Source organism: Mesorhizobium sp. B1-1-1, from assembly GCF_006442955.1.
Taxonomy (GTDB): Bacteria; Pseudomonadota; Alphaproteobacteria; order Rhizobiales; family Rhizobiaceae; genus Mesorhizobium.
Window position 1 is genome coordinate 223,412 of record NZ_VFWW01000005.1, and the last position, 110,208, is coordinate 333,619.

The following is a 110,208-nucleotide window of genomic DNA, read 5'->3' on the forward strand; positions in this document are numbered from 1 at the left end:
ATCCAGGCGGCCGAAAAGCGCGATTACCGGGTGGTTACCTGGCTCAAATCCTCGTGCCGGGCGTCCCGGCTGTCGACATGGTCGAGCAAGCTGAAGCGCGACTACGCCGAATGCGACCAGTGGCGCGAGCAGTCGATCAAGGAGATCCTGGCGCTGAGGCCGGCCCTGGTGGTGATCTCGGAAATCGCCCTGACCAGTTCGCGCAAGATGGCCGCCGGCAAGGATGAGCCCGACAGTCAGGACGCGGAGTGGAAGGCTGGCCTGCGTTCGACGCTGGAGACGTTCAGCAAGGCCGGGCTGAAAGTCGCCTTCATCCGCGACGTGCCCTTCAACGACGAGCAGGTCGACACCTGCGTGGCGCGTGCGCTGTGGCGCGGCGACACGCCCTCGCTCTGTGATCAGACGCGCGCCTATGCCGCCAACGACGCCATGGCCGCGGTGGAGCGCGACGTCGTGCGCAGCATTCCGAACGCCCGCTATGTCGATATGACCGACCAGTTCTGCAACCAGACCACCTGCCATGTCTTCATCGGCGGCAAGATCGCCTTCCGCGACCGCCACCATCTGGCGACCGCTTTCGCCGAGACGCTGGAGAAGCCGCTGGAGAAGGCGCTGTTTTAGAAGGGGTTAACGTCCCTTCTTCAAAGGCGCGCTGCCAAGGCGCCGCCCCCTCACAGCGCGCGCGGGCACGAAACATTGGTTTACCGGCTTTATGGGAACAGGGCCGCGAGGGCAGCGTTTATTAGATGAGCCTTAAAGAGGAGGTTGCCATGAAGAAACTCTTGCTCGCATCCGTGATTGCCGTCGCTTCGGCGGTGGCCGTGATCGCCCCGGCAAATGCCGCCAGCATCACGCTTGGCATCGGCAACGGCTATGACGACGATTATTATGTTCCCAGATATCGTCACCACTATCGCGATTATTCCGACGATGACGGCTACTATCGCCGCTACAGCATGTATGACGAGAGCTACCGTCCGCGTTATTACGGTCATCGTCGCTGCCACACCGAGGTGATCAAGCACTGGCGTCATCACCATCGGGTCATCGAGAGAGTCCGCGTCTGCAGGCGTTGACCTGACAACCAATCCGGCCGGCATCGCGCCGGCCGGATGTCATGCACAGCGCCATGCCCTGGAGCGGAGCACTTGTCGTGCGCGCCGCAACTCCTCGGGGCCCAACCCTATCGTCGCATCATCATCCCGTAGTGCATCGCCAGCAGATCGAGCCCGATTCTCAACAGCTTTGCCGCCACGTCCCTGCCCTCGCTCATCTCTCCCGCCACGCCTCTGACCGACTGCTCCAGGCACACGATCTTCCGGACCACGTCGACCACCTCCCAATGGCCGAGCGCGCGGGTCGCGGCGGCGTGCGACCGTCCGGCATTGAGCACGCTGTCGGTGATGCCGCCGCTTGTCCTGTCGCCGTCGACGCGTTCGCTCCAGCGCATCGGCTTGATATCAGCCTGCTGGCTGGCGCGGAAATCCTCGCGGTAGCGCAGACCGGCTTCGCGCTGCTGGCGCGACAGCGAGGTGATGCCCAGCAGCGGATCGATGCTGCGCACCCGCACGATACCACCGGTGGAGGTATGGCCGTCATTGGACACCTCATAGACGCGCCGCGCCTCCGATGTCCCGGTTGCGAGCCGCTTGCGGCCGAACTCATCGTCCCGCAACGCGAAATCATGGCCGACCTCGCGGCGGATGCGCACCTGCTCGGCCTCGCCCTTCGGCAGCTTCGGCGTCTGCGGTTTGGCTGATCTGGCGGCTTTCTTGCTCATGGCTGCGTCCTTGTGGGGAGTGGATTGAGGTGCTGGCTGGCGCGGCAGCGATCCCTGGCGAAATTGGCTGCGTGCGCCGGAACCAGCGGCGAGGCTGGGCGTTGTGCCGCACCAAACCAACAGGAGGTATGCCCATGACCGCCTTCATGCCGGTGACCTTGCGCTTCTGCGACAACAAGACCATGCTGGTGGGCTCCATCGCCCAGGCGGCGACCGCGCTTCGCCGGCAATGGCCTGACAAGACGGCCACCGCCTATCTGGATGCGGCAAGGCTGGTCAGGCTCGCCATCGACGGCAGCTGCCGCCAGCGCGTCGCCTTCGAGGCTTTCACCAAGGCGGCCGGGCAGCAGGGGCTGCTGGTGGCTAAGCCGCGTAGCCGCGCCCATGAATGGCTCGACGCCGCCGCGGGCCCGTGAGGTGGCTGAAAACGTGATGCAACCGCGCCGCCGCCTTGCACGTTGATAGGGGCTGGCTTCCGAGCCGCGCGCAACGCCAAGGTAACCGCCGTGGGTACCATGAAAACAGGATCTCCGCTCAAAGTATGCCTGGACGGGCATGTCGAGGTGATCGACGGCGTCGCTGAGGCAGCCGACTTCCTGCAGCGCTGGCCGATTGAACGGCGTGGTCATGTCTACCGCAGTGCGCTCAACGCGTGCAGCGCAGCCATCGCGGCGCAGATTTCGCACGCCGACGCGATGAAAGCGTTCACCGGCTTCGCCCGGGTTACCCGTATATTGGCCGGCGATGACGGCCGGCCAGCGATGCCTGATGCAATAAGCGTGCGGATGCCAAAGCAGGGCCACGATCTGCCAAAATAAAAGCGTTGCGTGGCCGCCGTTCTCGCCAGATCGCCAACACTGCAAAAGAAAAGCCAGCGTTGCAGCTAGTCTCTTTCTCCCCGTTTTACGGGGAGAAATGCCCGGCAAGGCAATGAGGGGCGGTGCCACCGCTTCGATACCTTGCATCTGACCCAATCTCCCTCCCGAATTCATGCCGTTCCCAATCCTGCACCCGGCGCCGCCCGCCTGCCGTTAGCTTCTCTCCAGAACGGGAGGAAGCTCACCCCGCCTCGCAGACACGCCGGCGGAAGCGCGCCTGATGATAGGTGCAGTAGCTTTTCATCGCCCTTGTGCGCATGCCGCAGCACAGCATGTGGACGCCCGGCCGGCCGCCGGGCGCGTCGTTTTCCGGATTTTGCTCCAGCGCCAGGTCGAGCGGAGCGCGGCAGCGGCCGAACAGGCAGTCGACGAAGCGCATTGCCACGCCATGCGGCTGGCGGCCGATCGGGCTTCGCTGCGGCACCGGCACCTCCAGGCGGTAGGCTTGCCCGTCCGCCATCAGCACGCCGGCCTCGCGTGCTGCGAGGCGTTCCGCACCTTCACCCTTCGGCACGCGCTTGCGTCCGGCCTTGGCGGCGCGGTCGGCGGCCTTGTCATTCGCCCTCTCGGCTGCCGCGATGCGCTTGCTGTTGGCAAAACCGATCGAACTCAGCATGGCGTTACGGTGAACGATGCCGATGATGGCGTCGCGCGACACCGGGCTGCCTCGCGACGCGCTGAACCGAGCCGCGATGCGCGAGGCGGAAAGTCCGTCCGTCAGCCAGCCGGCGATCGCCTGCAATTCCTTGTCGCCGTAAAGTGCCATATCTGGTCTCCGTCCATTGCGCGGCCGCGGCAGCGCGCGACGCCGCCGGCGAGTATCGGTGTCGGCCCGCCGCAGGCGGTGGGCATTGTTGGGTTGGATCCGGCCTGTCGGCCGTTGGATTGGCGGCCTCAGCCCGGCCGGCCGCCCAGCGCGGCGAGGCGCGCCAGCCGCGCCTCTGCCGTCACCCGGTCGGGTGCGAAAACCGCCCTGCCCGTCAGCCTGTCGAGCAGGATCACGGTGCCGTCCTCGGTCCGGATCAGGGAGCGGATCCGCACCGCGCTGAATTGGGGGCCGGAGCCGCGGGGAGCGGCGGCTCCGGCCGTTCCGGCCGCCGGTGACGGGCGGACCGGACGTGCGGCTGATGCATCGGGGCAATCAGCCTCACGCTTCGCCCTGGCCGGGGAGGAGGACAGCCGGGGCGAAAGGGAATGAGCGCTGGCCGGCTCGCGTGAAGCTGGCCTGAGGGCGCTTTCGACTCGGAAGGGGTTGAGCTTTTGCATGAACGGATATAAGCATAACTTAAAAATTTATGCAAGCCATTCTTTCATGGACGAAAGCAGCGCTTGTTGGTCACATGGGCGCCATGGTGAAAACGCAACTGTCGATCAAGGTCGGGGCGGCAATCCGCCAGGCGCGCAAGCAGCGCGGCCTGGTCATGCGCCACATCGCCGAGCACAACGACACCGACGTCGCCGCCGTCGGCAATTGGGAAACCGGTCGCAACCTGCCCAAGACGGAAAACCTCCTGAAGACTGCCGCCTTTCTGCGTGTCGACCCGGTCGCGCTCGGCAAGGGCGAGGTGGTTTTCCTCGACGATGCCGGACCGGTCAACGACGCCGAGATCGTCACCGACGCCGGGCCGCCCCCCGCCGGGCCGATGGACATCCAGGTGCTGGGCGCCGCCGTTGGCGGCGACGACGGCGATTTCACCTTCAACGGCGAGCCCGCCGGCTACGTCCAGCGCCCACCCGGCATCCGCAACCTGGCCAAGGTGTTCGCGCTGCATGTGCTCTCGGATTCCATGGTACCCCGTTACGAGCCCGGAGACCTGATCTATTGCGGCGGCCGCGATGCCGTCCCGGGCGATCACGTGGTGATCGAAACCTTCCCGGAAGAGAACGAACGCAACGGCAAGGCCTTCATCAAGAAATTGGTCAAGCGCACCGCCGCCGAACTGGTGGTCGAACAGTACAATCCGCCGAAGACGTTGACCTTCAACCGCTACGCCATCAAGCAGGTCTGGCGGGTCATTCCGTTGAAGGAATTGCTGGGCTATTGAGGGCGACGGGGCAATTCTTCCTCCCACAAGGAGAGCAGGCAAAACCCAGCGTCGATGCCACCCTCACGCCCGCCCCGATCCCTCCAGCGGCATCTCGCGCTCGCTCAGCATCAGCGCCTCGCTGCGCACGCGCTGGCGCTCGTTGATAAACGCCGCCCGGATCTGGATCGCCGTGCCCGGCAGCCCGTCGGCGCGGCAGGCCGAGCAGACCAGCCGGCCCGAAAGCGCTGCCAGCGGCGTATTGCCAGTCACGCCGAAGCGCCGCAGCTGATCGGGCTTCCACCACCTGTTGCGGCCGCAATCGGCGCATTCGACCGATATCGAAACGACATCCGCAATCACTGATCCCTTGCCCGTCAATGCCATCGCGGCTCGCCTTTTTGTTCCTTGTTTGTTCGCATATTCCTGTGTTTTGAAACGAGAGTCGAGTCGCATCTTTCAGGGCTCCGCAAAAGTTTCTCTTTCGCCAATTTTTGAGTTATGCTTCTATACGGCTTGCAAAGCCGAGTCGGCGCGCGTGCAGCACCCCGGGAGAGACGATGGACGCCCTTGCCGCCGATTTCGCTCATGCCTGCGGCTATGGCGGCGACAGTCACGCTCTCATCGAGGCCTTCGCGAGAATCCGCGAACACGGCATCCGCCAGGCGCGCCTCGGCCATTTCAGGCGCAAGGTGGTCGTCGACGCGCTGAAACAATCGGAAGCGCTTTTCCTGGCGGCGATCGGCCCGGCGCTATCGGCACAAGAAGCCATCGAGGACGCCGCCCGCTTCATCTCCTTCTGGCGCAACATGCCGCGCTGGCGCCAGGAACGGCGCCTGGCGGACCTCGCCAGGGCGAGGCAACAACGCCTGCTGGCGCGCTTCTTCCGCCGCTACGGCCACCGCATTTGGGCCTTGCAGGCGGCATAGGCGGGCTCGCCAAGCCGTCGGCGACCACACTGCGCCACGAGAGAGACGCAGCCACGAGAAGAGCTGGGCAATGCCGCCATTTGCGGGTTCCCATCCGCGCGTTTTCTTCCTAGATTGCCTGCGGGTGGCTGATCGTTCGACGTGCATATCAGGGAATGTTCAAGACTGCCCGTTCAAGAGTCCAGGCCTGGATGACGGCAGGCGCGGGAACCATCGCCGCGCTGTTGGCGGCCGGCCTCATGGGCGCCTTTGGCGCCCTGCCCGCTCACCCTCCGCCGCAACTGCCGTCCGATGCCGCCATCGATGCCGGCCGCTGGCGCATCAAACCGGTGCGTGCCTACGTCAGCCATGCCGACATCCATGGCGTGCCGCTGAAACCGGGCCAGAAGGCACTGGTGCTGGAGGCCGACATGACCAACCGCACGGCCGAATCCAACAAGGCCTACTTCGCTGTCTTCAAGCCGGAGGGAATCACCCTGCCGGACTCGATGCCGATGATCGCCCTGATACGCGATTCGACCCTGGCGCCGGAACTGCACCCCGGCATGACCGAGCGCCTGGCCTATGTCTGGCCGCTGGCTGGCGACGCCGCCGTGCCGCCGACGCTCGCCTTCGGCGTCACCGCGGAGATCTTCAAGCCGCGCGACAATCTCTACGGCACGCCCGGCTGGTACAATCCCTACCGTCTCGGCACCGTGACCTTGCCGCTCGCCGATATGCCGGCAACGGACACGCCGGGAGCCGGCTCATGAAGATGCGGGTCCTCGGCAATCTCGCGATTCTCGCCGCCACCGTGGCGCTGAGCTACGGTATGCAGCTTTCCAAGCCGCATTATGCCGACCTCACCGCGCCCATCCCGGTCGACGGCGCCATGCACGACACGGTGCGGGCACGCAGCTTCGACGTGCGGCTTGACGAGGTTGTCTTTGCCCGCGCGCTGAAGACCAACCAGTTCGGGCAGCAAAAGCTTTTGACGACGAGCGGCGTGTGGGCGGTGGTGACGACCAGCCTCACCGCGACCGACGCCTCCATCACGGTCGCGGACGGCACCTGGCAAGGTCCGACCGGTCTGCGCTACCGCCAGACGGAGCGGCTGGGCTATCGCCAGGACATGCCGCCGCACGGCGTCGATCCCGGCTTGCAAAAACGCGGCCTGTTCGTCTTCGAAGTACCGCCCGACCAGATCGGCGGCGCCAGGCTGCTGGTCTCGGAACGCCAATTCGGCGCGCTCGACGCGCAGGCCCGCATCAGCTTCGACGGGTTGTCTGCCGGCGCCGATGGACAACCGGCCGGCATCCTGCCGCAATACGATCTGGATGCACCACCGGGCCAGACTTCTCCGGGCCAGACACCGCAGGGCAAGCCATGAGCGCCGTCGCGACCGACATGGGGCCGGCCGCCGAGCGGCAGGTCGAGAAAAAATGGCGCAGGCGCAGCCTGGCGGCGCTTGTCATCCTGCTGCCGCTGGCGCTGGCAGAAACCAGCCATGACAGCTTGCGCGAATGGCTGGGCGGCGAAGACCTCATCGCCAGGGATGTCGAGTTTGGCCAGTCCGCGCACTTCGGCGGCAGCGACTGGAAGCTGGCGGACCTGCGCGGCGGCAAGGCCGGCCGCTTGCCCGATCAGGCCTTCGCCGTCATCGCCACCTTCTCCGTCACCGTCGGCGATCCCGACTTGCAGAAGCAATGGCTGGGCTGCAGGCTGATGCTGACCGATGCCGCCGGCCGCCGCTGGCTCCCCGACATGATTTCGGGCGTCAGACTGCCGGACGGCGTGATGAACTGCACCTCGGCGATCTTCTCCGGCGCCAAGACAGGCGACGTCATCACCATCGGCGACACCTTCATCGTGCCCGAGGATGCCATCAAGACGATCCGTCCCGCCATTGGGCTGGGAAGTGAGCGGCCGTGGTACCTGCGGTTTCAACGGCCGCCGAAGTAGCGACAGCGCCGCAGTCCGGAGTCACGGCACGGCGATCAACAGGACGTAGGCAACGAAGACGACGAGGTGAGCAAGTCCGGTGAGAACCGTCGTGCGTCCGGTACTGAAACTTACGACACTCACCGCAAGGGCCAGAACCAGCAAAATCACGTCGCTCGGACCGAGACCGAGGTTGAGCGACTTTCCGGTGATGAGGCTGGCCGCCGCCACTGCCGGGATCGTCAGTCCGATGGTCGCGCACGCCGAGCCCAAAGCGACGTTCAATGCGCGCTGGAGCTCATTCCCCCACGATGCCTTGATGGCGGAGATCGCCTCGGGGAGCAGCACGACAAACGCAATCATCGCGCCGACGATCGCATCCGATTGCGGGATCTGCAGGTAGGTAAGGCCATCTTCAACGCCAGCCGCGACCCGTTCCGTCAGCAGAACGATCCCGACCAGTCCCAGAAGCAAAAAGACGAAATGGGTTGGCACGCCGTGAACCTGCGGAGAATGGCTTTCCGGAGCGCTTTCACGGACCTGCACCTCCAGGAAGTCCTCTTTCTGGCTGTAGCTCTGGGCGAAAACGAAACTGCCGTAGAGCAAGAGCGACAGCAGTGCGACGAAGGCCAGTTGCGTGGGAGAAAATGTCCCGGGGCTGGTGGCAAGCGTGTAGTTCGGCAGCACCATCGTCAGCACCGTGATCGCGGTCAGCACCGAGAGAAAGGAACTTGTCCCTTGCCTTCGGACGTCCTGGTGGCGGTGCCGCCACCCGCCAAGTGTCAGGCACATGCCCACAATGCCGGTGCAAACGATCATGACCGTGGAGAACACGGACTCTCGCGCCAAGGTCGGATTGTTGGCGCCATGCCGCATCATCGAAACGATAATCGACACTTCGATGGTCGTTACAGCCAAGGTAAGAACTAGGGTGCCGTACGGCTGTCCGACACGTCGGGCTATCGCCTCCGCATGTCGCAACACGGCAAAGACGGTTGCCAAGGTAAGAACGATCGATATGCCGGCAACGATCACCACAATCGCCGTCCGGTAATCTTCGATCGGCTCTATGTTCGATTGCAGTATTAACGCCAGCGCGCAGCAGACAACAGGCAGGCCGAAGGTCATTGCCTCACTTCGACGGCGGAAGAAGTAAGTCATGGCATTCTCTTCGATCTTGCGAGTGCAAACAGGCGGTCTGTTTACGAGACCAGGAAAGATCGCACTTTCGCCCCATCACACGTACATGGCAAGGCGCGGCAAGGATACGCTACGGTCATTCCCGTCGCTACCGGGAACGACCGCCCCCCTTCGAAAGCGAGAACGCCGTCTCCAGCACCGCGGCGAGGAAGCAGATGCGCAGCGGCTCGACCAGGATGCCGGTGGAGGAATCCTGGAACGGGCTGCCGAACAACAGCGTCACGCCATGCGACAGGATCTGCCAGACGTCGAGCTCGTGCGGGCCGATCAGCCGCGTCGCGCCGAGCCACAGCCGGGCCGCGCCCCAGTCGAGCAGGCGATAGCCGACGATCAGCGTACACAGCAATACGAGGCTGGAACTCACCGTCAGCCGCACGCCATTGGCGATCGGCAGATAGCGCGAGCGGTAGCCGGCGACGAAATGCTCGACGAAATCGCGCAGGAATTTCGGCAGGCCGGCATAGCGCTTGCCGACGCGTTCCAGCCGGCCGTGCACGCGCATCAGTGCCGTATCGTCGCGCACGTCATAGCCATAGATCAGCGCCGCCATCACCAGCCAGATCAGCGGCAAGAGCATGTAGAAGAACAGGTTGACGGCGATCGTCGAGGGCGCGATCGAGGTGATCTCGACCGGCACCATCGGCGCGGCCGTCGCCGCCGGCACCGGGCTCGCCAGCCCGTCGGCCGACGCCTGCAGAACCGACCAGAAATTGCGGCTCATCAGCCATTGCAGCGCGCTGTCCTTCCAGCGGCTGATGACGTAGAGGCCGACGAAGATCCAGTTGGTCTCGCAGATCACCACCACGATCTGCCAGAACGAGGCGGCGCCCGTTTTCGCCTGCATGAACTTGGCCAGCCGGCGCACCAGCCAGGACACCGCCACCGAGACCAGCAGCCAGCGCGAATCCAGCACGTCCAGAACATTGGCGCTCTGGCCGAAGCCGGCCTGGTCGAGCGTTTCGCGCGAATATTGCCGCACGATGTCGCCGAGGAACCCCCAGGCCGCGTAATAGGCGAAGAAGGGCAACAGCGCGATGGTGATCATGCGCACCAGCCGCGAACCGCGCCGGTCCGCGGTTCCCTGCCCCTCGGCGACCGTGGCCTTTTCCGCGCCACGCTGCGCGGCCAGCACATGGGGCAAGCCGGGACGCAGCACATGGAACATCGCCACCGTCACCACCAGTTGCGCCAGCGCCACTAGCGTCAGCATGGCGAGCCCGGCGAAATGGTTTGCGAGCGCCACCTTGGCCGCCAGTTGCAGCAAGAGATCGCCGGCCAGAACACCGGCCAGCACCAGCACGACGAGCTGCGGCCAGAACCGCCGCAGCAGCGAAAAACTCAAGCTGATCGGTCTGATGATATCGGCAAACATGAGGTTCTCTCAGAATGCCACCCGCCCGAAATCCTTCTAGCAAAGGGGGGTTGTTTTGCAAGAAAGGTGGCGAGCTCTCCTGCCAGAGCGGCGATTTCCCCTTCTCCGACAACAAGGGAGAAAGAATTAGCGCCTCACCCGCGACTTCAGCCAGCGATCGAACGCCACCGCCAGGATCAGGATTAGGCCGATGACGATGCTTTGCGTGTACGACGAGACGTTGTTGAACTGGAGCCCGTTCTGTAGCACGCCGATCAGGGCGGCGCCCACCACGGTGCCGCCCACCGAGCCGATGCCGCCGAACAGCGAGGTACCGCCGATGACGACGGCCGAAATGACCGTCAGCTCGTAGCCGATGCCGGCCACCGCTTCGGACGAATTCAGCCTGGCCGACAGCACGAAGGCGGCGAGCCCGGCGAAGAAGCCGACGATCACATAGACCGAGACCAGGATGCGGTCGACGCGCAAGCCCGACAGCCGTGCGGCCTCGGCATTGCCGCCGACGGCGTAGACGGCGCGTCCATAGCGCGTGTAGCGTAGCACGATGTGGCACAGGATGGCGGCCGCCGCGAAGATGATCGCCGGCACCGGCACGGGGCCGATCAGCCCGGTGCCGAACCACCGCATAGAAGCGTCGAAGCCCGAGATCGGGCCGCCATTGGAGATGGTCAGCGTCAGGCCGCGAAACACGGTGAGCCCGCCAAGCGTGACGACGAAGGGCGGCACTTTCAGCCTGGTGATGGCAAAGCCCTGAACACCGCCGGACACCGCCCCCACCACCACGGCGGCAAGCAGCGCCGCGAACCAGCCATAGCCCTGCGTTCCCGACGTCGACAGCGACAGCGTGTTGGCGGTGCCGCCCTTGGCGACCACGGCCGCCACCATGCCGCAGAAGGCGAGCAGCGAGCCGACCGAAAGATCGATGCCGGCGGTGAGGATGACGAAGGTCATGCCGAGCGCGATCAGCCCGGTGATCGATATCTGGCGGGTGATGTTGAACAGATTGATCGGATCGATGAAGCTCGGCTTCAGCACGGTGAAGACGACCACCAGCGCCGCCAGGAATAGCAGCGGCCCGAAATTCATCAAGAGCCGCGCAATGCTGATGCCGCCACGCCGGCTCTGCTCCTCGGCCACGCTCATCGTGCCTCCTCCTCAACCGCTCCCGGCTGGTCGAGCGCCATCAGTTCCATCAGTTTTTCCTCGCTTGCCTCGATGCCTGGCATCTGCCCGGTGATGCGCCCCTTGCGCATGGTCACGATCCGGTCCGACACAGCCAGCACTTCGGGCAGCTCGGACGAAATCATCATCACCGCTATGCCGCGCGCTGCCAATTGCACCAGGATCTGGTGCACCTCGGCCTTGGCGCCGACATCAACGCCGCGCGTCGGCTCGTCGACGATCAGCACCTTGGGGTCGCGCGCCAGCCAGCGCGCCAGGATCACCTTCTGCTGGTTGCCGCCTGACAGGCCCTCGATCGCCTGCTCGGCCGACGCCATGCGGATCGATAGCATTTTCCGGAACCCCGCCAGCGCATCGCGCTCGCGCCGCTCGGCCATGAAGCCGAAGCCATTGCTGAACCGCCCGAGCGAGGCGACGGAGAAATTCGGCAGGATGCCGAGCGCGGCGAAGATCGCCTGATGCTTGCGATCCTCAGGCACCAGGCCGATGCCGAGCGCTATGGCATCCGCCGGCGAGGCCGGCGCGATGGGCCTGCCGTTGAGCGTGATCGTGCCGCCCGCGATCCGGTCGGCGCCGAAGATGGCGCGCGCCAGCTCCGTGCGACCCGAGCCGACGAGGCCGGCGACACCCAGGATCTCGCCGGCCTTGAGGTCGATATCGACGCCGTCGAGCACGATGGCGTGCGGCGCTTCGGGATCGCGCACCGTGCGCAACCCGCGCACCGACAGCACGACGTCGCCGGCCACCGTGCGCTGCGCCGGCCGCGCATAGAGCTCGGACGCCGCGCGGCCGACCATTTTCTCGATGATGCGCGGCAATCGGATCGGCCCGCCTTCGCGGTCGAGATTGCCGGCCAACCTGCCGTCCCGGAGCACCGTCATGCGGTCGCAGATGGCGGCGGCCTCCTCCAGCCGATGGGTGACGAACATGATGGCGACATGGTCCTTGCGCAGCCTGTCCATGATCGACAGCAGCCGCTGCACCTCTGTCTCGGTCAGCGCTGATGTCGGCTCGTCCATGATGATCAGCCGGCTCTTCAGCGACAGCGCCCGTGCAATCTCGACGAGCTGCTGCTCGGCCACCGAAAGCGCCGAGACCGGCGTCATCGGATCGATTGTGAGGCCGACGCGGGCGATGATCGTGCGGGAGTCCTGCTCCATCTTGCGCCAGGAGACAAGGCCAAGCGGACCGGTCGGGGCGCGGCCTATGAAGATATTCTCCGCCACCGTCAGCGTCGGGATCAGGCTGAGTTCCTGGTAGATGGTGACGATGCCGAGCCGCTTGGCATCCTGCGGGCTCGACGGCCGGTAGTCGGCGCCGTCGAAAATGATATGGCCGCTGGAGGGCGGCATGACGCCCGACAGGATTTTCAGCAGCGTCGATTTGCCGGCGCCGTTTTCGCCGAGCAGGCCGAGGATTTCGCCGGGCCTGACATCGAGCGAGACATCGTTCAGCGCGGTGACGCCGGCGAAATGCTTGGTGACGCCTTCGACGGAGAGCAGGACGGGTGCGGCTTCAGCCAATGATTGCTTCCTCGATGCGGTTCATGCTGGCTCCGTCGGCGCTCGAACGCCCCCCTCTGGCCTACCGGCCATCTCCCCCTCAAGGGGGAAGATTGGCGGTATCACCGGCGGCGCTTTTCCTCGAACGTTGAAGAATTAGCGAAAGCAGAACAAACAGCCAATCTCCCCCCTTGAGGGGGAGATGGCCGGCAGGCCAGAGGGGGGTGCTGCCCCGCCGACCTCTCCATGCGAGCTCACTTCGTCTCGTTCAACCTCTCGGCCTTGTCGAGATTGTCCTTGCCGATGACGATCGGCGTCAACAGCACCAGCTTCTCCTTCGGCTCCGTCTTGTCCCTGGCGTAGGCGACGGCGATCTGCACGGCGGTGCGCGACTGCTGGCCGGGGAACTGTTCGACCGTGCCGGCGAGCTTGCCGTCGCGGACCGCGACCAGCGCTTCCGGCAGCGCATCGAAGCCGTAGATCTTGACGTCGGTGAAGTTGCGCGCCGCGCAGGCTTCGAGCGCGCCCAGCGCCATGTCGTCATTGGCACAGACGATCGCGTCCGGCTTGCCGTTGGCGGCAAGGCCGGCTTCCGTCACCGACAGCGCCTCGGCGCGGGCGAAATTGGCGGTCTGCTCGAAGACGATCTGGTACTTGTCCTTCAAGGGATCGAGCACATTGTGCACGCCCTTGTTGCGGTCGATCGCCGGCCCGGCGCCGGGTTGGCCCTGGAGGTGGAACAGTTTCGCGCCGTTGGGGAACGCCGCCACCACGGCCTGCGCTTCCGCCTCGCCGCCCTTGACGTTGTCGGCGCCGACATGGGCGAGGATGCCCTCGACGCCGTCGACGCGGCGGTCGATCGTCACCACGGGAACGCCGGCCTTGACCGCTTCCTCGATGGCCGGCGCCAGCGCGTTGACGTCGAGCGGCGAGATGACAATGGCGTTGACCTTCTGCACCAGGGCCGCCTCGATGTCGGCGGTCTGCTTGGTGGCCGAGTTCTGGCCATCGCTCTCGGTCAGGTTGACGCCTTGCGTGGCGGCTTCCGCCTTGATCTCGTTCAGCATGTGCACGAAGAACGGAAAGCCGAGACTGGGCACCGAGCCGAGAATGGTGAGCTTGTCCTGCGCAAATGCCGAGGGCGCGGCAAGCACCATGGCGCCCGCGGCCACGGACGTCATCAGGAATTCACGTCTGTTCATGGGATCCTCCTCCACAAGAACGCACGGCCCCGGAAACCGGGACGGTTTCAGGAAGGATCATGCGTCGGTTCAAAGTGTTGGAGCATCCTCCTTGCGTTTGCTAACGCATGCCGCTCCAGCTGATCGCCGTTGCAAAAACTGCCTCCCGTCGGCACCAGCAAACGGATGCTAGCCCAGGCTCAACCATTTGTGCAACATCGATATAACAGGGCCAGACGGCAATGGTCGGAATTTGGATGAGCCGGGTGCCCAGCTTCCATTCTCCGGCGCTGGCCCTAGTTTGAACCGCGCCTGAGCCCATTCCCTGGAGACACCCGCATGAAACCGCACATCATCTGCCATATGATCGCGTCGCTGGACGGCAGTCTCCACCCGAGCCGCTACACGGCCAGCCCGGACGGAACCCGGGCCGAATGGTCGAGCCTCTACGAGTATATCCATAATGATTTTGCGGGCGACGGCTGGATCGTCGGCCGCGTCACCATGGCCGAGATGAGCAAGGCCGGCGCGCACCCGCCGGCCGATGCGGGCAAGGTCGACCGACCCTATCATGTCGCGCAAACCGGTACGGGAAGCTACGCGGTGGCGCTCGATCCATCGGGCAAGCTCCACTTTTCCAAACCCGACATTGGCGGCGACCATGTCGTGGTGCTGCTTGGGCACGATGTCGCCGACAGCCACCTGGCCGAGCTCGCTGCCGACGGCGTGTCCTATATCGTGGCGGAAACGGCTGACATGGATCTCGGCCGGATGCTCGAAGTTCTCAACCGCGAATTCGCCATTCGCCGGCTGCTGCTCGAGGGCGGCGCCGGCATCAACGGCTCCTTCTTCGCGGCCGGCCTTGTCGATGAGCTCAGCCTTCTCGTCGCTCCCGCTCTTGATGGGCGGGCGGCGAACCAGGGTTTCGTCGAATTCGGCGAAACCGGCCTCGCGGGCAAGATGCAACTGTCGCTCAAAAGCTGCGAAGCCCTCGCCCACGGGCTCGTCCATTTGCGCTACGCCGTCGGCTGACGACGCTTTATCGGCGCATCATACGTCGTACCGCATGGCCCCGAGATCGGCGATCAGCGTCGGGCCGGTCGGATGCCAGCCGAGCCGCGCCTGGGTGAGCGCGCTGGAGGCCGGTAGATCCATCGGGGCGAACATTGCCATCCAGCCGAAATGCTCCGCCGCCTGTTCCGGAGCGATCGAAACCACCGGTACGTTGAGGCCCCGCCCGATCACCTCGGCGATAGCGCGTACTTCCACGCCTTCCTCGCCGACCGCGTGATAGCGCGCGCCCGGCTGCCGCTTTTCCACCGCCAGCCGGTAGAGGCGCGCCGCGTCCACGAGATGGCCCGCCGCATAGCGGTTACGGCCCTCGCCGACATAGGCCGAAACGCCTTTCTGGCGCACGATTTCGATGAGCGGCGTGATGAGCCCTTGCTTGACCGGGTTGTGAACCTGCGGCAGCCGCACCACCGAGACGTTGACGCCGGCTTCCAGCAAGGCATTGCCGGCGAGCTCCGAGGCGATGCGTGGATTGGGATGGCTGGCGTTGAAGACGTCCTCGCTGGCAAGCTCGCCATGTCCGGGGCTGCCCACGCCGACGCCGGAAGTGATCACCAGCGGCCGGTCGGATCCGGCCAATGCCTGGCCGAGTGCCGCGATGACACGGCTATCCTTCTCGCAATTCTCGGCAAACCGCGAAAAATCATGGTCGAACGCCGTGTGGATCACCGCTTCCGCCTTTGCCGCGCCGTCGCGCAGGCCCTCGGGATCCTCGAGCGTTCCCCGATGCACTTCGGCGCCCGCCGCCGTCAGCGCTTCGGCCCCCGCTTCGGAGCGAGTGACGCCGACCACCTGATGGCCCGCCTTGATGAGCTCGGCAACGAGCGCCGAGCCGATGAAACCGGTCGCGCCGGTCAAAAAGATACGCATGCGAATTCTCCTGCACGATTGCCTGCGCAGTATCGCCGGTCTATTATTCCATTAAAGTAGTGATCTTATCGTGGTATAATGGCTAACAGGATGCCCGCCAATTCCGCCGGTTCGCTCGCGGCGTTTCTGAGAGACCGGCGCACCCGGCTCGATCCGGCCTCGTTCGGATTTTCAGGGCGCCGGCGCACGCCGGGGCTGCGCCGGGAGGAAGTGGCCCAGCGCGCCAACATCAGCCCGACCTGGTACACATGGCTGGAGCAGGGTCGTGGCGGCGCGCCTTCGGCCGATGTGCTGAACCGCATCGCCAAGGGGCTGATGCTGACCGAGGCCGAGCGCGAGCACCTTTTCATGCTCGGGCTCGGACGCCCGCCCGAGGTCCGCTATATCGGCGCGGAAGGCATCAGCCCCCGGCTGCAGCGCCTCCTCGACACGCTTGAAGCGAGCCCCGCCTTGGTCAGGACCGCTACCTGGGATGTCGTTGCCTGGAACCGCGCCGCCCAGGTCGTGCTGACCGATTACAGCGCCCTGCCCGCAGACCAGCGCAACATTTTGCGCTTCATGTTCCGCAGCCCGGCCATCCGCGAAAAGCAGCACGACTGGGAAAGCCTCGCCCGTTTCGTGGTGGGCGCCTTCCGCGCCGACGCGGCGCGTGCCGGCGCGGTGTCCGAGGTACGCGAACTCGTCGACGAACTGTGCAGCGCCAGCCCCGAATTCGCCGCCCTGTGGCGCGAGAACGACGTGCTCAGCCATGGCGACGGAACCAAGCGGCTGAAACACCCCGTGCTCGGCGACATCGAGCTGGAATATTCGGGATTCGCGGTCGACGGCCGCCCGGATCTGAGCCTGACCGTCTACAATCCGGTCGACAGCGCGGTCGCGGAGCGGATTCGCGAGCTGGCGAAGCGCGCCAAGGTGTCATTGGACCCGCCGCGATGATCCCTGCTCCTTCCTGGAACATTCCAGAAATGCGCAGCGGGTTGCGTCCTGCCATGCGTCCCATGAAACCGTCATCGCGGCGCCTTACCACCGCATCCCGCCGACAAAGTCGATGAATGCCCGCAGCGGCGCCGGGATGAGCCGGCGGCCCGGGTAATAGAGGAACGGGCCGGAAAACTCCTGCCACCAGGGCTCCAGCACCGGCTCGAGCCGGCCATCGTCGAAATAGGGGCGCAGCCAGTCCTCGAACAGCGAGACGATGCCGCCGCCGGCGACCGCCACATCGAGCGCAAGCGCCATAGCCGTGCCGGTGCTGACCAGCAGCGGCCCGGTCGGCTCGACGCTCACTATCTCGCCGTCGCGCTCGAACTCCCAGGGCGGCGTCAGGCCGCTGGCGAAGCGGCCGCGCAGGCATGCGTGATCGAGGAGGTCGCGCGGATGGTCGGGCCGGCCACGCCTGTCGAGATAGGCCGTTGCGGCAGCGGTGGCGAAGCGCTGCCGGCGCGGGCCGATCGGTATGGCGATCATGTCCTGCTCCAGCCGCTCGTCATAGCGGATGCCGGCATCGCAGCCGCTCGCCAGTATGTCGACGAAACTGTCCTCGGCGGTCACCTCCAGTCTTATGTCGGGATAGGCGGCAAGGAAGGGCGGCAGAAGGCGCGGCAGCACCAGTTTCGCCGCCACGACAGGCACGTTGAGCCGCAGCGTGCCGGCCGGGCGGCCGCGAAAGCCGTTGACGACATCGAGCGCTGCCTCGACCTCGCCGAGCGCGGGGCCCAGCCGCTCCAGCAGTCGCGCGCCGGCCTCGGTCGGAGCGACGCTGCGCGTGGTGCGGTTGAGGAGCCGCACGCCGAGCCCCGTCTCCAGCCGCCGCACCGTTTCGCTGAGGCTGGAGGCGCTGACGCCGCTGATCCTGGCCGCCTCGCGAAAGCCGCCGGCGCGCGCCACCGCCATGAATGCCTGGAGGTCGCCCAGATCCGTCATTGTACGCCTTTCCGCACAGCCTGTGCCGATTGCGCCATATTATCGCGCAGGCGTGCATTGTCTATATCTGGCCGATCCAAAGGAGATTGAGACCATGACCGACATCAGCAAGGCCGGAACCTTCAAGCTCGGCGACCGCACCGTGAAGCGCATGGGCTACGGCGCCATGCAATTGGCCGGACCCGGCGTGTTCGGCCCGCCGAAAGACCATGACGGTGCACTCGCCGTGCTGCGCGAGGCGGTGGCGAGCGGTATCGACCATATCGATACCAGCGATTTCTACGGTCCGCACGTCACCAACCTGATCATCCGCGAGGCGCTGCACCCCTATCCCGCCAATCTCACGATTGTCACCAAGGTCAGTGCCCGGCGCGGCGCCGATGCATCGTGGATCCCCGCAATGTCGCCGCAGGAACTGACGCAGGCCGTGCACGACAATCTCCGCAATCTGGGACTCGACACGATGGAGGTCGTCAACCTGCGCTCCATGCACGGCATACACGGCCCGGCCGAAGGCTCGCTCGAACCCCAACTGAATACGCTCGCCGAACTGCAGCGTCAGGGTCTGGTGCGCCATATCGGCTTGAGCAACGTCACATCAACCCAGATCGCACAGGGGCGCGGCATCGTCGACATTGTTTGCGTGCAGAACCAGTACAACATCGCGCATCGCGAGGATGACGCACTGATCGACGAGCTTGCCGCGGCCGGCATCGCCTATGTGCCGTTCTTCCCGCTCGGCGGCTTCACGCCGCTGCAATCCAGCACGCTGGCCGATGTCGCGCAAAGACTCGGCGCCACGCCCATGCAGGTGGCGCTCGCCTGGCTCCTGCGTCGCGCGCCCAACATCCTGCTCATCCCCGGCACCTCGTCCATTGCGCATCTCAGGCAAAACATCGCGGCGGCGGAGCTGGAGCTGCCAGCCGACGCGCTTTCCGTGCTGAACGGGATCGCGGACGAGACCGAGCAAGCAGCCTAAGCCGGCGCGACTAGCGCTTGCCGGGCGGCACCGCTGTCCGGCAAGATCCCGACCTCGGCGGCGGCTTGCGCAGCCGTCGCCGGCCATGGCATCTGGTCCGGTGCAACGGATCGATCCGAAGCAGCATGGCTCCACGACCACCACGACCCGGCGTCAGCCTCAACCGCGCGCTGTCGAAGCTCGGCCTGTGCTCGCGCACCCAGGCCGAGCGGCTGATCGCCGAGGGCCGCGTGCGCGTCGGTGGCAAGGTCGCGCGCGATGCTTCCCTGCGCGTCGATATGAATCGCGACCGCATCGCCGTCGACGGCGAAAAAATCGTTGCCGAGCGCAAGATCTATCTCATGCTCAACAAGCCGCGCGGGCTGGTCACGACCCGCGACGACCCGCTCGAGCGCGACACCGTCTATGCCTGTCTTGAAGGGCTTGACCTGCCTTTCGTCTCGCCGGTCGGCCGGCTGGACAAGGCGAGCGAAGGCCTGCTGCTGATGACCAACGACACGCGCTTCGCCAACCGGCTGATGGACCCGGCCTCGCACCTGCCCAAGACCTATCATGTTCAGATCGCCACGGTGCCCGACGCGGCGGTGCTGGAAGCGCTGCGCGCCGGCGCGCGTATCGAGACCTTGAGCGCCAACTCGATCGAGCTGCTGCGCAGCGGCGGCCGCACCGCCTGGCTGGAGATCGTGCTCGACGAGGGCCGCAATCGCCACATCCGGCGCCTGCTCGCCGCCCACGGCATCGAGGTCAAGCGCCTGATCCGCGTGGCCATTGGCCGCTTGCCGCTCGGCGATCTCGCCAAGGGTACGGCAAGGCATTTGACGCCCGATGAATTGGCGCTGCTGGCGGGGTGAATAGGCGCAGGGTTGGCACTGTCGTTCGGCATATCTGAAAATCGCGCCGGCACTTCCGTCTCCTGACGGAAAGCTGTCAGGAGCCCCGGCCTATAGAAGGCCGGGAGCCCAGCCGCGGCTTCGACGATCAGGGAGCCAATGCGATGAATTTCGTCTCTGTCCGCATCATCACGTCCGATGTCCAGCGCCTCGTGCGCTTCTATGGCGAGATCACCGGCATGCCGGTGACGATGTACACGGAGGATTTCGCCGAACTGGCGACGCCGGCCTGCACGTTGGGGATCGGCAGCACGCGCACCCTGATGCTGTTCGGCAGCGACATCGCCCGCCCAGCCGACAACCGCACGGCCATAATCGAATTCCGAGTCGGCGACGTCGATGCAGAATTTGCCAGGCTGGCGGAAACCATCAAGGGCGCAATTGTCCAGGAGCCTGCCACCATGCCTTGGGGCAACCGCTCGCTGCTGTTCCGCGACCCGGACTGCAATCTGGTGAATTTCTTCACGCCTGTAACCGCCGAGGCGATCCGGAAGTTCGACAGCTAGGCCGTCCTACTTCCCGTTCCATTTGCGCACCACCGGCTCGCCGAGGTCATGCTCGTAGCCGAGCACGCTGATGCTGGCCGTATCAAGCACGAACAGCGCGCCGTCCTGCGGCGGCAAGCCGAGCCAGCGGGCGGTGAGCACGCGCAGGAAGTGCGCGCTGGAAAAGATCAGCATGTCGGCATTTGCCTCGCGCAGGCGATCGATGATCCTGTCGGCGCGGGCGCCCACATCGGCCGCCGTTTCGCCTTGCGGGCAGCCGTCGCGAAAGACGTTCCAGCCCGGTCGTTCGGCCAGGATCTCCCTGGTGGTTCTCCCTTCATAGGCGCCGTAGTCCCATTCCTGCAGGTCGTCCATCTTGATGCTTTGCGCCCCGAATCCGGCAAGCACGCTGGTGTTGTAGGCGCGCTGCGAAGGGCTCGACCACACGGCCGAAAACGGCAGGCCTTTCAGCCGATCCGCCACACCCCGCGCGGCGGCCTCGCCGGCCGCCGTCAGCGGCATGTCGGTGCGGCCGGTGTGCTGGCCCGAAAGGCTCCACGCCGTCTCGCCATGCCGGACCAGATGGATTTGAGGAAACGCGCTGCTCATGATGGGCCTTTCGAAGTTGCCGCACCTTAGAGGACGATGCGGCGAAGGGGAATCCGGCTGGCGCGAAAGTCCGGGGGTGGAACGCTCGTTTGGGTGCGGTCCACGCGATGCCCACCACATTCCCTGGCCCTGATCCCCGCCGCATTGGCACAATGACTGGGCGCCGGGCATAACTATGTGTGGTCCATAGTTCACCAAGCACGATAGGTCACGATCATCATGTACAAACATCTGCTCATCGGCACCGACGGGTCGGAACTGGCCGACAAGGGCGTTGCCCACGGCCTCGGGCTGGCAAAGGGCCTCGGCGCCGCCGTGACCTTCGTCACCGTCTCGGAACAATTCCCGATCTTCGCCTGGGGCGGCGCCATGGCCGGCTACGCCGCGGGCGATGGGCTGGCCGCCTATCAGGAAGAAGCCCGCAAATACGGCAAGGAGGTGCTCGACAAATGCAAGGCTTCCGCCGAGGGGCTGGGCGTGTCGGCCAAGGTCGTGCACATCGAGGACAGAAGGCCCGCCGAGGCGATCCTGGAGCTGTCGCAGACCGAACGCTGCGACCTGATTGTCATGGCCTCGCACGGCCGCCGCGGATTGGGCAGGCTGCTTCTGGGAAGCCAGACGGCGGAAGTCGTATCTTACAGCGAAATCCCGGTCCTGGTGGTGCGGTAGGCCGGGTCCGGCCAGTCGGCGCTCGGCAAGCGGCACTCAGAACGCCGCTTCGGCCACCAGATAAAATCCCAGCGCCAAGAGCCCGGCGAAGAACACTTTGCGAAAAGTCTCGACGCTCATGCGCTGGCGCAGCGCCTGGCCGACAGCCATGCCGGCGAGCGCAGGCGCCAGCGCCGCAATCGAACCCGCCAGCCCAGCCGTCGGCGACGCCAGGGCGCCGGCCCTGAACAGCCCGATGGCCAGCGCCGCCGTCGACACGGTGAAGGACAGGCCGAGCGCCTGGATCAGCTCTTCCCTGCCCAGCCGCAGCGATTGCAGGTAGGGCACCGCCGGAATGACGAAGACGCCGGTGGCGCCGGTGACCAGGCCGGTCGCCACCCCGACCAGCGGCGATAGCAAGGCCTCGTGGCGTGGCGGCGTTGAGAAGCCGGCCTTGGCGAGGCCGAGAACGGCATAGAGCATCAGTGCCACGCCGAGCGCGCCGGACGCGGCCGCCGTATGCGCGCCGGTGAGCAGGCCGGCGCCGGCAACGGTGCCGATCACCACGCCGGCCATCATCGTCCATAGCCGTCTGACGAGCCCGCCGAACGAAGGACCGGTGAATAATTGCCACAGGTTGGTAGCCAGCGACGGGATCAGCAGAAGCGTGGCCGCCTCGGCCGGCGCCATGGTCACCGCCAGCAGGCCCATCGCCACCGTCGGCAGGCCCATCCCGACCACGCCCTTGACGAGGCCGGCGGCAAGGAAGACGGCGCAGATCCAGGCGACGGCGGCGGCGCTCAGCATGATGGCGTGTCCGGCAGCGGCTCAATCATGGAGCAGCATGTCGGCAGCCTCGATCCCCGCTGCCGGCCCCGCCGGTCCGGCGGCGGCGCTGCTGGCAGGGGCGGATGTCATGGCGCATCCTGGCATGCCGGAACCCGAGCGCACCACGGCCAGAAGGGCGACGGCAACCGCCAGCAGCATCGCCGCGCTTTCAGCGATGCCGAGCCCTTGCCGGTTCGATGCTGGTTTTCTCATCTTGGACCTCCACCGAAACTGTTTGACGAAATTCGCCGTCACCCGCAATGTGGAAATCGCGGCACCAGCCTTCGGCTGAGGCGAAGGCTGGCGCCGCAAGCCGGTCGGCCCGCTGCGCCATCGATCGCGTGATAGCGGCCATCGCCCGGGCTGTCTTGCGGGAGGAAAAAGATGCGCTTCGACCTCGTCGATCTCCGGCTGTTCCTGCTGGTCGCCGAGCGCGGCAGCATCACCCATGGCGCCGAGCTCGCGGGCCTCGCGCTGGCCTCGGCCAGCGCCCGCATCAAGGGCATGGAGGATAGGCTCGGCGCGCCGCTTCTGGAGCGCCGCCGGCGCGGCGTGGTGCCGACCGCCGCCGGCCAGGCGCTGCTGCACCACGCGCGCGCGGTGCAGAACCAGATCGAGGCGATGGCCGGCGAGCTCGGCGCCTATGCCACCGGCCTGCGCGCGCGGGTCCGCCTGCTCGCCAACACGGCCGCCACCAGCGAACTTCTGCGCGACAGGCTGCCGGCCTTTCTGGTCGCGCATCCCGGCATCGACATAGACCTCGATGAGCGCCCCAGCCATGAGATCGCCGAGGCGGTGGCGAGCGGCGCCGCCGATGTTGGCATTGCCGCGACCTGGGCCGGCCTTTCCCATCTCGAACAGAAACCGTTCTTCGTTGACCGGCTGGTGGTGATCGCCGCGCGCAACCGCCCCGGCCTCGAAGGCCGCGCGACCGGCCTCGCCGACATTCTCGGTGAAACCTTTGTCGGCCTGAGCGCCGGCCATCCCTTGCAGGAGCACATCTCCCGCCAGGCCGCGCGCCTGGGCGGTCATCTGCATTTTCGCATCCGCGTGCCCGGCCTCGACAATGTCTGCAGGCTGGTGGCGCAGGGCGCGGGCGTCGCCATCGTGCCGGAAAGCACGGTGCGCCGCTCGGCGCCCAGCCTGCGCAGCCTGCGGCTGACGGACGACTGGGGAACCCGCCAGCTCAATCTCTGCGCCCGCCGCTTCGACACGTTGACGCCGCAGGCCAAGCTGCTGGTGGCCGCACTGGTGTGAAGCCGCCGCCCACATGCTGAATTCGCGTGGAATCATGCCTTGCCTTTAAGGAATCCATGAAATAGCTTGTTTGCACATAGGCAAAAAAATCGCCTAGCTTTTTTCGTTTTATGAAAGACGGGGGACTTGCGGGAACATCTCGATCTGACCGATCGGCGGCTGGTCAAACAGCTGTCGCAGGACGCACAGCCGGGCATCAACCGCCTCGCCGAGATTCTGGCGATCTCGGTGCCGACGGTGCGCACGCGGCTGCGCAACCTGCTCGACCGCAACCTGCTCAAGATCGTCGGGCTCTTGAACCTGACGGAGCGGCCCGAACTGATCTCGGCCATCGTCGGCATCAACGCGCAAGGGCGCGGCCGCGCCCGCGAGCTGGCGCAGCGCATTTCCGAACTGCCCTTCGTCAACTCGGCCTCGGTCGTCACCGGGCGCTTCGACATCATCGTCGACGTGACGGTGGCCGGCGACGTCGCCGATCTCTACCGCGTCACCAGCGAGTTGATCCCGGGCGCCGGCGAGCCGGGCGAGGTCGTGCGCAGCGAGACCTTCGTCGTCATGGCGTCCTGCAACAAATGGGTCAGCCTGCCGGAAGGCTGCTGGTCGGACGACAGCATTCGCAAGGAGCCGGCATGAGGATAGCGGTTCTCGAGAGCCTCGGCCTGCTCAACCCGCTGCTGCATGTGCCGGACGCGCCTTTCTTCGGCGCGTTGCCCAGGCGCGGCATCGCGGTCGCCGAAACGGCGGCCCGGCACTAAGGAGACGGATTTTCGAACGGTGGCCGCCGCCGGCAACGGCGCCGCCGCTCAAAAAGCACCCTGTAGGGTGGACAACAAGACGACAAAAGGAGGAATGCCCAATGAAACCAATGAAGATTGCCAAGCTTTTCATCGCCGGCCTCGCACTCGCCGGCCTCACCGCCGCCGCCAGCGCCGGATCGCTCGACGACATCACCAAGCGCGGCGAACTGCGTGTCGCCGTGCAGACACAGGGACCGCCCTTCTCGCTGGTCGGCGCCAATGGCGAACGCACCGGCAGCTCGGTGGAACTGGCCGAACTGATGGCCAAGGAAATGGGCGTCAAGATCACCTTCCTCGACTTCGACTGGGACGGCCTGATCCCGGCGCTGCTTTCGGGCAAGGCCGACCTTCTGGTCGCCGACATGACGCCGACGCTGGCACGCGGCATGAAGGTCGCCTTCACCACGCCTTACATGTATACGGGCAGCACCGTCTTCACCAAGGCCGACGGCAAGTTCAAGACCGCCGACGACTGCAAGGCCAAGGGCACCAAGATCGCCGTGCTGCTCGGCGCCACCGGCGAGAAGGAAGCCAAGGCAGCCTTCCCCGATGCCGACATCAAGAGCTACAAGGGCGGCGGTCCGCTGCTGCTCGACGCCGTCAACAACGGCCAGGCCGATTGCGGCGTCAACGACGTCTCGGCGGTCAAGGGCCAGTCGACGGCTTATCCGGCCGGGACCTTCACAATCATGCCGGACCTCCTCTCGAAGGAGCCGCTTGCCTTCGCCACCCGCTATGACGAGCCGGATCTCCTGATCTGGATGAACCTGTTCCTCAACCAGGTCACCATCGACGGCCGCCTGCAGAAGAACCTCGACTACTGGGTCAATTCGGAAGACTGGAAGAAAGATCACTGATTAGGGATTAGGGAATTAGGGATTAGTGAGTAGCGAATTAGTGAGTAGTGAATAGGGAATTCCGGATCCGCCTCACTACTCACTGCTCACTACTCACTACTCCCTAATCACCATTCACGCCCATGCTCGAGAATTTCAGCTTCCGCACCATCGTCGAATACCTGCCCCTGTTCGGGCAGGGCCTGGTCACGACAGTGTGGCTGTCGGCGCTGTCCTTTTTCGGCGCGCTCGCGGTCGGCATCCTGCTGTGCGCGATGAACCTGCAGCGCGGCTGGCTGTTTCGGGTGCCGGCCAAGGCCTATATCGACGCCGTACGCGCCACGCCCCTGCTGGCGCAGCTCTATTTTCTCTATTTCGGCCTGCCGCGCCTCGGTTTCGTGCTGCCCGAACTCGTCGTCGGCATCCTCGCGTTGTCACTGAACAGCGGCGCCTATGTCGCTGAAATCATTCGCGCCGGCATCCTGTCGATCCCGCGCGGCCAGGTTGAGGCCAGTGTTGCTTCGGGCATGACCTATGTCCAGCGCATGCGCCTGGTGGTCTTGCCGCAGGCGTTCAAGGTGACGATCCCGCCGCTGCTGGGACAAGCGATCGTGCTGGTCAAGGATTCGGCGCTCCTGTCGCTGATCTCGGTTGCCGAGCTGACGCGCGCCGGCCAGTTGCTCGCCTCCGACCGTTTCATGCCGGCGGAAGGATTTCTCACCATCGCCGCCTTCTACCTCCTGCTCTATTACGGCCTCAAAGGGCTGGCGGTTCTCTCCGGCCGCTGGCTCGGCTCGGCGGGAGCGCGCATATGATCTGGCAACAGTTGCAAAGCCTTGCGGGCAGCTATCCGCTGGCGCTGCGCGGCCTCGGCATGACCGTGGTGCTGTCGCTGATCAGCCTGGTGCTGGGCACCCTGCTCGGCTTCGGCCTGGGCATCTTGCGGACCGGCGGCAACCGGTTGATCGCCGGCGTGATCGGTGCCTGGGTAGACCTCATCCGAGGCACCCCGTTCCTGGTGCAGATATTCCTGATCTTCTTCATCTTGCCGGAGCTGGGCATCGAGCTCGACGCCTTCACCGCCGGCATCATCGCGCTGACCAACCTCGCCGCCTGCTTCATCTGCGAGATCGTCGCCGCCGGCATCCGTTCGGTTCCGACGGGCCAGGTCGAGGCGGCACTGGCGTCCGGCCTGTCGCGCTGGCAGCGCATGCGCCAGGTGGTGCTACCGCAGGCGATGCGCATCGTGCTGCCGCCGCTGGTCGGGCAATATGTGCTGCTGATCAAGGATTCTTCGGTCGTGTCGGCGATCGGCCTGACCGACCTCACCCGCGTCGGCTGGCTGGTGGTGCAGCGCGTGCCGAACGGCCTGCTGGTGTTCTTCCTCGTCGGCGTCGGCTATTTCATCGTCTGCTATCCGCTGATCATGCTCGCCCGCCGGCTCGAACGGCGCATGGGTGCCGCCCATGGCGAGGTGCAGATATGACATCGAACCCAAAGGTTCTGACCACATGACCAAAACGGGCATGATCGATTTTCGCGGCGTCAACAAATGGTTCGGCACGCTCAACGTGCTGAGGGACATCACGCTCAGCGTCGAGCCGCGCGAAGTGGTCGTCGTCTGCGGCCCGAGCGGGTCGGGCAAGAGCACGCTTATCCGCTGCATCAACGGGCTGGAGACGATCAAGGACGGCGACCTTGTCGTCGACGGCCAGCGGCTCGGCGACCCCGCCACCAACATGACGAAGCTGCGCACCGAGATCGGCTTCGTCTTCCAGTCCTTCAACCTCTACCCGCACAAGACCGCGCTCGAAAACGTCACGCTGGCGCCGATCCATGTCCGCAAAATCCCGCGCGCCGAGGCCGAGCAGGCCGGCCGCGAACTGCTGGCCAAGGTCGGGCTTGCCGACAAGGTCAACGCCTATCCTGCGCAGCTTTCAGGCGGCCAGCAACAGCGTGTGGCGATCGCCCGCTGCCTCGGCATGCGCCCAAAGATCATGCTGTTCGACGAGCCGACCTCCGCCCTCGACCCCGAGATGATTTCGGAAGTGCTCGACGTCATGGTCGCGGTTGCCGAGGAAGGCATGACCATGATGGTGGTGACGCATGAGATGGGCTTTGCCCGCAAGGTCGCCCAGCGCGTGGTGTTCATGGATGCCGGCGCCATCGTCGAAAGCGGCACGCCCGACGAGTTCTTCTCGCACCCCAGGACCGATCGCAGCCGCGCCTTCCTGAGCAAGATCCTGCGGCACTGACCGGCGCCGCCGCCTTCAAGTGACCGCCAGCACCTTGCCTGTATCGTGCTGGCGCACGAAATCCACGCGGCGGCCGTCCCAGTGGTAGCTGTAGTGCCTCCCCTGGACGGGAACGGTGATTGCATCCGGCCAGAAGATGCCGATGCACTGCCCGCTTGGCATGCGCACGCTGTTCCACACCAGCCCGTCGCTGCCGGCCGCACGCAAGGCGCGGCCTTCGGCCTGCGAGGCGGTGTAGTCGTCCGGGTCGAGCGCGCCGGGCACCGCGTTGACGTCATCGAGGTCGCGATCGACGCTGCCGATCAGCACGCGGAAATCCGCGGTCCAGCCCGGCTCCTCCTTGGTGGCGCGCATAAAATTCTGGTGGTGGTGGATGGTTTCGGCCAGCGCCACCTCCTCGCTGTCGCCGGCATAGTAGATGCCGTAGCTGCCATCGGAAAACCGCCCGGGCCGCAAGGTCGAGCAATGCACGAAGGGCGCCATCACGAAACTTGCGCCGGGTCCGGACACCCGCCTTTCGGCAGGAACCTTGCCGAGGTCGCCGAGTTCCAGCCGGATGCGCGGATTGGTCTTCTCCTCGACGGCGGCCAGCGCTTCCCAATCGCGTGGGTCGGCAATGTCCTCGAAGAGGTCGATCGGCGGATGGATGGAGCGGATGATGCGGAAGGTCTGGGGCCAGTGGACGCGGCGCCGGACCGCGAGCCCACTCACCATGCACCACGCTCCGCGTCGAGCCATTCGCGCATCGCGGCAAGGTCGGAGATTTCGCCGCGCAGCATCAGGTCGAGCGCCGATTGGCCGCCGAACGTGGCATTGGGCTTGCGGATCCAGGCATAGCCGCGCGCCGGCTCGGTGAAGAGATAGCGCAAACCCTTGTGGATGCCCATCAGATGCGCCATGCGGGTGCGCAGGTCACGGTCGATCCGGCCGATGCCGCCTTCCTTCCAGCGCGCCCAGGTGCGCGCCGACATGCCGCCGAGCAGGATGCAGGCCTCGAGGTCGGTCAAGTTCCAGGCCTTGAACAGATTGACCGTGGTGCGCGCCAGGGCGCCCGCCTCTTCATCCGAGATGGCGCTGCCGACCGCGGCCGGCGTGGTGACGATGGACTGAAGCTGCATTTTCTGCTCCCGCTACTGGCAGACATATAGCATGTATTTGCCAATTGGCAAGGAAAACAGGACCAGAGCGGCCACCTAGGTGGTGCGGCATAACAGAACCAGGGTTCCTCGCCCCCACGAAGGTGGGGGAGAGGTGGCTCGGCGAAGCCGAGACGGAGCGGGGGAATGGCGCGGCGTGGATATGCCGTGAAAACCTCCATCGCCGCAGCCCCCTCTCCGACCGCTTCGGGGCCACCTCCCCCCGCTTTGCGGGGGCGAGGAACCCACGTTCTGTGAGGGCGGCTCTTGTCCGCCTACTCCGCCGCCTCATACCCCGCGATACCCTTGATCTCCAGAAAATCCTCCAGCCCGTATTCGGCGTATTCGCGGCCGTTGCCGGATTGCTTGTAGCCGCCGAAGGGCAGGCCGGCGTCCCATTGGGGATAGTTGATGTAGACGTTGCCGGAGCGCATGCGCGCCGCGACGTCGCGCGCCTTCTGGATATCCTTGGCCTGGATATAGGAGGCAAGGCCGTAGACGGTGTCGTTGGCCTGCTCGACCGCCTGCTCGACCGTGTCGTAGGGCATGATGGCCAGCACCGGCCCGAAAATCTCCTCGCGCGCGATGCGCATGTCGTGGGTGACATCGGCGAACACGGTCGGCCTGACATAGTAGCCACGGTTGAGTTCGGCCGGACGGCCGGGGCCGCCCGTGACCAGCGTGGCGCCCTCGTCGATGCCGCTCTGGATCATGTCCTGGATCTTGTCGAACTGGGCCTGGCTGACGACAGGGCCGAGCTTGGTGCCGGGAGCGTCGGCCGGGCCGACCACGAACTTTTCCGCCGCCGCCTTGGCGTAGGAAGTCGCCTCGTCATGACGGTCGCGTGGCACGAACATACGGGTTGGCGCGTTGCAGGACTGGCCGCTGTTGCTGAAGCAGCCGGCGACGCCCTTGGTCACGGCGGTGGCGAGGTCGACATCCGGGAACAGGATGTTGGCCGACTTGCCGCCAAGTTCCTGGTGCACGCGCTTGACGGTGTCGGCGGCGGCCTTGGCCACCAATATGCCGGCCCGGGTGGAGCCGGTGAACGACATCATGTCGATATCGGGATGGCTGGACAGCGCCTGGCCGACGCCGGGGCCGTCGCCATTGACGAGGTTGAACACGCCCTTCGGCACGCCGGCCTCGTCGAAGATCTCGGCGAAGATGATGGCGTCGAGCGGCGCGATCTCGGATGGCTTCAGCACCATGGTGCAACCGGCGGCAAGCGCCGGACCCACCTTGCAGGTGATCTGGTTCAGCGGCCAGTTCCATGGCGTGATCAGGCCGACGACGCCGATCGGCTCCTTGACGATCAGCGAGGAGCCCTTGACCTGCCGGAACTGGAAGCTCTTCAGCACTTCCGCCATCTTGGCCAGATGCGCGAGCCCGATGCCGACCTGGCTGTCGAGCGCCATCCGGCGCGGCGCGCCCATCTCGCGTGACACGGCGAGCGCAAGGTCCTGGCTGCGCTTCTTGTAGACCTCGATGACGCGGTTGAGGATGTCGAGCCGTTCCTCGACCGAGGTGAAGCCGAATGTGCCGAAGGCCCGCTTCGCGGCGACCACCGCCTTGTCGACGTCGGCCTTGGAACCAAGCGAAATCTGCGCGAAGCTATCTTCGTTCGACGGATCGATGACATCGATCGTGTTGGGCACGACAGGATCGACCCACGCGCCATCGATGTAGAACTGCAGATTGTGTGACATGATTTCTCCTGAGGGGCGCCGCACAGCCGTCCGGCGTGATATCTGGTTAGAAATAACGATGCGCGACCGGCACTGTCAAACGCAACCCCCGAACTGGTGAGCGAGCCGCGAGCGGTTGAACCAGCCGGGCGGGCGATAGCTGGAATAGAACGAGTTAAAGCAGAGTATGCCCCGCTTCGCCCAGAAGCCGTGTCGCCGCGACCCGATCGGCGGCTTTCACCAGCAGGTGATCGCCGTCGAAAGTCGACACCACGAAAATGCCCAGCTCGTTTTCCGACAGTGGCCTGATGATCGACAACACGATGCCGGTTTCATCGAAAGCGAAAGGTCCTTGGAGCTTGAAGGCGACCCACTCGTCATCCCGCTTGACGCCATCTGGAACGCGATCCTGCAGACAGACGATCGAAAGTTCATCCTCGGTTCTGGTGATGCTGACGAAGCCTGGCCCGTCCGCCCAACCGGGAACGCTCGCTCCAGGCTCGAGCCGCGAAATCGCGTACAGCCCGGGCAGTTGCTTCAGCCTGATTTTGGCAGCCATTGTCGAACTCCGATTGCGGTCTATCCAGCGAGCCTCTTGCTCATATAGACAGTCGTACCGTTCATGAACGGCTCCTCCCGGTCGATCCTATAGCCGTGCCTCTTGTAAAGCGACACATTGGCCGCGAAGGCGCCATTGGTCAGCAGGCGAAGTTCGTTGCGGCCCGCCTCGCGCGCCTTGCGTTCAGCCCGCTCCAGCAACAGCCGGCCGATCCCCCTTCCCTGCGCATGCGGTGCCACGCAGACATTCTCGATCCAGACATGATCGTCGGCCGGCATGGTTTCGATCGCGCCGACGATTTCGCCCTGGTCGGTCGCAAGGTCGAACTCATGCTCTGCAACCGCTATGTCGTAGTCGGCGCGCATGGGCAGCGGTTCGCGGCCGATCAGCGGCACCCATTTGGCATAGGCCAAGCGCACGATGTCCCGGATGGCTGCGGCGTCCGCCGGCCCGGCCTGCCGGAACTGGATGGAAGGATTGATGCTCATCGAGGGCTCCAGACATGAACAGCCCGCCGGCGGTTTCGCGGGCGGGGCTGGGAAGAACGAACCGGAATTAACGGGCCACTCCTCGTCGTCGCGCAATCATGCCGCCTCGCAGTGTACAGGTTCGGCGTCGCATGACATTGGCGCGGGGAAGAACGAACATGGCGCCAAGCTGGCGCAGCATGAGTGGCCCGTCAAGCCGACGCCAAGCCACCTTCTGGCGGTGCCCCAGCCTCTTTACCGCGCTGCCTCACCAACCCTGATTAGAGGCCGTATCGGCCCTTGGCCGACGACCGCATTTTGGTCACGTAAGCCGGAAAACCGTCCTGGAAAATCGATCATTCTAACGAAAATAATTCATTGGAAAGATTAGTTGGGGAATGGCATTCCCCGGGCGAAGTCGCCTGGAGCATGACGTTGTCTTCCTTATCCCACATTGCGAACGACATTCCAAAAAGCCTGATTTCCGCCGAACCCGCGCAGCGCCGCAAGGCGCTCGACTCGACCAAGGCCGGACCCGTGCCCGGTATGATATTGGTCGCGATGATCACTGCGGTGGCCTTCTCGGCTCGCAACGTCTCCGGCTTTGCCCTGTTCAGCCCGATGATAATAGCCGTCGTCGCCGGCATGATCTACTCCAACGTGCTCGGCACGCCGGGGCACGCCAAGGCCGGCATCGCGTTTTCGCAGCGCCGGCTGCTGCGCTTCGCCATAGTGCTGCTCGGTTTCCAGCTGACGCTCGGCCAGGTGGTGTCGATCGGCGCCGGCGGTGTCGGCATCGTGGCAGCCACCCTTGGCGCCACCTTCGTCTTCACCATCACGCTCGGCCGGCTGATCGGCGTCGACGCGAAACTGGCGCAGCTGATCGCCGCCGGCACCTCGATCTGCGGTGCCTCGGCAATCGTGGCCACCAACATCGTCACCGACGCGCGCGACGAGGACGTCACCTACGCCGTCGCCTCGATCACCTTGTTCGGCACCGTCGCCATGCTCGGCTTCCCGCTGCTGGCGCCGCTGCTCGGCCTCGACCAGCATGCTTTCGGCCTGTGGGCGGGCGCCTCGATCCATGAGGTGGCGCAGGTCATCGGCGCCGGCTTCCAGAACGGCACCCAATCGGGCGAGATCGCCACCGTCGCCAAGCTCACCCGCGTCGCCATGCTGGCGCCGATGGTCATCGCGCTGGGCCTGATGGCGCGCCGCAAGAGCAGCAGCGACCAGCAGGCGGCGCGCCCGCCCATGCCATGGTTCGTCGCCGCCTTCGTCGCCGTCGTGGCTCTGAACAGCCTTGTCACGATACCCGCCGAAGTGAAATCGGCGATGGCGCTCGCCACCACCATCATGCTGACCATGGGGCTGGCCGCCATGGGCCTGCAGGCCGATATCTCGCAGCTGCGCTCGCGCGGCCTGCGCCCGCTGGCGCTCGCCTTCTCCGCCTTCCTATTCATCGGCGGCTTCAGTCTGATGCTGGTGAAGTTGGCCTAGGCCCCAAAGGTAGCGCTCTACGGCGCCCCCTTCTGTCCGGCAGGAAAGCGCCTAATCCTCGAACGAACTGGCCGCGACATAGATCGCGGCCAGCGTTTCGATGCCGGCCTGGTCCGCCTTGTCGAAGCGGCCGGGCAGCGGGCTGTCGAGATCGAGCACGCCGAAGACGCCTTCATCGTCTTCGAGAAGCACGACCAGTTCCGAACGCGAATCGGCGTCGCAGGCGATGTGGCCGGGGAAATCGTGCACGTCCTTGATAAGCATCGAGGTGCCGAGTTCGACCGCCGTGCCGCATACGCCCTTGCCTACGGCGATGCGCACGCAGGCCGGCTTGCCCTGGAACGGACCCAGCACCAATTCCTCGTCCGAGGCCAGGAAATAGAAGCCCGCCCAGTTGAGATCGGGCACCATCTGGAAGATCAGCGCCGCGGTGTTGGCGGCATTGGCGATCGAGTCGCCCTCGCCCTCGAGCAGCGCCTTCAGTTGCGCGGCAAGATCGCGGTAGAACGCGGCCTTGTCCGAAGTGTCGATGGCCTTGGCTGCGAACATGGCTTGTCTCCGAACTGAGAATCGCGGTTCCGTTTTCCGCAGGCGCTCTGCACCAAACGACCACCGGAACAGTCTACCGTGAATCCTACCCGCCACGAAAGCCGCAAGATCAGGATCGCTGCCGGCGTCATCGCGGATGCGTCGGGCCGGCTGCTTTTGGTGCGCAAGCGCGGCACCAGCGCCTTCATGCAGCCCGGCGGCAAGATCGAGCCGCGCGAGGCCCCGCTCGACACCCTGATGCGCGAACTGCGCGAGGAACTCGGATTGGTGATCGACCCCGCCACCACCTCCTGGCTCGGCCTGTTCTCGGCCACGGCCGCCAACGAGCCGGACAGCACGGTCGAGGCGGAATTGTTCGCGCTCTCCATCGACGGCCAGCCGATAGCCGCCGCCGAGATCGAGGAGATCATCTGGCTGGAGCCCGGCTCGACCAATTCCGTCGAACTTGCGCCGCTGACGCGCGATGTGGTGCTGAGGTTGAGCGGAATGTAGCGGCGGCGGCGCCGCTATTACATCGGACGCTTGGGTTCGCCCTTTTGTGGCGTTGCCGGATCGGGCTCGGATTTCTTGTGCTTGTCGGCGGCAATCCTGCGGATGCGGTCGAAGCGGCTTTCCTCTGTCGTTTCGGTCGTGACGACCGTCTGTGGCTTCTGCACGAACACGATCATGGATCGATCTCCTGGGCCAGAGGCCTGCGCGCCGGGGGAGAATCCCCCGGCGATAGTCGTCTCGCCTGCGGCAAAGGCCGGTTCGGCGAGATACGGATCAGGCCTGAAAGACGGCTTTTATGAAACCATCTTCGCGAGCCGGTCGAATCCTAGTAGCCGCCCATGCCGCCACCGCTGCCCGCAGGCGCGGCATCCTTGGCCGGAATGTCCGAGATCATCGCTTCGGCGGTGATCAAAAGCGCGGCGATCGAGCCGGCATCTTGCAACGCGGTGCGCACCACTTTCGCCGGATCGACGATGCCCGCCTTGATCATGTCGACATACGCCTCGTTCTGGGCATCGAAACCCTGGTTGTGGTCCTTGCTGTCGGAGAGCTTGCCGACGACAACAGAGCCTTCAACGCCCGAATTCTCGGCGATCTGGCGGAGCGGCGCTTCGAGTGCCCTGAGCACGATCGAGATGCCGGCGGTGACATCGGCGTTGGCGCCGCCCAGGCCGGCAAGCGCCGTCCTGGCACGCAGCAGAGCCACGCCGCCGCCTGGCACGATGCCTTCCTCGACCGCCGCGCGCGTGGCGTTCAGCGCGTCGTCGATGCGATCCTTCTTTTCCTTGACTTCCGACTCGGTGGCGCCGCCGACGCGGATGACGGCAACGCCGCCGGAGAGCTTGGCCAGCCGCTCCTGCAGCTTCTCCTTGTCATAGTCGGAGGTGGTTTCCTCGATCTGGCCCTTGATCTGGGCGACGCGCGCCTGGATGGTCGCCTTGGTGCCGGCGCCGTCGATGATCGTGGTGGTGTCCTTTTCGATCAGCACGCGCTTGGCGCGACCGAGCATCTCGATGGTGACGTTCTCCAGCTTGATGCCGAGATCCTCGGAGATCATCTGGCCGGATGTGAGCACCGCGATGTCTTCCAGCATCGCCTTGCGGCGGTCGCCGAAGCCCGGCGCCTTGACGGCCGCGACCTTGAGGCCGCCGCGCAGCTTGTTGACGACCAGCGTCGCCAGAGCCTCGCCTTCGACGTCCTCGGAGATGATCAGCAGCGGCCTGCCGCTCTGCACCACCGCTTCGAGGATCGGCAGCATTGCCTGCAGATTGCCGAGCTTCTTCTCGTGGATGAGAATATAGGGGTCTTCCAGCTCCGCGCGCATCTTGTCGGCATTGGTGACGAAATAAGGCGAGAGATAGCCGCGGTCGAACTGCATGCCTTCGACGACGTCGAGTTCGGTGTTCGCGGTCTTGGCTTCCTCGACGGTGATGACGCCGTCATTTCCGACCTTGTCCATCGCCTTGGCGATCATCTCGCCGACGCTGGCATCGCCATTGGCGGCGATTGTGCCGACCTGCGCGATCTCGGCCGACGATTTGACCTTCTTGGCCTTCGCCTTGATTTCCACGACGACGGCCGCGACGGCCTGGTCGATGCCGCGCTTGAGGTCCATCGGGTTCATGCCGGCGGCCACCAGCTTGGCGCCTTCGCGCAGGATCGAGGCGGCCAGCACCGTGGCAGTGGTGGTGCCGTCGCCGGCGAGGTCGTTGGTCTTCGAGGCCACTTCGCGCACCATCTGCGCGCCCATGTTCTCGAACTTGTCGGCAAGCTCGATTTCCTTGGCGACGGTGACGCCGTCCTTGGTGATGCGCGGCGCGCCATAGGCCTTGTCGATGATGACGTTGCGGCCCTTGGGGCCGAGCGTGACCTTGACCGCATTGGTGAGGATCTCGACGCCGCGCAGCATACGGTCGCGCGCATCGGTGGAGAATTTGATTTCCTTGGCAGACATGATTTTATCCAGTTCGCATTTGGAGTGGAGCCGTCACCGCGCAGAGGCGCGGCGCTTCAGGCGGCCTTCTTGGCTTCGATGCTCTTTTCGATAACGCCCATGATGTCGGCTTCCTTCATGATCAGAAGATCCTCGCCGTCGATCTTGACCTCCGTGCCCGACCATTTGCCGAACAGGATCAAGTCGCCGGCCTTGACGTCGAGCGGAACAAGTGCGCCGTTTTCGTCGCGGGCGCCGGGACCAACCGCGATCACTTCGCCTTCCTGCGGCTTTTCCTTGGCATTGTCGGGAATGATGATGCCGCCCTTGGATTTGATATCGCCTTCGGCGCGCCGGATGACGACGCGGTCGTGGAGTGGCCGAAATTTCATGAGAACTTCTTTCTGGGGCCGGCATAGGCGGCCGCCCCCTTCTATAGGCTCTTTGGCACTCGATAGATAGGAGTGCCAAAATTTATTCCGAGCGGATATTGAATAATCATAGTATTATTTCGGCGCCCGGTTTCATGGGATCGGAAAACGACCAAATATTTCAAAAATTTGAATTTTCCCGGCAGAGTGCCTATTTATCGGACAAGTTCATTTTCACGATTTCAGACGCAAGGGAGATTTCCTCGATGGCCGACGGCAACCAGACGATCATGGAAAAAGCTGAAGCGCGCTTTGTCGACAAGCAGAAGAAGACGGCGGAGCGCAACAAGGCAACAGCCGAATATATGTCCGAAGCGAGGGCCAGGGAGATCAAGACGGCAAGGCTGAGGCAATTGCGGCTGGCCAAGGAAGAAGCCGACCGCGTGGCCGAGGCCCTGAACCCGACGCCGAAGAAGAAACGCGCGGTGAAGAAAACGACGGAGGCAAAATCATGAGCCTGACCTTCCCCAACCGCAGCCGCAGCTACGACGAAGCCGGCAAGCGCATCCGGTTCGTCGGCTATGACGGCATGTTTCAGATTTCCTTCTCGGTCGCCGCCGATGCCATGACCAGGATGCAGCCGGCGACGGCAGCCAATGAAGCCGGCTATCTCGCCACCTTCGACACCGAGAGCAGTGTCATCCGCGACGTAGCGTCAAAGGCCTATGACCGCACGCGCAAGAGCATGTATGTGCTGACGGCCGACGACTTCCGCTGAGACGACAGGCGGACGGCGCTGGATCAGGATTTACGCTCCGCCTTCTCCCGGCGCTCGACGTCCCGGACATTCATCTGATCGACCATGGCGTTGGCGTCGCGCGGGCTCATGCCGACCATCGCCCTTTGCCTGACGACGACGGGCTGGCCGGTGAAGACGTCGATGATGGCCCAGCTTTGGGGCAAGTCCATGCGCAGTGCGTAGCGGTTGGCCATTTGCCTCAGCCCTGCAACATGAAGAAGACCATGCCCAGGACCGATATCGTCCAGGCGACGACCGACAGCTTCAACACCATGCCGCCATGGGCGGCCAGAGCCTCCCGCAGCCGTGGGGCGATACCTGCCGACGGGACCGGTTCCACCGCGACGACACGGGGTCCCTTGGCGCCAAGTTTTCCAAAGACGGGCAACAGCGACGGTTCACGCACGAAAATGGCCTCGAATGTCGGGGAAAGTCGGAGCGGGCAAGCTCTCGCCCTTCCATAGCACTCTTTTGGCGAGTGCCCTGCATGCCAAATGCAAATAGGCTGCTTTAACGCCGGCCGCATGCCACGTGACCCCGATCGTCAGATGCTGAAAGCGCGCAAGTCGGCTGGGTAGCAGTCTTCTTGCCGGCGCGTCAGCGTCACAACGAAGACTAGGACCTGTCCGGCCCAGGCCGCAAATGCAAGCTGGCAAGACCCATCGCCCTTGATGGTCCGACGCAGGCTCTACGTCATATGATTTTGGAGGCCTCGCCTCGGGATCGAACCGAGGCTTCAGAGATTTGCCGTCTCCAGCGTAGCCGCTCCGCCACGAGGCCATGACTAGCGAACTAACCGATAATATTTGCGCAAGCGTTAAGACCGAAGAGTCGTTTGTAGACATGTCGCCGATTGCTGCTTTGGTTGGCTCGCGCCGTGGGCAGCACTGACGGCTGCCGATCAGGAATTCGCCTGATGAACTCGCCGGGCGCCGAGCCCGTGAGCCCGCCCTCCGGCGGCCACTTCGCACCACCGGAGGACCAGCCACTTTTCCTCTTGAACAGCCTCTGTATCTAGCCTAGCTTGGGTTGAGAAAAGGTTTTTCCAAACATTTCCGAGCGGGCTCGGCCATTGGCCGGGTCATTCCGGCCTGTAAGAGAAAACCTTTTCCCAATCGGGATTTTCGCCGCAATGGCATTGGACGATCAGCCAGCCTTTCCCAAGCCCGTCACCTTGCGTGACGTGGCGGCCGAGGCTGGCGTCAGCGTCGCCACCGCCTCGAAGGCGCTCAACGACCAGGGCCGCATGACCGCCGAGACCCGCGAGCGCATTCGCGAGACCGCGCAGCGCCTCGGCTTCCGGCCCAACAGCCTGGCGCAGAGCCTGCTGCGGCGACGCTCCTTCACCGTCGGCCTGCTCACCAACGATACCTATGGCCGCTTCTCGCTGCCGCTGATGTCGGGCATTTCCGACGCGCTGGTCGACGCCGGCGTCTCGGTGTTCCTGTGCAATGTCGAGGAGGATCCGCGTCTCGGCCAGCTCCATGTCGAGGCCATGCTCGACAAGCGCGTCGACGGCATCATCGCCACCGGCAAGCGCATCGACCGTCATCTGCCGGTCGACCTGTCCAATCTGCGCATTCCGGTGATCTATGCCTTCACCCAGCCCGATCCCGACGCCGTCGCCTTCGTCTCCGACGACGCCGGCGGCGCGCGGCTGGCAGTGGAGCATTTCTGTCGGCTCGGCCGCAGGCGCATCGCCCATGTCTCGGGACCGGCGAGCTTTGCCGTGGTGCACGCCAGGGCGCAGGCCTATCGCGATGTTCTGACCGAGAACGGCCTGTCGGGCACCGAGCCGCTGCTCGGCTCGTGGTCGGAGGCCTGGGGACACGAAGCCGTGGCGAGGCTGTTCGACGGCGCGGCCGACGGCGCAAGCGAAAGGCCGGACGCCGTCTTCTGCGGCAACGACCAGATCGCGCGCGGCGTCATCGATGCCTTGCGCGAGCGCGGTCTCGACGTGCCCGGCGATGTCGGCGTCATCGGTTTCGACAATTGGGAGATCGTGGCCGAAGCGACGCGCCCGCCGCTGACCTCGGTCGACATGAACCTGGCTGCGCTCGGCCGCGAAGCGGGGCTGACCTTGCTTTCCCTGGTCGGCGGCAAGCCCGCCGCGCCAGGCATCCGGAAACTGCCGTGCCGGCTGGTGGTGCGTCAGTCCTGCGGCCGCCTGCCGGACGGCTGAAGAACCAAACGCCGCAATCGGCGGCAAGCCGCGCATCGCGGCCAAAACGTGGAGGAGGAGAATATGAGGACTTTGATTGCCAGGCTGGCCTTGACGGCCGCCGTATTCGGCTGCGGGCTGCAATTTGCCGCCGCCGAGACCGCCAACATCTGGGTGCGCGCCGACGGCTCGAACTTCATGCCGCGCATCGTCGATGCCTACAACAAGGGCCACACCAACCAGATCAAGCTCGACATCATCCCCAACGCCGAGATCATTCCGAAATACGGTGCTGCCGCCGCCGGCGGCACGGCGCCCGACGCGCTGTCGCTCGACCTGATCTACACGCCCTCCTTTGCTGCCGCCGGCCAGTTGGAGGACATCACCGACTGGGCCAAGTCGCTCCCCTATTTCGCCAGCCTGTCGCCGGCTCATGTGAAGACGGGCACGTACAAGGACCGCATCTACGGCCTGCCCTTCTCCGCCGACGCCTCGGTGCTGATCTGGAACAAGAAGCTGTTCAAGCAGGCCGGCCTCGACCCCGAAAAGGGCCCGGCCAATTGGGCCGAGATCGAAGCCGACGCCGAAAAAGTCAACGCGCTCGGCGGCAACATCAAGGGCTTCTACTTCTCCGGCAATTGCGGCGGCTGCAACATCTTCACCTTCACGCCGCTGGTCTGGGCCTCGGGCGGCGATATCCTCTCACAGGACGGCTCCAAGGCGACGCTGGACAGCCCGCAGCTGCGTGGCGCCATCGATCTCTACCGCTCGATGGTCAAGAAGGGCCTGGTGCCGGAAGGCGCCCAGACCGACACCGGCGCCAATTTCTTCGCCGCCTTCGCCGGCGGCAACATCGGCATCTCGCCGTCGGGTGCCTTCGCTATCGGCGCGCTCAACACCCAGTATCCCGATATCGACTACGGCATCACCTTCCTGCCGGGCAAGGATGGCGGCTGGTCGTCCTTTGCCGGCGGCGATAATTTCGTCGTTACCAAGGGCACCAAGAAGATCGATGTGGTGAAGGAGTTCCTCGACTTCGCTTATTCGCTGGAAGGCCAGACGATCCTGGCCAAATATGGCAGCCTGCCGGTGCGCGGCGACATCGCCAAGGACGCGCTGAAGGACCTCGACCCGCGCTACCAGGTCGCAGCCGAGGCCATGGCCAAGGGCAAGACGCCCTATTCGGTGGTCTTCAACGACCTGATCAACTCCGCCAACGGCCCGTGGACGCAGATGGTCAACGAGGTGTTCTTCGGCGACGACGTCGACGGCGCCATCGCCAATGCGCAGGAGACCATGCAGTCGATCATAGACCAGGCGCCGCAGAAATAGGCGCCTGCCTGCCGGCCGGCCGTCTCCCTGAGCGGGTGGCTGGATATTGTTTGGTTCAGATACAGGGCTATCGCGTTGAGAAGACTCACTAGCATCGACAGCTTGGGACCTAGCGCACTTCGCCTCCCCTTCTCCCCTTGTGGGGTGAGAAGCAGTCCGCGCAGGGGACGAAAAGCCAACTGCTTGGCTTTTCGAGCTTCGAACGCCCTGAGCCTGCGAAGGGCCGGGTGGTGGCCGATCCACTCTGCCGGGTCCCCGCTGCTTCGCAGCCTCCCGGTGTTCGCCGGCCTTTCATCGTGCCACTGGCACGATGAATTCGCCTCCGGCGAACCGGCCGCTCACCCCACAAGGGGAGAAGGAAAAGCGGGCCAGCCATGACCACCATCACAGCAACCACCGCCCCGCCCCGCGCCCGAAAACTCGTCGGTGCCGGTCGCCGGCAATGGATCGGTCTCATCTACGTCGCGCCGGCCGTGGCGCTGGTCATGGTGTTCTTCGTCCTCCCGCTCGGCATGACGGCGTGGATGTCGCTGCACAACTGGCCCCTGATGGGCGGGCACTCCTTCATCGGCCTCGACAATTACGTCGCGATCTTGCGCGACACCAGGTTCTGGAACGCACTGAAATTCACCGGCTACTACACGGTGATCGTCACCATCGCGATCTTCGCCGTCGCCTTCCCGCTGGCCATCTTCATCGAGCGGCCGCGCCCGTTCACCAATCTATACCGCACCGCCTTCTTCATGCCGGCGGTGGTCGGTTTCGCCTCGGCGAGCCTGCTCTGGTCATGGCTGCTCAACGTCGATTCCGGCCTGTTCAGCCCGGCCGCCTACAACCTCGGCCTGATCGACAGGAAATTCAACCTTCTGGCCACCTTCCAGCCGGCCTTCTGGTCGATCATCGCCATGGTGGTGTGGAAGGTCGCCGGCTTCACCATGATCATCCTGATGACCGGCCTGCAATCGATCCCGCAGGATTTGCAGGAGGCCGCCGTCATCGACGGCGCCGGCCCGTTCGCGAGGTTCCGGGCCATCACCTTGCCGCTGATGCGCCGCACGCTGGCGCTGGCGCTGATCCTGTCGGTGGCCGGCTCGGTCCTCGCCTTCGACCAGTTCTACATCATCCTGCGCGGCGGCCCGCGCAACCAGACGCTGACGGCGGTGTACTGGATTTTCAACCAGTCCTTCGTGTCGTTCAAGCTCGGCTATGGCGCGGCGCTCTCCATGGTGCTGCTGGTGATCCTTGTGGCGCTCAGCCTCGTGCAGCTCTGGCTGCTGAGGAAGCCCGAGGGCGTCGACTGATGGCGCAGGCAATGTCCGCTCAAGGCAAACTCGCCGCCAGCGTCGTCAGGCACTCCACCGGCATCATCGCCTCGGTGCTGTTCGTGGCGCCGATCGTGTGGGCCGCGCTGTCGGCCTTCAAGCCGGCGCAGGAGGCGCGCCAGCCGCCGTTGCCGCCCTGGCCGACGACAGGCTTCTCGCTGGAAAACTACGCCACGCTCAACACGTTCGGCGACGGGCTCTGGGTCTCGGCGCAGAACAGCATCTACGTCTCTGTCATGACGGTGCTGGTCTCCGTCGTTGTCTCCGTGCTCGCCGGCTACGGTTTCTCGCGCTTCCGATTTCCTCTCAAGGACCTGTTCTTCGTCCTCATCCTGTCGACGATCATGATCCCGTTCCAGTCGATCCTGACGCCGATCTTCCTGGTGCTCACCAAGCTCGGCCTGCACAACACGCTGACCGGGCTGGTCGGCGTCTATGTAACGCTGCAACTGCCGTTCTCGATCTTCATGATGCGCAACGCCTTCGACGCGGTGCCGCGCGAGATCGAGGAGGCCGCGCGCATGGACGGCGCCGGAAACGCCACCATGCTGTTGAAGGTGATGCTGCCGCTGGTCTGGCCGGGCGTCGTCACCATCGCGCTGTTCGCCTTTCTCGGCGCCTGGAACGAGTTCCTCGCCGCTTTGGTGCTGATGACCGACCAGTCCAAGTTCACGCTGCCGGTGATGATGACCGCACTCCAGTCCGGCCGCTTCGGCGCCATCGACTGGGGCGCGGTGCAGGCGGGCGTCACCGTGATGATGGTGCCGTGCCTGATCCTGTTCCTGGCTTTGCAGCGCTTCTACATCCGCGGCCTGATGGCCGGGGCCGTCAAGTGATCGATCGAATGGAGTAAGTTCATGACCGCATCGTCTTCCGCCAGGCCTGCCGGCGCCTCCAGGCCCAAACTCGCCTTCCGGCCGCTACCGGTGCCCCAGGTCGACGTGCACGGCTTCTGGGGCGACCGTGCCGACGCCGTCGCCGCGCGCACCGCCGATATCCTCTACGACCGCTGCGTCGAGGCGGGCATGCTGGAGCAGATCGATCCGGACCGGCCCTCGCCCGGCGTCGTCATCCCGTTCCATTCCCCTTCGCCCGACGAGGCGGCCTCCCCCGGCTTCACCGGCTCGACGGTGACGACGCAGATGTTCTGGGACTCCGACTGGGGCAAGACGATCGAGACGGCGGCCTATTCGCTCTACCGCGCCAAGAACCCGGAGCTGGAGAAGAAGATCGACGCCGTCATCGACCTCTACGAAAAGCTGCAGCAGCCGGACGGCTATCTCTCGAGCTGGTACCAGCGCATCCAGCCCGGCCTGCGCTGGACCAATCTGCGCGATTGCCACGAGCTCTATTGCGCCGGCCACCTGATCGAGGGCGCCGTCGCCTATTACCAGGCGACCGGCAAGCGCAAGCTGCTCGACGTCATGTGCCGCTATGCCGACCATATCGCCTCGGTGCTCGGGCCCGAGCCGGGCAAGAAGAAGGGCTATTGCGGCCATGAGGAGATCGAGCTGGCGCTGGTGAAGCTGGCGCGGGTGACTGGCGAGAACAAATACATGGAGCTGGCGAAATACTTCATCGAGCAGCGCGGCCAGCAACCGCATTATTTCGACGAGGAGGCGCGCGCCCGCGGCACCGATCCCAAGGCCTATCATTTCAAGACCTATGAATACAGCCAGTCGCACATTCCGGTGCGCGAGCAGGACAAGGTCGTCGGTCATGCGGTCAGGGCGATGTATCTCTATTCCGGCATGGCCGACATCGCCACCGAATATGGCGACGACAGCTTGCGGGTGGCGCTCGACCGGCTGTGGGACGATCTCACCAGCAAGAACCTCTACATCACCGGCGGGCTCGGACCGTCGGCGCACAATGAGGGCTTTACCAGCGATTTCGACCTGCCCAATGAGAGCGCCTACGCCGAGACCTGTGCCGCCGTCGGCCTGGTGTTCTGGGCCAGCCGCATGCTCGGCATGGGGCCGAACGCCCGCTACGCCGATATCATGGAGCGGGCGCTCTACAACGGCTCGATCTCGGGCCTGTCGCTCGACGGCTCGCTGTTCTTCTACGAAAACCCGCTGGAAAGCCGGGGCCGGCACAACAGATGGAAATGGCACCGCTGCCCGTGCTGCCCGCCCAATATCGGGCGCATGGTGGCCTCCATCGGCAGCTATTTCTACAGCCTGGCGGACGACGCGCTTGCCGTCCATCTCTATGGCGATTCCACCGCTCGTTTCGACATAGCGGGCGTGCCGGTAGCACTGACGCAGGCGAGCCGCTACCCCTGGGACGGCGCGGTCGCCATCACCATCGAGCCGCAGGCGCCGGTCGCGTTCACCCTGCATCTGCGCGTGCCGGCATGGAGCGCCGGCGCGGCGCTCAAGGTCAATGGCGAGACGGTGAAGCTCGAGGACGTCACCAGCGATGGCTACGCGGCGATCCGGCGCACATGGAAGAAGGGCGATAGCGTCCGCCTCGATCTCGAAATGCCGATCGAACGGCTCTACGCCAACCCGCAGGTGCGTCAGGACGCCGGCCGCGTGGCGCTCTCGCGCGGCCCGCTGATCTACTGCGTCGAGGCGACCGACAATGACGGCAGCCTGCACCGCATCGCATTGCCGCGCACCGCAAGCATCGAGGCGCATGACGAGCCGGACCTGCTGGGCGGCGTGGTGGCGCTTTCGACCACAGCGCTGGCCGACACCGATGAGGGCTGGCAAAACGGGCTTTACCGCACCGACCCGCCCGCTGCCAGACAGACGCGGCTGACCGCCATCCCCTATTTCGCCTGGGACAACCGCGAGCCCGGCGAGATGCTGGTGTGGCTGAGGGACGGATGAGGCCAGAAGGGCGCGAAGGAGCGCGACAGGCTTCATTCTGCCCGCCGCATTCTTCGGTGCCAGTCACACGGAGCTTATCGCCGGGCCTTTGACTTGTTCAGAGCCACAGCGGCGCGGATAAGCGCCTTGAACGCTTCCTCGTCGACCTCCTCGCCCTCTTGGAAATCGATGGCGCGCCTGGTGTTTCCTTCCAGGCTGGAGTTGAACAGGCGCGACGGATCGGGCAGCGCCGCACCCTTGGCAAAGGTCAGCTTGACGACGTTCTTGTAGGTCTCGCCGGTGCAGATCATTCCGGCATGCTCCCACACCGGGACCCCGCGCCATTTCCACTCCTCGACGATCTCGGGGTCGGCTTGCCGGATCAGGCCGCGCAGCCGGCTCAGCATCTCGCCCCGCCAGTCGCCGAGTTCCTCGATCCTGCCGTCTATGAGCTGCGAAGGAGATCTGCCTTCTGGCGACCCGCTCTTCGTCATGTCCGTTCTCCTTCAGCCTTGAGGGCGGTCACCGCCCGTCCGCCCGATCATAGGCGCTCTGTTGCGCGCGGCAAATCCGGGCCCGGCGCGCAAATCTCACATCCGTTCGCCGGGCAGTCGGCTCGCCTGCTTCACCCACTCGGTGAACTGGGCCTCGTCGAACTCGTCGTCCTCATGAATGTCAAGGTAACGCGTGTCCTTGCTTTTGGACTGGCCAGGCGGCACCGGGTTCAGCGACATGCCGCGGAAGAAGGCCACCTTTATGTATTTCGTGAAGCAATGAAAGCTGAGGAACCAGCCCTCGCCTTCCACGCCATAGAAGGGCGAGTTCCATTTGACGGCCTTGCGCACATCAGGCACGGCACGCTCGATGAGCGCGTCGAGACGGCCGCCGGCCTCGCTCTTCCAGTCCGGCATGGCTGCGATATAGGCCTGCACGGGGGCGTTGCCTTCGCCCTTGGCGATCTGCGGGTTGCCGCCAGAAAGCAGGACCGGACCGGCGGTTGCTGGCCTGGCGGCGCCTTTGGCTGATCGCCCCTGCCTCTTCGCCATCCATCCCGTCCTTACTGGCTCGCGGGCTGCCGCCCGTTAAGCCGCTTGGCGGCGTATGGCAGCACGAACATGTAGAGGCCGCTGAACAGCAGCAGGAACAGCGGCAGCAGCGGCGAATAGACCACCCAGGCAGGCGGCTGCCCCAAGCCCATGGCGACGAAGTTGGCGAGGACGGTCCCCGTGAAAATGATCGACAGCCAGCGATGCGTTTGCCGGACCCATTTGTTCCAATCCATGCTACCTCCTCCTGGAAATGAACGAAAGGCCGCTTACCAGCGCGCCAGCTGGGTGATCTGGATGAGGTTGCCGCAGCTGTCGTTGAGCTGCGCAATGGTCGAGCCGGTCACTTCGGTCGGCGCCATGGCGAAGGCCCCGCCCCGCGCCTTGATGCGCTCGTGATCGGCCTTGATGTCGTCGGTGAAGAGCATCAGCGCCGGCTGGCCCTGCTTGAACAGGGCCTGCTGGTAGGCCTTGGCCGCGGGGTTGTCGCTCAGCGCAAGCTGCAGCTCGGTTCCCTCAGGCTCGTCCGGCGAAGCCACGGTCAGCCAGCGAAACGGCCCGTTGCTGAAATCGGCCTTCTTGGTGAAGCCCAGCACGTCGGTGTAGAAGGCAAGCGCCTTCTCCTGGTCGTCCACATAGACGCGGGTCAATTTGATCTTCATCGCATGTCCTCCATAGGTTTTGTTGCGGCGGCCGCCTTCGAACAGCCTTGCCATGAACCCCGGCCGGCGGACTTCAGTCCGTGCGTGCCAGGAGCTCTTCCAGCTTCTCCAGGAATTTCGGCCATCCCATCTTGGCGCCGCCATAGGCCCGTCTCTGCTCGGGCCGGAAACCGGACTGCTCCATGCGCAGATGGGTCCCGGCAGGCGTCGGGGTGAGCGTAAAGGTCACCACGCTCCTGAGATCGAAGGCCGGGTCCTGGTGCGCGAGGTTCCAGGTGTAGGACAGCGTCTTGTGCGGCTCGACGGCAAGCACCTCGCAATCCAGCACGCCGCCCCAGGCGGTGCTGAGGTTGAAGCGATGGCCCACGACCGGATTTAAATCGTTCTTCATCAGCCACTCCTCAATCAGATGCGGTTGCGTCAGTGCGCGCCAGAGTTTTTCCGGCGGATGCGAAATCTGCCGCTCGACGACGACAGTGCGGGTCTCGGCGGCACTGTCGTTCACTGGTCCATCCTTTTGAGCAGATCCTCGAGATCGTCGAACCGGCTTTCCCAGAACCCGGCCATCTCACGCGTCCAGTCCATCAGCGGCGCCAGCGCGCCGAGCTGCGCGCTGTAATGTGTCTGGCGGCCTTCATGGCGGTCGCGCACCAGCCCGGCCTGCTTCAGCACGCCCAGATGCTTCGACACGGCCGGCTGCGAGACCCCCGACTGGATCGTCAGCGCTCCCACCGTCTGCTCTCCCTGGCGGCACAGCCGTTCGAAGATGGCGCGCCGCGTCGGGTCGGCGAGCGTCCTGAAGAGCGCATCATGAGCATCCGGCATTTAATCGATAACCCGTTGGCTATTGATGGACGTATAACCGTCGGGATATGTATTCGTCAAGCGGAAGATTTGGAGGGGCGGGAAAGCGTCTGGAACTTCCGGATCGCGTTGCGCTGGGACGCCGATCGCTAAGCCGTGGCGTGGACGCGGTTGATCTCCTCGGCCACCAATGCCTGCAACTGCCACAGGTTGCGATCGCGAATGCCGCAGGCGTCGAGGTGGCGGATGGTCTCGAACAGATATTGCGCGCCCGAGCCCCAATGGCCGGCGGCCCGGGCCAGCGTCGCCGCGATCGCCCGTTTGTCCAGCCTGCCGACATAGCGCGTATTGGCGGGATCGACGACGAAGCCGAGCGCGCGGCACATGCCGCCCTCGGTCCTGACCCGCAGCCAGCGCGGCACGTTGACGGCGGGCAGGATGGTCATCTCGCGGCGCAGCAGCGCCTCGAGATTGTCGGCAACCGGCTCCGCGATCTCGAACACCATGCCCTGGCATTGGCCACCACGGTCGAGCGCCATCATCAGGCCGGGCTGCTCGATCGTGCCGCGAAACCGCTGCACGGTGAAGCAGAAGGAGCGGTGCCAGCCGGTCGCCACCGCGCGCTCGCCGCCCCTCACCTCGCCCGCCGGCTTCCACAGCAGCGAGCCATAGGCGAACAGTTTCAGCGGCCCGGCCGGCGCATCGGCCAGGATTTCGTCGCTGAAACGCGCATAGTCGGCGTCGGTCATGTAGACCATGCCCGGCGTCGGCCCGGCATCCTCGACCGCGCGCAAGGTGCGGGCGACCAGCGCCTCCGTCAGCGCCATCGCCGCCTTGCGCGGCGATGCGGTGGAAATCGGCTTGTTCATGTTCGTCATGTTGCCCAAGGCAAAGGGATTCTCAAGAGCCAGAGCCACTCGGACCCGGACTCAGAAGCTGAGCGGACCTGCCCAAGCGTTTGAAAAGACTCGGCGCACCACCGTCGCGATAGAATTGGCCGAAAGTCCGCCTGGGTTGGCGCGAGCCGCCGTCGGCGGAACGAGATCGCGTTCGAGGCGTTCCATAGGGTTGGGAGGGAACTATGAACGATGCGCCGGCAACGCCCGTCGGCAGGACACTTACGCCTGGCGAAATGGTCACCGTGATGTCGCATTTCCATCGCGCCGAGATTGCGCGCATGGCGGGATGGCGCGACCGTATCGACAGGACCAGCAATTGGGCGATCACCGTCGTGGCCGCGATGCTGTCGGTGTCGCTGTCGACGGCCAGTGCCCACCACGGCGTGCTGTTGTTCGCCATGCTGCTGGTGCTGCTGTTGCTGTGGATCGAGGCGCGGCGCTACCGCTTCTTCGATGTCTACCGCGCCCGCGTGCGCCAGTTCGAGCGCCACTATTTCGCGCAGATATTCTCGCCGCAGCCGGACTTCGCCTCGGACTGGCTGCTGATCGTCGGCGAAAGCCTGCGCACGCCGAAATTCCTGGTCTCGCAGCGGGTGGCGCTGGCGCGCCGTTTGCGCCGCAACTACATCCATATGATGCTGATCCTGCTGCTCGCCTGGATCCTCAAACTGTCGACGCCGAGCCTGCTCGATCGGGCCGCGCCGGTGGGTTTCGTCGGCACATTGCGCGAGGCCGTCAGCGCCGCCGCCCTGGGTCCCGTGCCCGGCCTGGTCATCGTCACGCTGGTCGCCATCCTCTTTGCCGGCCTGCTGGCCGTCGCCTTACTGACGCCCGACGACAACGGCGAACTCTCCTTCGGAGACGTGCATGTCTAGCCCGCCAACAGACAAAAACGCTTTGCGAACAACCGGGTGAGGCGCCATCCTGAATCAAACCGCGAATGCGCGCCTGTGTGCCGGCTTGGAAAATAGCCGCATGGATGCCATCTAGAGGGAGAGAGCCGGCCTCTGGGCGGCCGGCCACGGAGCATCGAAACAAGTGACGCAGCGAAGCGGCAGCGCCGACCTGCCGCTGCATGGCGGACGGGTCCCGAAGTGGCTGGGCGACCGCATGACGCGGCTCGGCGCGGTGCTGTGCCAGGCGATCGTCCACCATTATGGCCGCGACGAGCTGCTGCGCCGGCTGGCGCATCCCTTCTGGTTCCAGTCCTTCGGTGCGGTGATGGGCATGGACTGGCATTCGTCCGGAATCACCACCAGCGTCATCGGCGCGCTGAAGCGCGGGCTGACGCCGCTGTCGGGCGAGCTCGGCATCCATGTCTGCGGCGGACGCGGCGCTCATTCGCGCAAGACGCCGCACGAGCTGGAGATGATCGGCGAACGTGTCGGCTTCGACGGCGCGGCCCTTGCCACGGCCAGCCGCCTGGTCGCCAAGGTCGACAGCGCCGCCGTGCAGGACGGTTTCGACCTCTATCTGCACGGCTTCATCGTCACCGACGACAGCCGCTGGGTGGTCGTCCAGCAAGGCATGAACGGCGACAGAAGGCAGGCGCGCCGTTACCACTGGTTGTCGGAAGGGTTGAAGAGTTTCGTCGACCAGCCGCACGCGGCCATCGAGGGCGAGCGGCAGGGCGAGATCGTCAACCTCACCGACCATCGCGCCGAGGCCTCGCGCAGCGGCCAGCTCGATCTTCTGCGCCAGCTCGGTCCCGACCGGATCGTGCACGAATTCGCCGCCATCGAGCCTGCGGCGACTGAAGCAAAGCGCGACAGTGCACAACCAATGCTGCCCAATCTGGTCATGCCGGCGCACCATGACGTGCGCGAAAGCGACATCGTCATGCGCCGGCTGCACGGCAACATCTCCGCCGCCATCGAGAGCGGCCCGACGGATTTTCCCGAATTGCTGCTGGTGCCGGGCGTCGGCGCCCGCACGGTGCGGGCGCTGGCCATGGTGGCGGAGGTGGTGCATGGCGCGCCGTGCCGCTTTTCCGACCCGGCGCGCTTCTCGCTGGCGCATGGCGGCAAGGACCGGCATCCCTTTCCGGTGCCGCTGAAGGTCTATGACGAAACCATCGCCGTCATGAAGTCGGCGGTCGCCAAGGCCAAGCTCGGCCGCGAGGAGGAGCTTGCCGCCTTGCAGCGGCTCGACGGCCAGGCGCGGCGACTGGAGCGCTACGTCACCGGCCCGAGCCTGACGGAGATCGTCGCCGGCGAGTTCGACCAGTCGCACCTGCTCGGCGGCCGCAGCGTCTTCGGCCCGGAGCCGCCGCCTGAAGGTGCTTTGCCGGGCGGCGCCAAGAAGTCGGGCTAGATCGCCGATCGCGGCCGCTACGCCGACAATTGGCGAAGCAATCCGCGGGCGGCGTCCAGCCGGTATGGGCCTTTCTCCCCGTCACTATACGGGGAGAAATGTCCGGCAGGACAATGAGGGGCGGCGCCAAGCTTTCGGCAAATAGCATCTGGATCCTGTATTTCTCCCATGTCGGCGCTGCCCCTCATCCGCCTGCCGGCACCTCCTCCCCGTATAGAGACGGGGAGAAGAGCGCTGTCTCCTATGTCGGCACTTACCCCAACAGATTGGCCCAAACAGATTGGCCCGCCCCCCGCAACCTTGCGCGGCATTGCACGTTTATGCGCAGCGGACTTGATCCGCGTTGAGGGGTTGGATGACTAGGCACTGGCCGCAAACGAGATTTCTTCCTGCCATTCTCATCCCTTCCGCCGTCCTTGCCTCAGCAGGTCCGGCCTGGGCAGCCCAGGCAAGCAGCCACGCAGCGGGCATGGGCGGCTCGGCGGAGGGCGTTTTCGTCGCCGAGATCGTGCTTCTGCTGCTGGTCGGCCGTGGCCTGGGCGAAATCTTCCAGCGCTACGGCCAGCCGGCGATCATGGGCCAGTTGATCGGCGGCATCCTGCTCGGGCCTTCCCTGTTCGGCTGGCTCTGGCCCGGCGCGCAGCAGCTGATCTTCTCGACCGACCCCGCGCAGAAGAGCATGATCGAGGCGGTCTCGCAGCTCGGCGTCCTGCTGCTCCTGCTGCTCACCGGCATGGAGACGGACCTGCGCCTGGTGCGCCGGGTGGGCGCGGCGTGTTTTTCGATCTCGGCAACCGGCGTCGTCGTGCCCTTTGCCTGCGGTTTCGCGCTGGCGCAGTTCCTGCCCGACACGCTGCTGCCCGACCCCAGCGAGCGCGTCGTCGCCGGGCTTTTCCTTGGCACGGCCCTGTCGATCTCCTCGGTCAAGATCGTCGCCATGGTGGTGCGCGAGATGAACTTCATGCGCCGCAATCTCGGCCAGGTCATCATCTCCTCGGCCATCATCGAGGACACGATCGGCTGGCTGATCATCGCCGTCACCTTCGGCATCGCCACCAATGGCAGCCTCCAAATCGTGCCGCTGGTGGTGACGGTGGCCGAAGTGGCGCTGTTCATGGTGTTCTCCTTCACCATCGGCCGCCGGCTGGTGTTCACGCTGATCCGCTGGAGCAACGATTCCTTCCGCAGCGAATACGCCGTCATATCGGTCATCCTGATCATCATGGGCGTGATGGCGCTGATCACCAATCTGATCGGCGTCCATACCGTGCTCGGCGCCTTCGTCGCCGGCATATTGGTCGGCGAATCGCCGATCCTGTCCAGCCACATCGAGAGCCAGTTGCGCGGCGTCATCACCGCGCTCTTCATGCCGATCTTCTTCGGCATGGCCGGGCTTTCGGCCGACCTCACCGTGCTTGCCGACCCGACGCTGGCGCTGCTGACGCTGGCGCTGGTGCTCATCGCCAGCATCGGCAAGTTCGGCGGCGCCTTCATCGGCGGCCGCTTCGCCGGCATGACGCTGAAGGAGGCGACCGCCGTCGGCAGCGCCATGAACGCGCGCGGCTCGACCGAGGTCATCGTCGCCTCGATCGGCCTGTCGATGAACATCCTCTCCCACAACCTGTTCACCATGATCGTCACCATGGCGGTCATCACCACGCTCGCCATGCCGCCCATGCTGCGCTGGGCGCTCGGCCGGCTGCCCGTCGAAGACGCCGAGAAGCAACGGGTCGACCGCGAGCTGCTCGACGAGCGCGGCTTCGTCTCCAAGCTGGAGCGGCTGCTGCTGCTGGTCGACGACAGCCCGGTCGGCAAGTTCACCGCCTATCTCGCCGGCCTGGTCGGCGGCGGCAGCGGCATGCCGACCACGCTTCTCCACCTCAAGGACGGCAGGCTTGCCGGCCCGGCCCGCGACAAGGGCCCGGAGCGTGCCTTGAAGGAGGTCAAGAAGGGCGCCGCCAGAAGCGCCAAAGCGGTCAGCAAGGCCGAGGACACGCCGGTCGAGAAGGTGCATCTCACCGCCCGCAGCGAACGCGAAGCGACCGCACGGACGATCGCCGAGGAGGCGCGCAAGGGCTATGGCCTGCTGCTGGTCGGGCTCGAGGCCATGCTGACCGAGAAGGGATCGTTCACCGAGGCGCTCAACGACATGACCAGCGGCTTCGACGGTCCGCTCTGCCTGGTGCTGAACGGGGCCGGCGCCGGGACCAAGATGCCGGTGCTGCGCGCCGGAACCACCATCCTCGTTCCCGTCAACGGCACGGAAGTGTCGCGACGCGCAGCCGATTTCGCCCTGGCGCTGGCAAGGCCGCACCGGGCGCGGGTCAAGGTGCTCTATGTTTCGCAGGCGCGCAAAGGCGCCCGGCAAGGCACCGTTTCGCATCGTCGCGAGGAGGCGGTGCTCAAGGATGTCGTCGATCTCGCCGACCGCTACGGCGTCGCCGTTGACACCGCCATCCGTGCCCGCGCCACGCCCGACAAGGCGATCGCCAGGGAAGTGGCCAAGGGGGCGGCGATGGTGGTGATGGGCGTCACGCAGCGGCCGGGCGAGGAACTGTTCTTCGGCGACACCGCCATGGCGGTGCTGGCCGCCGTCCCCTGCCCGGTCGTGCTCGTGGCAAGCGACCGCATCCGCGCCGAAGCAAGACCCGAAGCCGCGGCCGAAACCGGCGCCTGATGGCGGAGCCTAGAGGCCGAAGAACTGCCTGCCGATCACGTAGCCCAGCGCGACCACGGCCAGCGGGAACAGCGCCGGCGCGACCTTGCCGAGGACCGAGCCTTGCTGCTCCTTTGGCGGCATATAGCGTGCATTGCCGAGATTCTTGGTCATTGCGTACCCCCGCGCGAACCAGTTCATTAGCAGATGCTTATTAACAGCACGGCCGAATTAACGGTTCGCGAAGAAATTCGCTCGAAAGCCGGCCATTTGAGCGGAGAGCTGGCGAATGCGGCTTGGCTCAGCCTCGATCTCGGAAACGGGTTTGCCTGCACCCTCGCGCAGCGTCGCGGCTTCGGCCGTCGCGGCGAAGCGCTAAATCCGGCAAACCGCCATGACGAAGAATTCGCGGTAGCAGAAATCCGGATCGTCGAGCAGGCGATCCGGCCGCTCCTTCAGCTCCCGCCAATAGGCCTGGTCGGCATCAGGCAGGGCATAGCCCGGCGCGACGCTGGCGAAATAGGCCAGCAGGTCGCGAACATAGTCGCGCGTGAAGCGAGGCGCGGGTGCCCAGCGCTCGACCAGCCAGCCCTTGCGGCTGACGACCTCCAGGCCCGCCTGGCGCAGGCGCGCCGGAAGCGTCGAACCGCAATCGGTGCCGAGCACGCCCCGGTCGCGGAAACCCTGGAGCCTGGCTGCCATGAAGCGCGCCAGCAGCGCCCGGTCCATGGGCAGGATCTGCAGAATGGTCGAATCGAAATCCTTGACGGCGAAGATGCCGCCCGGCTTCAGCACGCGCCTGGCCTCGCCGACGGCAAGCTCGAACTCGGCCGGCGTCAGATACTGCATGACATTGCCGGACCAGACGCAATCGAACGATGCGTCGGCGAATGGCAGCGACAGGATGCTGCCGACATGCGTCGCAATCTCCGGTGGCTCGGACAGCGTGCCCGCGAGCGCCTCGACCCGGGCGATGTTTTCGGGCGCGAGGTCGAGCGCGGCGATGAAGCCGGAGGGGCCGATGGCCCGGGCGATGAGCGGCAGGAAGCCGCCGCTGCCGCAACCGGCATCGAGCACGCGCGAGCCCGGGCGGATGCCCGCATCGAGCAAGGCCGCCTCATATTCGGGGCGCGACGATTCGAAATGAAGATCGAGCCAACCGGCCTCGCTCGCTTCGTGACCGGTGGACGTTTGGTTCCTCGCAGACAAATGATTACCCCCCCATGGCGCGCCACGGATAGAAGCGTACCGGGCGGCATCACGCAATGCCCTGTGAACTAAGTGGACCAACGCTGGTGATTGCCCCCGCCTCAGCATCCTCATCCACCCCAACACGACAAACCCCAAGCGCGACCATCTGGTCGACCCGATCTGGATCGGGCGGCCGCTTGCGGTGCATGGAGAGGTGCTGGGTGAGGAGGATGAGGCGGGGGAAGTGCTGGAGGTAAATACGGAGCCGTCGCTGGGGGCGTGAGGGGAGACGCGTGAATTGTTGCTGTCGGCTTAAGCCCGAAACTCTTGACGATTGCGGACGGTCTGGTTTCAGCGGAACATTGTGAGCGGCTGTGGCATTCGCCGCCCTTCTTACTCTTCCAGGACCAGCATCCGCGCATCGCTTCAAGGCTGGCAAATCGAGATCAGTCACCACTGATCGTGTGCGACGCCGCCTTCTGCGCTTGTCGCGTACGGCTGACGCAGAGATGATTTTACTCATTCAAATGGAAGCGCTTATGCGATACTAGGTCGATCCCTCACAGAAAGATACGAAATTGGGCTCTAACCGTTCCGCAGCTCGTTCGGCCATCTTAAGACATGCTTTGACCGAGCAAAAGGGTTGGAACGTCCGCAGGACTTCATATGGATCACCTATCGGCTACCGCTCGCCGAGACTTGATGGGACGAATTCGACGGCAGGATACCGCGCCGGAAATACGGGTGCGGCGGGTACTTCATCGACTAGGATTCCGGTTTCGCCTTCACCGTCGCGACTTGCCAGGCACGCCCGACATCCTCCTTCCTCGATACAAGACTGCCTTATTTGTCCACGGCTGCTTCTGGCATCGGCACCCCGTGTGTAAGCGCGCTAGCCATCCTGCCACCAATACGGAAAGATGGAATCAGAAATTTGCGCGAAATATCGAGAGAGACCGTATTGTGGAGCACGAGCTTTCCGCTCTCGGTTGGAGGGTTGCAGTCATTTGGGAATGCGAGGCAACGAACGATGAGGCACTATCAAAGAGGCTTCTCCATCTGCTAAAAGGGAATAGTTGACTGCTCGACCTGTCAGGTAAACAGTCGACCAGACATCTCGACACTCCTCGACCGCGGCGCTAGAATGTGCTATCGGGAATGGGGGATTTTTGCGTGATGTTGAATATGACGGCGGCAAAGTCACTACTTGGCCGGTCCGAATTAGATGGTTAACTGCGTCGATCTGTTTGCTGGCGCCGGGGGGTTTTCTTTGGCCGCGAGGCAAGCAGGCCTCACAATAAAGCTGGCAATTGAAAATAACCGCCACGCGGCATCCACCTATCGCAGCAATCTTTGCCATGCTGAGGACGCTCCTGTCGTGCGTGAAGGTGACATTTCAACTATGTCACCTGAGGAAGAGCACGAGCATGTTTTCAACAAAGGGGAGATCTGCGATCTCTTACTCGGAGGCCCCCCATGTCAAGGATTTTCCACGCACCGAATCAAAGATGCAGGTGTCGCGGACACACGTAATGACCTCATACACGTCTACTTCAATTTCGTGAAAGTATTTAGGCCGACCATTTTTCTCATGGAAAATGTGCCAGGGATGCTTTGGCCTCGCCACGCCGCGGCTTTGGATAGGTTTTATGATGAAGGCCTTAAAGCAGGTTATCACGTCTACGAACCTATCACGATAGATGCACGTGATTTCGGTGTTCCGCAAAGGAGGAAGCGCGTCTTCATCCTTGGCCTCCGAAATGGTGTGCTGCTAGGTGATCTGCCATGGCCGCCATCGCCTACCCACGGAAGTCCGACAGCGCGGGAAAGGAGTCCCACTCTCGCAGCCTGGGTTGATTGCAGCAACGCCTTCAAGACGGCTCCGGTCGGGGATGAGAATGACGTCCATATGAACCATGGCGCGGAACTTGTCGAAACTTTCAGACGAACACCTCCGAACGGAGGAAGCCGTCATGATTCTGGCCGCATTCTATCCTGTCATGAAGGGCACGACGGTCATAATGATGTCTACGGACGGATCAATCCTAGTGAACCCGGGCCGACAATGACGACCGCTTGCATTAACCCATCCAAGGGCCGCTTTGTTCACCCAACATTGGACCACGGCATCACCGTTCGCCAAGCGGCGAGAATTCAAACCTTTCCTGACAACTATTTTTTCTCGGGAGGGTTGATGGCTGCGGGCGAACAGGTCGGAAATGCTGTCCCTGTCGCTCTCGGCAGATTTCTTATCGAATATCTCAAGCCTGTTATACAGCGCTCGCACGCAACTCACGAGCAAAGTGCCGACACAAAGACCGCCGCATTGAGAACCCAAGAAATGGCATGATTGACGGCGTATCGTTTCAGACCAAAGCTAGAACCGTCGACCACCTGGGCCGCGAACAGATTGCGGACTGCCCGACGGCGATTTCTGAGCTTTGGAAAAATGCATTCGACGCATACGCTAGAAAAGTCGAACTCAACATTTATAATGGCGAGGATCCGGTTGCCGTAATTTCGGACGATGGGCACGGGATGAGCCGGTCAGAGCTTGTAGGGCGATGGCTGGTCGTTGGCACTGAGTCGAAAGCCACTTCGGATACCACACCAATAGCTGATCGGCTGGGTCTGCCTCAGCGGACACGCCAGGGCCAAAAGGGTATTGGTCGGCTGTCATGTGCCAACTTGGGACCAATTTTGCTTTTGGTCTCCAAGCGCATCAATGCGCCTTACGTCGCCGCTCTAATCGACTGGCGCTTATTTGAGAACCCTTTCCTCAATCTCAGCGATATTTTTGTACCAATTGTCGAATTCGAGGAACAGAGCGATCTTCTTGGGCGGTTACCTACTCTTATCTCCGCTCTAAAGGAAAATCTAACAGGGGGGCACGACGCCAGTCGCGCGGAGCGGCTTCAAGATGCCTGGAGGGCATATGATCAATCCCATCTGGACGATAATAGAGGCACTGGAGATCGACTACTGCCCCCATCGGAGGCGATCCTATCCACGTTGTCTCATCTCAACTTTGGTAATCGTCATTTTGCTGAATGGTCTGTTTGGAGCGGTCAGGCGAACCACGGAACTGCCCTTCTTGTTGCTCAGATAAATTACGATCTACGCGTAGAGCTTGACACAGATGACGCTGATCCGGCGGCTCGAGCTGCACGTGAGCGCTTCTTCGAAACACTGTCGAGTTTCGTTGATCCGTTTGTTGATCCAGCCGACGACGACGATCAACGAAAAAAGCCAGATTTCTCTTACTCCGTAAGAGCGTGGGAAGGCTCCGTCCCTCGGCTCATCCTTGGTGACCAGAAGCAATTTGACCGTCGCCAACTTGATGGCATGGAGCATCAAATAGTCGGTACCGTCGGGCCAGATGGCGCGTTTCGAGGACGCATAAAGGCCTTTGGCAAATGGCTTGATATGCCTTGCGTCATTGAGCCTCCGAAGGATCTCGACATCCCTCAAAGATCTGACACCAGGGTCGGCCCATTTGATATATATATCGCCACGATGGAGTTCACCGCTCTCAGGACAACCCATTCCCAAGCTGAGTTTCAACACTTTAAAGGGCTAGCGGAGCGATATTCAGGGTTTATGATCTTCAGAGACGGACTGAGAGTTCTGCCGTACGGCCGTACGGACAATGATTTTTTCGAAATCGAATCGCGCCGCAGCAAGAATGCAGGCAGAGAGTTCTGGAACCATCGTCAAATGTTTGGCCGGCTGTCCATAAGCCGAGCCACCAATCCTAATCTCAAAGACAAAGCTGGGCGAGAGGGTTTGCTGGACAATCGGGCCGCAAAAACATTGAAGCTCGTCGTCTCCCAAATTTTGGAACAATCTGCGAGACGCTATTTCGGCTCTGATTCTGATATTCGCCAGGAACTACTCCCGCAGATAACAGAGTCGAATAAGGCCAAGCGTGCAAGCGAAGACCGCAATAAGCTGCGTCAGAAGCAACGCCAGGAATTTCGAGGAAAACTAAGACGTTTCTCACAAGAGCTTCCCGGACTTGTTCGTGAGTTGGAGAACTATGCCCAGAACCTTTACATAGCGGACGAAGGCCACATTTCGAGGGCACAGCAAGATTTGGAGATTTTCAGGGAGCGTGCTGCAGATTTTAGGCTTCCAGGCGCTCCAAAATCGCTTGGCTCTCTGGAAGAAACGTACACAAGCTACCGAGATTCAGCTCGCGCAGCCAACATATTAGTTGAAACCATTTCCCAGGAATTGGACGCTCAAATCGAGCGCGTCGCACCGAGGAAACCTCGCGAACTTTTGGAGCGTCAGTTGGCGCGAAATGCCGGGCAGATTCATCATCGGATCAAAGTCTCGGCTCGCACGATCGACGAACTTCAGAAGGCAGAATTCAAACGAATCCGTGATCTAGTTAGTTTACGAAACAAACACTTCCATTCGGAAGCCGAACCTCTCTTGGAACGATTTGATCGCGGAGAGCTTGGGTTTGCCGAAACATCTAAACTCATGGAACAGATGAAATCCCGCGTCGATTCTGATAACGCGGATATCTTCCTGCCATATATCGGCGCATTGGAAAGCTTAAAGGAAAGTATCGATCTGGAGCAGCTTGCTGCCTTCAGTATGGAAGAAGTGAGCGACATGCGTGCTGAACTTGATCGGTTGAACGCGCTAGCGCAGCTCGGGATTGCGGTTGAGATTGTTGGTCATGAGCTTCAGGCTTATGACGACATAATTGGAGATGGACTCGGGAAATTGCCGAACGAGGTTCGAAGCAGCCGCGCCGTGAAAGACATTGAGTTCGGCTATCAAGGACTGACGGACCAGCTCAGATTTCTCTCGCCGCTCCGGCTGGCAGGACAGAAGATTCAGCGCTGGATCACTGGTAGGGAAATCGCCGATTATGTCGGCGAGTTTTTTCGTCTGCCTATGGCGAAGCAGGGTATCGTTTTTAGTGTTACTGACGCGTTCCTGAAGTTCCGTGTCTTCGATCAACAATCTCGGCTACTGCCGGTTTTCATAAACCTGATAAATAACAGCATCTATTGGCTGAGCACTGCTCAGGACGCGGAACGTAAAATTGTACTCGGCGTGGTGGATAAAGAGATAGTCGTTTCGGACAGTGGCCCTGGTGTCGATGCAGATGATGTCGCAAGCTTGTTTGGTCTGTTTTTCACGCGCAAAACTCGTGGTGGCAGGGGTGTGGGGCTCTACCTGTCGAAAGCCAACCTAGCGGCCGGCGGGCATAGAATTAGGTATTAGGCCCCCACTTCCGAAATGCCGCTCAAGGGCGCAAATTTCATCATAAGCTTCCGGGGGGCGGAATTTGACGGCGAGTAATCACTACACCGCTTTCATCGATCAGGCATTTGTCCATCCGATAAGGTCAGTCCTAATCGTTGATGACGACTATCCAACGATTGATGAGATGTTGGAGACCGAGATGGCCCGTGCGAGGGGGCAAGAGCAGGCCAGATCAAAAGAATGGTATCGTGATCCAGGACGTATCAAAAGTGTCCTTGCAAACTTGCGAGACAAATCACTCCTTATCGACATCCATGATGGTTATAACGTCTCCGCCGGGGATGATCTAAAGGTCGCCAAGCACCTCCATCAGTCTGACCTCCTTGTGTTGGACTATCAACTTGACAAAAGCATGCAGGGAGATGGCACGCGGGCGATCGAGATCATAAGGGCGTTGGCTCGCAATAACCATTTCAATATGGTTGTTTTGCATACAAGCGAAAACCTAGATAAGGTCTTTCGCCAAATTCTAGTTGGCCTACTAACACCGATAGGTGAACGCCAGACGGATGAAGATACCGCTTCAGCAGCTGAATTGATCGCCCGTCGTGAGGACACGGAAGAGGGCTCCGAGGCCCGGATACTCGCTAGCATTGACGTAGACCAGTATATTTATGTACGTGCTCATCCTGACTCTTACTTCCGAGTAGTCAGAAAGGGTCACGCTCCTTTCTCTAATTTCCATGCCGAATGTCAGGCTGCCGGATGGGACGGCGTTCAAGAACGTCTAGTTTTGTGCATTTTGTTGGCGTCGATCGAGCAAAAACTCAAACGTGATTTCAGCCCGGTTTTGTTTGAGCGTCTCCACTGGGCCAGCGAAGGGGTACATTGGATAAAGTCTGAATCCCTCTTCATAGCCTTCTCCGATAAAGCCGATCGTGAGGATCTAATCTCCGAGCTTCAGACCGCTCTGTATGCTTGGAATCCACAGCCATCCAGACTGTTGCTGGCTCGCATCCGCGCGGAAATGGACGAGTTAGGAGTCCTTGCTCAGACCAATGCACTTAGCAATCAGCACGCTCTCGCCCATTGGTACAAGCGCCTATTGACGGCGAATGGCGTAGAGCGGCGGTGGCTTATTGCCGAGGCCGTGTCGCGCCATTCGGAACGGTTAATGGGTGCTGTTCTGCAACCTGTGCAGAAGTTCGCGGACAGGTTGATCGAGGCGGAGGCGCAGGGAGACGCCGAGGACATTTGCTTTGATCATTTCAAGGTCAAGCTTGCGGACGCAACTACGCGATCAAAAGCCGAGCACGAACACAATGCTTTTGTATGTAGCAAAGAGCCCGAGGGCTGGCATTTGAACACTGGGCATGTTTTTAAAGCAAAAGACGGCTATTGGGTGTGTCTATCGCCCGCTTGTGATATGGTACCGGCGCAATTATCCAAAGAACGTCGATCAATGTTTGGTGGACGGCTTCCTTTCATGGCGGTAAAGCTTGTTCCGTTAAAGGAAGGAAGATCTACGCCAAGCGATATTCAATCAAATCGCTATATATTCATTCATTCCCAAAATTCGGTTTCCGGCTTCTGTTTCAACAGGCCAGAAGGAGAAAGTTCCTCGCCTGATTGGCAAATCCTCTACGCTGACAAGCTCGGCGAATTCAGCGGTGAGTTTGAGTTCGACGTGTTCATCACGAAAATGGGTAAAACACGACTGGTATCGGAAAAACAACATGCCAAGGTAGTCGGACAACTGCGATATGAATATGCATTGAATCTGACCCATAGACTTGGCGCCGCTATGACCCGGGTTGGACTTGATTTCACTGGAGCGCCCGCTCCACGAAAAAGCTAGATCGGCGACACTGCCGATGCTTGATGTCTAGCCAGAATGCCAAACTATTGGTGGGTAAATCATAAGCAGACAACTCGACAAGAGATCGAAGGCCGCTACTTATGGTCACCGAAAACAGAGAGTGACGGAAAGCGGAGCCAATTCTACAATAATATGCGCCGCGCATCGCCTGGCGACCTTGTGCTTTCCTATGCCAACCAGGAAATCCGCTACGTTGGTAGGGTTGCCGAGTTCGCGTTCAATGCACCTAAGCCGGAGGAATTCGGTAACGCCGGCGTTTATTGGAATCGTGACGGATGGCTGCTTCCGGTCTATTGGACCCCGCTCACTCCAGCCGTTCGGCCGAAAACACTCATTAGCTCTCTGGGCCAACACCTGCCCACTCGATATTCGCCAATTCACCCTATTACAGGAAATGGCAATCAAAAGGCATACCTCGCCCAGATCCCGCGAGCTGCATTCGATGTGATCGTTGCCAGCGCTGTGTTCGACCACATTGTCCTTGCGCGTGGCGGATCAAACAGCCTGAATTTCGAGGTGGTGAGTGAGCTCCTCGATGATGCTGTAGAGCGACGTGTCGCGGTCGACTTGACGCTAGACGACACGGTGCGGAGAAGCGTGGTCATGGCGCGTCGGGGGCAAGGCGTCTTCAGATCAAACGTTGAACGGATAGAGCGGTCTTGTCGCCTTACAGGGATTACAAACCCCTCGCTGCTTATTGCGAGTCACATAAAGCCGTGGCGTAATTGCAGCTCCGCGCAGGAGCGTCTTGACGGACATAACGGCCTTCTTCTCACGCCCGACGCCGACCTTCTTTTCGACCGTGGGTTCATAAGTTTTTCAAACGAGGGCGGTGTACTGGTATCACAGCGTGTACAGCACGCCGACATGCGTCGGCTTGGTTTTGAGCATTTGGTTCACGAGCGGTTGGGATTTGAAGAGGCCCCCACGCCTTGGGGGAATGCAGGGCTAAGTGACGGTCAGCGCCGGTACATGGAGCACCATCGGGCCGAAGTCTTCATCTCATAAAGTTCGATATCGGTGCGGCGCGTTAAGCCCATCACGTTTGCATGGGCTGGGTGCTCACTCCCGCCATAGACCGCTCGAAGCTCAATCCCAAAGGAATGGCGGCTTCCGAGATTGTTGAGAACAGGGATGAACGGCATGAATCGGGTGCAAAGCTGCTTATCCGGTACGTCGCGCAGTAATCCCCTCACCCCCCAGCCAATCTCGGCAGCAGAAAAATCTCCGCCCCCGGCGGCAGCTTCTTCCCCCACGTATCCCTGTAAATCACCCCGTCGATCGCCACCGCGATCCCCCGGTCGATCAGCGGCTCCAGCCCGGGATACTGTTCAGCCAGTTTCCTGAACAGTTCCCTTATGTCCTTGGCCTCGACCTCGACCTTGCTCTGGCCTCCGGCGGTCGCGGCAAGCGCCCCCCAGAGCGTCACTTGCACCATCAGCCTTCCCGTTCCGCCTCGATCGCCGCCAGGATGCGGGGCGGCGACATCGGGATGTGCGTCATGCGCACGCCGGCGGCGTTCGACACCGCGTTGGCGATCGCCGCCAGCGGCGGCACGATCGAGGTTTCGCCGACGCCGCGCACGCCATAGGGGTGGTTGGGGTTGGGAATTTCCAGGATCTGCGTGTCGATCATCGGCAGGTCGGAGCAGACCGGGATGCGGTAGTCGAGGAAGCCGGCGTTCTGCAGCCGGCCGTCCTTGCCGTAAATATACTCCTCGTTGAGCGCCCAGCCGATGCCTTGCGCGGCACCGCCCTGGTACTGGCCCTCGACATAGGTCGGGTGCACCGCCTTGCCGGCATCCTGCACCACCGTGTAGCGGATCACCCTGGTCGAGCCGGTCTCGGGATCGACCTCGATGTCGCATATATGGGTGGCGAAGGAGACGCCGGCGCCGTCGGCGACGAGCTCGCTATGGCCGGCGATCGGCCCGCCGGTCTTGCCGGATTGCGCCGCGATCTCCTTCAGCGACAGCTTGCCGAGATTGCCGTGCTTCTCGCCCTTGGCCACCGCATGGCCCTGTTCCCAGACCACGTCGTCGACGGAAATGTCCCACATCTGCGCGGCGCGCTCGCGCAGCACCTTGATGGCGTTGCGGGCAGCCGAGATGGTCGCCATGGAGGAGGAGAAGGTGCCGCGGCTGCCGTCGGTCATGTCGTTGTAGCCGAGGCTGGACGTGTCGGCGACGACGGCCTTGACCTGCGAATAATCGATGCCGAGCTCCTCCGCCGCCACCAGCGACAGCGAGGCGCGGGAACCGCCGACATCGACCGTGCCGACGGCGAGCGAGACCGAGCCGTCCATGCCGATGTTGAGGTCGGTACAGGTCTGGCCGCCGAAATTAAACCAGAAGCCGCAGGCCATGCCCCTGCCCTGGTTCTTACCAAGCGGCGCCTTCATGTGCGCATGGTTCTTCACCGCCTCCAGCGTCGGGCCGATGCCGATGGGGCCATAGACCGGGCCGTAGGACGATCGCGTGCCTTCCTGCGCCGCGTTCCTGATGCGGAAGTCGACCGGGTCCATGCCGATTTCCTTGGCGAGCTCGTCGACGGCGCTTTCCACCGCGAAGGCCGCCATCGGCGCCGACGGCGCGCGGTAAGCCGCGGTCTTCGGCCGGTTGACCAGCACTTCGTAGCCGACGGTCTTGACGTTCTCCAGCCGGTAGCAGGCAAACGCCGTCATGGCGCCGATCTCGGCCCAGGTGCCGGCGTAGGGGCCGCTGGTGTAGCGCAGCGTCGCTTCCGCGGCGGTGATCGTGCCGTCCTTGCGGGCGCCGATCTTGACGTCGATCGAGGTGGCGCTGGTCGGGCCCGAGGCGCGGAACACCTCGTCGCGGGTCATCACCAGCTTCACCGGCCGGCCGGCCTTGCGCGACAGAGCGAGCGCCACCGGCTCGGCCCAGACATGGGTCTTGCCGCCGAAGCCGCCGCCGATCTCGGAGGAGGTGACGCGCAGCTTCGAGGCTTCCATGCCCAACAGCTGGGCGCAATGCTGGCGATAGACGAAATGCCCCTGAGTGCACACCCACAGGTCCGCCGTGCCGTCGGAGCTGACATTGGCCACGCAGGCATGCGGCTCGATATAGCCCTGGTGCGTCTGCTCGGTCTTGAAGGAGCGCTCGACGATGAAGTCGGCCTGCCCAAAACCCTGATGCACGTCGCCATGGCCGAACTGGCTGCGCTTGGTGACGTTGGAGGGCTTGACCGGCTTTTCCTCCAGCCCCTCGGTGAAGATGGCGTCGTTGATCAGCGGCGCGTGGTGCTGCATCGCCTCGTCGACATCGGTGACATGCGGCAGCACCTCGTAGTCGACCTCGATCAGCTTCAGCGCCTGCCTGGCGGTGCGGGCGTCGATCGCGGCGACAGCGGCCACCGCATGGCCGTCATAGAGTGCCTTGGCGCGCGCCATGCAATTGTCGAGGATGTCGTACATGGCGGCATCGCCGTCGGTGAGGTCCGGCAGGTCGGCCGCGGTGATCACCGCCTTCACGCCGGCGAGCTTTTCCGCCTTCGAAGTGTCGATCTTCCTGATCTTGGCGTGCGCGTGCGGGCTGCGCAGCACACGCCCGACCAGCTGGCCGGCCATGTTGAAGTCGGCGCCGTAGCGGGCGCGGCCGGTCACCTTGTCGACGCCGTCGGGACGGATGGGACGCGTGCCGACCGAAGCGAAATTGCGATTGGAAAAACGCGGATCGAAATTCATCGTCAGGCTCCCTTCATCACGCTTGCGGCGTCCTGGACGGCGCGCACGATCTTGTCATAGCCGGTGCAGCGGCAGAGATTCCCGGCCAGCCCGAAGCGGATCTCCTCCTCGGTCGGGTCGGGGTTCTTGGCCAGAAGATCCTTCGCCGCGATCAGGAAGCCCGGCGTGCAGACGCCGCATTGCAGCGCGGCGTGCTCCAGGAATTTCTGCTGGAGCGGATGCAACTGGTCGCCATGCGCCATGCCCTCGACGGTCTCCACGCGGCGCCCTTGCGCCTCCGCGCCCAGCACCAGGCACGAGCACACCAGCCGGTCGTCGAGGATGACGCTGCAGGCGCCGCAGTCGCCGGTGCCGCAGCCTTCCTTGGCGCCGGTCAGCCCGAGCCGGTCGCGCAGCACGTCGAGCAGCGTCTCGTCGGGCTGGCAGAGATACTCGACGCTGTCGCCGTTGATCGTGGTTGAAACTGCTACACCGGCCATCACTTGCCTCCTGCACGCTTGTAGGCTGACGTGGCGGCCCGCCTGGCCAGCACGCCTGCGACTTTCCGTCTGAACTCGATCGTGCCCCGCTTGTCGTCGATGGGCCGGCAGGCCCCGGAGCAGACCTTGGCGAGCCGCTCGAGCGCGGCTTCGTCCAGCGTCCTGCCGATGAGGGCCTCGGCGGCCTCCTGCACCAGAAGCACCGTGGGCGCGGCGGCGCCCAGCGCCACGCGGGCCGCCTTGACGACACCTTGCTCGTCGAGCGTCAGGTTCACGCCGGCGCTGACCACCGCGATATCCATCTCGGTGCGGGGGATGAACCTGAGATAGGCGTCGCCCGAACGCGGCGCTTGGCTGTCGAGCAGGATCGCCTCGATGATCTCGCCCTTGGCGAGCGACGTCTTGCCCGGTCCGGTCGGCACGGCTTCCACGGCGATGGTGCGCCTGCCCGCGGGACCGACGATCACCGCCCTGGCGCCGGCGGCCACCAGCGCCGGCACGCTGTCGGCCGCCGGCGAGGCGTTGCACAGATTGCCAACGATGGTGCAGCGTCCCTGCACCTGCTTCGAGCCGATCAGCTTGGCCGCCTCGACGACGCCGGGCCAGGCCTTCTTCAGGGCCGCGTTCTCTCCCAGCACCGCGCAAGGAACCGCCGCACCGATGCTGAAGCCGTCGGCCGTCTCCCTGATTTCGCTCAAGGCCGCGATCGCCTTGATGTCGACGATCAGTTCGGGTTCGATGAAGCCGCCCTTCATCCTCACCAGCAGGTCGCTGCCTCCGGCGAGAATGGCCGCCGTTCCGGCCGATCCGGCCAAGTGGCCAACGGCATCTTCGATTGAAAGTGGACGTATGTAGCGCATCGTCTCCCCTTGGTCACAGCGATCTCAGCGACCGTTATAAACAGTCTCCTCATAATGGCTATCCGGTTCGTCATTTTCGACGATTGGGCCAGCCGCCGCAAAATCGAGTCCCAACCCAGGCTGAACTGGCGTAAGCCAGTCGCGCAGGCCGCGGCCGAGGCTCTGAAAAAATTCCGGGAGCCGGTGTCGGACTGGCCGGGCCCCGCTCGTCCTTGGGGCATCGAACAGGCATTATGAAAGGATATGATATGCCCGGCACCGTACGTTTGCACCGTGTTCTCACCACCAGCCCGGAAAAAGTCTATCGCGCCTTCGTCGAGGCCGACGCGCTGGCGAAGTGGCTGCCGCCGAACGGCTTCACCTGCACGGTTCATCACTTCGAGGGCAAGGTGGGCGGCACGTTCAAGATGTCGTTCCGCAACTTCACCACCGGCGACAGCCATGCCTTCGGCGGCGAGTATCTCGAACTCGTTCCCGGTGAGCGCCTGCGCTACACCGACAGGTTCGACGACCCCAATCTGCCGGGCGAGATCCAGGTGACCGTCATCCTGAAAAAAGTATCTGTCGGCACCGAGATCGACATCACCCAGGCCGGCATTCCCGACGTCATCCCGGTCGAGGCCTGCTATCTCGGCTGGCAGGAGTCGCTGCGGAACCTGGCAAAGCTCGTCGAGCCCGAGATAAATCAATAGGCCAGACGGTGGCGGTTTCAGCCATTTGCCGCTAGCTATCCTTCCGACGCGCCCGGTCGATCGGGCGCGTCGTGAGCGATACAGCGGAGGCCAAAATCATGACTCTCACCAACCGGGACATCGTCGAGCTGACCGAATGGCGGCGCAAGTTGCACCAGCAGCCGGAAATCTCGAACGAGGAGGAAAAGACGGCGAAAGCCGTCGTCGACTTCCTCGCCGATACCAATCCCGACAAGGTGCTGACCGGATTGGGCGGACATGGTGTCGCGGCCGTCTACGACAGCGGCAAAAACGGACCAACCGTCCTGTTTCGTTCGGAACTCGACGCGCTGCCCATCGAGGAACTGTCCGGCGTGCCGCATGCCTCGCGCGTGCCGGGCAAGTCGCATATGTGCGGCCATGACGGACACACCGCGATCCTGGCGGCGCTCGGACGCCAGCTCGGGCGCGAGCGGCCTGCAAGCGGTCGCATCGTGCTGATGTTCCAGCCGGCGGAAGAGACCGGCAATGGCGCCGCCGGGGTGGTGGCCGATCCCCGCTTCGGCGAGATCGCGCCCGATTTCGCCTTCTCGCTGCACAATCTGCCCGGCGTGCCGTTCGGCGAGGTGCGGCTCAAGCCCGGCGTGGTCAACTGCGCCTCGCGCGGCATGCGCATCGTGCTGGAGGGCAAGACCGCGCATTCCTCCATGCCCGAGACCGGAATTTCGCCGATGCCGGCGATCAGCGCGTTGATGCCTGCCCTGCCCGCGCTCGGGCACGGAACGTTCGCCGACGACGATTTCGGCATGGTCACCGTGACCCACGCCGAGATGGGCGAGGCCGTGTTCGGCATCGCGCCCGCCCACGCCGAGGTCTGGGCGACGCTGCGCACCAGGCGCGACGAGCGCATGGCGGATCTGTGCGCCGCCGCGGAAGCGCTGGTCACGAAGATCGCCGGCCAGCATCGCCTGTCCGCAAGCTGGGACTACCACGAGATCTTCGTCGCCAGCGTCAACGCGCCGGACGCGGTGGAGCATCTCCAACGCGCCCTCGACGAAGAGGGCGTCGCACACACGCAAGAGGCCCTGCCGATGCGTGCCTCGGAGGATTTCGGCTTGTTCGGCCACAGCGCGACGTCGGCGATGTTCTTCCTCGGCGCCGGCGAGCGCCACCCTGCCCTGCACAATCCCGACTATGATTTCCCCGACGACTTGATCCCGATCGGGTCGAAGATCTTCATGCGCACGGCGCGCAACTTGCTGGGGTGAAATAGGCCGGATGGCCGATCGGGGCGAGCCGGCACGCCACGCCCTGGCTGTGGTGGCATGGCTCGCTAAACGTCGAGAACAACCGTCATTCCACGGACCTCGGCCATCTCGAGCAGCAGGTCCTGCAGGCTGTCCTCGGTCACCATCTCGCCGGTTCGCTCCAGCAATTCCTCGATGCTTTCCTTCATTGAAAGGGCGGCAACTCCGGTTTTTTCGGAAAGCAGCCGCCCAATAGCAGCGCGGATCAGGGCATTCTGGTCAGGCATGATCCCCCTTTCATGCTGGGATGGCGGCATGAGTTTTCTTCAATGCATGCTTCCGCCGCAACTTCTGCGAGCTTCAGCTTACGCTTGCAAGTCGTTTTGAGGGACTGAGATTCACTATTTGGCGAATAGTTGCCCACGGACGACACCAGAGGCGCAACTCCTCGTTGCCGGATCCGGACCTCGCCGCTCCAGAAGGCACCTCACGCGCCGTCTCTATTAGAGGTTGCATGGGTCAGCCGCTTTTTGCCAGTCGGGATATGCAACCGCGGCACCGTGCCTGACCCGCGCCAGGACCACCGTCAATCGCGATTGGCCCTTGCCGAAGCCGGCGGCCTCGCTCATCCATGCCTGGAAACGATCGCCAGGGGCCAGAAGATGACCGATGCCAGCCTTCACATCGTCGAAGCGACGATCGAACAGTTGCGGCGCGCGCTCGACGACGGCACGGTGAGCAGCGTCGAACTTGTCGGTGCTTATCTCAGGCGCATCGCGCATTTCGACCGGCACGGCATCAGCCTCAATGCGGTCCCGGTTCTCAATCCTGATATGTTCGAGGACGCCGCGGCTTCGGACCGGCGCCGCAGCCAGGGCAAGACGCTCGGCCCGCTCGATGGCATCCCCTACACCGCCAAGGACAGCTACAAGGTGTCCGGCTTGACTGTTGCCGCCGGCTCGCCGGCCTTCGAGCATCTCATCGCCAACGAGGACGCCTTCACCGTCGCCCGGCTGCGCGCCGGCGGCGCGGTGCTGATCGGCCTCACCAACATGCCGCCCATGGCCAATGGCGGCATGCAGCGCGGAGTCTATGGCCGCGCCGAAAGCCCCTACAATGCCGATTACCTGACCGCTGCCTTCGCGTCCGGCTCCTCGAACGGCTCTGGCACCGCGACGGCGGCGAGCTTCTGCGCCTTCGGGCTTGGCGAGGAAACCTGGTCGTCCGGCCGCGCGCCGGCCACCAACAACGCGCTGGTCGCCTACACGCCGTCGCGCGGTGTCATTTCGGTGCGCGGCAACTGGCCCCTGGTGCCGACCATGGATGTCGTCGTGCCGCACACGCGCAGCGTGCCCGACATGCTCGAATTGCTGGATGTGATCGTCGCCGACGATCCCGAGACGCGGGGCGATTTCTGGCGCGCGCAGCCCTGGATCGCGCTGCCGAAGAGTTCCGAAATCCGACCGCCGCGCTATACCGATCTGGCGCTAGCGGGGTCGCTGAAAGGCATGCGGCTTGGCGTACCCAGAATGTATATCGGCCGCGACAGCGGCGCCGACCGGCCGATCGAAACCCGCGCCTCCGTGCTTGATCTCTGGGAGCAAGCGGCGGCGGACCTGACACGGCTTGGAGCCGAGGTGATGGAGGTCGATTTTCCTGTCGTCTCCAACTACGAGCGCGATCGCCCCGGCGCGCGCACCATGGTCGACCGCGCTCTGGTGCCGCCGGACTTCGCCGATCGCGAGATCTGGGACCTCTGCATCTCAGCCTGGGATGATTTTTTGCGCGCGAACGATGATCTGAACATTCCCGATCTCGTTTCGGTCGACGGCCCGAAAATCTTTCCGCAGCCACCGGGCACGCTGCCCGACCGTTATGAAGGCGGTTTCGACTTGGCACAGTATGTCGAGCGCGCGAAATCAGGCGTCACGCCGTTCCGGGCCATTCCGACGATGGAGGACGGGCTGAAAGGGCTGGAAGCGACGCGGCGGCTCGATTTCGAGGACTGGCTGGACGCGAACAGGCTTGATGCCGTCGTGCTGCCTGCCGTCGCCGATGTCGGGCCCGCCGATGCCGACATCACTGAGGCCTCCGCCGCGCTTGCCTGGCGCAACGGCACCTGGGTCGCCAACGGCAATCTGGTGTGGCGGCATTTCGGCATCCCGACCGTTACCGTGCCGATGGGCACCATGGCCGACATCGGCATGCCGGTCGGCCTGACCTTCGCCGGCAAGGCCTATGACGATGAAAGGCTGTTGCGCATGGCCGGCGACTTCGAACGCTCCACGCAGCGCCGCACCCAGCCGCCGCGCACGCCGGAACTGGCAGACGATGTGTTTTCGCGCCGGGCCAGTCAAGCCGGCAATGGCAAGGCACCTGCGCTCGCGATCAAGCTTGCGGCCGAGACGCGCGACAGCGGCGATCAGGACGAGATCGTCATCACGCTCGACCTCCCCGTCGACGCAACCGAGACGGAGCACGCCAGCATCAAGGTGCACGTCAACGGAGATGCCGTCGCGATGCGCCGAGCCGGCGCGCGTCTGACCGGCCGGGCGTTTGTCCCGGCCGCGGAGCATCAACGGATCCACAGCGTCTGGCGCGGCCCCTACGGCTCGATCGTCACGGCGGTGATGCGGCTGCGGGATGGACGCAGCGCGGGCGCCTATGTGGTCACCGGCGGGATTGAATGACGATGAGCCCACGCGGGCCAATTTCGCGCCGGGCTATGTGAACCTGCGAAATTATGAGGAGCCAGCCATGATCAAGGTCAAACAACTCGCCCATGTCTGCATCTTCGCCAATGATCTGGACGAGACACGGCGCTTCTACGAGGATGTCCTGGGCATTGATATCCAGTTCAATTTCCTGCGCGAAGGAAAGATTTTCGGTTTCTACCTTAATTGCGGCGGCCGCAGCCATATCGAGGTTTTTCACAAAGAGGGTGCGCGGTTCAGCGAGACGAACCAGATCAACCATTTCTGCCTGGAGGTGGAGGATATCGACGCCGCGATCGCGCATATCGCGTCCAGGGGCGTGGAGGTCACCGCGAAAAAACTCGCCTGCGACGACACCTATCAGGCTTGGCTGCGCGACCCCGACGGCGTGAAGATCGAACTGTTCGAATACACCGGCAAGAGCGCGCAATTCACAGGCGGCGATCGCGTCGCCGATTGGTAGGCTGTCGCGGTTTCAGTGGGCAGCTACCCCCGCGCGGCCCAGAGCAAACCACGCTCGACGATGACAGCCATTTCCGGCATCGCGAACTCATCCGCCGTGTGTCCGAGCGAACTGTAGAAGACCTTGCCTGCGCCATATCTTCGCTTCCAGACAACCGGCATGTCGACGCCGCCGATGCCCGGGAAATGCTCGTCGGTGAAGGTGGTCGTCGCCAGCACCTCGTTGCTCGGGTCGACATGCATGTAGTACTGCTCCGACCGGTAGGCGAAGTCGCTAATGCCTCTCGTGATCGGATCGTCCGGTTTGGTGATGACCACGCGATAGTCGATGATGTCGCCGGGATGCGCGACCCATTGGCCGCCGGTCATGAACTGATAGTCCGGCTCGTTGCGGAAACTGTCGCCCATCGTGCCGTGGAAACCGCCGAGTCCCGTTCCCTGTCGAACCGCGCGCGTCAGATTCTGCAGCTCGGACTTTTCGATCTTCGACATGGTGATGACGGGCACGATGAGATCGAATGAGTTCAGCTCCGGATCGGCAAACATCCCCGTGCCCTCGCCGAGCGTGACCGTGTATCCATTGCGCTCCAGCATGTCGCGCACCACAGTGGCGCTGCGCTGGGGCGTATGGCCTTCCCACCCACCCCAGGCAATCAAGGCCTTCTTTGCCATGCAGTGAATCTCCTGAACTGTCCGCAGCAGCGATGGTTACACGGCTCGGCTGTCAGCGCCAACCCAGCGCCGGCGCGACATGGGTCAGGATCGCCTCGATGGCATGGGCGTTGTAGTCGACGCCGAGTTGGTTGGGCACGGTGAGCAGCAGCGTGTCGGCCTCGGCGATCGCCTCGTCCTCGGCCAACTCCTTGATCAGCACGTCCGGCTCGGCGGCATAGCTGCGCCCGAAGATCGCCCGCGTGTTCTCCTCGATGAAGCCGATCTGGTCGCGGCCCTCATTGCCGCGCCCGAAATAGGCGCGGTCCCGGTCGTCGACCAGCGCGAAAATGCTGCGGCTGACCGAGACGCGCGGGTCGCGTTCATGGCCGGCCGCCTTCCAGGCCTCGCGATAGATCCGGATCTGCTCGGCCTGCTGGATATGGAAGGGCTTGCCGCTTTCGTCGAATTTGAGGGTCGAGCTCTGCAAATTCATGCCCAGCTTCGCCGCCCACTCCGAAGTGGCGTTGGTGGCGGCACCCCACCAGATGCGCTCGCGCAGGCCTTCAGAATGCGGCTCCAGGCGCAGCAAGCCGGGCGGGTTGGGAAACATCGGCCGCGGATTGGGCTGGGCGAAGCCCTCGCCGCGCAGCGTGTCGAGGAAGACCTCGGCGTGATGCCGCGCCATGTCGGCGTCGCTTTTGCCTTCCTGCGGCGCGTAGCCGAAATAGCGCCAGCCATCGATCACCTGTTCGGGCGAGCCCCGGCTGATGCCGAGCTGCAGGCGCCCGCCGGCGACGATGTCGGCGGCACCCGCGTCCTCCGCCATGTAGAGCGGATTCTCGTAGCGCATGTCGATGACCGCCGTGCCGATCTCGATGTGGCTGGTCTTGGCGCCGACCGCCGCCAGCAGCGGAAATGGCGAGGCGAGCTGTCGGGCAAAATGGTGGACGCGGAAATACGCGCCGTCAGCGCCGAGTTGCTCGGCCGCGACGGCGAGATCAATGGATTGCAACAGCGCGTCCGACGCCGAGCGCACCTGCGATTGCGACGAGGGCGTCCAGTGCCCGAATGACAGGAAACCGATTTTTTTCATGGCCCTGACGTATATACCGGCGACACGTGCTTCAATGCCAAAAGAGCAGGGTTACACACCGTCGCCCCTGCGTGACACCAAAAGTGTGCCTTACCGAAAGTTTGAATGCCGTGGAGGGTGGGATGCTCAGGGGAATCCGCATCGTCGAGATCGAGGCGTTGGGGCCGGCGCCCTTTGCCGGCATGCTGCTCGCCGATCTCGGCGCCGACGTGATCGTCGTCCACCGCAAGCATGCATCCGTGCCGGGCCTTCCCGAGCGCTCGCTGCTCGATCGCGGCAAGCGCTCTATCGCGCTCGACCTCAGGGATGCCGGGGACGTTGCCGTGCTGATGCGCCTGATCGCCACCGCCGACGGCCTGATCGAGGGCTTCCGGCCGGGCGTGATGGAGCGTCTCGGGCTTGGTCCAGATGTGTGTCTGGCCGCCAACCCTCGCCTGGCCTATGGCCGCATGACCGGCTGGGGGCAGGAAGGCCCGCTCGCCCGCACCGCCGGCCACGACATGAACTATACCGGCGTGTCGGGCGCACTCTGGTATGCTTCCCTGCCGGGCGAGCCGCCAATGGCGCCGCCGACGCTGGTCGGCGACATAGGCGGCGGCGCGCTCTATCTGGTGATCGGCATGCTGGCCGCCATCATGAACGCCCGCGCCTGTGGCGAAGGCACGGTCGTCGACGCGGCGATCGTCGACGGCTCGGCCCACATGATGAATCTTTTGATGTCCCTCGCACAATCCGGCGTGCTTGCCGCCGAGCGTGGCCGGAGTCTTCTGGACGGACCGCATTGGTGCCGCGTGTACCGCACGGCAGATGGCGGCTTCATCAGCGTCCAGTGCGTCGAGCCGAAATTCTATGCGCTGTTCCTCGACAGGCTTGGCCTGGGCGGCGATCCGCAGTTCGCCGCTCAGTTCGACCGCGGCCTCTGGCCCGAGCTCGGCAGCCGGCTGGAAGCGATCTTTGCCGAAAAATCCCGAGACGAGTGGATGAAATTGTTCGAGGGAACGGATGCCTGCGTCGGGCCTGTGCTCAGCCCGCATGAGGCGGCGCTGCATCCGCACATGGCCGCACGCGGCTCCTGGTTGGTCGAGAATGGCGCCCTCCAAGCTGCCTCCGCCCCCCGTTTTTCCAAACGGACGGCAAAGGCACCGGCGAAAAGTCCGGCACGCGACGAACATGGTGCGGAGATTCGTGCCGAACTTGCGGATCCAGCCGCAAGTCGTTGAATAGGCTACCCGCCTTTGCTGAGGAAATCGCCGACTGGCCTGCGCCCGGCTCGGACCGAAGACGATATCGTGGCGGCACTTGCGGCAGTCGTGGGCGGCATACTTGAAAAGCATCTCGTATACGAGTATACGAGATGCTTTCATTGGGAGGAGGCTGCGCTCCATGTCCTTCAACTCGACTCGCGTCCAGACACCAATGGATGCCGTGGTCATCGGCGGCGGCATCGCCGGCTGCACGCTCGCCTATGAACTGGCCCGCCACGGTCTCAAGACGACGATCCTCGAGCAGAGCATGATCGCCGCCGAGTCCTCAGGACGAAACACCGGCACCTTGCTCACCGGCCCGCAGAAAGAGGTCGTCGAACTGCTGGACGCCAGCGTCGCGATCTATGCCGAGCTTGCCGACGGACCCGTTCCCTTCGAATTCGCCGCCATCGCACATCTGCTGATTTCCGAAGACGAGGCGAGTTTCGAGGCGGCTGCCGCCGTGGCCGACCGCTACAGGGAAGTCGGCGTGGCAATGGAAAAGATCACGGGCAAGGAACTGGCGCGCGACCACCCGCGTGTCGGCTTCAACGTGGCAGGCGCCTATTCCGTCGGCCGTGCATGGACGCTGGAACCCATGGGCGCGACACATGCCTTCGCCCACGCCGCCCGTGAGGCCGGCGCGACGATCCGTACTGGCCTGCGCGTCGCCCAGATCTTCTCCAGGGGCGGCAAGGTCCAGGGTATCTTGACCGACCAGGGCATCGTTCCCGCCGATCTCGTCTTCATCGCCAACGGATTGTGGATGTCGGACCTTCTGCGCCGCACCGTCGGCGACGGACCGCTGCCCGGCCTGCCCTTCACCGCCGGCCGCGGCTGGTTGATCCAGTTAGGAAAACTCGACTTCGAGCTGCCCTGGATCGTCGAGGAATTGACCTGGCCGGATCAGGAAGAGCTCGGCCGGCGCATGAGGCTCGACAGCCTTGCCGATGTCGCCGCGCAGCGCGACGACCAGCCGGCGGTGGAAGCTATCTGCCTCAACCCCATGGGCGGCGGCGATGCCAGGCTTGGCGCCTCCGTCCAGCCGGCCTTCCGCGATCTCGTCCGCAACACCGACATGGCGAGCCGGATCGCCAGCCGCACGCTGCGCATGCTGCCGGGCCTCGGCGCGCCGCAGGTCAGGAACGTCTATCCCGGCAACCGCCCGATGCTGTCCGATGGCTTGCCGGTCGCTGGCAGGACGGCCATCGAGGGCCTGTTCGTGCATGGCGGCATGGGTTCCATCGGCATGCATGCCGCCCCCGCCACCGCGCGCTGGCTGGTTGACGCCGTGTTTTCCGGCAATGGCAGCCCAGCCCAGACATGGCTGCGGCCGGACCGCTTTCCCGGATGGGAAGCGTCATGAGCCTGCTTGCGGAGCGGTCGGCCCGCTATTTTCCGCAGTGGTGATCGTTGATCTTGTTCAGCGCATTCGCATCCGGCCCCACCCGGTGGTAGGAACAGGCGCCGGCGGCCGTCGTGACAAGCTGCCGGTCATAGTAGCGCGGGCCGCCGAACAGTATGTCGATAATATCGCCGTCAGCGGGAACATAGCGTTCGGGTTCGCCCTGGTGGTGGCGGTGCCTGGCCCCGGCGGACGCCGAAGAGACGATGCCGCAGCCCATCACAAGGGCGAGAGCGCAGATCGCGAAGCGTTTCGTCGTCATCGACAACACCTTCCTGGCCAACCGGATTTCATCTTATATCCAAAAATCGCCGGATAAAGAAAAGTTCCTGAGAACGGGCGCCGGTTGATTTGCAGCCGGCGTGCATGAGCGGCAGCCTGGGAACCGGCGGCGCAGGCCGGCTCGCCTGACAACCGACAAAAGCCTTAGTCGGTCTGGATCCATACCGACTTGGTCTCCAGATACTCGTGCAGATGTTCGATGCCGCCCTCGCGGCCATACCCGGACATTTTCATGCCGCCGAACGGCACGGCGGGGTCGATGGCGTGGTACATGTTGACCCAGACGGAACCCGCCTTGACCCGGCGGGCAAGCTTGTGCGCCGTGCCGAGATGAGTGGTGAAGATGCCGGCGGCCAGCCCATAGGGCGTCGCATTGGCGCGGGCGACGGCTTCGTCAAGCGTATCGAAGGGCATTGCCGAGATAACGGGCCCGAAGATCTCTTCGCGCGCTATGGTCATCGTGTCGGACACCGCGCCGAAGACGGTTGGGGCGATGAAATTGCCGCCGTCATAGAGGCCGCCGGTCAGCCGCGATCCGCCGGCGACCAGTTCCGCGCCCTCCTCGCTGCCCGCCTTGATGTAACCCTCCACCTTGCCGGCCTGCCGCGCATTGATGAGCGGCCCCATTTCGGTTTCGGCTTCGATGCCGTGGCCGATGCGCAGCCTGCCGGCGAAGTCAGCGAGCCGGCGCACGAACTCGTCATGGATTTCGCGTGCCACGAAAAGCCGCGAACCGGCGATGCAGACCTGGCCCGAATGCACGAAGACAGCCATCGCCGCGATCGGAACGGCCTTGTCGATATCGGCGTCGCGGCACACGATGAGCGGCGACTTGCCGCCGAGTTCTAATGAAACGCGCTTTAGATTGGCAACACCCGCCCGGGCGATCGCCTGGCCGGTGAGCGTCGAGCCGGTGAAGACGATCTTGTTGACGTCGGGATGTTCGGCAAGCCGCGCGCCGGCTTCGGCCCCGGTTCCGGTGACGATGTTGACAACGCCGTCGGGAACGCCCGCGTCCTGCATCAGCCGCGCGATCAAGAGCGGCGTCAGCGACGCATCTTCCGAGGGCTTCAGCACGATGGTGCAGCCGGTGGCGAGGGCCGGCGCGATCTTCCAGATCGACGCGGCGGTCGGCGCGTTCCAGGGAATGATGGCGCCGACCACGCCCACCGGCTCGCGCCGGGTGAAGGTGACGATCTCGCCCGGGATCGAATTGTCGATTGATTCGCCATGCAGCGCGGTCGCCATCCCGGCATAGAAGCGCAGCATGCCGATGACCCGGCGCCGGTTGGCGAGCGTGCGCGTGATCGGCAGCCCCATGTCGAGCGTGTCGGAGACGCAGAGCTCTTCCCAGTTCTTCTCGAAGAGATCGGCGATCCTGAGCAGCACGCACTGCCGTTCGTAAGGCGAAAATCCGGACCACGGACCTTCGAAAGCGGTGCGCGCAGCCGCCACCGCCGCGTCGACGTCGGCGGCGCCTCCGCGCGGCACCGTCGCCAGCACCTGCCCCGTCGCCGGGTTGAGCGCCTGCATCTCCTGTCCGGACTGCGCAGCGACCCATTTGCCGCCGATGAACATCGGCCGGAATTCGCCATGGTAGAGCGTCGCGGCCTTCGCCCTTGGGTCGAAGTTCAGCGTCATATCCTCCTCCTCGCCATTCCGTCGCGACTATTACTCCGGTGCAGGCACACCTCAAGCAAGGAAGCCGACAAGTCGTCGAAATGACCGAACTGCGTCCCCTGGCTATCGGCCGCTCAACCGCTGGAGGCGAAGCGGTAGCCCTCCAGCGCCTGCTGAACCGCGGCCACCAACACCGCCTCCGGATCGAGCGGCTGTCCGGCAAAGCGGTCGAGTGCGGGCAGATGCTGATGGAACAGCGTCACCGGCACGGCCTTGCCCGACAAGGCGGCCGTCAATCGCTGGACAGCTTCCATCGCCTCCTGATGGTTCCAGTAGTAACGTATGCGGTCCGACAGCGAATAGTGCCGCTGCACGCGCTGTTGCGCCGCAGAGCCGTGGTAGTGGCTGTGCCAGTCCTTGGCATCGGCCGTCATCAGCGCTTCCATGGTCTGATAAAGCGGGCGCGCGCCGTAGTCGGGCAACAGATCGGAGGCGATCAGGTCCAGCCCGTAGAGCGCTTCGCGCAGGACGAAGGTCAGCTGCGGCCCCACTTTGAGGATGGCAAAGCCGTCCTCGACCAGTTCGCGCAGGGCCGCTTGCGTCTGATAGTCGGTGGAATGGGCCTCGTAGACCAGGCCCGCTTCCTGTTCGAGCAATTCGCGCAGATGCAGCGCCTTGGCGCGATCGTAGAAGACCACGTTCTCGTTGCCGAACTCCACGCCCGGCTGCACCACCACGGCGATGACCCGCGAGAAGGCGTCTGCGAGGCCGTTCTCGTGGAAGATCTGCCGATGCACCGCCAGTGTGTGCTGGACCGCGGACAGGCTTGTGGGGCTGATTTCGCCGATGAGATGATCCGCTCCGCCCGGCGGCGGAACCTCGGTGCCGATCACGTAGAGTGGCCGGTCGGTCCCGCTGGCGGCGTCCTCGGCCTTGCGCGCCAGGCGGGCGGCGCGCCTGGCAATCGTAGCGTCATCCAGCGCCGCCGGCTCGCCCGCGCATCCCATGGAGGCATCGAGATGGATCTTGCGGAAACCGGCCCGGACATAGGCGGACACCATGTCCTCGGCCTTCGCCATGGCCGCGCCGGCATCTTCCTTTCGCCATGGATTGGGACCGAGATGATCCCCGCCGAAGATGACCCGCTCGGGCGCAAGGCCTTCGGAGCCTGCAATAGCGGTCACCGCCGCGACGAAGTCAGCGGGCTGCATGCCGGTATAGCCGCCGAACTGGTTGACCTGGTTGCAGGTCGCCTCGATCAGCAGCGGCCGCGAGAACAGCGCGGCGTCGCGCACTGCGGCCCGGATCACGACCGGATGGGACGAGCAGACGGAGGTGATGCCTTCCGCCGCGCCCCGCCGCCGGGAATTTGCAAGTTTCAGCAATGGATCGGTCACGGGCGTCGCCTCGGCGTGTTGGCAATGAACAGATCGAGTTCGGCGCGCGTACCGGCTCCTTCCATCGGGCCTTGCCGCGTGACGTTGCGCGCGCCTGCCGCATTCGCGTAATCGAGCGCGGTCACGGCAGGCATGCCGAGCCTGCGGCAGGCGATGTAGGCACCGCCAAAACAGTCGCCCGCGCCGGTCGGATCGATCTCCTCGACCAGGAAGCCGGGCGACTCGACGCGGCTGCCGTCGGCGCCGAACAGGGACGCGCCCAACGCGCCGCGCTTGACGACGACCTCGCCGGCGCCGCGGGCAAATAGCGAGGCGAGCGCGTCGGCTTCATTGTCGTTGCCCGAAGCGGTGTGGAGTTCCTCACCCGACGGCAGGATCAGATCCGCAATGTCGAGAAGCCGCGCGAAGCGCTCGCGCGTCTGGCCATGGCCGAGCAGTTCCTTGCGAAGATTGGGATCGAGCGAGATGCTTCCGCCACGCGCCTTGACCACATCGATGGCATGGTCGAGCACCTGCCAAATGGCGGGAATGCTGAGTGCGGTGCCCATGACGTGCAGGTGGCCTGAACGCGCCAGCAGCGCCCTGGCCTCAGGGGTCAAGCCGACCAGCGCCGCGGCCGATTTGCCGATATTGTAGACGAAGTCGCGCGAACCGTCCTCGCGGTAGCGCACGAAGGCGCTGCCCGTCGGATAGTCGGGGCTGACGGCGATGGCCGTGACATCCGCACCGTCCCGGCGCAGGCGCTCGACATTGATCCTGCCGAAATCATCGTCGCCGACGCAGGCGATGATGCCGGCCCGCCCGCCAAGCCTGGCGCATTGGTCGATGAAGATCGCCGGCGCCCCGCTCGGATAGGGTCCGGTCAGCTCGATGGGCTCGAGAAAGCCATTGCCACGGCTTGTGGCCATGATCTCCACCAGGATCTCGCCGACGGTGACGGTCGGCCCGAGTCCATCGGGCGCCAGTGTCTTCAATGGGGATTTGCTTGGCATGGCGAAGGCCCGGTGTGAAAGGCAAGGGAAATCCGGATTCCAAAAAACGGATAGAGCGGTTCCGCGATTCTATCAAACGTTGGACGGCCCTGGCTCCGGCCTTCCAAACGCCCCGGGCGTCGGCGTCGTCACGATGACGGCGTCGCCGGCCTGAAGCACCGTCTGGTCGCAGGCTTTCAGCACCTCGACCTTGCCGTCCTTGCGGCGCACCTTGGTCGAGCCGGCCTCGCCATCGCCACCGCCGTCAAGCCCTTGCGGCGGCCGGTTGCGATGCGAGGACAGGATGGCGCATTCCATCTTCTCCAGGAAACGGATGGTGCGCTTCGTGCCGTCGCCGGCATTCCACCTGCCCTTGCCGCCGGAGCCTTCGCGGATGTGGAAATCCTCCAGCATCACCGGAAACCGCAGCTCCAGTATTTCCGGATCGGTAAGGCGCGAATTGGTCATATGGGTGTGAACGCCCGACGTGCCGGCAAAGCCGCGGCCGGAATTCATCTCGCCGGCGGGCGAACCGGAACAGATCGTCTCGTAATACTGGTACTTGCTGTTGCCGAAGGTCAGATTGTTCATGGTGCCTTGCGCATTGGCCATGGCGCCCATGGCGCCGAACAGCGCGTTGGTGACGTGCTGCGAGGTCTCGACGTTGCCCGCGACGACGGCGGCGGGATAAGCGGGTTTCAGCATCGAGCCGTCCGGGATGATGATGTTGATGGGCCTTAGGCAACCGGCATTCATCGGGATCATGTCCTCCACCATGACGCGGAAGGCATAGAGCACCGCGGCCCGGGCGACAGGCTCTGGCGCGTTGAAATTGTTCTTCATCACCGGCGACGTGCCGGTGAAATCGACCGTCGCCTCGCGCTTTTGCCGGTTGACCGATATCTTCACCTTGATCACCTGGCCGGTGTCGGTGGGATATTCATAGGCCGATGTATCCGGCAGCCGCTCGATCACGCGCCGCACGCTTTCGGCCGCATTGTCCTGCACATGGCCCATATAGGCCTCGACGACATCGAGCCCGAAATGCGCCACCATCTTGCGCAGCTCCGCCACGCCCTTTTCGTTGGCAGCGAGTTGCGCCTTGAGATCGGCGATATTCTGGTGCGGATTGCGGGCCGGATAGCGGTGATCGGTGAGCAGCGTCTGCAGCTCATTCTCGCGGAACTTTCCGCGATCGACGATACGGAAATTGTCGAACAGCACGCCTTCCTCGTCGACCGTGGTGGCAAGTGGCGTCATCGAGCCCGGCGCGGTGCCGCCGATGTCTGCGTGGTGGCCGCGCGAGGCCACCCAGAAGAGGATCTTGGGCGATTGGCCAATCTCCCCTCTTGTGGGGGAAATCGGCCGCTCTTCCTCGAAAACCGGCGTGACCACCGTGATATCGGGCAGATGCGTGCCGCCATTATAGGGAGCATTGAGCGCAAAGACGTCGCCGGGATGAATGTCGCCGGAGTTCAGCCGGATGATGGTCTCGACCGAGCGGTCCATCGAGCCCAGATGCACCGGCATATGCGGCGCGTTGGCGACCAGCGCGCCGTTCCGGTCGAAAACGGCGCAGGAGAAATCCAGCCTTTCCTTGATGTTGACGGAATAGGCGGTGTTCTGCAGCGTCACGCCCATCTGCTCGGCGATCGACATGAACAAATTGTTGAACACTTCCAGCATCACCGGATCGGCCTCGGTGCCAAGTGCCGCCTGCCGGCCTTTCTTGCTGGTGCGCCGCATCAGCACGTGGTTCCTGGCCGTGATCTCGGCCTGCCAGCCCGGCTCGACGACGATCGTCTGGTTGGGCTCGATGATCAGTGCGGGGCCAGCGACCCGATCGGACGGCCGCAACGCCTCGCGCCGACAGACGTCGGCTTCGTGCCATTTTCCTTCCGTATAGATCCGCCGGACCTCCTCGGCTCTGGCTTTTGATGGCTGCCCCGCCTGCGCATAGGCTTCGGTATTCTGCTCGCCGCCCGCCTCCGTCCCCTCGACGCTCACAGCTTCGACGATCATCGGCTTGTCCTCATAGACGAAACCGAATTGCGCCTTGTGGGCAGCCTCGAAATCGGCCCTCGCCCGCAACATCGAGCCATGGTCGAAATGCACCGGAAGTGCGGTGTCGGTGCCGTCATAACGGATCTGCAACGCCGGTCTGGCGGTCACCGCGTCCTCGGCGATGCCTTGTGCGGCGAGTTCCGCGACAACGGCGGTTTGCAAGGCCGCGATCAGGCCTTCGATTGCCGGCCTCGATTCTTCCGCGAGCGGTGCAAGCAAGGCCTGCTGGCGTGAGGCAAAGACCGAAGACAGGCCGATGCCGTAGGCCGACAGCAAGCCGGAAAACGGATGGATCAGCACCGCCTCCATGCCGAGTGCGTCGGCGACCAGGCAGGCGTGCTGGCCGCCTGCGCCGCCAAAACAGTTCAGAAGATATTCGGTGACGTCGTAGCCGCGCTGCACCGAGATCTTCTTGATGGCGTTGGCCATGTTTTCCACCGCGATTGTGACGAACCCTTCGGCCACCGCTTCGGCCGAGCGGCCGTCGCCGATTTTAGCGGCGAGCGCGGTGAATTTCTGGCGCACGATCTCCGCGTCGAGCGGCTCGTTCTGGCCGGGGCCGAAGATGGCAGGGAAAAAATCCGGCTGCAGCTTGCCGAGCATGACGTTGGCGTCGGTGACGGCGAGCGGGCCGCCGCGCCTGTAGGCGGCGGGGCCTGGATTGGCGCCGGCGGAGTCCGGGCCGGTGCGAAAGCGGCCTGCTTCGTAGTGCAGGACCGAGCCGCCGCCGGCCGCGACGGTGTGGATGCGCATCATCGGCGCGCGCACGCGCACGCCTGCGACCTCGGTATCGAAGGCGCGCTCATATTCGCCGTCATAATGGGCGACATCGGTGGAGGTGCCGCCCATGTCGAAACCGATCACCTTTTCGAAGCCGGCGAGCCTGGCCGTCTCGACCATGCCGACGACCCCGCCGGCCGGGCCAGACAGCAGCGCATCCTTGCCCTGGAACAGGTCCGCGGCGGTGAGCCCGCCAGAAGACATCATGAACATCAGGCGGGGATTTTCCCTTCCCCTCGAGGGGAGAGTGGCGGCGAAGCCACCGGGCGGCGGATCGACTAGGTTCGACGTCTTGGTCGCACCTTCTGCGGCGATCCCCTCTGCCGGCTTCGCCGACATCTCCCCCTCGAGGGGGGAGAGAACGCCGAGTTCCTGGCCTACTTTTTGCACATATCTCGACAGGATCGGAGACAGATAGGCGTCGACCACGGTGGTGTCGCCGCGGCCGACCAGCTTGATCAGCGGCGACACCTCGTGGCTGACCGAAACCTGGCCGAAACCGAGCTTGCGGCAGACCTTAGCGACGGCCTTTTCGTGATCGGGATATTTCCAGGCGTGCATGAAGACAATGGCGACCGCATCGATGCCGTCCGCCTTTGCCTGTTCGATCGCCGGGCGACAGGCAGCGATGTCGAGCAGCCGTTCGACGCAGCCGTCGGCAAGCACGCGCTCGTTGACCTCGATGACGCGCTCGTAGAGCTGTTCGGGGAGGATGATCTCCTTGGCGAAGATGTCGGGCCGCGCCTGATAGGCGATCCTCAACGCATCGCGAAATCCCTTGGTGATGAGCAAAAGCACGCGGTCGCCCTTGCGCTCCAGCAGCGCGTTGGTGGCGACCGTGGTGCCCATCTTTACGTCGCCTATCAGCCCGGCGGGGATAGGCTCGCCGGGGCGCAGGCCGAGAAGGTCGCGAATGCCCTGGATGGCTGCGTCGGCATAGGCCTCGGGATTTTCGGACAGAAGCTTGCGCGGATGCAGGCCGCCCTCGGGATCACGGCCGATGACATCGGTGAACGTGCCGCCGCGGTCGATCCAGAAATCCCATTTTTGTTGCATTCCGACACCCTCTTTATCGCGAGTATGGCAGCAAAGTCATACTCTTTGATACCCGAGTTCGCGCCGGAACAAGTCGTCGCGCCATCGCCTCTTCGATGACGGTGACTTTGGATGTCTGAGGCCCTGGCAAGGCACGCGCCTCCGCAGCGCGCCGGCCGGAGCCGTGCGCGGCCGGCTGGCTCGCCGGCCGCTATCTGGATCCAGGATGGAAAAATGCGGGATAGGCCCGAACTTGCCTGAAGGCGGGCGGGCCCTTCCGTCAATCGACCAATGCGGCAACCACCGAGACGCAGTCGCCGGCCTTGACCAGGCCGGGGAAATGCCGCGCCGCCAACATGCCCGACATTTTTGCCCGGATCTCCTGGGGAGCGATGCCGGTGCGGCCGGTGGAATGGATGCGTGCCAGCACCGCGCCCTTGTCGACGGGCTCGCCGAGATCGACCATCGTCTCGACCATGCCGTCTTCCTCCGCGAAGGCAAAGCAATCGCCGGACGGCATGTCGAGCCATTGGGTTGGCGTCTTTTCGACCGCACCGGCAACGATGCCGGCATGCCTCAGCACGTTGAGCATGCCGCGCCGGGCGATCCGCACCGTCTCGGCTCTCGACGTGCCTCCACCGCCGAGCTCGGTGGTGACGAACACCTTGCCCATGTCCTCGGCGGCGGTATCGTACATGCCGACGGCATCGATTTCGATCATACGCATCGAGAACGGCGCCGCGAAGGCTTCGACCGCCGCGAAGGCCCTCTGCTCCAGGGCCTTGTTCGGCAGCGTATGGGCGGCGCAGAACGGCACGAAGTCCAGCGTCTTGCCGCCGGAATGGAAGTCGAACACGATATCCGCGCGGGGAAGCAGCTCCCGCTGGAAATAATCGGCGATCTTTTCCGTCACCGTACCGTCTGGCCGGCCTGGAAAGCTGCGGTTCATGTTGCCCTTGTCGATCGGCGAGGTGCGTGTGCCGGCGCGGAAGGCCGGATAGTTCATCGCCGGCACGATGATGACCGTGCCGCTGACCTGGGCGGGATCGAGCGTGCGCGCCAGATCATAGAGCGCCAGCGGCCCTTCATATTCGTCGCCATGATTGCCGCCGGTCAGAAGGGCCGTCGGCCCCTTGCCGTTGCGCAGGACGCAGATCGGGATCATCACCGAGCCCCACGCCGAATCGTCGCGGCTGTAGGGCAGGCGCAGGAAACCGTGCTGTGCGCCGTCGCGATCGAAATCGACCGAGGGCGAGACCGGCGACGGACGAAGGTCGGACATCGGTTTCAATTCTTCACCACCAGCTTGCGCGGCACATTGGCCAGGCACTCGACGCCCGTCTCAGTGATCAGGATGGATTCGGTGATTTCCAGCCCCATCGTCTCCAGCCACAGGCCGGTCATAAAATGGAAGGTCATGCCGGGCTTCAGCTCGGTGCGGTCCCCGGGGCGCAGGCTCATCGTGCGTTCGCCCCAGTCCGGCGGATAGGAAAGGCCGATCGGGTAGCCGGTGCGGTTGTCCTTGACGATGCCATATTTCTTCAACACCGCGAAGAAGGCGTTGGCGATGTCTTCGCACGTGTTGCCGGGCTTGGCTGCCGCGAGCCCCGCGTCCATGCCTTCGAGCGTCGCCTTCTCCGCATCTAGGAATTCCTGTGTCGGCTTGCCGAGGAACACTGTTCGCGACAACGGGCAATGGTACCTGTTGTAGCACCCGGCGATTTCGAAGAACGTGCCCTCGCCCGACTTCATCGGCTTGTCGTCCCAGGTCAGGTGCGGCGCCGAGGCGTCGGCGCCCGACGGCAGCAGCGGCACGATCGCTGGATAGTCGCCGCCGATGCCGTCGACGCCACGCGTGCCGGCATCATAGATCTCGGCGACGAGATCGCATTTGCGCATGCCGACCTCTATCTTGTCGACGATGCGCTGGTGCATCGCCTCGACGATGCGGGCGGCCTTGCGCATATAGTCGATCTCGGTCGGGCTCTTCACAGCGCGCTGCCAGTTGACCAGCGCGGTGGCGTCGACGAAACGGGCATTGGGCAGGTGCTTCTGCAAAGAGGCGAAGGCGGCGGCCGAGAACCAGTAATTGTCCATCTCGACGCCGACGGTCAGCTTGCCCCAGCCGCGATCGGCAAGCACGCTCGACAGGAAATCCATCGGATGGCGCTCGGTCGACTGCACATAGTGATCGGCATAGCCGACGATGTTGTCATGCGCGAGATAGGCGGTGCGCTTGGCGCCGTTGGCGTCCTGACCGCGGCCATACCAGACCGGCTCGCCCGACGGCGGCACGATGACGGCCTGATGCACGTAGAAGGACCAACCGTCATAGCCGGTGAGCCAGGCCATGTTGGAGGGGTCGCTGACAATAAGCAGATCGACGCCTTTCGCCGCCATGGCTTTCCGCGTTTTGGCGAGGCGATCCGCATACTCGCTTCGCGAGAATTTCAAGTTCGGTTGCATTTTGTTGGTCCTCGTTTGTTGGGCCCTGGAACCCGCTTCAACTTCCGTTGAACCTGGCTCCAGGTAATTTTTTGTTTGAGCATGATCTCCTCGGAAAACCGGTTTCCACTTTTCCGGATCATGCTCTTGCGGCCAGCATCAACTTTCAAAAATGGTTCCGGCTTTCGCAACCCGGGCCCGGTCACGGGCTAGCGTGGCGATCGCGGTGTCCTGCACGCCGGTGCCGGTCAGGTCGGCGATGGTGATGTCGTCCGCCGCGCGCCGGCCATGCCGTTCGCCGGCGATGATCTGGCCGAGTTCGGCCACCTCCGCGTCCGCCGCCATCACGCCGGCGGAGATGGCATGGTGCAATTCACCGAGCCGGCGCGTCTGCCTTGCGCTGTCGGCGACATAGAGATCGGCCATGCGCAGGATTGCCGGTGCGATCTCGTTCTTGTGCTCGGCGTCCGAGCCCATGGCGGTGATGTGCTGGCCGGCCGAGACGAAGCCGGCCTTGATCAATGGTTCTGTCGAGGGCGTGGTGGTGACGATGATGTCGGCGCCGGCGGCCGCCTTGGCCGCATCCGGTTCTGCGCGCACCACGATGCCCAGTTTTTCGCTCAAGGCGCCGGCCGCGGCTTGCGCCTTGGCCGCGTCGCGCGCCCAGATGCGAGCTTCTTCGATCGGCCGCACCAGGCGCAGCGCCTCGAGCTGCAATCCGGCCTGCACGCCGGCGCCGAAGATCGCGGCAATGGATGAATCCGGCCGCGACAGATGTTTTGCGGCGACCGCCCCGGCGGCTGCGGTGCGGACGTCGGTGAGATAGCCATTGTCGAGCAGCAACGCCTCGACCAGACCGGTTTTTGCCGACAGCAGCACCATCATGCCGTTGACGCTGGGCAGGCCGAGCTTGGGATTGTCGAAGAAGCCGGGGCTGATCTTAATGGCGAAGCCGTCGATGCCAGGCACATAGGCGGTCTTCACGTCGACCTCGCCGCGATGCTCGGGGATGTCGAGCCGCAGGATCGGCGGCATCGCCACCGGCAGGGTAGCGAGCGCCCGGAAGGCGTTTTCGACGCAGGCGACGGCGTCGAGATCGAGAGCTACGATCTCGCGTAGTTCTTTCTCGGTAAGGATGGTCATCCGGTTCATCAGGCGCGCTCCGCAACTACTTCGCCGCAAACGATCTTTCTGTGCAGGCTCATATCGATATTACGACCGGAAAGCAGAACGACCACCGGTCCGTTTGGCTTCACCTTGCCGGCAAGCAGCGCAGCGATACCGACCGCGCCGGCGCCCTCTACGACCTCGCGCTCCTGTTCATAGGCATGGCGGATGCCGGCGGCGATCTCGTCTTCGGAAAGCAGCACGACGTCGTCGAGCAGGTCTCGGCACATGGAAAAGGTCAGCCGGTTGTCGAGGCCGATGCCGCCGCCGAGCGAATCCGCCAGCGTCGGCAGCTCCTCCACCTGCACCGGGCGCCCCGCATCGAGGCTGGCTTTCATCGCCGCGCCGCGCGCCATCGAGATGCCGACGACCTTTGTGCTCGGCCTGACGCCCTTGACCGCTGCGGCAATCCCGGAGGCCAACCCGCCGCCGGAGAGCTGCACCAGCACCAGAGCGGCGTCAGGAACCTGCTCCATGATCTCCAGCCCGAGCGTGCCCTGCCCGGCGATGATGTCGGGATGGTCGAAGGGTGGCAGCATCACGAGACCCTCTTGCGCCACCAGCCGCTCGACCTCCTGCTGCGCGTCGTCCTGGCTGTCGCCGACAATGCGGATTTCCGCGCCGAGGCAGCGGATGGCATCGAGCTTGTTCCGAGGCACCAGCCGCGACATGCAGACAACCGCGCGCATGCCTTCGAGCCTGGCGGCATGGGCGAGTGCGCGGCCGTGATTGCCGGTCGAAGCCGCGACAACACCGCGTGCCCGCTGCTCGGCATTGAGCGAAGCAATGGCGTTCGAGGCGCCACGCAGCTTAAAGCTGCCCGTGATCTGGCGGTGCTCCAGCTTGAGGTGAACGGGAAGGCCGAGCCGCTCCGACAGGCTCTCGGATGGCACGACCGGTGTCGGCTCGACCTTGCTGGTGATGCGTTGGCGCGCGGCGCGGATGTCTGAAAGGGCGACGGCGTGCGTCATGGGTCGCTCGTGCATGCAGGACATGACCTTACTGTCCAAGCGGCAAGGTCGTCAGCCGCCCGAACTCCGGACGCGGCACATCATCGCCACACAGTCGCAGGCAATTCCACGCGCTCGCCTGGTTGCTGGTGACGACCGGGCGGCCGATAGCCTGTTCCATCGCGGCAACCGCCAGCGCCGAGCGCAGCGCCGTGCAGGACACGAACAACGCCTCGGCCTGCGGGTCAGTCGCCTCGCACGCCAGATCGACGAGGGCTGCCGGCGCAATGCGCGCCATCTCGCGGTCATCCTCGAAGCCGAGACAGGTGAAGCTGGCGATCTCGAAGCCGCGTTCGGCGAAATAGGCCGCCATCGGCCGGCTCGTCTCGACGGTGTAGGGGGTGAGAATACTGATCCTCTTCGCGCCCAGAGCCCTCAGTCCGCGCACGCCCGCCATCGGCGGCGTGACCACGGGCACGCCAGGCTTGGCCGCCTGGATCGCCGCCTCGATCTCGGCATCGCCGATCACCACGGAGGCCGACGTGCAGGAGTAGCAGATGGCATCGAGCGGTTCGTCCGGCAGGATCAGCGCCGCGCCAGCCGTCAGTTCGGGCTGCATCTTGCGCAGATTCTGAGGTGTGGTCGGATTCTTATAGGGGATGCGGGCGACATAGATGCCGATCCTCTCACTCGCCACCATGCGACGGAAGTCCGGCTCGCTGGTGTGGTCGGTGGCCAGGATGATCAGGCCGACGCGCTTTTCCAACGGGCGCACCTCGAGTGCGGGCCTTGTCGGCATCAGCCTGATTTCGGGAAGCGGCTTCATGGGAACTACCTTTCGATCTTGCCGTAGCGATGTTCCAGCCAGCGCAGCAGCATAACCGAGAAAAGGCTGATGATCAGGAAGAAGGCGCCGACCAGCGTCATCGGCTCGACATAGCGGTAATAGGTGTTGGCGACGCTCTTGGCCTGGTTCATCAGCTCCAGCACGGTGATCGCCGACAGCAGCGGCGTCTCCTTGAACATGGCGATGAAATAATTGGCCAGCGCCGGGATCATCGGCGGGATTGCCTGCGGTATGACGATGTGGGTCCAGGTCTGGCGAGCGCTGAGATTGCAGGCTTTGGCCGCCTCCCACTGGCCGCGCGGCACGTTCTCGATGCCGGCGCGATAGACCTCCGCCGTATAGGTGCCGTAGTGCAGCCCAAGACCGATGACGCCGGCCACCAGCGGCGGCAGCAGGATGCCGAAATCGGGCAGCACGTAGAAAATGAAGTAGAGCTGCACCAGCAGCGGCGTGCCGCGGATGAATTCGGCCGCCCAGCCGACCGTGCGCGACATCATCTTGTTCGGCGAGCGGCGGGCCAGTGCGATGCCCAGCCCGACGATTGCCGCCAGCACCGAGCCGAGCACCGTCGCCAGGATGGTGATCTTCACCCCCTCGATCAGCGTCGGCAGGATCTGCCGGACGAAATCCCAGTCCCAATCCATTACAGGGCCCAATCCATCAGACGCGCACTCCGTCGAGGCCGCGCGCCATGCGCCGCTCCAGCGACCGCACGCCCCAGGAGATGACGAGCGCGAGCGCGAAATAGATCACCAGGATGGTGGTGAACGGCATCAGCGTGCTGCCGGTCTGCGAGCGCACCACCTGCGCCTGGAAGGTGAGATCGGCGAGCGAAATCAGGGAGACGACGGATGTCGCCTTGAGCAGTTCGATGGCGTTGTTGCCGAAGGTCGGCAGCATCACAAGAAGCGCCTGCGGCAGGATGACATGGCGCATGCCTTGCCAGCGGCCGAGATTGAGAGCCGTGCAGGCCTCGTATTGCTCGGCGCCGACCGACTGGATGGCACCGCGTACCACTTCCGCCGCATAGGCGCCGACATTGAGGCCCAGCGCCAGCACGCCGGCTTGCAGCGGAGTGAGTTCGACGCCCGCCAAGGGCAACACGAAATAGGCCCAGAACAGCTGTACGAAAATCGATGTGCCGCGGAAGAACTCGATATAAGCGGTGGCGAGCGCCCGCAACGCGAAGAAGCGCGACAGCCGCCCCATGCCGGCCAGGAAGGCCATCACGAGGGCCAGCACCGACCCCATCAGCGTCAGCTCGATGGTGACAAGCGCTCCCTGCAATATCAGGCCGAGATAGCCGGACCATTGGGTCATGTATCAGAGGCTTCCAACGTTTGGTTTTAGCAACTTCTCCTCTCTCACGGGGAGAAGTTGCCGGTTCACCCTCCTTAGCTGCAGCGCAGCTGCCGCGAAGGACGGGCAGGCGGATGAGGCGCGGCTCCAAGCTCGCAAAAACGCGCGCTGCCCCTCATCCGGCCCTTCAGCCACCTTCTCTCCGTGGACGGGGAGAAGGGAAAAGCGCTTATTTCGCCGCGCAGAGCTTGTCGCGCGTCGTCGACATCGCCGCCGCCGCCGAGAAGCCGTAGGGCTCGATGATCTTGGCGAACTCGCCCGACTTCTTCATCTTGGCGAGCTCGACGTCGAAGGCGTCGCGCAGCGCCTCGTCACCCTTCTTGAAAGCGGCGCCGTCGCAATAGACGGGCGCGCCCTGCACGGGTGCTATGACTTCGAGGCTCGGGTCATTGGCCTTCTTCATCAGATCGTTGATCGACAGGACGGGGAGCGAATAGGCGTCGATGCGGCCGTCCTGCACCATCTTCAGCCCGCTCTGGCCGTCGGGCACGACGATGACGCGGTCACGCGGCACGCCGGCGTTGAGCGCGAGCTTCTCCTCGGTGCCGCCGCCGGGCGCGCCGATGGTGGCGGAGGTGTCCTTGGCGACATCCTCGTAGCTCTTGAAGCCCTTCGGATTGCCTTTCTTCACCAGCATCGCCTCGGCGTCGCACAGCACCGGCTCGGAATAGGCAACCGCCGCACAACGCTCCGGCTTCATGAACAGGCCGGCGGTGACGACATCGAAACGGCCGGCCTGCAGGCCGGGGATCATGGCACCATATTCCGAGATCGACGCGGCGACGTCGGCGACGCCCAGCCGCTTGAAGATTTCCCGTGCCACGTCGGGCGCGGCGCCCGAAACCTTGCCGTCGGCGGCGACCGCCGTGTAGGGCGGCTCGTTGGCGATGGCGAGGCGGGCGAAGCCTTGCGCCTTCAGCTGCTCGAGCTTGCTGTCGTCGGCCGATCCGATGTTCGAGGCCGCGAGCACCGCGGTCAGCGCAAGACCGGCGACGCCGGCCAGAATGCCAAGTTTTTTCATTGTTCCCAACTCCATGTTTGTGTTCTTGGTTGCAGTCATTTCAGGACGGCAATACCGCCCTTGCGGACGGTGTCGCCGCCTCTGGCATGGCGGTCAGACGCGATGTCCGGCCGCGATGATCTTCTTCAGGAAACCTTGCGTGCGCTCCTGTTTGGGATGGCGGAAAATCTCATCGGGTTTGCCCTCCTCGACGATGCGGCCGCGGTCGAAGAACAGCACCCGGTCGGCGAAGTCGTGGGCAAAGCCCATTTCATGGGTGACGAGCAGCATCGTCATGTCGGTTTCGGCCGCGAGCTTGCGCATGACGTTGAGCACCTCCTCGACCAGTTCGGGATCGAGCGCCGAGGTGACCTCGTCGAACAGCATGATCCGGGGCGACAGCGCCAGCGCGCGGGCAATCGCGACGCGCTGCTTCTGGCCGCCCGAAAGCTGTGCCGGCATGGCCTTGGCCTTGTCGGCCATGCCGACCATGTCGAGCAATTCCATCGCCCGCTTCTCGGCGGCAGCGCGCGGCGTGCCCTTGGTCAGCATCGGCGCCAGCGTGACATTGTCGATGACGCATTTGTGCGGGAACAGATTGAACAGCTGGAAGACCATGCCGATCTTCTGGCGCATCCTGGCCAGATGCCGCTCGTCGGCGGCCAGCAGCTGGCCGTTTCGCTCCATGTGATAGAGATGCTCGCCGTCGATCTGGATGTGGCCGCCATCGATGCGCTCCAGCGTCATCAGGATGCGCAGGATCGTCGTCTTGCCCGAGCCGGACGGGCCGATCAGCGCCAGCTTCTCGCCGGGCATGACCTGCATGGACAGGCCGTCCAGCACCTTGAAAGTGCCGAAGCTTTTCGAAATGCCATCGACCTTGATGATAGGCGCGGATGCGGACAAACGAATTTCCCGTGCTGGAGAAGCCTATGCCCTTAACGATGCGGAACCCGCCAAATCATGTCAATTGGGAAAATAATATCATGACAATTATTCTGATCCCGCACAATTCTTGGGCATTCAGTGCCCAGCAATGTGCCGAGATCGAAATCAAGCACCGGGGACACCTTTGGCGGTCGGCATCGTCTGGATAGCGGCACATCTCGCTAGATTGCGAGCAGCAGATGCTCGGGGTCGCCAAGCAGCAGCTTGGTGACAACGCCGAGGCCGGCGCGCAGTTCCCCTTCGGTGGTCGAGCCCAGCGAGATGCGCACCGCCGGTTGCCAGGGCGCTTGCGAGATGCGGAAGGAAGCGCCGGGCGCGATCGCCACGCCTTGCAGGCGCGCCTGGGCGACGAAGCTCTCCTCGGCACGGTCGGCCGGCAACTGCAACCAGACATGCAGTCCGTCGCGCCGGGTGCGATAGTCGACGCCGGCCAGCACCTCGGCGACGATGTCCTGGCGTCGCCGCAATGCTGTGCGTTGCCAGCGCACCAGTTCCATCGCGGTGCCGTCGGTCACCCATTTGGTGGCGATTTCCGCCACCAGCGGCGTCGCCATCCAGTTGGAAACCAGATGCCGGTTGGCGACCGCGGCGACATAGCGGTCGGGTGCGGCGAGATAGCCGATGCGCAGGCCCGGCACCACGATCTTGGTGAAGGACGTGACATAGAGCGTGCGTTCAGGCGCGAAGGCGGCGACCGGCGGCGGCCGGTCCTCGACCAGCGGCCCCAACACATCGTTCTCGATGATGGCTATGTCGTGCCTGCGCGCAACCGCCGCAATCTGCTCGCGCCGCGCCGCATCCATCAGCGTCGCCGTCGGGTTGATCACCGAAGGCTGCACGAACACGGCGCGGATGTCGGAGATCCGGCAGGCCTCGTCCAGCGCTTCCGGGATAAGGCCATTGCCGTCTATCGGCAGGCCTTCGAGGTTGAAGCCGAGATAGCGGGCGAGCGGCACCAGCGTATGGTGGCCGATCGCCTCGGTGGCGACGGTCGAGCCGGGCGGCGCCACGCTCATCAGCGCCACCGTCATGCCGGCGGTAGCGCCATTGGTCAGGCTGATATTCTGCGGCGACGCATCGAGACCGCACAGTTTCAGCCACTCGACCGCCACGGCGCGGTGACGGGGAAACACCATGTTGGGCCGGAACGACAGCGCCGAGCTCGACGGCAGGTTGTCGGCCAGCCAGCCCAGAGCCTGCTTCAGCCGCTCCAGATGCATCGGCTCGCAGACCGGCTTCAGGATCGAAAGATCGATCACTTCGCCCAGCCGCTCCGGCAGATAGGGCGGCTCCGGCTCGCGCCGCTGCGTCTGGACGAAGCTGCCGCGGCCGATCTCGCCCGAGATCAGGCCGCGGCGAATCAGTTCCTCATAGGCGCGACTGACCGTCTGCACCGATAGTTTCAACTCGTCGGCCAGCCGGCGATGCGTCGGCAGCCGCGCGCCGTTGGCGAGCCGCCCATCATGAATGGCGCGTGCGAACTGGTCGGCCAGCGACTGGTAGGCGGGCCGCCGGATGAGCGCGGGATCAGGTTGCCATAATGTCATGACTTATTAGAGATCGAAATCAGTGCAATTGACAATCGAAATAATGCGCCGTCATGGTACGGCGGGACCAAAAAGTGGATACAGATGGCCGCCGCGAAACTCGACCCGATCGACCTGAGAATCCTCGACGCGATCCAGCGTGACGGGCGCATCACCAAGCTGGCGCTGGCCGACAAGGTCGGCCTGTCACCGACGCCGTGCTGGATGCGGCTGCGCAAGCTGGAAAAGGCCGGCATCGTCTCCGGCTATCATGCCTCGATTGCGATGCGCGTCGTCGCACCCGTCGCCACCGTGCTGATGGAGGTGACGCTGGCCAGCCATCGCCAGGCCGATTTCGACCGCTTCGAGCGTGTCATCCGCGACATACCTGAGATTGTAGCCTGCTGGTCGGTGGGCGGCGGCGTCGACTACGTTCTGAAGGTGATGGCGCGCGATATCGATACCTATCAGCGGCTGGTCGATGCCTTGCTCGAACGCGAAATCGGCATCGATCGCTACTTCACCTACATCGTCATCAAGACGGTGAAGGACGAGACCGTGCTACCGCTTGCCGATCTGTTGCCGGTGCAGTCCTGAGATCGAAACCAGCGTTCATCTGGCACCGTACGCTCGGAGAATGCGCGAAAGCACCCGCCCCACCCCTGCGGCTAGACAGATCGTCCTGCTCCCCAGCCGAATAGAGAGAATCTCTCTATATAGCTGCACCTAAACAGCCTCATCCATCGCGCCGACGCCCCTAGTCTTGCGGCATCACCCCAATCGGGAGCAATCGATGATGTCCGCGCACTTTGCCCGTTCGCACCGCCATGAGGCGCTCGACCGCCTCGCCGACCGCCGGCTGCTGCGCGAGCTTGCCTATGTCGACGGGCACTGGACGGCAAGCGAGGCGGCGGAGAGCTTCGAGGTCACCGATCCCGCGACCGGCGCCACGGTGGCCTTCGTCGCCGCGCTCGATGGCCGCCAGACGGCAAGTGCGATCGACGCGGCGGCGCGCGCTTTCCCTGCCTGGCGGGCTCTGTTGCCGCAGGAGCGCTCGAAAATCCTGCGCAAATGGTTCGACCTCATCATCGTCGCGAAGGATGACCTCGCTCTGCTGATGACGCTGGAACAGGGCAAGCCCTTGAAGGAATCGCTCGGTGAGATCGATTATGCCGCCTCTTTCGTCGAATGGTATGCCGAGGAAGCAAAGCGCCTCAACGCCGAAAGCGTAACCAGCCATCTGGCGAAGGCGGAAATGACGGTGCGGCGCGAGCCGCTCGGCGTCGTCGGCGTCGTGACGCCGTGGAACTTCCCGTCCGCCATGCTGACCCGCAAGGCGGCTGCGGCCCTTGCCGCCGGTTGCACCATCGTCGCGCACCCCTCTTCGGAAACGCCGCTCTCGGCGCTGGCGCTGGCCGAACTGGGCGAGCGCGCCGGCCTGCCCGCCGGCGTCTTCAACGTCGTCACCGGCAAGGCGTCGATCATAGTCGGGCGAATGTGCGAGGACCCGCGCGTGCGCGCCATGAGCTTCACCGGTTCGACCGAGATCGGCAGGCTGATCGCGGCCCAGAGCGCGCCGACGATGAAGCGGCTGGTTATGGAGCTTGGCGGCCACGCGCCGCTGATCGTCTTTGCCGACGCCGATCTCGACAAGGCCGTGCGCATCGCCGTCGACGCCAAATTCGCCACGTCCGGCCAGGACTGCCTCGCGGCCAACCGCATCTATGTCCAGCGGCCGATCTACGATCGTTTCTGCGCCGCCTTCGCCAAGCGCATCGAGGCGCTGCGGACCGGCAATGGCCTTGCCGACGAAAGCGACATCGGCCCGCTGATGCATGAGCGCGCCGTCAAGAAGGTCGAGGAGCAGGTCACCGACGCGCTCGCCCATGGCGCCCGCTGCCTCGTTGGCGGCATAAGGCACCAGGCCGGCCCGTTGTTTTACCAGCCGACGCTGCTGGCTGACGTATCTGACGAGGCACTGATCATGCGCGAAGAAACGTTTGGTCCGGTCGCAGCCGTGACGCCGTTCGACAGCGAGGACGAGGTGACCGCGCGCGCCAACGCCACTGAATATGGTCTGGTCGCCTATGTCGTGACCGAGAACGGCGCCCGCCAGCAGCGCCTGGGCAGGGCGCTGGACTACGGCATGGTCGCCATCAACCGCGTCAAGATCACCGGTGCGCCGATCCCGTTCGGCGGCGTCAAGCAGTCCGGCATTGGCCGCGAGGGTTCGCGTCAGGGGCTCGAAGCTTTCACCGATCTCAAATATCTTTGCCTGGACGTCGCTTAAGCCGCGTCCACGTTCCTCAAGGAGTCAAAAGAATGCTCGACCAGTCCAACGAACTCGCCGCCTGGGATCGTGATCACTTCTTCCATCCCTCGACGCATATGGGCACCCACGCGCGCGGTGAATCGCCGACGCGCATCATGGCCGGCGGTGAAGGCGTCACCGTCTGGGACAGCAACGGCAGAAAAAGTATCGATGCCTTCGCCGGCCTCTACTGCGTCAATGTCGGCTATGGCCGCCAGAAGATCGCTGACGCCATCGCCGCCCAGGCCACGAACCTCGCCTATTACCACGCCTATGTCGGCCACGGCACCGAGGCCTCGATCACGCTGTCGAAGATGATCATCGACCGTGCGCCGAAGGGCATGTCGAGGGTCTATTTCGGCCTCTCCGGTTCGGATGCCAACGAAACCAACATCAAGCTGATCTGGTACTACAACAACGTGCTTGGCCGCCCGGAGAAGAAGAAGATCATCTCGCGCTGGCGCGGCTATCACGGCTCCGGCATCATGACGGGGTCGCTGACCGGGCTCGATCTCTTCCACAATGCCTTCGACCTGCCGCGCGCGCCGATCCTGCACACCGAGGCGCCCTACTATTTCCGCCGCGCCGACCGTTCGATGAGCGAGGAGCAATTTTCGCAGCATTGCGCCGACAAGCTCGAGGAGATGATCCTGGCCGAGGGCCCCGAGACCGTCGCCGCCTTCATCGGCGAGCCGATCCTCGGCACTGGCGGCATCGTGCCGCCGCCCGCCGGCTACTGGGAGAAAATCCAGGCGGTGCTGAAGAAGTACGACGTGCTCCTGGTCGCCGACGAAGTGGTGACGGGCTTCGGCCGGCTGGGCACCATGTTCGGCTCCGACCATTACGGCATCAAGCCGGACCTGATCACCATTGCCAAGGGCCTGACCTCCGCCTACGCGCCGCTGTCGGGCGTCATCGTCGCCGACAAGATGTGGCAGGTTCTGGTGCAGGGCTCCGACAAGCTCGGCTCGCTGGGGCACGGCTGGACCTATTCGGCGCATCCGATCTGCGTCGCCGCGGGTGTGGCCAACCTCGAACTGATCGATGAGATGGATCTGGTGAGGAATGCCGGCGAGACCGGCGCCTATTTCCGCGCCGAATTGACCAAGGCCGTCGGCGGCCACAAAAACGTCGGCGAGGTGCGCGGCGACGGCATGCTGGCGGCGGTCGAGTTCGTCGCCGACAAGGACGACCGTGTGTTCTTCGATCCGGCGCATAAGATCGGACCGCAGATCGCCACGACCCTCGCCGCAAGCGGGGTCATCGGCCGCGCCATGCCGCAGGGCGACATTTTGGGCTTCGCCCCGCCGCTTTGCCTGACGCGCGAGGAGGCTGACACCGTGGTGGCCAAGACCGCCGATGCCGTGAAGAGCGTGTTCGCCAATCTCTAATTGCCGAGATCGGCGCTGCCCCTCATCCGCCTGCCGGCACCTTCTCGTCGTTCACGGAGAGACGGTAAAGGTGAGGGGCAGCGCCACCTACAAAGTATTCGGAAGTGAACGCGATGACCTCTCATCCCACCCTCCCCGCCACCATGGCGGCCGTGCAGCTTACCGGCCACGGCGGCCCGGAAAAGCTCGTCTACCGCACCGACGTGAAAGTGCCTGTGCCCGCCGCCGGCGAAGTGCTGGTCAAGGTCAGCGCCTGCGGCATGAACAACACCGACGTCTGGGTTCGCCAGGGCGCCTATGGCACGGAGGAGGACGCAGGGGCCGTGTCGACATGGCGGCGCCAGGGCAACACCCTGACCTTTCCGCGTATCCAGGGCACCGACACGGTCGGCACCGTCGCTGCCGTTGGCGCAGGGGTCTCGCCGGAACGCATCGGCGAACGAGTGATGGTCGATTTCTCGATCTACAATCGCGACGACGATTCGCTCGCCGACATTGACTATATGGGTCACGGCCGCGACGGCGGTTACGCCGAATACCAGGCTGTACCGGCCGAGAACGCCCATGTCGTCGACACTGACTTGAGCGATGTCGAACTCGCCACCTTCTGCTGCGCCTATCTCACCGGCGAGCAGATGCTGGAACGTGCAGGGCTCAATGCCGGCGAACGCGTGCTGGTCACCGGCGCCTCGGGCGGCGTCGGCTCCGGCATCGTGCAATTGGCGCGGGCGCGCGGAGCCATTCCCTATGCCGTCGTCGGCAAGGGCAAGGAGCAGGCAGTGCTCGACATCGGCGCCGAAGCCGTGATCACCCGTGGCGTGGCCGACCTGCCGCAAGCCGTGGCCAAGGTGACCGGCGGCCAGCCCATCGACGTCGTGGCCGACCTTGTCGGCGGCGCGATCTTCAACGATCTGTTGCGCATCCTGAGGCCCGAGGGCCGCTACACCACCGCAGGCGCCATCGCCGGCCCGGTCGTCCAGCTCGATCTCAGGACCATGTATCTCAAGCAGCTTCAGCTTCACGGCTCGAGCCAGGGCACACGTGCGGATTTCCGCCGTATCGTGCGCTATATCGAGGAAGGCAAGATCCGGCCGCTGGTCGGCGGCGTCTACAGGCTTTCCGATTTCCACCGCGCCCAAGCCGATTTCATCGCCAAGGATTTCGTCGGCAAGCTGGTGGTGGTGCCTGACGCCGTGGCTGAACGGCGGCACCCTAAATAAAGAGGACGGAGCAGCAGCGCTTCTCGGCGCCGGGATGACAAGCTGCGTCACCGTGCCAAAGGACGACCGTCAGGTCTTGCCGTCAAATTCATCATGTCGGCCGGCATGGCGCACCATGCGCCGAAAGCTCATCGAGATATGGGCTCGCCTGATGTGCCCGATCGATTCCCAATCCCCGATTTCCGCCGCGGCCAGCACTTCCTCCATTTCGCGCCGGAAGGCCGTGAACTCCTCCACAAGGCCGAGTTGCGGCATCATCTTGAGGACTACGCGCGCGACCTGAAAATACAGTCTTTCGCTTATTTCGCGCAGGGGCTGGTTCCCGGTCATGCCGGATAGTTCAGTGAAGAAGTCCATGTTCAGCTGCAGAAAGGCACGCTGATCCGGGTTGAGCATATCGGAATCGCAGCGCGCGATGAGCGCTCGGATGCGATCGAGGTCGACCGCCGTTCGGGGAATTGGCGAAAGCTTGCCGACAAGCAGCGCGAGTTCCAGTCGCAGATGATAGACCTGCTGCAACTCCTCGATATCGACGTCGGTAACGATCGTACCGACGCCGTGGATCGATTGCACAAGCCCTTCGGCCTCGAGCCGCGCCAGCACGCGTCGGACCGGTGTGCGGCTGATCTCGAATTCCTGGGCGAGTTCTTCCTCGGAGAGCCGGCTCCCCGGCGGATAATCGAGCAGGCAGATACGGTCGCGCAGGATCAGGTAGATGCGTTCGAACCGTTCGCGCGCCGAAAGCGGACGCGAAGGCGGCACGGTCTTGGCCGAGGCATCCGTATCAAGCGTCATCCAGCCTCCAGGACAGCGTGCAGGAACTGCCGCGTCCGCTCATTCTTGGGTGCGCCGAAAAGCTCTGCTGGCGGCCCCTGCTCGCAAATTTTACCCTGGTAGAAGAAGCAGACGCGATCGGAAAATTCCTTGGCGAAGCCCATCTGGTGGGTGACCATGAGCATCGTCAGATCATGCTCGCGGCCGATTTGCCTTATCACTTGCAGCACTTCGCCGACAAGTTCCGGATCGAGCGCGGACGTCACCTCGTCGAACAGCATTATCTTGGGCCGCATCGCCAGCGCCCTGGCAATGGCGACGCGCTGTTGCTGGCCGCCGGAAAGCTGTGAAGGGTAATGATCCTTCTTCTGCGACAGCCCGACCATGTCGAGAAGCTCGGCCGCCCGTGCTTCGGCATCGGCCCGCTTCATGCCAAGCACTGTCATCGGCGCCTCGATGCAATTGGCCATCGCCGTCATGTGTGGAAACAGGTTGAAAGACTGGAACACCATGCCGATCTTCGCCCGGATGCGGCGGATATGGGCAAGATTGGCGGGCACCAGCTTTCCGCCTTGCTTCATATGTGTCAGTGGCTCGCCTTCGACCCAGATGACGCCGTCATTGATCGTCTCCAGCGTCATCAGCATGCGCAAGACCGTGGTCTTGCCGGAACCGGACGGTCCGATGACGGAAACCTTCTCGCCGCGCGCGATTTCGAGGTTCAGCCCGTCGAGCACAGTGAGCGCGCCGTAACGCTTCGAGACATTGTCGAAACGGACCATCGGTTGTTCGGTCATCGCGCGGTCCTCCGGTTGAGCAGGCGTTCGAGAGCACGGATGAGCGCGGCCGAAACCAGGCTCATGGCCAGGAAGAACAGGCCGACCAGCGTGATCGGTTCGGTGTAGCGGAAAGTTTCGGAGCCGATGATCTTGGCCGTCTGCATGAGTTCCAGCACGGCGATGGCCGACAGCAGCGGCGTCTCCTTGAACAGCGCGACGAGATAGTTGCCGAGCGCCGGCACGATCGGCGGTATCGCCTGCGGGATGATGATGTCGCGAAAGGTCGTCCAGGAGGAGAGGTTGAGTGCGATCGAGGCTTCCCACTGGCCGCGATGGATGTTGTCGAAGCCCGCGCGGTAGACTTCCGAGCAATAGGCGGCGTAGTGAATGCCGATGGCCAGAACGCCGGCCGTGAATGCGTCGAGCACGACGCCGAATTTCGGAAAGACGAAATAGAGGAAGAAGATCTGGATGAGCAGCGGCGTCGAGCGGATCAGTTCGACCAGCACCGAGATCGTCCAGCCGGTCCAGGGCACCGCGATACGGATTACCGCGAGGACCAGCCCGAGCAAAGCCGCGATGACGAAGCCGAGCAGCGTCGCCTCGATCGAGACGACGGCGGCGCGTGCGAGCACCGGCAGGATCTCGGCGGCAAAACTCCAATCCCAGATCACGCCGCCCTCCCCCGCGCCAGACCGAGCGAGGCCCGCCTTTCGAGAAGCCGCATGCCGATAGAAACGGTGAGCGACATGGCGAGATACATCAACAGCACCAGCGTGAAGATAGGAATGGTCTTGAAGGTGTTCTGGTTCATCTGCTGCGCCTTGAAGGCGAGGTCCGTGAGCGTGATCAGCGAAACCAGCGCCGTCGATTTCAAAAGCTCGATGAACAGATTGCCCCAGGGCGGGATCATGGCGACGAAGGCTTGGGGCAGGATGATCCGGCGCAGCATTTGCGCACGGCTCATGTTGAGCGCCGTTCCCGCCTCCCATTGGCCGCGCGCGACCGACTGGATTGCGCCGCGCACGCATTCGGATCCATAGGCGCCGACATTCAAGCCAAGCGCCAGCACCGCGACGGGAAACGCGTCGAGCGTGACCCCGAATTGCGGCAGCACGAAAAACAGCCAGAACAATTGCACCAGCGCCGAGGTGCCGCGAAAGATTTCGACATAGACCGTAGCCAGCCATCTGAGCGGCGCTGGACCATACATGCGCGCCAGCGCGGCGAGCACCCCCATGACGACCGCCAGCAGGCTGCCGAGGACGGCGATCTCGATCGTCAGGACGGCACCCTGCAATAGTCCCGGTAGGAACAGCCTGTATGTCTCCTGCGTCGCCAGCGCCGCGATCACGGCCAGCGAAACGACCAGCATGGCAACGAGCGTGCGGATACCCATCTGCTTCTCCGAGGAAAAAAGAGGGCGGCGTTTTCACGCCGCCCAGCAGTTGGGAATTTATTCGCCCTTGCAGAGCTCTGCAGTCGTCTTGTTCGGCAGATAGTCCTTGCCGAAGCCGAGCGGCTCGACCAGCGCGATATGCTCCGGAGTACCGAGGAACTTCTTCAGTTCGGCGTTGAACGCTTCCTGCAGATCGGTGTCCTCCTTGCGGAAGCCGAAGCCGCCATGGCCCTTCACCGACTTGCCGGCAACTTCACCGAAGGGCTTGGTCGAGTCGACGCCATCGGCCTTCTTGGCCATGTCGGCGATCGAGAGCGCGGTTAGCGCGGCAGCATCGGCACGGCCAGACTGGACCGCCGCGACTAGGCTGGATTGGTCGGGCAAGGAAACGACTTGTCCTTGGGCAACGCCGGCGTCCTTCGCATATCCCCCCTCGACGGCGCCCGCCATCACGGCGAGCTTGAGATCGGGATTGTCCTTGATGCTCGAATAGTCCTTCACGCCTTTCGGATTGCCCTTCGCGACCAGCATGGCCTGGCCGATGCCATAGGACGGTTCGGAAAAATTGATCTCGGCGCAGCGCTTGGGATTGATGAACATGCCGGCGGCGATGATGTCGAAGCGGCCGGCCTTGAGACCCGGAATGAGCGAGCCGAATTCGGTCAGCACGCCGTCGACCTGCGCAATGCCCATCTTGGCGAGCACCGCCTTGGCGACTTCCGGCGCTTCGCCGGTCAATTTGCCGTCAGGCGTGGCGAAACCGAACGGCGCCTCATTGGCGAAGCCGACGCGGATATAGCCGTCCTTCTTGGCGCGTTCGAGCGTCGTTTCGGCATGGGCCGGCAGTGACGTGAATGCGGTCGCGGCGAGCGCAAGACAGGCTGCGGCCTTCACGAGCGCGCGGCGGGATATCTGTGACGTGAACATGCATTCCCCTTTTCTTCTTCGATAGTTGTCGGCTCGAACGATGTTTCTCCACCATCGCGTCAAGCGCACTAAGACGTATACAACTCATCTGGACATATCGCAAGACGCACTGTACGAATCTGGAAAAATCGCCATAGAGCTTGATTGTGCGGCTTTGTGATGCGCAAGTTGTGCACAATTAAGATGTGCTTTCTCGATGCGGATACGAACCGCCCTTTGGATGAGGGCAGGAAGGAAAACGGCTTTGGACGCGTCGGGCGGGTTCAGCAAGGCGGAATACGCGCAGCGCCTGGCCGACGTGAGACAACGCATGGCAAGGCCGGCTTCGATCTCATCATCTGTCAGGACCCCAGCGTCACCGAAGGCGGCGGCGAGCGGCTCTGCGACGTGGCCCCCGATCCCATCGTCATTGACTGACCATCAGCCCAGGACCGGCAACTCAAGGACACCTCAATGGACCGCAATCCCTTTTCCGAAGCCGAGATCGCCGGCCGCTTGTCGAAAGTTCGCACGGCATTGGCAGAGCGCAAGCTCGACGCCGCCGTCTTCGCCTCGCCGGAGACTGTTTTCTACCTCACCGGCCTCGACCATTGGGGTTATTTCGCGCCGCACCTCCTGATCGTCACGCTCGACCGGCGCCCTATCCTGGTCACCCGGTCGATGGAGAAGGTAACGATCGAGAACCAGGTAAGGGCGGCGGAATTCCGTGGTCACTCCGACAGCGAGACCGCGGCCGACCTCACCGCACGCGTTATTTCCGAACTCGGCCTGGCCGGCAAACGGATAGGCCTCGAACACTGGACCTCCGGACTCAGCCACGGCCTCGCCCTGAAGCTCGAGGCGCAGGCCGACGCCAAGTGGAGCGACGTCTCCGGGCTGGTCGACAAGATGCGGTTGGTGAAGAGCGCCGAGGAACAGGTGCTGATGCGCCGCGCCGCCAAGGTCACGGATGCTGCGGCAGGTGCCGCAATCGCTGCCATCTCCGACGGCGCCGCCGAGCAGGAGGTTGCCGCCCAATGCGTGGCGGCGATGGTGCGCGCCGGCGGCCACGCGCCGGGCTTCGGCCCGTTCATCCGGCCCGCCGCCCGGCTCGGCGAGGAGCACACGACCTGGGGCGACGGCATCTATCGCAGCGGCGAGCCGGTCTTCGTCGAACTGTCGGGCTGTGTCTCGCGCTATCACGCGCCGCTTGGCCGGCTGATCCGCATCGGCAACATCAAGGACGAAGATGCCGCCATGGCCGAGGTCACGGCCAAGGCATTCGAGGCCGTCGTCAGGGCGCTCGAGCCAGGCGCCAGGGCGCGCGATGTCTACGCCGCCTGGCAAGGCGTCGCCGACGAGGCCGGCCTGTCGCATTATCGCCGCCATCATTGCGGCTATCTCGTCGGCATCGGCCAGCCGCCCTCATGGACCGGCGGCAATTCGGTGACGGGCCTCAGGCACGATTCCGATCTCGAAATCGAGACCGGGATGAGCTTCCACATCCTGTCCTGGCTGATGGGCACCGGCCGCGGCGACCATTTCATCTCCAACACCGTGCTGCTGACCGATGCGGGGGCCGAAGTGCTGACCCGCACCCCGGCCGGCCCGATCGTCCGCTAGACCATGAACATGGCGCGCTATTCGGCGTTTTCGATTTTCCGCAATGCCCTTTCCGGCCAGAAGAACTGGCGGCGCGCCTGGCGCGCGGCCGAGCCGAAGCCCGCCTATGACGTGATCGTCGTCGGTGGCGGCGGGCATGGCCTTGCGACGGCTTTCTACCTCGCCGAGAACCACGGCATCCGCAATGTCGCCGTTCTGGAAAAGGGCTATGTCGGCGGCGGCAATGTCGGCCGCAACACCACCGTCATCCGCTCCAACTACCTGCTTGACGGCAACACCCAGTTCTACGAATTCTCGGTCAAGCTGTGGGAAGGCTTGTCGCGGGCGCTGAACTTCAACGTGATGTTTTCGCAGCGCGGCCAGATCGTCACTGCCCATTCGGCCGATCAACTCGACACATTCAGCCATCGCGCCAACATCATGCGTCTGAACGGCATCGACGCCGACATACTCGACCGCGACGCTGTGCGCCGGCTGGTACCCTATCTCGATTTCTCCGAAACCGCGCGATTTCCGATCCATGGTGCGATCTTGCAAGGCCGCGCAGGCACGGCGCGTCATGACGCCGTCGCCTGGGGCTATGCGCGCGCTGCCGACGGCCACGGGGTCGACATCATCCAGAATTGCGAGGTGACCGGCTTTGTCCGCAACGGCGAAAGGATCGTCGGCGTCGAGACCAGCAAGGGCCGCATCGGCGCCGGCAAGGTCGGCCTCGCCGTCGCAGGCCATACTTCGCTCCTTGCCGCCAGGGCCGGCCTGGAACTGCCGATCGAAAGCCACGTGCTCCAGGCTTTCGTCACCGAGCCGCTCAAGCCGCTGGTAGATCACGTCGTCGCTTATGGCGCAGACCATTTCTATGTCAGCCAGTCGGACAAGGGCGGGCTGGTCTTCGGCGGCAATCTCGACGGCTACAATTCCTACGCCCAGCGCGGCAATCTCGGCGTCGTGCGCGAAGTGGCGGAGGCGGCGATAGCCCTGATGCCCTGCATCTCGCGTGTCAGGCTGCTGCGCCATTGGGGCGGCGTCATGGACATGACGCCGGACGCCAGTCCGATCATCTGCCCGACCCCGATAGAAGGGCTCTATCTCAATGGCGGCTGGTGCTATGGCGGCTTCAAGGCGACGCCGGCCTCCGGCTGGTGCTTTGCCCATATGCTGGCCACCGGCAAGCCGCATCCGCTGACCGCCGCCTACGCGCTCGACCGTTTCCGGACCGGCCACACGCTCGACGAGGCCGGCGCCGGACCCTCGGCCTGGCTGCAATAGAGAGCGAGAGAAATGCTTCGCATCGACTGCCCATGCTGCGGCCCGCGCGACCATGACGAGTTCCGCTATGGCGGCGACGCTTCCGCGGTGCGCCCGGCGCATGACGATCCCGATCCGGAGGCGTGGTACCGCTATGTCTATGTGCGCAAGAACCCGGCGGGACCGCACCGTGAATTCTGGCAGCACGTGACCGGCTGCCGGCAATGGCTGGTCATCGAGCGCGACACGAGGAACCACGCTATCGCATCGGTCGGCTTCGCCAGGAAAATGCCAGCATGAAAATGATTGGAAATCGTCTGGCCGCCGGCGGCCGCATCGACCGCACGCAGCCGCTCCGCTTCACATTCGACGGCCGCGAGCTGGGCGGCTATCGAGGCGATACGCTTGCTTCCGCGCTGCTTGCCAATCGGCTCATGCTGACAGGCCGCAGCTTCAAATACCATCGGCCGCGCGGCATCTTCTCGGCCGGCCCGGAAGAACCCAACGCGCTGGTTACGCTCGGAAGCGGTGGACGGCGCGAACCGAACCTTCCGGCCACGACACTGGAACTGGCTGAAGGTATGACTGCCGAAAGCCAGAATCGCTGGCCGTCCCTTGCCTTCGACGTGCAGAGCGTCAACGGCCTGTTTGCGCCCCTTCTTTCTGCCGGCTTCTACTACAAGACCTTCATGGGTCCGACCCGCCGCGCCTGGATGTTCTACGAGCATTTCATCCGTAAAGCCGCGGGATTGGGCCGGGCCGGCACCGAACCCGATCCCGACCGTTACGAGACCCGGCATGCATTTGCCGATGTTGCAGTCGTCGGCGGCGGCCCTGCCGGCCTGTCGGCGGCGCGCGCCGCGGCAGCCAGCGGCGCCAGGGTCGTCCTCGTCGAACAGGACTTTCTGCTCGGTGGCCAACTTCTTGCCGAGCGCACCGATGGCAAGGCGGCAGCCTGGCTGACAAAGATCGAGGCGGAGCTTGCAGGCCAGCCCAACGTCACCCTGATGCGCAAGACGATGGCCTTCGGCACCTATGACGGCAACACGCTGGGGCTGATCGAGCGGCATGACGGCCAGGTCGCGCAAGGCGCTGCGCGGCAGGTTTTCACCGTGCTTCGCGCCGGCTCGATCATCTTTGCGGCCGGTGCTATCGAACGGCCGCTGGTGTTCTCCAACAACGACCGGCCAGGCATCATGCTGGCGTCCGCCGCCCGGACCTATCTCAACCGCTTCGCCGTGCTGCCGGGGAAGAATATCCTCGTGGCCACGATGAACGACGGTGCCTATCGCGCTGCTTTCGACCTCGCCGCCGCCGGCGCGCGAGTGACGGTCGCGGACCAGCGCGGCGCTCCGCCCGCCGGTCTGGCGGCGGAAGCCGGACGCCTGAACGTAGAGATCCGCTCCGGAACCCGGATCGCCGATCTGCGCGGCAGCCATGCGGTGAAGGCCGTACGGCTTGCCGGCCCGAGCGCCAAATCGGAAATCGCCTGCGATTTCGTCTGCGTCTCCGGCGGCTGGTCGCCGACCGTGCATCTCACCTCGCATCTTGGCGTCAGGCCCGTCTATCGCGACGACATCGACGGCTTCGTTCCGGGCGGCTTTCCGGCAGGCCAGTTCGGCGCCGGCGCGATGATGGGGCGCTTCTCGACCGCCGACGCGATCGAGGACGGCCACCGCGCCGGCGTCGAAGCGGCATGCTTCTGCGGAAAACCGGCGGCCATGCCGGCGCCGGATGAACTCGATCTCGAAGGGGCCCCGGCCGCTCCCTTTCGTGCGATCTCTTCCGCGGGGCGCGGCAAGGCCTTCGTCGATCTACAGATGGATGTGACCACCAAGGACATCGAGCTCGCCCATCGCGAGGGCTATGAATCCGTCGAACACCTGAAGCGCTACACCACGCTCGGCATGGGGACCGACCAGGGCAAAACCAGCAATTTCGCAGCACTTTCGGCCATGGCGGCGCTGCGCCGGGCAACGATTGCGCAAACCGGAACCACGACCTTTCGCCCGCCCTACGCGGCGGTCGCGATCGGCGCGCTGGCCGGTCGCGCCGTCGGTCATCACTTCAAGCCGGTCCGTCGCACGCCGATGCACGACTGGCACCTGGCAAACGGTGCCGAGATGCTCGAGGTCGGTCTCTGGATGCGTCCGTATTTCTATCGCGATGCCGGACGCGACGTGAATGAAGCCTATGTCGCGGAGATGCGGATCGTGCGCGGCGGCGCCGGGCTGATGGACATTTCCACCCTCGGCAAGATCGACGTGCAGGGGCCGGACGCGGCCATATTCCTCGACCGTGTCTACGCCAACGGTTTCGCCAAGCTTCCGGTTGGCCGCGCGCGCTACGGCGTCATGCTGCGCGACGACGGCGTCGTCTTCGACGACGGCACCACCACGCGCTTGTCGCAAAATCGCTTCTTCATGACCACCTCTACCGCCAAGGCCGCCGACGTCCTGTCGCGGTTGGAATTCCTGCTCGACACCGCCTGGCCGGATTTGCGTGTCGCGGTCTCTTCGGTAAGCGACGAGTGGGCGGCGATGTCGGTCGCCGGGCCGGCAAGCCGCGATGTCCTTGCCGCCGCCTTTCCCGCGCTCGATGTCTCCAACGAGACGCTGCCGCATATGGGCGTCATCGAAGCCGGGTTCGACGGACGGGCCCTGCACGTTATCCGCCTCAGCTATTCCGGCGAGCGCGCCTACGAAATCTATGTCGGTGCCAGCGCCGGCGAACAGGCCTGGAGCCGTCTCATCGAAGCAGGCGCGCCGTTCGGCCTCAAACCTTATGGCGTCGAGGCACTCGGTGCGCTGCGCGTCGAAAAGGGCCACGTCGCCGGGCCCGAGATCGATGGCCGCACCACGCTCGACGATCTCGGCCTCGGCCGCATGGTTGGCAAACGCAGCGGATTCGTCGGCGACGTCCTCCGACGCCGCCCGGCGTTTCAGGCGCCCGACCGCCAGCGCCTCATCGGGCTGGAATGCATCGAGGACGGCAAGCGGCTGCGCGGAGGCGCCATATTGTTCCTGCCTGGCGATGCCGTCACCGGCCACGGGCGCGGCCGGATCACGTCGGTCACCTTCAGCCCGGAACTCGGCCACTATGTCGGACTGGCGCTGTTCGCCGGCAATGCCCCGGCCGAAGGAGACGAGATCACCGCGGTCTACCCGATGCGGACAGAGACGGTTCGCGCCCGCGTCGTGCCCTCCGTCTTCCTCGATCCCAAGGGAGAGCGCATGCATGGTTGAACCTGTGCTGTCGAAGGACTTCAACCTGTGGGCCTCCGATTGCCCGATCGTTCAGATCGAGGGCTGGGAAGAAACGCTGACAAGATTCGAAACGAGCGTCTCGCAGGCCTTGGGCGCGACGCTTCCTGCCGACGTCGGCGAGACGGTTCGGCATGCTGGCGCCCTCATCGTCAGGATCGCGCCCCGCCGTCTTTGGCTGATCGTCGAGACAGGTGCGGAACCGCCGGCCATTGCGATCGATCCTGAATTGGGCTGCTCGGTTCTGCTCGGCGAAGGCCGGGTGCGATTCAGGATGGAGGGTGCGCGTCTTCAGGACATTCTCTCTGCCTGCATGCCGGTCGACTGGTCGTCCGCCGCTTCGGCTCCCGGCCGTGCCGTACAGACGTCCGTCCATCACGTGCCGGCGCTCTATCTGCGAACGGGCGAGAGCAGCTGCGACCTGATCGTGCCGCGAAGCTTCGCCCGCAGCCTTGCCGACTGGATTGCCGCCGCGCGTTAAAGCAACCCCAGGAAAAGTGCGTAACGTTTTTCCGCTCGCGATTGCGTAAGGAAAAAGCTGGACCTGTCCGGCGATCCTGTCGGCCGCTAAACCGGCAGGACGCACCGCGCGCATACCTTTTGCACGACGGTCGATATAGTTGTCCGCATCGGCGAAGGCCTCGGTATCACTGTGGAGGCCGACACGCCACGGCAGCGCGCCGGCCTCCACCTGGTTCGTGGCTCAGTTGTGGCGGATTTCCGTGCCGAGCACTTTCAGGCACTCACGGATGAAGGCGGCCAGCGCCGTCCATCCCTTGGCCGACACCATCGTACCATCGACATAGGCTTCCGTCGGCGAGAGGTCGATATAGGTACCGCCCGCGAGAGTGACTTCCGGCTCGCAGGCGCCCAGCGCCCCGACCTTCTTGCCGCGCACGACGCCGTCGACCGCAATCAGGATCTGCACGCCATGGCAGATCGTGAAGATCGGCTTCTTGGTCTCGTGAAAGTGTCGAACGATCGTCTGCACCCGCTTGTCGGTGCGGATGTATTCCGGTCCGCGTCCGCCCGCGCAGTAGACCGCGTGGTACTGGTCGAGCTGCTTTTCCGCATCCGAGAACGTCTTGTTGATCAGCGCGTAGTGCCCGAGCTTTTCGGTGTAGGTCTGGTCCCCTTCGAAATCGTGCAGCGAGG

118 protein-coding genes (2 of these 118 only partly in view) are annotated in these 110,208 nt (G+C 64.1%); 56 read left to right on the forward strand and 62 right to left on the reverse strand.

The annotated features are described in order from the left end of the window. Both FJ986_RS11855 and FJ986_RS11860 read left to right on the forward strand, forming a co-directional pair. On the forward strand, positions 1-621 hold the end of the coding sequence (locus tag FJ986_RS11855; RefSeq protein ID WP_140559841.1) for an acyltransferase family protein. The gene continues 1,341 nt to the left of window position 1, outside the view; the window shows 621 of its 1,962 coding nt (coding positions 1,342-1,962); its start codon lies beyond the left edge, outside the window; it ends in the stop codon at positions 619-621. Between the two features lie 149 nt (positions 622-770). After that, positions 771-1,076, forward strand: a complete 306-nt coding sequence (locus tag FJ986_RS11860; protein WP_140499110.1) for a hypothetical protein — start codon at positions 771-773, stop codon at positions 1,074-1,076. A gap of 107 nt (positions 1,077-1,183) precedes the next feature. On the opposite strand, the gene FJ986_RS11865 is transcribed toward FJ986_RS11860, so the two are convergent. Next, a complete protein-coding gene (locus FJ986_RS11865) occupies positions 1,184-1,780 on the reverse strand; it encodes a DUF6456 domain-containing protein (RefSeq protein WP_140521422.1) in 597 nt (198 codons plus the stop codon). Between the two features lie 134 nt (positions 1,781-1,914). Between FJ986_RS11865 and FJ986_RS11870 the strand changes: the two genes are divergently transcribed. Further along, positions 1,915-2,196, forward strand: coding sequence for a DUF982 domain-containing protein (locus FJ986_RS11870; protein ID WP_140499114.1), 282 nt, complete (start codon positions 1,915-1,917; stop codon positions 2,194-2,196). A gap of 99 nt (positions 2,197-2,295) precedes the next feature. Next, positions 2,296-2,598, forward strand: a complete 303-nt coding sequence (locus FJ986_RS11875) for a DUF982 domain-containing protein (protein ID WP_140559951.1) — start codon at positions 2,296-2,298, stop codon at positions 2,596-2,598. Positions 2,599-2,839: 241 nt separating this feature from the next. Here FJ986_RS11875 and FJ986_RS11880 read toward each other — a convergent pair whose 3' ends face one another. Beyond that, positions 2,840-3,424, reverse strand: coding sequence for a GcrA family cell cycle regulator (locus FJ986_RS11880; protein ID WP_140521421.1), 585 nt, complete (start codon positions 3,422-3,424; stop codon positions 2,840-2,842). A gap of 128 nt (positions 3,425-3,552) precedes the next feature. Beyond that, on the reverse strand, positions 3,553-3,699 hold the full coding sequence (locus tag FJ986_RS30765) for a hypothetical protein (RefSeq protein WP_224618688.1): 147 nt from the start codon (positions 3,697-3,699) through the stop codon (positions 3,553-3,555). A gap of 299 nt (positions 3,700-3,998) precedes the next feature. Here FJ986_RS30765 and FJ986_RS11890 point away from each other — a divergent pair, with 299 nt between their 5' ends. Further along, on the forward strand, positions 3,999-4,703 hold the full coding sequence (locus FJ986_RS11890) for a helix-turn-helix transcriptional regulator (RefSeq protein ID WP_140499435.1): 705 nt from the start codon (positions 3,999-4,001) through the stop codon (positions 4,701-4,703). 63 nt (positions 4,704-4,766) lie between these two features. Here the strand turns inward: FJ986_RS11890 and FJ986_RS11895 are convergent, their stop codons facing one another. Continuing rightward, positions 4,767-5,069, reverse strand: a complete 303-nt coding sequence (locus FJ986_RS11895; RefSeq protein WP_140556357.1) for a hypothetical protein — start codon at positions 5,067-5,069, stop codon at positions 4,767-4,769. A 173-nt stretch (positions 5,070-5,242) separates the two neighbouring features. Between FJ986_RS11895 and FJ986_RS11900 the strand changes: the two genes are divergently transcribed. From FJ986_RS11900 to FJ986_RS11915, 4 genes are all read left to right on the forward strand, one after another. Beyond that, positions 5,243-5,611, forward strand: a complete 369-nt coding sequence (locus tag FJ986_RS11900) for a hypothetical protein (protein WP_140516189.1) — start codon at positions 5,243-5,245, stop codon at positions 5,609-5,611. Between the two features lie 191 nt (positions 5,612-5,802). Then, positions 5,803-6,363, forward strand: a complete 561-nt coding sequence (locus FJ986_RS11905) for a hypothetical protein (RefSeq protein ID WP_224519033.1) — start codon at positions 5,803-5,805, stop codon at positions 6,361-6,363. After that, positions 6,360-6,980: a hypothetical protein gene (locus tag FJ986_RS11910; protein ID WP_140556356.1), complete on the forward strand. Its 621-nt coding sequence runs from the start codon at positions 6,360-6,362 to the stop codon at positions 6,978-6,980. Before FJ986_RS11905 ends, FJ986_RS11910 begins: the two co-directional genes overlap by 4 nt. Then, positions 6,977-7,552 (forward strand): hypothetical protein, encoded by a 576-nt coding sequence (locus FJ986_RS11915; RefSeq protein WP_140674349.1) that lies wholly within the window; start codon positions 6,977-6,979, stop codon positions 7,550-7,552. The genes FJ986_RS11910 and FJ986_RS11915 overlap by 4 nt, the downstream gene beginning before the upstream one ends. 21 nt (positions 7,553-7,573) lie before the next feature. On the opposite strand, the gene FJ986_RS11920 is transcribed toward FJ986_RS11915, so the two are convergent. The 5 genes from FJ986_RS11920 to FJ986_RS11945 form a co-directional block, all read right to left on the reverse strand. Next, entirely contained in the window at positions 7,574-8,692 is a 1,119-nt protein-coding gene (locus FJ986_RS11920) for an ionic transporter (protein WP_140499130.1), read from the reverse strand. 127 nt (positions 8,693-8,819) lie between these two features. Continuing rightward, positions 8,820-10,103, reverse strand: a complete 1,284-nt coding sequence (locus tag FJ986_RS11925; RefSeq protein WP_140674351.1) for a hypothetical protein — start codon at positions 10,101-10,103, stop codon at positions 8,820-8,822. A gap of 126 nt (positions 10,104-10,229) precedes the next feature. Then, positions 10,230-11,246 (reverse strand): ABC transporter permease, encoded by a 1,017-nt coding sequence (locus FJ986_RS11930; RefSeq protein ID WP_140674352.1) that lies wholly within the window; start codon positions 11,244-11,246, stop codon positions 10,230-10,232. After that, complete coding sequence (locus FJ986_RS11935) at positions 11,243-12,808, reverse strand: sugar ABC transporter ATP-binding protein (protein ID WP_140674354.1); 1,566 nt, start codon at positions 12,806-12,808, stop codon at positions 11,243-11,245. The genes FJ986_RS11930 and FJ986_RS11935 overlap by 4 nt, the downstream gene beginning before the upstream one ends. A gap of 233 nt (positions 12,809-13,041) precedes the next feature. Then, the gene (locus tag FJ986_RS11945; protein WP_140516203.1) at positions 13,042-13,989 is read right to left on the reverse strand and encodes a substrate-binding domain-containing protein; all 948 of its coding nucleotides are present in this window, start codon (positions 13,987-13,989) and stop codon (positions 13,042-13,044) included. Between the two features lie 318 nt (positions 13,990-14,307). On the opposite strand from FJ986_RS11945, the gene FJ986_RS11950 reads away from it, so the two are divergent. Beyond that, a complete protein-coding gene (locus FJ986_RS11950; protein WP_140499138.1) occupies positions 14,308-15,000 on the forward strand; it encodes a RibD family protein in 693 nt (230 codons plus the stop codon). Between the two features lie 18 nt (positions 15,001-15,018). Here FJ986_RS11950 and FJ986_RS11955 read toward each other — a convergent pair whose 3' ends face one another. Further along, the gene (locus tag FJ986_RS11955; protein ID WP_140674356.1) at positions 15,019-15,909 is read right to left on the reverse strand and encodes an SDR family oxidoreductase; all 891 of its coding nucleotides are present in this window, start codon (positions 15,907-15,909) and stop codon (positions 15,019-15,021) included. Positions 15,910-15,999: 90 nt separating this feature from the next. On the opposite strand from FJ986_RS11955, the gene FJ986_RS11960 reads away from it, so the two are divergent. Then, positions 16,000-16,845, forward strand: a complete 846-nt coding sequence (locus FJ986_RS11960; RefSeq protein ID WP_224618696.1) for a helix-turn-helix transcriptional regulator — start codon at positions 16,000-16,002, stop codon at positions 16,843-16,845. Positions 16,846-16,929: 84 nt separating this feature from the next. Here FJ986_RS11960 and FJ986_RS11965 read toward each other — a convergent pair whose 3' ends face one another. Further along, positions 16,930-17,829, reverse strand: a complete 900-nt coding sequence (locus tag FJ986_RS11965; RefSeq protein ID WP_140674359.1) for a LysR family transcriptional regulator — start codon at positions 17,827-17,829, stop codon at positions 16,930-16,932. Between the two features lie 94 nt (positions 17,830-17,923). Between FJ986_RS11965 and FJ986_RS11970 the strand changes: the two genes are divergently transcribed. From FJ986_RS11970 to FJ986_RS11980, 3 genes are all read left to right on the forward strand, one after another. Beyond that, positions 17,924-18,808: an aldo/keto reductase family oxidoreductase gene (locus FJ986_RS11970; protein ID WP_140674361.1), complete on the forward strand. Its 885-nt coding sequence runs from the start codon at positions 17,924-17,926 to the stop codon at positions 18,806-18,808. 125 nt (positions 18,809-18,933) lie between these two features. Beyond that, positions 18,934-19,659: a pseudouridine synthase gene (locus tag FJ986_RS11975; RefSeq protein ID WP_140674363.1), complete on the forward strand. Its 726-nt coding sequence runs from the start codon at positions 18,934-18,936 to the stop codon at positions 19,657-19,659. Between the two features lie 143 nt (positions 19,660-19,802). Beyond that, entirely contained in the window at positions 19,803-20,204 is a 402-nt protein-coding gene (locus FJ986_RS11980; protein ID WP_140674365.1) for a VOC family protein, read from the forward strand. A 6-nt stretch (positions 20,205-20,210) separates the two neighbouring features. Here FJ986_RS11980 and FJ986_RS11985 read toward each other — a convergent pair whose 3' ends face one another. Beyond that, positions 20,211-20,792: a histidine phosphatase family protein gene (locus FJ986_RS11985; RefSeq protein WP_140674367.1), complete on the reverse strand. Its 582-nt coding sequence runs from the start codon at positions 20,790-20,792 to the stop codon at positions 20,211-20,213. Between the two features lie 219 nt (positions 20,793-21,011). On the opposite strand from FJ986_RS11985, the gene FJ986_RS11990 reads away from it, so the two are divergent. Continuing rightward, positions 21,012-21,461, forward strand: coding sequence for a universal stress protein (locus FJ986_RS11990; protein WP_140674369.1), 450 nt, complete (start codon positions 21,012-21,014; stop codon positions 21,459-21,461). Between the two features lie 36 nt (positions 21,462-21,497). Here the strand turns inward: FJ986_RS11990 and FJ986_RS11995 are convergent, their stop codons facing one another. Continuing rightward, a complete protein-coding gene (locus tag FJ986_RS11995; RefSeq protein ID WP_140674371.1) occupies positions 21,498-22,247 on the reverse strand; it encodes a sulfite exporter TauE/SafE family protein in 750 nt (249 codons plus the stop codon). 21 nt (positions 22,248-22,268) lie between these two features. After that, complete coding sequence (locus FJ986_RS12000) at positions 22,269-22,481, reverse strand: hypothetical protein (RefSeq protein ID WP_140674373.1); 213 nt, start codon at positions 22,479-22,481, stop codon at positions 22,269-22,271. A 171-nt stretch (positions 22,482-22,652) separates the two neighbouring features. Between FJ986_RS12000 and FJ986_RS12005 the strand changes: the two genes are divergently transcribed. The 7 genes from FJ986_RS12005 to FJ986_RS12030 all read left to right on the forward strand — a co-directional run bounded on the left by FJ986_RS12005 (position 22,653) and on the right by FJ986_RS12030 (position 27,413). After that, positions 22,653-23,525, forward strand: a complete 873-nt coding sequence (locus FJ986_RS12005; protein ID WP_140674375.1) for a LysR substrate-binding domain-containing protein — start codon at positions 22,653-22,655, stop codon at positions 23,523-23,525. 126 nt (positions 23,526-23,651) lie between these two features. Beyond that, positions 23,652-24,158, forward strand: a complete 507-nt coding sequence (locus FJ986_RS12010; RefSeq protein ID WP_140499160.1) for an Lrp/AsnC family transcriptional regulator — start codon at positions 23,652-23,654, stop codon at positions 24,156-24,158. Beyond that, complete coding sequence (locus tag FJ986_RS31060) at positions 24,155-24,280, forward strand: hypothetical protein (protein ID WP_263486587.1); 126 nt, start codon at positions 24,155-24,157, stop codon at positions 24,278-24,280. The genes FJ986_RS12010 and FJ986_RS31060 overlap by 4 nt, the downstream gene beginning before the upstream one ends. A gap of 110 nt (positions 24,281-24,390) precedes the next feature. Then, positions 24,391-25,179 carry an ABC transporter substrate-binding protein gene (locus FJ986_RS12015; RefSeq protein ID WP_140623470.1) on the forward strand — a complete coding sequence of 263 codons (789 nt, stop codon included), beginning with the start codon at positions 24,391-24,393 and terminating at the stop codon, positions 25,177-25,179. A 122-nt stretch (positions 25,180-25,301) separates the two neighbouring features. Next, positions 25,302-25,973 (forward strand): amino acid ABC transporter permease, encoded by a 672-nt coding sequence (locus FJ986_RS12020; protein ID WP_140521400.1) that lies wholly within the window; start codon positions 25,302-25,304, stop codon positions 25,971-25,973. Next, positions 25,970-26,644: an amino acid ABC transporter permease gene (locus FJ986_RS12025; protein ID WP_140499164.1), complete on the forward strand. Its 675-nt coding sequence runs from the start codon at positions 25,970-25,972 to the stop codon at positions 26,642-26,644. The genes FJ986_RS12020 and FJ986_RS12025 overlap by 4 nt, the downstream gene beginning before the upstream one ends. A 25-nt stretch (positions 26,645-26,669) precedes the next feature. Further along, on the forward strand, positions 26,670-27,413 hold the full coding sequence (locus FJ986_RS12030) for an amino acid ABC transporter ATP-binding protein (protein WP_140622851.1): 744 nt from the start codon (positions 26,670-26,672) through the stop codon (positions 27,411-27,413). 15 nt (positions 27,414-27,428) lie between these two features. Here the strand turns inward: FJ986_RS12030 and FJ986_RS12035 are convergent, their stop codons facing one another. From FJ986_RS12035 to FJ986_RS12055, 5 genes are all read right to left on the reverse strand, one after another. Next, complete coding sequence (locus FJ986_RS12035; RefSeq protein ID WP_140516231.1) at positions 27,429-28,127, reverse strand: RES family NAD+ phosphorylase; 699 nt, start codon at positions 28,125-28,127, stop codon at positions 27,429-27,431. Then, complete coding sequence (locus tag FJ986_RS12040; protein WP_140565462.1) at positions 28,121-28,531, reverse strand: MbcA/ParS/Xre antitoxin family protein; 411 nt, start codon at positions 28,529-28,531, stop codon at positions 28,121-28,123. Before FJ986_RS12040 ends, FJ986_RS12035 begins: the two co-directional genes overlap by 7 nt. Before the next feature lie 293 nt (positions 28,532-28,824). After that, complete coding sequence (locus FJ986_RS12045; RefSeq protein ID WP_140559858.1) at positions 28,825-30,258, reverse strand: aldehyde dehydrogenase family protein; 1,434 nt, start codon at positions 30,256-30,258, stop codon at positions 28,825-28,827. Positions 30,259-30,412: 154 nt separating this feature from the next. After that, positions 30,413-30,796, reverse strand: a complete 384-nt coding sequence (locus FJ986_RS12050) for an ACT domain-containing protein (RefSeq protein ID WP_140499174.1) — start codon at positions 30,794-30,796, stop codon at positions 30,413-30,415. Positions 30,797-30,816: 20 nt separating this feature from the next. After that, entirely contained in the window at positions 30,817-31,284 is a 468-nt protein-coding gene (locus FJ986_RS12055; protein WP_140674377.1) for a GNAT family N-acetyltransferase, read from the reverse strand. 414 nt (positions 31,285-31,698) lie between these two features. Between FJ986_RS12055 and FJ986_RS12060 the strand changes: the two genes are divergently transcribed. After that, positions 31,699-32,763, forward strand: coding sequence for a YeiH family protein (locus tag FJ986_RS12060; protein WP_140559860.1), 1,065 nt, complete (start codon positions 31,699-31,701; stop codon positions 32,761-32,763). Positions 32,764-32,814: 51 nt separating this feature from the next. On the opposite strand, the gene FJ986_RS12065 is transcribed toward FJ986_RS12060, so the two are convergent. Beyond that, positions 32,815-33,312: a GAF domain-containing protein gene (locus FJ986_RS12065; protein WP_140499180.1), complete on the reverse strand. Its 498-nt coding sequence runs from the start codon at positions 33,310-33,312 to the stop codon at positions 32,815-32,817. A gap of 78 nt (positions 33,313-33,390) precedes the next feature. Between FJ986_RS12065 and FJ986_RS12070 the strand changes: the two genes are divergently transcribed. Then, positions 33,391-33,804, forward strand: a complete 414-nt coding sequence (locus tag FJ986_RS12070) for an NUDIX domain-containing protein (RefSeq protein WP_140559861.1) — start codon at positions 33,391-33,393, stop codon at positions 33,802-33,804. Positions 33,805-33,821: 17 nt separating this feature from the next. On the opposite strand, the gene FJ986_RS30465 is transcribed toward FJ986_RS12070, so the two are convergent. The 3 genes from FJ986_RS30465 to FJ986_RS12080 form a co-directional block, all read right to left on the reverse strand. Continuing rightward, entirely contained in the window at positions 33,822-33,980 is a 159-nt protein-coding gene (locus FJ986_RS30465; RefSeq protein ID WP_181167670.1) for a hypothetical protein, read from the reverse strand. 149 nt (positions 33,981-34,129) lie between these two features. Then, the gene (gene groL, locus FJ986_RS12075) at positions 34,130-35,758 is read right to left on the reverse strand and encodes a chaperonin GroEL (protein ID WP_140516244.1); all 1,629 of its coding nucleotides are present in this window, start codon (positions 35,756-35,758) and stop codon (positions 34,130-34,132) included. 56 nt (positions 35,759-35,814) lie between these two features. Further along, the gene (locus FJ986_RS12080; protein ID WP_140499186.1) at positions 35,815-36,129 is read right to left on the reverse strand and encodes a co-chaperone GroES; all 315 of its coding nucleotides are present in this window, start codon (positions 36,127-36,129) and stop codon (positions 35,815-35,817) included. A gap of 245 nt (positions 36,130-36,374) precedes the next feature. Between FJ986_RS12080 and FJ986_RS12085 the strand changes: the two genes are divergently transcribed. Both FJ986_RS12085 and FJ986_RS12090 read left to right on the forward strand, forming a co-directional pair. After that, positions 36,375-36,623 carry a hypothetical protein gene (locus FJ986_RS12085; protein WP_140499188.1) on the forward strand — a complete coding sequence of 83 codons (249 nt, stop codon included), beginning with the start codon at positions 36,375-36,377 and terminating at the stop codon, positions 36,621-36,623. After that, on the forward strand, positions 36,620-36,886 hold the full coding sequence (locus FJ986_RS12090) for a DUF1488 domain-containing protein (protein WP_140499190.1): 267 nt from the start codon (positions 36,620-36,622) through the stop codon (positions 36,884-36,886). Before FJ986_RS12085 ends, FJ986_RS12090 begins: the two co-directional genes overlap by 4 nt. Before the next feature lie 23 nt (positions 36,887-36,909). Here the strand turns inward: FJ986_RS12090 and FJ986_RS12095 are convergent, their stop codons facing one another. Both FJ986_RS12095 and FJ986_RS12100 read right to left on the reverse strand, forming a co-directional pair. Then, on the reverse strand, positions 36,910-37,101 hold the full coding sequence (locus FJ986_RS12095) for a hypothetical protein (protein WP_140674379.1): 192 nt from the start codon (positions 37,099-37,101) through the stop codon (positions 36,910-36,912). Between the two features lie 5 nt (positions 37,102-37,106). Further along, positions 37,107-37,313 (reverse strand): hypothetical protein, encoded by a 207-nt coding sequence (locus FJ986_RS12100; RefSeq protein WP_140499194.1) that lies wholly within the window; start codon positions 37,311-37,313, stop codon positions 37,107-37,109. Between the two features lie 726 nt (positions 37,314-38,039). On the opposite strand from FJ986_RS12100, the gene FJ986_RS12105 reads away from it, so the two are divergent. The 5 genes from FJ986_RS12105 (at position 38,040) to FJ986_RS12125 (ending at position 44,562) form a co-directional block, all read left to right on the forward strand. Beyond that, complete coding sequence (locus FJ986_RS12105; RefSeq protein WP_140516252.1) at positions 38,040-39,089, forward strand: LacI family DNA-binding transcriptional regulator; 1,050 nt, start codon at positions 38,040-38,042, stop codon at positions 39,087-39,089. 63 nt (positions 39,090-39,152) lie between these two features. Then, positions 39,153-40,400, forward strand: coding sequence for a sugar ABC transporter substrate-binding protein (locus FJ986_RS12110; protein WP_140516254.1), 1,248 nt, complete (start codon positions 39,153-39,155; stop codon positions 40,398-40,400). 374 nt (positions 40,401-40,774) lie between these two features. Then, positions 40,775-41,701, forward strand: a complete 927-nt coding sequence (locus FJ986_RS12115) for a sugar ABC transporter permease (RefSeq protein ID WP_140674381.1) — start codon at positions 40,775-40,777, stop codon at positions 41,699-41,701. After that, positions 41,701-42,558, forward strand: coding sequence for a carbohydrate ABC transporter permease (locus FJ986_RS12120; protein ID WP_140671085.1), 858 nt, complete (start codon positions 41,701-41,703; stop codon positions 42,556-42,558). The genes FJ986_RS12115 and FJ986_RS12120 overlap by 1 nt, the downstream gene beginning before the upstream one ends. Before the next feature lie 21 nt (positions 42,559-42,579). Continuing rightward, on the forward strand, positions 42,580-44,562 hold the full coding sequence (locus FJ986_RS12125; protein WP_140674383.1) for a glycoside hydrolase family 127 protein: 1,983 nt from the start codon (positions 42,580-42,582) through the stop codon (positions 44,560-44,562). A 74-nt stretch (positions 44,563-44,636) separates the two neighbouring features. Here the strand turns inward: FJ986_RS12125 and FJ986_RS12130 are convergent, their stop codons facing one another. From FJ986_RS12130 to FJ986_RS12160, 7 genes are all read right to left on the reverse strand, one after another. Further along, the gene (locus tag FJ986_RS12130) at positions 44,637-45,035 is read right to left on the reverse strand and encodes a DUF1801 domain-containing protein (protein ID WP_140674385.1); all 399 of its coding nucleotides are present in this window, start codon (positions 45,033-45,035) and stop codon (positions 44,637-44,639) included. 96 nt (positions 45,036-45,131) lie between these two features. After that, positions 45,132-45,587, reverse strand: a complete 456-nt coding sequence (locus tag FJ986_RS12135) for a DUF1801 domain-containing protein (protein WP_140674387.1) — start codon at positions 45,585-45,587, stop codon at positions 45,132-45,134. Positions 45,588-45,598: 11 nt separating this feature from the next. Then, positions 45,599-45,823, reverse strand: coding sequence for a hypothetical protein (locus tag FJ986_RS12140; protein ID WP_140674389.1), 225 nt, complete (start codon positions 45,821-45,823; stop codon positions 45,599-45,601). Between the two features lie 33 nt (positions 45,824-45,856). Continuing rightward, positions 45,857-46,249, reverse strand: coding sequence for a VOC family protein (locus FJ986_RS12145; protein WP_140674391.1), 393 nt, complete (start codon positions 46,247-46,249; stop codon positions 45,857-45,859). A gap of 73 nt (positions 46,250-46,322) precedes the next feature. Next, a complete protein-coding gene (locus tag FJ986_RS12150) occupies positions 46,323-46,754 on the reverse strand; it encodes an SRPBCC domain-containing protein (RefSeq protein WP_140516269.1) in 432 nt (143 codons plus the stop codon). Continuing rightward, entirely contained in the window at positions 46,751-47,074 is a 324-nt protein-coding gene (locus FJ986_RS12155; RefSeq protein ID WP_140499215.1) for a metalloregulator ArsR/SmtB family transcription factor, read from the reverse strand. Before FJ986_RS12155 ends, FJ986_RS12150 begins: the two co-directional genes overlap by 4 nt. A gap of 128 nt (positions 47,075-47,202) precedes the next feature. Then, positions 47,203-47,922, reverse strand: coding sequence for a gamma-glutamylcyclotransferase (locus tag FJ986_RS12160; protein WP_140674392.1), 720 nt, complete (start codon positions 47,920-47,922; stop codon positions 47,203-47,205). A gap of 212 nt (positions 47,923-48,134) precedes the next feature. Here FJ986_RS12160 and FJ986_RS12165 point away from each other — a divergent pair, with 212 nt between their 5' ends. The 3 genes from FJ986_RS12165 to FJ986_RS12175 all read left to right on the forward strand — a co-directional run bounded on the left by FJ986_RS12165 (position 48,135) and on the right by FJ986_RS12175 (position 52,942). Beyond that, positions 48,135-48,827, forward strand: a complete 693-nt coding sequence (locus tag FJ986_RS12165) for a DUF2270 domain-containing protein (protein ID WP_140674394.1) — start codon at positions 48,135-48,137, stop codon at positions 48,825-48,827. Positions 48,828-48,990: 163 nt separating this feature from the next. After that, positions 48,991-50,265 carry a DUF763 domain-containing protein gene (locus FJ986_RS12170; protein ID WP_140674395.1) on the forward strand — a complete coding sequence of 425 codons (1,275 nt, stop codon included), beginning with the start codon at positions 48,991-48,993 and terminating at the stop codon, positions 50,263-50,265. A 469-nt stretch (positions 50,266-50,734) separates the two neighbouring features. Beyond that, positions 50,735-52,942 carry a cation:proton antiporter gene (locus tag FJ986_RS12175; protein ID WP_246681796.1) on the forward strand — a complete coding sequence of 736 codons (2,208 nt, stop codon included), beginning with the start codon at positions 50,735-50,737 and terminating at the stop codon, positions 52,940-52,942. A gap of 9 nt (positions 52,943-52,951) precedes the next feature. On the opposite strand, the gene FJ986_RS30470 is transcribed toward FJ986_RS12175, so the two are convergent. After that, positions 52,952-53,095: a hypothetical protein gene (locus FJ986_RS30470; RefSeq protein ID WP_181181872.1), complete on the reverse strand. Its 144-nt coding sequence runs from the start codon at positions 53,093-53,095 to the stop codon at positions 52,952-52,954. Positions 53,096-53,296: 201 nt separating this feature from the next. After that, positions 53,297-54,130, reverse strand: coding sequence for a methyltransferase domain-containing protein (locus FJ986_RS12180; protein ID WP_246681797.1), 834 nt, complete (start codon positions 54,128-54,130; stop codon positions 53,297-53,299). Positions 54,131-54,236: 106 nt separating this feature from the next. Here FJ986_RS12180 and FJ986_RS12185 point away from each other — a divergent pair, with 106 nt between their 5' ends. The 6 genes from FJ986_RS12185 to FJ986_RS12210 all read left to right on the forward strand — a co-directional run bounded on the left by FJ986_RS12185 (position 54,237) and on the right by FJ986_RS12210 (position 62,228). After that, positions 54,237-54,395 (forward strand): DOPA 4,5-dioxygenase family protein, encoded by a 159-nt coding sequence (locus tag FJ986_RS12185; protein ID WP_281405885.1) that lies wholly within the window; start codon positions 54,237-54,239, stop codon positions 54,393-54,395. A 383-nt stretch (positions 54,396-54,778) separates the two neighbouring features. After that, positions 54,779-55,192: a DNA mismatch endonuclease Vsr gene (vsr, locus tag FJ986_RS12190; RefSeq protein WP_140657473.1), complete on the forward strand. Its 414-nt coding sequence runs from the start codon at positions 54,779-54,781 to the stop codon at positions 55,190-55,192. Positions 55,193-55,337: 145 nt separating this feature from the next. Continuing rightward, entirely contained in the window at positions 55,338-56,462 is a 1,125-nt protein-coding gene (locus FJ986_RS12195) for a DNA cytosine methyltransferase (protein WP_140657475.1), read from the forward strand. Next, positions 56,459-59,359, forward strand: coding sequence for an ATP-binding protein (locus FJ986_RS12200; RefSeq protein WP_181181873.1), 2,901 nt, complete (start codon positions 56,459-56,461; stop codon positions 59,357-59,359). Before FJ986_RS12195 ends, FJ986_RS12200 begins: the two co-directional genes overlap by 4 nt. Before the next feature lie 64 nt (positions 59,360-59,423). Continuing rightward, positions 59,424-61,199, forward strand: a complete 1,776-nt coding sequence (locus FJ986_RS12205) for a response regulator receiver domain (RefSeq protein ID WP_140657479.1) — start codon at positions 59,424-59,426, stop codon at positions 61,197-61,199. A 180-nt stretch (positions 61,200-61,379) separates the two neighbouring features. After that, entirely contained in the window at positions 61,380-62,228 is an 849-nt protein-coding gene (locus FJ986_RS12210; protein ID WP_181181874.1) for an HNH endonuclease, read from the forward strand. A gap of 184 nt (positions 62,229-62,412) precedes the next feature. On the opposite strand, the gene FJ986_RS12215 is transcribed toward FJ986_RS12210, so the two are convergent. From FJ986_RS12215 to FJ986_RS12230, 4 genes are read right to left on the reverse strand one after another with little or no spacing between them, the layout of a single operon-like run. Beyond that, a complete protein-coding gene (locus FJ986_RS12215) occupies positions 62,413-62,658 on the reverse strand; it encodes a MoaD/ThiS family protein (RefSeq protein ID WP_140552045.1) in 246 nt (81 codons plus the stop codon). Next, positions 62,658-64,922, reverse strand: a complete 2,265-nt coding sequence (locus FJ986_RS12220) for a xanthine dehydrogenase family protein molybdopterin-binding subunit (protein ID WP_140674400.1) — start codon at positions 64,920-64,922, stop codon at positions 62,658-62,660. Before FJ986_RS12220 ends, FJ986_RS12215 begins: the two co-directional genes overlap by 1 nt. A gap of 2 nt (positions 64,923-64,924) precedes the next feature. Then, the gene (locus tag FJ986_RS12225) at positions 64,925-65,401 is read right to left on the reverse strand and encodes a (2Fe-2S)-binding protein (RefSeq protein ID WP_140622812.1); all 477 of its coding nucleotides are present in this window, start codon (positions 65,399-65,401) and stop codon (positions 64,925-64,927) included. Further along, positions 65,401-66,261: a xanthine dehydrogenase family protein subunit M gene (locus tag FJ986_RS12230; protein WP_140499232.1), complete on the reverse strand. Its 861-nt coding sequence runs from the start codon at positions 66,259-66,261 to the stop codon at positions 65,401-65,403. The genes FJ986_RS12225 and FJ986_RS12230 overlap by 1 nt, the downstream gene beginning before the upstream one ends. A 248-nt stretch (positions 66,262-66,509) precedes the next feature. On the opposite strand from FJ986_RS12230, the gene FJ986_RS12235 reads away from it, so the two are divergent. Both FJ986_RS12235 and FJ986_RS12240 read left to right on the forward strand, forming a co-directional pair. Continuing rightward, positions 66,510-66,953: an SRPBCC family protein gene (locus FJ986_RS12235; RefSeq protein WP_140674402.1), complete on the forward strand. Its 444-nt coding sequence runs from the start codon at positions 66,510-66,512 to the stop codon at positions 66,951-66,953. A gap of 98 nt (positions 66,954-67,051) precedes the next feature. Then, positions 67,052-68,200, forward strand: coding sequence for an amidohydrolase (locus tag FJ986_RS12240; protein WP_140630474.1), 1,149 nt, complete (start codon positions 67,052-67,054; stop codon positions 68,198-68,200). A gap of 65 nt (positions 68,201-68,265) precedes the next feature. On the opposite strand, the gene FJ986_RS12245 is transcribed toward FJ986_RS12240, so the two are convergent. After that, positions 68,266-68,466 carry a hypothetical protein gene (locus tag FJ986_RS12245; protein ID WP_140630472.1) on the reverse strand — a complete coding sequence of 67 codons (201 nt, stop codon included), beginning with the start codon at positions 68,464-68,466 and terminating at the stop codon, positions 68,266-68,268. Between the two features lie 375 nt (positions 68,467-68,841). On the opposite strand from FJ986_RS12245, the gene FJ986_RS12250 reads away from it, so the two are divergent. Next, entirely contained in the window at positions 68,842-70,869 is a 2,028-nt protein-coding gene (locus FJ986_RS12250; protein WP_140674404.1) for an amidase, read from the forward strand. A 67-nt stretch (positions 70,870-70,936) separates the two neighbouring features. Beyond that, positions 70,937-71,356: a VOC family protein gene (locus FJ986_RS12255; protein ID WP_140630467.1), complete on the forward strand. Its 420-nt coding sequence runs from the start codon at positions 70,937-70,939 to the stop codon at positions 71,354-71,356. Between the two features lie 23 nt (positions 71,357-71,379). Here the strand turns inward: FJ986_RS12255 and FJ986_RS12260 are convergent, their stop codons facing one another. After that, on the reverse strand, positions 71,380-72,027 hold the full coding sequence (locus FJ986_RS12260; RefSeq protein ID WP_140499244.1) for a ThuA domain-containing protein: 648 nt from the start codon (positions 72,025-72,027) through the stop codon (positions 71,380-71,382). A 52-nt stretch (positions 72,028-72,079) separates the two neighbouring features. Further along, positions 72,080-73,102 (reverse strand): LLM class flavin-dependent oxidoreductase, encoded by a 1,023-nt coding sequence (locus tag FJ986_RS12265; RefSeq protein WP_140630464.1) that lies wholly within the window; start codon positions 73,100-73,102, stop codon positions 72,080-72,082. A 122-nt stretch (positions 73,103-73,224) separates the two neighbouring features. On the opposite strand from FJ986_RS12265, the gene FJ986_RS12270 reads away from it, so the two are divergent. Next, on the forward strand, positions 73,225-74,322 hold the full coding sequence (locus tag FJ986_RS12270; protein WP_140630462.1) for a CaiB/BaiF CoA-transferase family protein: 1,098 nt from the start codon (positions 73,225-73,227) through the stop codon (positions 74,320-74,322). 163 nt (positions 74,323-74,485) lie between these two features. After that, positions 74,486-75,712, forward strand: coding sequence for an FAD-dependent oxidoreductase (locus FJ986_RS12275; protein ID WP_140630459.1), 1,227 nt, complete (start codon positions 74,486-74,488; stop codon positions 75,710-75,712). Between the two features lie 25 nt (positions 75,713-75,737). Here FJ986_RS12275 and FJ986_RS12280 read toward each other — a convergent pair whose 3' ends face one another. The 15 genes from FJ986_RS12280 to FJ986_RS12350 form a co-directional block, all read right to left on the reverse strand. After that, positions 75,738-76,013 carry a hypothetical protein gene (locus tag FJ986_RS12280; RefSeq protein WP_140517323.1) on the reverse strand — a complete coding sequence of 92 codons (276 nt, stop codon included), beginning with the start codon at positions 76,011-76,013 and terminating at the stop codon, positions 75,738-75,740. 164 nt (positions 76,014-76,177) lie between these two features. Then, positions 76,178-77,674 (reverse strand): aldehyde dehydrogenase family protein, encoded by a 1,497-nt coding sequence (locus FJ986_RS12285; RefSeq protein ID WP_140630456.1) that lies wholly within the window; start codon positions 77,672-77,674, stop codon positions 76,178-76,180. A 113-nt stretch (positions 77,675-77,787) separates the two neighbouring features. Continuing rightward, a complete protein-coding gene (locus FJ986_RS12290; RefSeq protein WP_140630454.1) occupies positions 77,788-79,050 on the reverse strand; it encodes a D-tagatose-bisphosphate aldolase, class II, non-catalytic subunit in 1,263 nt (420 codons plus the stop codon). Next, complete coding sequence (locus FJ986_RS12295; protein ID WP_140499255.1) at positions 79,047-80,042, reverse strand: sugar kinase; 996 nt, start codon at positions 80,040-80,042, stop codon at positions 79,047-79,049. Before FJ986_RS12295 ends, FJ986_RS12290 begins: the two co-directional genes overlap by 4 nt. A 72-nt stretch (positions 80,043-80,114) precedes the next feature. After that, positions 80,115-83,921, reverse strand: coding sequence for a hydantoinase B/oxoprolinase family protein (locus tag FJ986_RS12300; protein ID WP_140630451.1), 3,807 nt, complete (start codon positions 83,919-83,921; stop codon positions 80,115-80,117). Positions 83,922-84,180: 259 nt separating this feature from the next. Beyond that, entirely contained in the window at positions 84,181-85,182 is a 1,002-nt protein-coding gene (gene doeB / locus FJ986_RS12305; protein WP_140674406.1) for a N(2)-acetyl-L-2,4-diaminobutanoate deacetylase DoeB, read from the reverse strand. A gap of 5 nt (positions 85,183-85,187) precedes the next feature. Next, complete coding sequence (gene doeA, locus FJ986_RS12310; RefSeq protein WP_140499261.1) at positions 85,188-86,366, reverse strand: ectoine hydrolase DoeA; 1,179 nt, start codon at positions 86,364-86,366, stop codon at positions 85,188-85,190. Between the two features lie 138 nt (positions 86,367-86,504). Continuing rightward, positions 86,505-87,497, reverse strand: a complete 993-nt coding sequence (eutC, locus tag FJ986_RS12315) for an ectoine utilization protein EutC (protein ID WP_140674408.1) — start codon at positions 87,495-87,497, stop codon at positions 86,505-86,507. After that, complete coding sequence (gene eutB, locus FJ986_RS12320) at positions 87,497-88,483, reverse strand: hydroxyectoine utilization dehydratase EutB (protein ID WP_140674409.1); 987 nt, start codon at positions 88,481-88,483, stop codon at positions 87,497-87,499. Before eutB ends, eutC begins: the two co-directional genes overlap by 1 nt. A gap of 28 nt (positions 88,484-88,511) precedes the next feature. Beyond that, on the reverse strand, positions 88,512-89,288 hold the full coding sequence (gene eutA, locus FJ986_RS12325) for an ectoine utilization protein EutA (protein ID WP_140521358.1): 777 nt from the start codon (positions 89,286-89,288) through the stop codon (positions 88,512-88,514). 5 nt (positions 89,289-89,293) lie between these two features. Then, complete coding sequence (ehuD, locus tag FJ986_RS12330) at positions 89,294-89,953, reverse strand: ectoine/hydroxyectoine ABC transporter permease subunit EhuD (RefSeq protein ID WP_140521357.1); 660 nt, start codon at positions 89,951-89,953, stop codon at positions 89,294-89,296. Positions 89,954-89,969: 16 nt separating this feature from the next. After that, positions 89,970-90,629, reverse strand: a complete 660-nt coding sequence (gene ehuC, locus FJ986_RS12335) for an ectoine/hydroxyectoine ABC transporter permease subunit EhuC (RefSeq protein ID WP_140499272.1) — start codon at positions 90,627-90,629, stop codon at positions 89,970-89,972. Between the two features lie 208 nt (positions 90,630-90,837). Continuing rightward, positions 90,838-91,689 carry an ectoine/hydroxyectoine ABC transporter substrate-binding protein EhuB gene (ehuB, locus tag FJ986_RS12340; protein ID WP_140499273.1) on the reverse strand — a complete coding sequence of 284 codons (852 nt, stop codon included), beginning with the start codon at positions 91,687-91,689 and terminating at the stop codon, positions 90,838-90,840. Positions 91,690-91,782: 93 nt separating this feature from the next. Continuing rightward, a complete protein-coding gene (gene ehuA / locus FJ986_RS12345) occupies positions 91,783-92,574 on the reverse strand; it encodes an ectoine/hydroxyectoine ABC transporter ATP-binding protein EhuA (RefSeq protein ID WP_140499274.1) in 792 nt (263 codons plus the stop codon). Between the two features lie 203 nt (positions 92,575-92,777). Further along, a complete protein-coding gene (locus tag FJ986_RS12350) occupies positions 92,778-94,163 on the reverse strand; it encodes a PLP-dependent aminotransferase family protein (RefSeq protein WP_140499275.1) in 1,386 nt (461 codons plus the stop codon). An 84-nt stretch (positions 94,164-94,247) separates the two neighbouring features. Between FJ986_RS12350 and FJ986_RS12355 the strand changes: the two genes are divergently transcribed. From FJ986_RS12355 to FJ986_RS12370, 4 genes are all read left to right on the forward strand, one after another. Further along, on the forward strand, positions 94,248-94,739 hold the full coding sequence (locus tag FJ986_RS12355) for an Lrp/AsnC family transcriptional regulator (protein ID WP_140517347.1): 492 nt from the start codon (positions 94,248-94,250) through the stop codon (positions 94,737-94,739). A 199-nt stretch (positions 94,740-94,938) separates the two neighbouring features. After that, positions 94,939-96,432, forward strand: a complete 1,494-nt coding sequence (locus tag FJ986_RS12360; RefSeq protein WP_140671160.1) for an NAD-dependent succinate-semialdehyde dehydrogenase — start codon at positions 94,939-94,941, stop codon at positions 96,430-96,432. 32 nt (positions 96,433-96,464) lie between these two features. Continuing rightward, positions 96,465-97,844 (forward strand): aspartate aminotransferase family protein, encoded by a 1,380-nt coding sequence (locus tag FJ986_RS12365; protein ID WP_140671116.1) that lies wholly within the window; start codon positions 96,465-96,467, stop codon positions 97,842-97,844. Positions 97,845-97,948: 104 nt separating this feature from the next. Continuing rightward, complete coding sequence (locus FJ986_RS12370; protein ID WP_140671118.1) at positions 97,949-99,064, forward strand: alcohol dehydrogenase family protein; 1,116 nt, start codon at positions 97,949-97,951, stop codon at positions 99,062-99,064. 69 nt (positions 99,065-99,133) lie between these two features. Here FJ986_RS12370 and FJ986_RS12375 read toward each other — a convergent pair whose 3' ends face one another. The 5 genes from FJ986_RS12375 to ehuB (FJ986_RS12395) are packed head-to-tail and all read right to left on the reverse strand — an operon-like array spanning position 99,134 to position 102,943. Beyond that, positions 99,134-99,859: a GntR family transcriptional regulator gene (locus tag FJ986_RS12375; RefSeq protein ID WP_140517353.1), complete on the reverse strand. Its 726-nt coding sequence runs from the start codon at positions 99,857-99,859 to the stop codon at positions 99,134-99,136. Then, positions 99,856-100,635, reverse strand: coding sequence for an ectoine/hydroxyectoine ABC transporter ATP-binding protein EhuA (ehuA, locus tag FJ986_RS12380; RefSeq protein WP_140499280.1), 780 nt, complete (start codon positions 100,633-100,635; stop codon positions 99,856-99,858). The genes FJ986_RS12375 and ehuA (FJ986_RS12380) overlap by 4 nt, the downstream gene beginning before the upstream one ends. Beyond that, the gene (gene ehuD / locus FJ986_RS12385; protein ID WP_140499281.1) at positions 100,632-101,291 is read right to left on the reverse strand and encodes an ectoine/hydroxyectoine ABC transporter permease subunit EhuD; all 660 of its coding nucleotides are present in this window, start codon (positions 101,289-101,291) and stop codon (positions 100,632-100,634) included. The genes ehuA (FJ986_RS12380) and ehuD (FJ986_RS12385) overlap by 4 nt, the downstream gene beginning before the upstream one ends. Next, entirely contained in the window at positions 101,288-102,016 is a 729-nt protein-coding gene (ehuC, locus tag FJ986_RS12390; RefSeq protein ID WP_140517355.1) for an ectoine/hydroxyectoine ABC transporter permease subunit EhuC, read from the reverse strand. Before ehuC (FJ986_RS12390) ends, ehuD (FJ986_RS12385) begins: the two co-directional genes overlap by 4 nt. A 57-nt stretch (positions 102,017-102,073) precedes the next feature. Next, complete coding sequence (gene ehuB / locus FJ986_RS12395; RefSeq protein WP_140674411.1) at positions 102,074-102,943, reverse strand: ectoine/hydroxyectoine ABC transporter substrate-binding protein EhuB; 870 nt, start codon at positions 102,941-102,943, stop codon at positions 102,074-102,076. 183 nt (positions 102,944-103,126) lie between these two features. On the opposite strand from ehuB (FJ986_RS12395), the gene FJ986_RS12400 reads away from it, so the two are divergent. The 6 genes from FJ986_RS12400 to FJ986_RS12425 are packed head-to-tail and all read left to right on the forward strand — an operon-like array spanning position 103,127 to position 109,534. Continuing rightward, positions 103,127-103,360: a hypothetical protein gene (locus tag FJ986_RS12400; protein ID WP_140649287.1), complete on the forward strand. Its 234-nt coding sequence runs from the start codon at positions 103,127-103,129 to the stop codon at positions 103,358-103,360. Positions 103,361-103,396: 36 nt separating this feature from the next. Next, on the forward strand, positions 103,397-104,545 hold the full coding sequence (locus FJ986_RS12405; RefSeq protein ID WP_140649289.1) for a Xaa-Pro peptidase family protein: 1,149 nt from the start codon (positions 103,397-103,399) through the stop codon (positions 104,543-104,545). Between the two features lie 9 nt (positions 104,546-104,554). Next, positions 104,555-105,811, forward strand: a complete 1,257-nt coding sequence (locus FJ986_RS12410; RefSeq protein WP_140565572.1) for a sarcosine oxidase subunit beta family protein — start codon at positions 104,555-104,557, stop codon at positions 105,809-105,811. Between the two features lie 12 nt (positions 105,812-105,823). Continuing rightward, positions 105,824-106,090 (forward strand): sarcosine oxidase subunit delta, encoded by a 267-nt coding sequence (locus FJ986_RS12415; protein WP_140565575.1) that lies wholly within the window; start codon positions 105,824-105,826, stop codon positions 106,088-106,090. Then, positions 106,087-109,035 carry a sarcosine oxidase subunit alpha family protein gene (locus FJ986_RS12420; protein WP_348640445.1) on the forward strand — a complete coding sequence of 983 codons (2,949 nt, stop codon included), beginning with the start codon at positions 106,087-106,089 and terminating at the stop codon, positions 109,033-109,035. Before FJ986_RS12415 ends, FJ986_RS12420 begins: the two co-directional genes overlap by 4 nt. Then, positions 109,028-109,534: a sarcosine oxidase subunit gamma family protein gene (locus FJ986_RS12425; RefSeq protein ID WP_224519039.1), complete on the forward strand. Its 507-nt coding sequence runs from the start codon at positions 109,028-109,030 to the stop codon at positions 109,532-109,534. The genes FJ986_RS12420 and FJ986_RS12425 overlap by 8 nt, the downstream gene beginning before the upstream one ends. 222 nt (positions 109,535-109,756) lie before the next feature. On the opposite strand, the gene FJ986_RS12430 is transcribed toward FJ986_RS12425, so the two are convergent. Beyond that, a protein-coding gene (locus tag FJ986_RS12430) for a DJ-1/PfpI family protein (protein ID WP_140499290.1) crosses the window boundary here: on the reverse strand, positions 109,757-110,208 show its 3' portion. The gene runs 142 nt beyond the window's last position; only the last 452 of its 594 coding nucleotides appear in the window; the start codon falls outside the window, past its right edge; the stop codon is at positions 109,757-109,759.

Excerpts from the sequence above, each read along its gene's own strand:
- FJ986_RS12225 (WP_140622812.1), bottom strand. The coding sequence starts at position 65,401 with ATGGCCGGTGTAGCAGTTTCAACCACGATCAACGGCGACAGCGTCGAG.
- FJ986_RS12125 (WP_140674383.1), top strand. The coding sequence starts at position 42,580 with ATGACCGCATCGTCTTCCGCCAGGCCTGCCGGCGCCTCCAGGCCCAAA.
- FJ986_RS12425 (WP_224519039.1), top strand. The coding sequence starts at position 109,028 with ATGGTTGAACCTGTGCTGTCGAAGGACTTCAACCTGTGGGCCTCCGAT.
- ehuC (WP_140517355.1), bottom strand. The coding sequence starts at position 102,016 with ATGGGTATCCGCACGCTCGTTGCCATGCTGGTCGTTTCGCTGGCCGTG.
- FJ986_RS12235 (WP_140674402.1), top strand. The coding sequence starts at position 66,510 with ATGCCCGGCACCGTACGTTTGCACCGTGTTCTCACCACCAGCCCGGAA.
- FJ986_RS12080 (WP_140499186.1), bottom strand. The coding sequence starts at position 36,129 with ATGAAATTTCGGCCACTCCACGACCGCGTCGTCATCCGGCGCGCCGAA.
- FJ986_RS12255 (WP_140630467.1), top strand. The coding sequence starts at position 70,937 with ATGATCAAGGTCAAACAACTCGCCCATGTCTGCATCTTCGCCAATGAT.
- FJ986_RS30470 (WP_181181872.1), bottom strand. The coding sequence starts at position 53,095 with ATGACCAAGAATCTCGGCAATGCACGCTATATGCCGCCAAAGGAGCAG.
- FJ986_RS12355 (WP_140517347.1), top strand. The coding sequence starts at position 94,248 with ATGGCCGCCGCGAAACTCGACCCGATCGACCTGAGAATCCTCGACGCG.
- FJ986_RS12065 (WP_140499180.1), bottom strand. The coding sequence starts at position 33,312 with ATGTTCGCAGCCAAGGCCATCGACACTTCGGACAAGGCCGCGTTCTAC.
- FJ986_RS11915 (WP_140674349.1), top strand. The coding sequence starts at position 6,977 with ATGAGCGCCGTCGCGACCGACATGGGGCCGGCCGCCGAGCGGCAGGTC.
- FJ986_RS12230 (WP_140499232.1), bottom strand. The coding sequence starts at position 66,261 with ATGCGCTACATACGTCCACTTTCAATCGAAGATGCCGTTGGCCACTTG.
- FJ986_RS11980 (WP_140674365.1), top strand. The coding sequence starts at position 19,803 with ATGAATTTCGTCTCTGTCCGCATCATCACGTCCGATGTCCAGCGCCTC.
- ehuB (WP_140674411.1), bottom strand. The coding sequence starts at position 102,943 with ATGTTCACGTCACAGATATCCCGCCGCGCGCTCGTGAAGGCCGCAGCC.
- FJ986_RS11930 (WP_140674352.1), bottom strand. The coding sequence starts at position 11,246 with ATGAGCGTGGCCGAGGAGCAGAGCCGGCGTGGCGGCATCAGCATTGCG.
- ehuD (WP_140521357.1), bottom strand. The coding sequence starts at position 89,953 with ATGGATTGGGACTGGGATTTCGTCCGGCAGATCCTGCCGACGCTGATC.
- FJ986_RS12090 (WP_140499190.1), top strand. The coding sequence starts at position 36,620 with ATGAGCCTGACCTTCCCCAACCGCAGCCGCAGCTACGACGAAGCCGGC.
- FJ986_RS12035 (WP_140516231.1), bottom strand. The coding sequence starts at position 28,127 with ATGGTGAGTGGGCTCGCGGTCCGGCGCCGCGTCCACTGGCCCCAGACC.
- FJ986_RS12165 (WP_140674394.1), top strand. The coding sequence starts at position 48,135 with ATGAACGATGCGCCGGCAACGCCCGTCGGCAGGACACTTACGCCTGGC.
- FJ986_RS11895 (WP_140556357.1), bottom strand. The coding sequence starts at position 5,069 with ATGGCATTGACGGGCAAGGGATCAGTGATTGCGGATGTCGTTTCGATA.
- FJ986_RS11900 (WP_140516189.1), top strand. The coding sequence starts at position 5,243 with ATGGACGCCCTTGCCGCCGATTTCGCTCATGCCTGCGGCTATGGCGGC.
- FJ986_RS12015 (WP_140623470.1), top strand. The coding sequence starts at position 24,391 with ATGAAGATTGCCAAGCTTTTCATCGCCGGCCTCGCACTCGCCGGCCTC.
- FJ986_RS12055 (WP_140674377.1), bottom strand. The coding sequence starts at position 31,284 with ATGAGCATCAATCCTTCCATCCAGTTCCGGCAGGCCGGGCCGGCGGAC.
- FJ986_RS11990 (WP_140674369.1), top strand. The coding sequence starts at position 21,012 with ATGTACAAACATCTGCTCATCGGCACCGACGGGTCGGAACTGGCCGAC.
- FJ986_RS11945 (WP_140516203.1), bottom strand. The coding sequence starts at position 13,989 with ATGAACAGACGTGAATTCCTGATGACGTCCGTGGCCGCGGGCGCCATG.
- ehuB (WP_140499273.1), bottom strand. The coding sequence starts at position 91,689 with ATGAAAAAACTTGGCATTCTGGCCGGCGTCGCCGGTCTTGCGCTGACC.
- FJ986_RS31060 (WP_263486587.1), top strand. The coding sequence starts at position 24,155 with ATGAGGATAGCGGTTCTCGAGAGCCTCGGCCTGCTCAACCCGCTGCTG.
- FJ986_RS11905 (WP_224519033.1), top strand. The coding sequence starts at position 5,803 with ATGACGGCAGGCGCGGGAACCATCGCCGCGCTGTTGGCGGCCGGCCTC.
- FJ986_RS11985 (WP_140674367.1), bottom strand. The coding sequence starts at position 20,792 with ATGAGCAGCGCGTTTCCTCAAATCCATCTGGTCCGGCATGGCGAGACG.
- FJ986_RS12215 (WP_140552045.1), bottom strand. The coding sequence starts at position 62,658 with ATGGTGCAAGTGACGCTCTGGGGGGCGCTTGCCGCGACCGCCGGAGGC.
- FJ986_RS12155 (WP_140499215.1), bottom strand. The coding sequence starts at position 47,074 with ATGCCGGATGCTCATGATGCGCTCTTCAGGACGCTCGCCGACCCGACG.
- FJ986_RS12135 (WP_140674387.1), bottom strand. The coding sequence starts at position 45,587 with ATGGCGAAGAGGCAGGGGCGATCAGCCAAAGGCGCCGCCAGGCCAGCA.
- FJ986_RS11975 (WP_140674363.1), top strand. The coding sequence starts at position 18,934 with ATGGCTCCACGACCACCACGACCCGGCGTCAGCCTCAACCGCGCGCTG.
- FJ986_RS12140 (WP_140674389.1), bottom strand. The coding sequence starts at position 45,823 with ATGGATTGGAACAAATGGGTCCGGCAAACGCATCGCTGGCTGTCGATC.
- FJ986_RS12020 (WP_140521400.1), top strand. The coding sequence starts at position 25,302 with ATGCTCGAGAATTTCAGCTTCCGCACCATCGTCGAATACCTGCCCCTG.
- FJ986_RS12030 (WP_140622851.1), top strand. The coding sequence starts at position 26,670 with ATGACCAAAACGGGCATGATCGATTTTCGCGGCGTCAACAAATGGTTC.
- FJ986_RS12110 (WP_140516254.1), top strand. The coding sequence starts at position 39,153 with ATGAGGACTTTGATTGCCAGGCTGGCCTTGACGGCCGCCGTATTCGGC.
- FJ986_RS12420 (WP_348640445.1), top strand. The coding sequence starts at position 106,087 with ATGAAAATGATTGGAAATCGTCTGGCCGCCGGCGGCCGCATCGACCGC.
- FJ986_RS11995 (WP_140674371.1), bottom strand. The coding sequence starts at position 22,247 with ATGCTGAGCGCCGCCGCCGTCGCCTGGATCTGCGCCGTCTTCCTTGCC.
- FJ986_RS12405 (WP_140649289.1), top strand. The coding sequence starts at position 103,397 with ATGGACCGCAATCCCTTTTCCGAAGCCGAGATCGCCGGCCGCTTGTCG.
- FJ986_RS12005 (WP_140674375.1), top strand. The coding sequence starts at position 22,653 with ATGCGCTTCGACCTCGTCGATCTCCGGCTGTTCCTGCTGGTCGCCGAG.
- FJ986_RS12045 (WP_140559858.1), bottom strand. The coding sequence starts at position 30,258 with ATGTCACACAATCTGCAGTTCTACATCGATGGCGCGTGGGTCGATCCT.
- FJ986_RS12375 (WP_140517353.1), bottom strand. The coding sequence starts at position 99,859 with ATGACGCTTGATACGGATGCCTCGGCCAAGACCGTGCCGCCTTCGCGT.
- FJ986_RS11910 (WP_140556356.1), top strand. The coding sequence starts at position 6,360 with ATGAAGATGCGGGTCCTCGGCAATCTCGCGATTCTCGCCGCCACCGTG.
- FJ986_RS12095 (WP_140674379.1), bottom strand. The coding sequence starts at position 37,101 with ATGGCCAACCGCTACGCACTGCGCATGGACTTGCCCCAAAGCTGGGCC.
- FJ986_RS11925 (WP_140674351.1), bottom strand. The coding sequence starts at position 10,103 with ATGTTTGCCGATATCATCAGACCGATCAGCTTGAGTTTTTCGCTGCTG.
- FJ986_RS12195 (WP_140657475.1), top strand. The coding sequence starts at position 55,338 with ATGGTTAACTGCGTCGATCTGTTTGCTGGCGCCGGGGGGTTTTCTTTG.
- eutC (WP_140674408.1), bottom strand. The coding sequence starts at position 87,497 with ATGAACCGGATGACCATCCTTACCGAGAAAGAACTACGCGAGATCGTA.
- FJ986_RS12400 (WP_140649287.1), top strand. The coding sequence starts at position 103,127 with ATGTGCTTTCTCGATGCGGATACGAACCGCCCTTTGGATGAGGGCAGG.
- FJ986_RS12105 (WP_140516252.1), top strand. The coding sequence starts at position 38,040 with ATGGCATTGGACGATCAGCCAGCCTTTCCCAAGCCCGTCACCTTGCGT.
- FJ986_RS12025 (WP_140499164.1), top strand. The coding sequence starts at position 25,970 with ATGATCTGGCAACAGTTGCAAAGCCTTGCGGGCAGCTATCCGCTGGCG.
- FJ986_RS11870 (WP_140499114.1), top strand. The coding sequence starts at position 1,915 with ATGACCGCCTTCATGCCGGTGACCTTGCGCTTCTGCGACAACAAGACC.
- FJ986_RS12220 (WP_140674400.1), bottom strand. The coding sequence starts at position 64,922 with ATGAATTTCGATCCGCGTTTTTCCAATCGCAATTTCGCTTCGGTCGGC.
- eutA (WP_140521358.1), bottom strand. The coding sequence starts at position 89,288 with ATGAAGCCGCTTCCCGAAATCAGGCTGATGCCGACAAGGCCCGCACTC.
- FJ986_RS11865 (WP_140521422.1), bottom strand. The coding sequence starts at position 1,780 with ATGAGCAAGAAAGCCGCCAGATCAGCCAAACCGCAGACGCCGAAGCTG.
- FJ986_RS11880 (WP_140521421.1), bottom strand. The coding sequence starts at position 3,424 with ATGGCACTTTACGGCGACAAGGAATTGCAGGCGATCGCCGGCTGGCTG.
- FJ986_RS12365 (WP_140671116.1), top strand. The coding sequence starts at position 96,465 with ATGCTCGACCAGTCCAACGAACTCGCCGCCTGGGATCGTGATCACTTC.
- FJ986_RS12360 (WP_140671160.1), top strand. The coding sequence starts at position 94,939 with ATGTCCGCGCACTTTGCCCGTTCGCACCGCCATGAGGCGCTCGACCGC.
- FJ986_RS12295 (WP_140499255.1), bottom strand. The coding sequence starts at position 80,042 with ATGCCAAGCAAATCCCCATTGAAGACACTGGCGCCCGATGGACTCGGG.
- ehuC (WP_140499272.1), bottom strand. The coding sequence starts at position 90,629 with ATGACCCAATGGTCCGGCTATCTCGGCCTGATATTGCAGGGAGCGCTT.
- FJ986_RS12240 (WP_140630474.1), top strand. The coding sequence starts at position 67,052 with ATGACTCTCACCAACCGGGACATCGTCGAGCTGACCGAATGGCGGCGC.
- FJ986_RS12040 (WP_140565462.1), bottom strand. The coding sequence starts at position 28,531 with ATGCAGCTTCAGTCCATCGTCACCACGCCGGCCGCGGTCGGCAGCGCC.
- FJ986_RS12265 (WP_140630464.1), bottom strand. The coding sequence starts at position 73,102 with ATGAAAAAAATCGGTTTCCTGTCATTCGGGCACTGGACGCCCTCGTCG.
- FJ986_RS11955 (WP_140674356.1), bottom strand. The coding sequence starts at position 15,909 with ATGCGTATCTTTTTGACCGGCGCGACCGGTTTCATCGGCTCGGCGCTC.
- FJ986_RS12275 (WP_140630459.1), top strand. The coding sequence starts at position 74,486 with ATGTCCTTCAACTCGACTCGCGTCCAGACACCAATGGATGCCGTGGTC.
- doeB (WP_140674406.1), bottom strand. The coding sequence starts at position 85,182 with ATGTCCGACCTTCGTCCGTCGCCGGTCTCGCCCTCGGTCGATTTCGAT.
- FJ986_RS11960 (WP_224618696.1), top strand. The coding sequence starts at position 16,000 with ATGCCCGCCAATTCCGCCGGTTCGCTCGCGGCGTTTCTGAGAGACCGG.
- FJ986_RS12145 (WP_140674391.1), bottom strand. The coding sequence starts at position 46,249 with ATGAAGATCAAATTGACCCGCGTCTATGTGGACGACCAGGAGAAGGCG.
- FJ986_RS11890 (WP_140499435.1), top strand. The coding sequence starts at position 3,999 with ATGGGCGCCATGGTGAAAACGCAACTGTCGATCAAGGTCGGGGCGGCA.
- FJ986_RS11875 (WP_140559951.1), top strand. The coding sequence starts at position 2,296 with ATGAAAACAGGATCTCCGCTCAAAGTATGCCTGGACGGGCATGTCGAG.
- FJ986_RS11965 (WP_140674359.1), bottom strand. The coding sequence starts at position 17,829 with ATGACGGATCTGGGCGACCTCCAGGCATTCATGGCGGTGGCGCGCGCC.
- FJ986_RS12415 (WP_140565575.1), top strand. The coding sequence starts at position 105,824 with ATGCTTCGCATCGACTGCCCATGCTGCGGCCCGCGCGACCATGACGAG.
- FJ986_RS12250 (WP_140674404.1), top strand. The coding sequence starts at position 68,842 with ATGACCGATGCCAGCCTTCACATCGTCGAAGCGACGATCGAACAGTTG.
- FJ986_RS12130 (WP_140674385.1), bottom strand. The coding sequence starts at position 45,035 with ATGACGAAGAGCGGGTCGCCAGAAGGCAGATCTCCTTCGCAGCTCATA.
- FJ986_RS12200 (WP_181181873.1), top strand. The coding sequence starts at position 56,459 with ATGATTGACGGCGTATCGTTTCAGACCAAAGCTAGAACCGTCGACCAC.
- FJ986_RS12120 (WP_140671085.1), top strand. The coding sequence starts at position 41,701 with ATGGCGCAGGCAATGTCCGCTCAAGGCAAACTCGCCGCCAGCGTCGTC.
- FJ986_RS12085 (WP_140499188.1), top strand. The coding sequence starts at position 36,375 with ATGGCCGACGGCAACCAGACGATCATGGAAAAAGCTGAAGCGCGCTTT.
- FJ986_RS12050 (WP_140499174.1), bottom strand. The coding sequence starts at position 30,796 with ATGGCTGCCAAAATCAGGCTGAAGCAACTGCCCGGGCTGTACGCGATT.
- FJ986_RS11920 (WP_140499130.1), bottom strand. The coding sequence starts at position 8,692 with ATGACTTACTTCTTCCGCCGTCGAAGTGAGGCAATGACCTTCGGCCTG.
- eutB (WP_140674409.1), bottom strand. The coding sequence starts at position 88,483 with ATGACGCACGCCGTCGCCCTTTCAGACATCCGCGCCGCGCGCCAACGC.
- vsr (WP_140657473.1), top strand. The coding sequence starts at position 54,779 with ATGGATCACCTATCGGCTACCGCTCGCCGAGACTTGATGGGACGAATT.
- FJ986_RS12270 (WP_140630462.1), top strand. The coding sequence starts at position 73,225 with ATGCTCAGGGGAATCCGCATCGTCGAGATCGAGGCGTTGGGGCCGGCG.
- FJ986_RS12160 (WP_140674392.1), bottom strand. The coding sequence starts at position 47,922 with ATGAACAAGCCGATTTCCACCGCATCGCCGCGCAAGGCGGCGATGGCG.
- ehuA (WP_140499280.1), bottom strand. The coding sequence starts at position 100,635 with ATGACCGAACAACCGATGGTCCGTTTCGACAATGTCTCGAAGCGTTAC.
- FJ986_RS12000 (WP_140674373.1), bottom strand. The coding sequence starts at position 22,481 with ATGAGAAAACCAGCATCGAACCGGCAAGGGCTCGGCATCGCTGAAAGC.
- FJ986_RS12300 (WP_140630451.1), bottom strand. The coding sequence starts at position 83,921 with ATGCAACAAAAATGGGATTTCTGGATCGACCGCGGCGGCACGTTCACC.
- FJ986_RS12350 (WP_140499275.1), bottom strand. The coding sequence starts at position 94,163 with ATGACATTATGGCAACCTGATCCCGCGCTCATCCGGCGGCCCGCCTAC.
- FJ986_RS12115 (WP_140674381.1), top strand. The coding sequence starts at position 40,775 with ATGACCACCATCACAGCAACCACCGCCCCGCCCCGCGCCCGAAAACTC.
- FJ986_RS11970 (WP_140674361.1), top strand. The coding sequence starts at position 17,924 with ATGACCGACATCAGCAAGGCCGGAACCTTCAAGCTCGGCGACCGCACC.
- FJ986_RS12260 (WP_140499244.1), bottom strand. The coding sequence starts at position 72,027 with ATGGCAAAGAAGGCCTTGATTGCCTGGGGTGGGTGGGAAGGCCATACG.
- FJ986_RS12245 (WP_140630472.1), bottom strand. The coding sequence starts at position 68,466 with ATGCCTGACCAGAATGCCCTGATCCGCGCTGCTATTGGGCGGCTGCTT.
- FJ986_RS12410 (WP_140565572.1), top strand. The coding sequence starts at position 104,555 with ATGGCGCGCTATTCGGCGTTTTCGATTTTCCGCAATGCCCTTTCCGGC.
- FJ986_RS11860 (WP_140499110.1), top strand. The coding sequence starts at position 771 with ATGAAGAAACTCTTGCTCGCATCCGTGATTGCCGTCGCTTCGGCGGTG.
- FJ986_RS11950 (WP_140499138.1), top strand. The coding sequence starts at position 14,308 with ATGAAACCGCACATCATCTGCCATATGATCGCGTCGCTGGACGGCAGT.
- FJ986_RS30465 (WP_181167670.1), bottom strand. The coding sequence starts at position 33,980 with ATGATCGTGTTCGTGCAGAAGCCACAGACGGTCGTCACGACCGAAACG.
- FJ986_RS12285 (WP_140630456.1), bottom strand. The coding sequence starts at position 77,674 with ATGACGCTGAACTTCGACCCAAGGGCGAAGGCCGCGACGCTCTACCAT.
- groL (WP_140516244.1), bottom strand. The coding sequence starts at position 35,758 with ATGTCTGCCAAGGAAATCAAATTCTCCACCGATGCGCGCGACCGTATG.
- FJ986_RS12280 (WP_140517323.1), bottom strand. The coding sequence starts at position 76,013 with ATGACGACGAAACGCTTCGCGATCTGCGCTCTCGCCCTTGTGATGGGC.
- doeA (WP_140499261.1), bottom strand. The coding sequence starts at position 86,366 with ATGCAACCGAACTTGAAATTCTCGCGAAGCGAGTATGCGGATCGCCTC.
- FJ986_RS12175 (WP_246681796.1), top strand. The coding sequence starts at position 50,735 with ATGGGCGGCTCGGCGGAGGGCGTTTTCGTCGCCGAGATCGTGCTTCTG.